General features: G+C 32.1%; 94 protein-coding genes and 2 tRNA genes (1 of these 96 running past the window's edge). 34 read left to right on the forward strand and 62 right to left on the reverse strand.

Annotated features, from left to right (window positions below):
* Positions 1-2,104: choice-of-anchor L domain-containing protein (locus tag HNV10_RS13415; protein WP_241695512.1), on the reverse strand; the 2,104-nt coding region annotated here is incomplete at its 3' end.
* A 419-nt stretch (positions 2,105-2,523) separates the two neighbouring features.
* Here HNV10_RS13415 and HNV10_RS13420 point away from each other — a divergent pair.
* From HNV10_RS13420 to HNV10_RS13430, 3 genes are all read left to right on the forward strand, one after another.
* The gene (locus HNV10_RS13420) at positions 2,524-3,426 is read left to right on the forward strand and encodes a NifU family protein (RefSeq protein ID WP_173301911.1); all 903 of its coding nucleotides are present in this window, start codon (positions 2,524-2,526) and stop codon (positions 3,424-3,426) included.
* Between the two features lie 73 nt (positions 3,427-3,499).
* Positions 3,500-3,700 carry a dodecin family protein gene (locus tag HNV10_RS13425; protein WP_173301912.1) on the forward strand — a complete coding sequence of 67 codons (201 nt, stop codon included), beginning with the start codon at positions 3,500-3,502 and terminating at the stop codon, positions 3,698-3,700.
* Between the two features lie 73 nt (positions 3,701-3,773).
* The gene (locus tag HNV10_RS13430; protein ID WP_173301913.1) at positions 3,774-4,586 is read left to right on the forward strand and encodes a mechanosensitive ion channel family protein; all 813 of its coding nucleotides are present in this window, start codon (positions 3,774-3,776) and stop codon (positions 4,584-4,586) included.
* Here HNV10_RS13430 and tsaB read toward each other — a convergent pair.
* The 23 genes from tsaB to HNV10_RS13545 form a co-directional block, all read right to left on the reverse strand.
* Positions 4,583-5,254 (reverse strand): tRNA (adenosine(37)-N6)-threonylcarbamoyltransferase complex dimerization subunit type 1 TsaB, encoded by a 672-nt coding sequence (tsaB, locus tag HNV10_RS13435; protein ID WP_173301914.1) that lies wholly within the window; start codon positions 5,252-5,254, stop codon positions 4,583-4,585. The two genes, HNV10_RS13430 and tsaB, sit on opposite strands and share 4 nt — an antisense overlap.
* 51 nt (positions 5,255-5,305) lie before the next feature.
* The gene (locus HNV10_RS13440) at positions 5,306-6,613 is read right to left on the reverse strand and encodes an efflux RND transporter periplasmic adaptor subunit (RefSeq protein WP_173301915.1); all 1,308 of its coding nucleotides are present in this window, start codon (positions 6,611-6,613) and stop codon (positions 5,306-5,308) included.
* Positions 6,614-6,618: 5 nt separating this feature from the next.
* On the reverse strand, positions 6,619-7,947 hold the full coding sequence (locus tag HNV10_RS13445) for a TolC family protein (RefSeq protein ID WP_173301916.1): 1,329 nt from the start codon (positions 7,945-7,947) through the stop codon (positions 6,619-6,621).
* Between the two features lie 50 nt (positions 7,948-7,997).
* Complete coding sequence (locus tag HNV10_RS13450) at positions 7,998-9,158, reverse strand: efflux RND transporter periplasmic adaptor subunit (RefSeq protein ID WP_173301917.1); 1,161 nt, start codon at positions 9,156-9,158, stop codon at positions 7,998-8,000.
* A gap of 38 nt (positions 9,159-9,196) precedes the next feature.
* Positions 9,197-10,456 carry an ABC transporter permease gene (locus tag HNV10_RS13455; RefSeq protein WP_173301918.1) on the reverse strand — a complete coding sequence of 420 codons (1,260 nt, stop codon included), beginning with the start codon at positions 10,454-10,456 and terminating at the stop codon, positions 9,197-9,199.
* A gap of 1 nt (position 10,457) precedes the next feature.
* Positions 10,458-11,702: an ABC transporter permease gene (locus HNV10_RS13460; RefSeq protein WP_173301919.1), complete on the reverse strand. Its 1,245-nt coding sequence runs from the start codon at positions 11,700-11,702 to the stop codon at positions 10,458-10,460.
* Positions 11,695-12,396, reverse strand: coding sequence for an ABC transporter ATP-binding protein (locus HNV10_RS13465; RefSeq protein ID WP_173301920.1), 702 nt, complete (start codon positions 12,394-12,396; stop codon positions 11,695-11,697). The genes HNV10_RS13460 and HNV10_RS13465 overlap by 8 nt, the downstream gene beginning before the upstream one ends.
* Before the next feature lie 168 nt (positions 12,397-12,564).
* Complete coding sequence (locus HNV10_RS13470; protein WP_173301921.1) at positions 12,565-12,798, reverse strand: hypothetical protein; 234 nt, start codon at positions 12,796-12,798, stop codon at positions 12,565-12,567.
* 2 nt (positions 12,799-12,800) lie between these two features.
* A complete protein-coding gene (locus tag HNV10_RS13475; protein WP_173301922.1) occupies positions 12,801-13,346 on the reverse strand; it encodes a DUF420 domain-containing protein in 546 nt (181 codons plus the stop codon).
* A gap of 45 nt (positions 13,347-13,391) precedes the next feature.
* Positions 13,392-14,159 (reverse strand): SCO family protein, encoded by a 768-nt coding sequence (locus HNV10_RS13480; RefSeq protein WP_173301923.1) that lies wholly within the window; start codon positions 14,157-14,159, stop codon positions 13,392-13,394.
* Entirely contained in the window at positions 14,152-14,871 is a 720-nt protein-coding gene (locus HNV10_RS13485) for a hypothetical protein (protein ID WP_173301924.1), read from the reverse strand. Before HNV10_RS13485 ends, HNV10_RS13480 begins: the two co-directional genes overlap by 8 nt.
* A gap of 145 nt (positions 14,872-15,016) precedes the next feature.
* Positions 15,017-15,463, reverse strand: coding sequence for a cytochrome C oxidase subunit IV family protein (locus HNV10_RS13490; RefSeq protein ID WP_173301925.1), 447 nt, complete (start codon positions 15,461-15,463; stop codon positions 15,017-15,019).
* A gap of 19 nt (positions 15,464-15,482) precedes the next feature.
* Positions 15,483-16,481 (reverse strand): cytochrome c oxidase subunit 3, encoded by a 999-nt coding sequence (locus HNV10_RS13495; RefSeq protein ID WP_173301926.1) that lies wholly within the window; start codon positions 16,479-16,481, stop codon positions 15,483-15,485.
* A gap of 37 nt (positions 16,482-16,518) precedes the next feature.
* On the reverse strand, positions 16,519-17,118 hold the full coding sequence (locus HNV10_RS13500) for a cytochrome c oxidase subunit 3 (protein WP_173301927.1): 600 nt from the start codon (positions 17,116-17,118) through the stop codon (positions 16,519-16,521).
* On the reverse strand, positions 17,119-18,012 hold the full coding sequence (cyoE, locus tag HNV10_RS13505; RefSeq protein ID WP_173301928.1) for a heme o synthase: 894 nt from the start codon (positions 18,010-18,012) through the stop codon (positions 17,119-17,121).
* Positions 18,013-18,230: 218 nt separating this feature from the next.
* Entirely contained in the window at positions 18,231-20,345 is a 2,115-nt protein-coding gene (locus HNV10_RS13510; RefSeq protein WP_173301929.1) for a gliding motility protein RemB, read from the reverse strand.
* A gap of 122 nt (positions 20,346-20,467) precedes the next feature.
* On the reverse strand, positions 20,468-21,262 hold the full coding sequence (locus tag HNV10_RS13515) for an energy transducer TonB (protein ID WP_173301930.1): 795 nt from the start codon (positions 21,260-21,262) through the stop codon (positions 20,468-20,470).
* A gap of 115 nt (positions 21,263-21,377) precedes the next feature.
* Positions 21,378-22,106 (reverse strand): energy transducer TonB, encoded by a 729-nt coding sequence (locus HNV10_RS13520; protein ID WP_173301931.1) that lies wholly within the window; start codon positions 22,104-22,106, stop codon positions 21,378-21,380.
* Between the two features lie 65 nt (positions 22,107-22,171).
* Positions 22,172-22,510 carry a VanZ family protein gene (locus HNV10_RS13525; protein ID WP_173301932.1) on the reverse strand — a complete coding sequence of 113 codons (339 nt, stop codon included), beginning with the start codon at positions 22,508-22,510 and terminating at the stop codon, positions 22,172-22,174.
* 16 nt (positions 22,511-22,526) lie between these two features.
* Positions 22,527-22,907, reverse strand: coding sequence for a glycine cleavage system protein GcvH (gcvH, locus tag HNV10_RS13530; protein ID WP_173301933.1), 381 nt, complete (start codon positions 22,905-22,907; stop codon positions 22,527-22,529).
* Between the two features lie 59 nt (positions 22,908-22,966).
* The gene (gene sov, locus HNV10_RS13535; protein WP_173301934.1) at positions 22,967-30,334 is read right to left on the reverse strand and encodes a T9SS outer membrane translocon Sov/SprA; all 7,368 of its coding nucleotides are present in this window, start codon (positions 30,332-30,334) and stop codon (positions 22,967-22,969) included.
* Positions 30,334-30,915, reverse strand: a complete 582-nt coding sequence (ruvA, locus tag HNV10_RS13540; protein WP_173301935.1) for a Holliday junction branch migration protein RuvA — start codon at positions 30,913-30,915, stop codon at positions 30,334-30,336. Before ruvA ends, sov begins: the two co-directional genes overlap by 1 nt.
* Before the next feature lie 78 nt (positions 30,916-30,993).
* Positions 30,994-33,276, reverse strand: a complete 2,283-nt coding sequence (locus HNV10_RS13545) for an NADP-dependent malic enzyme (protein ID WP_173301936.1) — start codon at positions 33,274-33,276, stop codon at positions 30,994-30,996.
* 105 nt (positions 33,277-33,381) lie between these two features.
* Here HNV10_RS13545 and HNV10_RS13550 point away from each other — a divergent pair, with 105 nt between their 5' ends.
* Positions 33,382-35,745, forward strand: a complete 2,364-nt coding sequence (locus HNV10_RS13550) for a DUF5686 family protein (RefSeq protein WP_173301937.1) — start codon at positions 33,382-33,384, stop codon at positions 35,743-35,745.
* Between the two features lie 2 nt (positions 35,746-35,747).
* Here HNV10_RS13550 and HNV10_RS13555 read toward each other — a convergent pair whose 3' ends face one another.
* The 4 genes from HNV10_RS13555 to HNV10_RS13570 form a co-directional block, all read right to left on the reverse strand.
* Positions 35,748-37,487, reverse strand: a complete 1,740-nt coding sequence (locus HNV10_RS13555; RefSeq protein ID WP_173301938.1) for an alpha-amylase family protein — start codon at positions 37,485-37,487, stop codon at positions 35,748-35,750.
* Positions 37,488-37,509: 22 nt separating this feature from the next.
* Entirely contained in the window at positions 37,510-38,448 is a 939-nt protein-coding gene (locus HNV10_RS13560; protein ID WP_194241047.1) for a carbohydrate kinase family protein, read from the reverse strand.
* Positions 38,449-38,480: 32 nt separating this feature from the next.
* A complete protein-coding gene (locus HNV10_RS13565) occupies positions 38,481-39,797 on the reverse strand; it encodes an MFS transporter (protein ID WP_173301939.1) in 1,317 nt (438 codons plus the stop codon).
* 144 nt (positions 39,798-39,941) lie between these two features.
* Positions 39,942-42,572 carry a TonB-dependent receptor gene (locus HNV10_RS13570; protein ID WP_173301940.1) on the reverse strand — a complete coding sequence of 877 codons (2,631 nt, stop codon included), beginning with the start codon at positions 42,570-42,572 and terminating at the stop codon, positions 39,942-39,944.
* Positions 42,573-42,737: 165 nt separating this feature from the next.
* Between HNV10_RS13570 and HNV10_RS13575 the strand changes: the two genes are divergently transcribed.
* Entirely contained in the window at positions 42,738-43,760 is a 1,023-nt protein-coding gene (locus HNV10_RS13575) for a LacI family DNA-binding transcriptional regulator (RefSeq protein WP_173301941.1), read from the forward strand.
* Here HNV10_RS13575 and queG read toward each other — a convergent pair.
* From queG to HNV10_RS13630, 11 genes are all read right to left on the reverse strand, one after another.
* Positions 43,757-44,683 (reverse strand): tRNA epoxyqueuosine(34) reductase QueG, encoded by a 927-nt coding sequence (gene queG, locus HNV10_RS13580; RefSeq protein ID WP_173301942.1) that lies wholly within the window; start codon positions 44,681-44,683, stop codon positions 43,757-43,759. The two genes, HNV10_RS13575 and queG, sit on opposite strands and share 4 nt — an antisense overlap.
* A complete protein-coding gene (locus HNV10_RS13585; RefSeq protein WP_173301943.1) occupies positions 44,683-46,017 on the reverse strand; it encodes a cytochrome P450 in 1,335 nt (444 codons plus the stop codon). The genes queG and HNV10_RS13585 overlap by 1 nt, the downstream gene beginning before the upstream one ends.
* Positions 46,018-46,043: 26 nt before the next feature.
* Positions 46,044-47,066, reverse strand: coding sequence for a Holliday junction branch migration DNA helicase RuvB (gene ruvB, locus HNV10_RS13590; RefSeq protein WP_173301944.1), 1,023 nt, complete (start codon positions 47,064-47,066; stop codon positions 46,044-46,046).
* A 160-nt stretch (positions 47,067-47,226) separates the two neighbouring features.
* Positions 47,227-49,023, reverse strand: a complete 1,797-nt coding sequence (locus tag HNV10_RS13595; RefSeq protein WP_173301945.1) for a cytochrome c oxidase subunit I — start codon at positions 49,021-49,023, stop codon at positions 47,227-47,229.
* A 32-nt stretch (positions 49,024-49,055) separates the two neighbouring features.
* Complete coding sequence (locus HNV10_RS13600; RefSeq protein ID WP_173301946.1) at positions 49,056-50,114, reverse strand: cytochrome c oxidase subunit II; 1,059 nt, start codon at positions 50,112-50,114, stop codon at positions 49,056-49,058.
* Between the two features lie 23 nt (positions 50,115-50,137).
* The gene (locus HNV10_RS13605; RefSeq protein ID WP_173301947.1) at positions 50,138-51,526 is read right to left on the reverse strand and encodes a quinol:cytochrome C oxidoreductase; all 1,389 of its coding nucleotides are present in this window, start codon (positions 51,524-51,526) and stop codon (positions 50,138-50,140) included.
* 21 nt (positions 51,527-51,547) lie between these two features.
* Entirely contained in the window at positions 51,548-52,108 is a 561-nt protein-coding gene (locus HNV10_RS13610; protein ID WP_173301948.1) for a c-type cytochrome, read from the reverse strand.
* A 1-nt stretch (position 52,109) separates the two neighbouring features.
* Positions 52,110-52,649, reverse strand: coding sequence for a DUF3341 domain-containing protein (locus HNV10_RS13615; RefSeq protein WP_173301949.1), 540 nt, complete (start codon positions 52,647-52,649; stop codon positions 52,110-52,112).
* 8 nt (positions 52,650-52,657) lie between these two features.
* Positions 52,658-54,400: an NrfD/PsrC family molybdoenzyme membrane anchor subunit gene (nrfD, locus tag HNV10_RS13620; protein ID WP_173301950.1), complete on the reverse strand. Its 1,743-nt coding sequence runs from the start codon at positions 54,398-54,400 to the stop codon at positions 52,658-52,660.
* A 28-nt stretch (positions 54,401-54,428) separates the two neighbouring features.
* Positions 54,429-57,695, reverse strand: coding sequence for a TAT-variant-translocated molybdopterin oxidoreductase (locus tag HNV10_RS13625; protein WP_173301951.1), 3,267 nt, complete (start codon positions 57,693-57,695; stop codon positions 54,429-54,431).
* Positions 57,696-57,792: 97 nt separating this feature from the next.
* Positions 57,793-59,076: a c-type cytochrome gene (locus HNV10_RS13630; protein WP_173302177.1), complete on the reverse strand. Its 1,284-nt coding sequence runs from the start codon at positions 59,074-59,076 to the stop codon at positions 57,793-57,795.
* A gap of 297 nt (positions 59,077-59,373) precedes the next feature.
* Between HNV10_RS13630 and HNV10_RS13635 the strand changes: the two genes are divergently transcribed.
* Positions 59,374-59,754 carry an SPOR domain-containing protein gene (locus HNV10_RS13635; RefSeq protein ID WP_173301952.1) on the forward strand — a complete coding sequence of 127 codons (381 nt, stop codon included), beginning with the start codon at positions 59,374-59,376 and terminating at the stop codon, positions 59,752-59,754.
* A gap of 120 nt (positions 59,755-59,874) precedes the next feature.
* Here HNV10_RS13635 and infB read toward each other — a convergent pair whose 3' ends face one another.
* The 3 genes from infB to rimP form a co-directional block, all read right to left on the reverse strand.
* Positions 59,875-62,637 (reverse strand): translation initiation factor IF-2, encoded by a 2,763-nt coding sequence (infB, locus tag HNV10_RS13640; protein ID WP_173301953.1) that lies wholly within the window; start codon positions 62,635-62,637, stop codon positions 59,875-59,877.
* 86 nt (positions 62,638-62,723) lie between these two features.
* Positions 62,724-63,956, reverse strand: coding sequence for a transcription termination factor NusA (gene nusA, locus HNV10_RS13645; RefSeq protein WP_173301954.1), 1,233 nt, complete (start codon positions 63,954-63,956; stop codon positions 62,724-62,726).
* Between the two features lie 12 nt (positions 63,957-63,968).
* Complete coding sequence (rimP, locus tag HNV10_RS13650) at positions 63,969-64,433, reverse strand: ribosome assembly cofactor RimP (RefSeq protein ID WP_173301955.1); 465 nt, start codon at positions 64,431-64,433, stop codon at positions 63,969-63,971.
* A gap of 154 nt (positions 64,434-64,587) precedes the next feature.
* On the opposite strand from rimP, the gene HNV10_RS13655 reads away from it, so the two are divergent.
* Positions 64,588-65,412 (forward strand): universal stress protein, encoded by an 825-nt coding sequence (locus HNV10_RS13655; protein ID WP_173301956.1) that lies wholly within the window; start codon positions 64,588-64,590, stop codon positions 65,410-65,412.
* Between the two features lie 214 nt (positions 65,413-65,626).
* Here HNV10_RS13655 and HNV10_RS13660 read toward each other — a convergent pair.
* Positions 65,627-65,700, reverse strand: a tRNA-Gln gene (locus tag HNV10_RS13660).
* Between the two features lie 150 nt (positions 65,701-65,850).
* On the opposite strand from HNV10_RS13660, the gene HNV10_RS13665 reads away from it, so the two are divergent.
* Positions 65,851-69,261 carry a glycosyltransferase family 117 protein gene (locus HNV10_RS13665; RefSeq protein ID WP_173301957.1) on the forward strand — a complete coding sequence of 1,137 codons (3,411 nt, stop codon included), beginning with the start codon at positions 65,851-65,853 and terminating at the stop codon, positions 69,259-69,261.
* 6 nt (positions 69,262-69,267) lie between these two features.
* Positions 69,268-69,921 (forward strand): polysaccharide deacetylase family protein, encoded by a 654-nt coding sequence (locus tag HNV10_RS13670; RefSeq protein ID WP_173301958.1) that lies wholly within the window; start codon positions 69,268-69,270, stop codon positions 69,919-69,921.
* Positions 69,922-69,940: 19 nt separating this feature from the next.
* On the opposite strand, the gene HNV10_RS13675 is transcribed toward HNV10_RS13670, so the two are convergent.
* From HNV10_RS13675 to HNV10_RS13690, 4 genes are all read right to left on the reverse strand, one after another.
* Positions 69,941-70,237 (reverse strand): thioredoxin family protein, encoded by a 297-nt coding sequence (locus HNV10_RS13675; RefSeq protein WP_173301959.1) that lies wholly within the window; start codon positions 70,235-70,237, stop codon positions 69,941-69,943.
* A gap of 174 nt (positions 70,238-70,411) precedes the next feature.
* Positions 70,412-71,641, reverse strand: coding sequence for a metallophosphoesterase (locus HNV10_RS13680; RefSeq protein ID WP_173301960.1), 1,230 nt, complete (start codon positions 71,639-71,641; stop codon positions 70,412-70,414).
* Positions 71,642-71,850: 209 nt separating this feature from the next.
* A complete protein-coding gene (locus HNV10_RS13685; protein ID WP_173301961.1) occupies positions 71,851-72,597 on the reverse strand; it encodes a LytR/AlgR family response regulator transcription factor in 747 nt (248 codons plus the stop codon).
* Positions 72,598-74,637 carry a tetratricopeptide repeat protein gene (locus tag HNV10_RS13690; RefSeq protein WP_173301962.1) on the reverse strand — a complete coding sequence of 680 codons (2,040 nt, stop codon included), beginning with the start codon at positions 74,635-74,637 and terminating at the stop codon, positions 72,598-72,600.
* A 247-nt stretch (positions 74,638-74,884) separates the two neighbouring features.
* Between HNV10_RS13690 and HNV10_RS13695 the strand changes: the two genes are divergently transcribed.
* From HNV10_RS13695 to HNV10_RS13705, 3 genes are all read left to right on the forward strand, one after another.
* Positions 74,885-75,859, forward strand: coding sequence for a CsgG/HfaB family protein (locus tag HNV10_RS13695; protein ID WP_173301963.1), 975 nt, complete (start codon positions 74,885-74,887; stop codon positions 75,857-75,859).
* A gap of 35 nt (positions 75,860-75,894) precedes the next feature.
* On the forward strand, positions 75,895-76,443 hold the full coding sequence (locus HNV10_RS13700) for a hypothetical protein (protein WP_173301964.1): 549 nt from the start codon (positions 75,895-75,897) through the stop codon (positions 76,441-76,443).
* A gap of 90 nt (positions 76,444-76,533) precedes the next feature.
* Entirely contained in the window at positions 76,534-77,391 is an 858-nt protein-coding gene (locus HNV10_RS13705; protein ID WP_173301965.1) for a hypothetical protein, read from the forward strand.
* Positions 77,392-77,409: 18 nt separating this feature from the next.
* Here the strand turns inward: HNV10_RS13705 and HNV10_RS13710 are convergent, their stop codons facing one another.
* Positions 77,410-78,822 (reverse strand): aldehyde dehydrogenase family protein, encoded by a 1,413-nt coding sequence (locus HNV10_RS13710; protein ID WP_173301966.1) that lies wholly within the window; start codon positions 78,820-78,822, stop codon positions 77,410-77,412.
* Between the two features lie 275 nt (positions 78,823-79,097).
* On the opposite strand from HNV10_RS13710, the gene HNV10_RS13715 reads away from it, so the two are divergent.
* From HNV10_RS13715 to HNV10_RS13725, 3 genes are all read left to right on the forward strand, one after another.
* Complete coding sequence (locus tag HNV10_RS13715) at positions 79,098-79,358, forward strand: hypothetical protein (RefSeq protein WP_173301967.1); 261 nt, start codon at positions 79,098-79,100, stop codon at positions 79,356-79,358.
* Between the two features lie 134 nt (positions 79,359-79,492).
* The gene (gene polA / locus HNV10_RS13720; protein WP_173301968.1) at positions 79,493-82,336 is read left to right on the forward strand and encodes a DNA polymerase I; all 2,844 of its coding nucleotides are present in this window, start codon (positions 79,493-79,495) and stop codon (positions 82,334-82,336) included.
* 34 nt (positions 82,337-82,370) lie between these two features.
* Positions 82,371-83,135 carry an Eco47II family restriction endonuclease gene (locus HNV10_RS13725; RefSeq protein ID WP_173301969.1) on the forward strand — a complete coding sequence of 255 codons (765 nt, stop codon included), beginning with the start codon at positions 82,371-82,373 and terminating at the stop codon, positions 83,133-83,135.
* Here the strand turns inward: HNV10_RS13725 and dcm are convergent.
* Both dcm and HNV10_RS13735 read right to left on the reverse strand, forming a co-directional pair.
* A complete protein-coding gene (gene dcm / locus HNV10_RS13730) occupies positions 83,108-84,352 on the reverse strand; it encodes a DNA (cytosine-5-)-methyltransferase (protein ID WP_173301970.1) in 1,245 nt (414 codons plus the stop codon). The genes HNV10_RS13725 and dcm overlap by 28 nt on opposite strands.
* 104 nt (positions 84,353-84,456) lie before the next feature.
* Complete coding sequence (locus HNV10_RS13735; RefSeq protein WP_173301971.1) at positions 84,457-86,088, reverse strand: ABC-F family ATP-binding cassette domain-containing protein; 1,632 nt, start codon at positions 86,086-86,088, stop codon at positions 84,457-84,459.
* A gap of 77 nt (positions 86,089-86,165) precedes the next feature.
* Here HNV10_RS13735 and HNV10_RS13740 point away from each other — a divergent pair, with 77 nt between their 5' ends.
* The 6 genes from HNV10_RS13740 (at position 86,166) to HNV10_RS13765 (ending at position 92,580) form a co-directional block, all read left to right on the forward strand.
* The gene (locus tag HNV10_RS13740) at positions 86,166-87,146 is read left to right on the forward strand and encodes an L-threonylcarbamoyladenylate synthase (RefSeq protein ID WP_173301972.1); all 981 of its coding nucleotides are present in this window, start codon (positions 86,166-86,168) and stop codon (positions 87,144-87,146) included.
* 159 nt (positions 87,147-87,305) lie between these two features.
* A complete protein-coding gene (locus HNV10_RS13745) occupies positions 87,306-88,211 on the forward strand; it encodes a nucleotidyltransferase domain-containing protein (RefSeq protein ID WP_173301973.1) in 906 nt (301 codons plus the stop codon).
* Positions 88,204-89,667 (forward strand): B12-binding domain-containing radical SAM protein, encoded by a 1,464-nt coding sequence (locus HNV10_RS13750; protein WP_173301974.1) that lies wholly within the window; start codon positions 88,204-88,206, stop codon positions 89,665-89,667. The genes HNV10_RS13745 and HNV10_RS13750 overlap by 8 nt, the downstream gene beginning before the upstream one ends.
* Positions 89,660-90,442 (forward strand): class I SAM-dependent methyltransferase, encoded by a 783-nt coding sequence (locus HNV10_RS13755; RefSeq protein WP_173301975.1) that lies wholly within the window; start codon positions 89,660-89,662, stop codon positions 90,440-90,442. The genes HNV10_RS13750 and HNV10_RS13755 overlap by 8 nt, the downstream gene beginning before the upstream one ends.
* Before the next feature lie 3 nt (positions 90,443-90,445).
* Complete coding sequence (locus HNV10_RS13760) at positions 90,446-91,834, forward strand: B12-binding domain-containing radical SAM protein (protein WP_173301976.1); 1,389 nt, start codon at positions 90,446-90,448, stop codon at positions 91,832-91,834.
* Entirely contained in the window at positions 91,834-92,580 is a 747-nt protein-coding gene (locus tag HNV10_RS13765; RefSeq protein ID WP_173301977.1) for a class I SAM-dependent methyltransferase, read from the forward strand. Before HNV10_RS13760 ends, HNV10_RS13765 begins: the two co-directional genes overlap by 1 nt.
* A 3-nt stretch (positions 92,581-92,583) precedes the next feature.
* Here HNV10_RS13765 and HNV10_RS13770 read toward each other — a convergent pair whose 3' ends face one another.
* Genes HNV10_RS13770 through HNV10_RS17240 form a run of 3 tightly spaced genes read right to left on the reverse strand, consistent with a single transcriptional unit; the run spans position 92,584 to position 95,548 of the window.
* Positions 92,584-93,756 carry a polysaccharide biosynthesis protein gene (locus tag HNV10_RS13770; protein WP_173301978.1) on the reverse strand — a complete coding sequence of 391 codons (1,173 nt, stop codon included), beginning with the start codon at positions 93,754-93,756 and terminating at the stop codon, positions 92,584-92,586.
* 3 nt (positions 93,757-93,759) lie between these two features.
* Positions 93,760-94,806, reverse strand: coding sequence for a glycosyltransferase family 2 protein (locus HNV10_RS13775; RefSeq protein WP_173301979.1), 1,047 nt, complete (start codon positions 94,804-94,806; stop codon positions 93,760-93,762).
* Entirely contained in the window at positions 94,799-95,548 is a 750-nt protein-coding gene (locus HNV10_RS17240; protein ID WP_173301980.1) for a phosphorylase family protein, read from the reverse strand. The genes HNV10_RS13775 and HNV10_RS17240 overlap by 8 nt, the downstream gene beginning before the upstream one ends.
* A 284-nt stretch (positions 95,549-95,832) precedes the next feature.
* Between HNV10_RS17240 and rplM the strand changes: the two genes are divergently transcribed.
* The 11 genes from rplM to HNV10_RS13835 all read left to right on the forward strand — a co-directional run bounded on the left by rplM (position 95,833) and on the right by HNV10_RS13835 (position 107,722).
* Positions 95,833-96,288, forward strand: coding sequence for a 50S ribosomal protein L13 (gene rplM / locus HNV10_RS13785; protein WP_173301981.1), 456 nt, complete (start codon positions 95,833-95,835; stop codon positions 96,286-96,288).
* Positions 96,288-96,674 carry a 30S ribosomal protein S9 gene (gene rpsI / locus HNV10_RS13790; RefSeq protein WP_173301982.1) on the forward strand — a complete coding sequence of 129 codons (387 nt, stop codon included), beginning with the start codon at positions 96,288-96,290 and terminating at the stop codon, positions 96,672-96,674. Before rplM ends, rpsI begins: the two co-directional genes overlap by 1 nt.
* A 170-nt stretch (positions 96,675-96,844) precedes the next feature.
* Positions 96,845-97,639, forward strand: a complete 795-nt coding sequence (rpsB, locus tag HNV10_RS13795) for a 30S ribosomal protein S2 (RefSeq protein ID WP_173301983.1) — start codon at positions 96,845-96,847, stop codon at positions 97,637-97,639.
* Positions 97,640-97,722: 83 nt separating this feature from the next.
* A complete protein-coding gene (gene tsf / locus HNV10_RS13800) occupies positions 97,723-98,697 on the forward strand; it encodes a translation elongation factor Ts (RefSeq protein WP_173301984.1) in 975 nt (324 codons plus the stop codon).
* A gap of 218 nt (positions 98,698-98,915) precedes the next feature.
* Entirely contained in the window at positions 98,916-99,620 is a 705-nt protein-coding gene (gene pyrH / locus HNV10_RS13805) for a UMP kinase (RefSeq protein WP_194241048.1), read from the forward strand.
* A 48-nt stretch (positions 99,621-99,668) separates the two neighbouring features.
* Positions 99,669-100,223, forward strand: a complete 555-nt coding sequence (frr, locus tag HNV10_RS13810; RefSeq protein ID WP_173301985.1) for a ribosome recycling factor — start codon at positions 99,669-99,671, stop codon at positions 100,221-100,223.
* A gap of 69 nt (positions 100,224-100,292) precedes the next feature.
* Positions 100,293-101,573, forward strand: coding sequence for a DUF5686 family protein (locus HNV10_RS13815; protein WP_173301986.1), 1,281 nt, complete (start codon positions 100,293-100,295; stop codon positions 101,571-101,573).
* A 64-nt stretch (positions 101,574-101,637) separates the two neighbouring features.
* On the forward strand, positions 101,638-104,046 hold the full coding sequence (locus HNV10_RS13820) for an efflux RND transporter permease subunit (RefSeq protein ID WP_173301987.1): 2,409 nt from the start codon (positions 101,638-101,640) through the stop codon (positions 104,044-104,046).
* Positions 104,047-104,111: 65 nt separating this feature from the next.
* Entirely contained in the window at positions 104,112-105,557 is a 1,446-nt protein-coding gene (gene asnS / locus HNV10_RS13825) for an asparagine--tRNA ligase (protein ID WP_173301988.1), read from the forward strand.
* A 76-nt stretch (positions 105,558-105,633) separates the two neighbouring features.
* On the forward strand, positions 105,634-107,103 hold the full coding sequence (rpoN, locus tag HNV10_RS13830; protein WP_173301989.1) for an RNA polymerase factor sigma-54: 1,470 nt from the start codon (positions 105,634-105,636) through the stop codon (positions 107,101-107,103).
* 10 nt (positions 107,104-107,113) lie between these two features.
* Positions 107,114-107,722, forward strand: coding sequence for a hypothetical protein (locus tag HNV10_RS13835; RefSeq protein WP_173301990.1), 609 nt, complete (start codon positions 107,114-107,116; stop codon positions 107,720-107,722).
* Here the strand turns inward: HNV10_RS13835 and HNV10_RS13840 are convergent.
* The 8 genes from HNV10_RS13840 to HNV10_RS13875 form a co-directional block, all read right to left on the reverse strand.
* A complete protein-coding gene (locus tag HNV10_RS13840) occupies positions 107,717-108,415 on the reverse strand; it encodes a porin family protein (RefSeq protein ID WP_173301991.1) in 699 nt (232 codons plus the stop codon). The genes HNV10_RS13835 and HNV10_RS13840 overlap by 6 nt on opposite strands.
* Positions 108,416-108,509: 94 nt before the next feature.
* Positions 108,510-108,974, reverse strand: coding sequence for an ExbD/TolR family protein (locus HNV10_RS13845; RefSeq protein WP_173301992.1), 465 nt, complete (start codon positions 108,972-108,974; stop codon positions 108,510-108,512).
* 11 nt (positions 108,975-108,985) lie between these two features.
* A complete protein-coding gene (locus HNV10_RS13850) occupies positions 108,986-109,621 on the reverse strand; it encodes an ExbD/TolR family protein (protein WP_173301993.1) in 636 nt (211 codons plus the stop codon).
* Between the two features lie 6 nt (positions 109,622-109,627).
* Complete coding sequence (locus HNV10_RS13855; protein WP_173301994.1) at positions 109,628-110,074, reverse strand: hypothetical protein; 447 nt, start codon at positions 110,072-110,074, stop codon at positions 109,628-109,630.
* An 11-nt stretch (positions 110,075-110,085) separates the two neighbouring features.
* On the reverse strand, positions 110,086-110,853 hold the full coding sequence (locus HNV10_RS13860) for a MotA/TolQ/ExbB proton channel family protein (protein ID WP_173301995.1): 768 nt from the start codon (positions 110,851-110,853) through the stop codon (positions 110,086-110,088).
* 75 nt (positions 110,854-110,928) lie between these two features.
* Positions 110,929-111,016: transfer RNA gene (locus tag HNV10_RS13865), tRNA-Ser, on the reverse strand.
* A 74-nt stretch (positions 111,017-111,090) separates the two neighbouring features.
* Positions 111,091-112,119: an asparaginase gene (locus HNV10_RS13870; RefSeq protein WP_173301996.1), complete on the reverse strand. Its 1,029-nt coding sequence runs from the start codon at positions 112,117-112,119 to the stop codon at positions 111,091-111,093.
* On the reverse strand, positions 112,120-112,887 hold the full coding sequence (locus HNV10_RS13875; RefSeq protein WP_173301997.1) for a TatD family hydrolase: 768 nt from the start codon (positions 112,885-112,887) through the stop codon (positions 112,120-112,122).
* A gap of 36 nt (positions 112,888-112,923) precedes the next feature.
* Between HNV10_RS13875 and HNV10_RS13880 the strand changes: the two genes are divergently transcribed.
* Together HNV10_RS13880 and HNV10_RS13885 are read left to right on the forward strand one after the other, a co-directional pair.
* A complete protein-coding gene (locus HNV10_RS13880; RefSeq protein ID WP_173301998.1) occupies positions 112,924-113,364 on the forward strand; it encodes a retropepsin-like aspartic protease in 441 nt (146 codons plus the stop codon).
* Between the two features lie 64 nt (positions 113,365-113,428).
* Positions 113,429-114,052 (forward strand): response regulator transcription factor, encoded by a 624-nt coding sequence (locus HNV10_RS13885; RefSeq protein WP_173301999.1) that lies wholly within the window; start codon positions 113,429-113,431, stop codon positions 114,050-114,052.
* Between the two features lie 531 nt (positions 114,053-114,583).
* Here the strand turns inward: HNV10_RS13885 and odhB are convergent.
* On the reverse strand, positions 114,584-115,343 hold the 3' portion of the coding sequence (gene odhB / locus HNV10_RS13890) for a 2-oxoglutarate dehydrogenase complex dihydrolipoyllysine-residue succinyltransferase (protein WP_173302000.1). The gene runs 455 nt beyond the window's last position; 760 of the gene's 1,215 nt are visible here — the last part of the coding sequence; its start codon lies beyond the right edge, outside the window; it ends in the stop codon at positions 114,584-114,586.

The following is a 115,343-nucleotide window of genomic DNA, read 5'->3' on the forward strand; positions in this document are numbered from 1 at the left end:
TGAAATCTGTAGCGGATTGAGTACCCAAAATAATCGGTGTTTGTTCGCTTAAATCAAACTCCTCAAAACCATCATTACTATCATCATCACATAACTCTAAATTAGAGGATGGGTTGATGGTGGGTTGTGAAGCTGCCGAAATAATAAATGAAGTTATATCTACACATGTTTGTGTAAAATCTGATAGACGTCCCCATATTGTTTGTGGATTTGAGATATTGGTATAAGGACTTGTTAATGCACCTACATTGTCTATTGCATCTTGCTCTGAGAGGTGATAACTTATAATAGGTCCTGTAATAACTTGATCACCCAAAATATCGTCGTCATTTTCTGTTAAATAAAACTCTTCAAATCCTGTTCCACTACAAGTAATTAAATCTGAGGCAGGATTAGCTACAGGATTATCTCTAAATTCAATTAATATTGGTTCTGCAGAACCAGTACAAACACCAGAAAAATCAAAATCAGCATAATACACTCCTGGTTCTGTAACAGTTATAACAGAGGTTACTTCTCCTGTAATTTCAACATCATCTTTATACCAAACATGAACTGCTGCATCAAGACCTGTATCTAAAACAATCTCTGCTCCATCACACTCTGCAGTACCTGCTTCAATAGTAATATCGTCGCCTAAATTTCCTCCTAGATTAAAACTTCCTGCTTTTATAAAAACTCCAGAATCATAAGTATTATCCCTATCATCTGCAACAACTAGTTTTATAGTATAATTATCACCAGGGATTACATCAGCTTGTGCCGTAAAAACAGCAGTTCTTCCATCGAAAGAAATTGGAGGCCCATTATCGGGCGTATACGCACCAAAATATTGATCATTTATTCCTCCACATGAAGCGCCATTATCTGGATGTATGTTTGTTACCAGGATTGGTGTATTGGTATTAGGTAGTACTGCCAAATTGGTAACAACACCTGCAGAATCTGTTAATAAAAATGCAAAAGCATCAGAAAATGTACACTCAAAGCTTCCCATGTCATACTCTTCAGAAGCCATTAAAAAATCAAAACTTATACTATCTGCTAAAGGCACAAAATCGAATTGAATATAAGATGCATTATGCGAATTAATTCCAACAGCAGTATCTAAATCAGCATCGCCTGGCCACGTATCAGTTCCATCTCCTAAAAAAATATTTGGACCTCCTGCTTCGCTCGCATCACCACTTGTAAGCAAAATTCCATCTTCAAAAGGAAAATCAACACCATTACTATAAAAATAACCTATACCATTTGGCTCAGAAGAACTATAGTCGATTCCTGTAGATGAAATTATATTTGATACGGTTGCACATGGACTATCTACTAATACATCTTCTATTAATTGCGTGGACGTAAAAGTGCTTTGATCAACAACGACATTAGGTCCTAAAACAAAAACTAAAATTGTGGCAATATCAGAACAACCTTGAGGATTATCGTCTGTAACAGTTAAACTAACCGTATAAGTTCCAGAAGTATTAAATGTATTAGACACATCTTGACCTATAGCTGTATTTGAATCTCCAAAATCCCAATTGTAAGTAGCATTTGTACCATCAATTGAAAATATGGCACTTCCGGAAAAATCAACAGTGTCTCCTGGCAAAATTCCTATTATTCCTGTATTATTAGGAGCTGGATTAGTACTATCAATAGAAGCAGTTATATCTTGACATTCTGTGGCACACAATATATTTGCTTCCCAACCAACAATAGTTGAAGCATCATTACTTGTAAAAACAAAAGTTAAACATCCAGAAATATTTGTATCCGAAGCAGACACTGTACCTGGAGAACCAACACCAGAATATGTCCCAATAACATCTGCTGTAATATCATCACCATCGTAAATAGTTAATACATCTTGATTTAGTTGTGTGTTAAATTCTATAAACTCTATTATAATAAAATCGTCACTATTCTGAGGACATATTGTAATAGTATAATTCTCATCATTTGAATAATTACCAAATTCTCCTCCCGAATCGTAAAATTTATCTGGAGCGCACCTGTTAAAGGTTCCATCTTGCATTGAGAGATCTTGAGAAAATCCAACTACAGTAAATAAAATTGCTATGAGAAATATTATCTTTTTTAACATGAACTAATTTTTAAGAAATCAATTATTTCTAATTCTAACGTATATAAACCCCTTATCTAGAATTAAACGTGGAATTTAACTAAAATAGATGAATCAGGACTAATTTTTTAAATTTCAAGAGTGTTAATACAGATTAAATACGTAAAAAACCGACATATTGAAACCAATTCTTAAAATTATCTAAAACCAGTAGACATTACAACTTGTAAAACTGTTAAAATTTAACATAAAAACAAACAAAAGGCCAATCACAGACTGAAATTACATTAAGAATATTAACTAATTTTCCCATTAAGTTGATCTTAGGAAAAAGATTTCAAAAATTATTTCTTGATAAATAGTTTAGAATTAATGGAATTAAAACTTCGTTAAATGTCTCCATGTTTCAGTATGATATTTCATATTTTTGCAAATAAAAGATGGCACAGACCAAAATTTCTATTATACCTACTTCAAATGAAACAATTTTAAAATTTGAAGCAGATCGATTTTTAACCAATCATAATAGCTTTGAATTTAATAATATTGATGATGCTAAACATTCTCCATTAGCGCAACAACTTTTCTATTTACCCTTTGTTAAAAAAGTATATATCGCGTCAAATTTTATTGCTATTGAGCGCTATAATATAGTTGAATGGAAAGATGTACAAGACGAAGTTGCGCAACAGATTGAAGATTATTTATCTAATGATGGTATTGTAGTAACAGAAGAAGCTATTAAGCCTAAAGCTGCAGTTACAGTCTATGCAGAAAGTACACCAAACCCAGGCGTTTTAAAATTTGTTTGTAATAAAGTATTAGTGCCTGGTATATTTGAGTTTACTTCTATAGAAGACGCCAAACCTTCTCCATTAGCCACTGCTCTTTTTCAGTTTCCGTTTGTAAAAAACATATACATGGAGAAGAATTTTATTTCTGTAACAAAGTTTGATATTGTTGAATGGGAAGACATCACTATTCAAGTTAGAGAGTTTTTAAAATCTTATATTGAAGATGGAAAAACAATATTAAACGATGATGCACCAAAAAAATTGAACAAAACAGAAGAGGCTATTGAACAGAAATTTGAAGCTTTAGACGATACTTCTAAAAACATTATTAATATTCTTGAAGAATACATAAAACCAGCTGTTGAGAGTGATGGCGGAAATATAGAATTTAAATCTTATGATGCTAAAACCAAAAAAGTAGAAGTTTTATTGCAAGGCGCATGTAGCGGTTGCCCTTCATCTACATTTACATTAAAAAATGGTATTGAGAGCATGTTAAAAGAAATGTTGAATGATAATTCTATTACCGTTAATGCCATAAATGGTTAGAAATTTATTAACTTCATAGTGACAAATTATAATCTTTTGTGTCTTATAGAATATAACCTTAAAATCAAATAAAATGGCAGTATTAAAAGTAATTGAAGTATTATCTAACTCTAATAAAAGTTGGGAAGACGCAACAAAAAAAGCGGTAAAAGAAGCAGCTAAAACAGTTAAAAACATTAAGTCTGTTTATGTACAAGACCAAAGCGCAATTGTAGATGGTGATGACGTCACAGAATTTAGAGTGGCATTAAAATTAACTTTCGAAGTTAAATAACAAGTATTATTAAAATTTAAAACTCGGATTATTAATTTAACCGAGTTTTTTTAATCTCATTAATTAAACAAAAATGGACACACAAAAATGGATTGATAAAGGTTTTGACTTTATCGTTGAGTTTGGACCTAAAGTTATTGGCGCTATTCTAATCTGGATTATTGGAAACTGGGTTATTAAATTATTACTGAAAGGTATAAAAAAGGTGATGAATAAAGGTGATTATGATGAAAGCCTAAAAAAATTCTTAATTAATCTTGTTAATTGGATTCTAAAAATTGTATTAATAATTGTAGTATTAGGAACAGTTGGTGTAGAGACTACATCTTTTGCCGCAATTATTGCAGCTGCTGGTTTAGCCATTGGTTTAGCTTTACAAGGATCACTAGGAAACTTTGCTGGAGGTGTTTTAATTATGATTTTTAAACCTTTTAAAATTGGTGATTTAATTGAAGCTCAAGGTGAATTAGGTGTAGTAAAAGAAATTGAAATTTTCACTACTAAATTAAATACACCTACAAATAAAGAAGTAATTATACCAAATGGTGCTTTATCTAATGGTAACATTGTTAATTATTCTACCGAAGGAAAATTGAGAGTCGATTTAACTTTTGGAGTTAGTTATGACGCAGACATTAAACAGACAAAAGACGTTTTAATGAAAGTATTAACATCTAATCCTAAAGTATTACAGGATCCAGCACCTTCAGTTAATGTATCTGAGCTGGCTGATAGTTCTGTAAACTTTGCAGTAAGACCTTGGTGTACCGTGGCAAACTATTGGGATGTATATTTTGAAACTCATGAAAACGTTAAGATTGCACTTGATGCTGCTGGAATAGAAATACCTTATCCACATGCAGTAGAAATACAAAAGGAAGGTTAATTCTTCTTTTTTAAAGCAACAAAGTCCTTTAAATAATAAGGCTCAAAATAAGCGACATCTTCGGTGTCGCTTTTTTTATATTTTAATTCGGATAACAATGACATCTCATTTGCAGAAGGCAATTTATCTTCAATAAAAATGGCATTAGGATGATTAATTAAAGTTTTTGTTTTACCAACACCATTACCAATAAAGTAAACTCTATTTTTTTTAAGTATATCAGAATAACTCTCTTCAGTTAAAATTTCAGCTTTAATTTCTCTATGTAATTCTAAATCTGAATTATAAATAGCAGAATAAACTTCCATTCGCCTTGCATCTAACATAGGAACTATAAACCCATCTTTAAACTTTACTTGGTGTGCTAAACTTTCTAAAGTTGAAATAGAAATCAGCGGCTTGTTTAATGCAAAGCACAATCCTTTTACAGAGGACACTCCAATACGCAAACCTGTATAAGACCCAGGACCTTTGCTAACTGCTACAGCGTCAATATCGGATGGTTTTAAATTAGAACTTTTAAAAACCTCATCTATAAAAAGGTGCAAAGTTTCGGCATGAGAATATCCTAAACTATTGTCTTCTTTTAAAACTAAAGTCTCTCCATCTTTAGACAGAGAGACTGAACAATTTGTTGTTGCTGTTTCTATATTAAGCACTAATGCCATAGGCAAGATGTTATTTTCTAATTTCTTGTAATTTTTATTGAATAGCAAAGACTATTTATCTTCGCTTTTTTCGTCAGAATTATTTTCTGATTTTTTATTAGTTATTTCTAATAAATCACCAGGTTTTAAGATTTTAGACACCATATTGTAAGGACCTGTAATGATTTTATCATCCTTGTCTAAGCCTGTAATGATTTCAATATTACTATCGTCTTGTATTCCGGTTTTTACAACTTTCAATTTTGCTTTACCTCCTTCATTTACAAAGACACATTCAAATTTTTCTTCTTCTTTATTATCTTCATCTACCTCAACAGTCTTATCGTAAGATTTCTTAGTAGAAGTTGTATCTGTTTTTATAACAATTGCACTAATAGGAACAGATATAGCGTCTAACTGTTTTTTTGTAATAATATCTACAGTAGCCGTCATTCCTGGTCTAAACGGCGAATACGTTTCTGGTTTTCCTTCTGTTAAATCTTTATAAGACTCTTCTAGTATTCTTACCTTAACCTTAAAATTAGTTACCTGATCGGCTGTTAAACTTCCTTCTGCTGAGTTTGCTATCTCAGTTACGATGCCTTTAAATTCTTTCTTTAAATAAGCATCAACTTCAACAATTGTAGAATCTCCAATATTTACTTTAACAATGTCATTTTCGTTTACATCAACCTCAACTTCCATATTATTTAAGTTGGCTACTCTTAAAATTTCAGTACCTGCCATTTGTTGGGTACCAACAACGCGTTCACCTAACTCTACATTTAACCGTGAAATAGTTCCACTCATTGGCGCATAAATCGTTGTTCGGTTTAGATTATCTTTAGCTTCGTTTACAGATGCTGCAGCACTTTGTACATTATAGTAAGCTGAATTTTTACCAGCAAAAGCAGTTTCATATGTTGCTATAGCTCGATCCCAATCTGCTTTAGAAATCACCCCTTTATCAAAAAGTGTTTTATTTCTATCATAATCAGCCTTAGCTTGTTTTAAGGTCGCCTCTGCCTGTTCTAAACCAGCTCTAACATTCTGATAAGCCGCTTGCGACCTACTTACTGCAGATTGAATTAAATCTGGATTTATACGTACTAATAAATCTCCTTTTTTTACTTCTTGTCCTTCTTTAAAAGGTAACTCAAGTATTTCACCAGATACTTCCGAAGAAATTTTTACTTCAACTTCTGGTTGAATTTTTCCTGTTGCGGATACTGTTTGCACTATATCTTGTATAGAGACTACTTTTTCCGTAACCGCTTTAAAGTTTCCTTTTTTTCCAAACCATTCTAATTTAGATCCTACTACTAATAAAATTAGTGCAAGAACTACAATTCCTATAATGATTTTTAATGTTTTGCTCATGGCTATTAGTTTAAGTCAGTTATTGGTAATCCAAAATAGAATTCTAAAACTTTAAGTTTAAATATATAATCGTACTTTGTTCTAATTACCTCACTTTGAGCCGCTTCAAAACTGTTTTTAGACTGATTAAAATCAAAAGAATTTAATAATCCTACAGTATAGCGCTCTTGCGAGTAATTAAAAGCTTCCTCTCTTGCAATTAATGTTTTCTGTGCTGCTTCATAAGCTTTTAATGCACCTTTAGTATCATTGAAAGCCTGATAAACATTAGTTTCCAAATCTAATTCAGTTTGTTCTAACTGAAATCTAGATTTTTCTAAATTAACCTTAGCGCGTTTAACATTATTACTTACTGAAAAACCGTTAAAAATAGGGATGTTTAGACTCAAAAAGAAATTATGGCTTTTATTATCTGATATTTGCGTTTCAAAATTTGGGGTATCAAATAATTGAGATGTAAAATAATTTGAACTAAAACTATATGAGCCTGTTAAAGAAGGTTGAAGTCTAGCTTTTGCAATTTTTACATCATACTCTGCAATCTCATTATTATTTTTAGCGATTTTTAAATCGTAACGAGCTTCTTTCGCTTTTTCAAAAATTGATTGTACTGTTTCATTTAGAATATTGGTTGGAGGCACATCGTAATCGAAATCTGATATATCAAAATTCTCATAATCCTTTAACAGTAGGAGTTGAGCTAAACTAATCTTAGATAGCAATATAGCATTTTCCGCATTAACAACTAATTGCTCTTGAGATGCTAGCGTGGCTTGAATTTCAAACAAATCACCTCTTGGCAATGAGCCTGCATCAACTAATTCTTTGGTACGACTAATATCTTGTTTAGTCACTTCTTGCTGAGCTAGTGTTACTTTTAATTGCTCTTTGTTAAATAAAATTTGAACAAATGCATTAGCAACATTTAGCGAAATATTATCTTTCATATTATCTAATTGATATTGACTTGACAATATTTGAAGATTAGAACGTCTTAGTTGATTTACATTACTTAAACCACCATAAATATCAACGGAAGAACTAATACCTCCATTTAAATTTCGAGTTGTAGAGTTAATTGCATCAAACGTTACTGGATCTTGATTTAAACCAATACTCCAAGATAATGTAGACGAAGCATTAAGCGTTGGTAAAAAGTTACCAAACGCGTCCTTTTTATTAAGTTTAGCTGTCTCTATATCTAACTCACTTTGCTTAACAGAAATATTATTCTCTAAGGCGTAGTTAACACACTCTAATAGCGTCCATTTTTTATTTTGAGCCTGTGCTAATACTCCACAAAGAAGTACAACTATGATGATTGATTTTTTCATGATGCTTATTTGTCTATATAAAACTTAAAGTGTTACAGAAATTATGTAATTTATTCTTGTGCATATTTTGGAACACCTTGTACTTGATTCCAAATTTTAATTTTATTGTCTTTAGAAATACCACTTTTAACTTCTACAAAAATACCATCACTAATTCCTAATTCCACGTCTTTTCTTTCAAATTTTTGATCTCCAACTTCAATTTCTACATAAGGTTTTTGTGTATCCTTATCATATTGAACAAGTGCTTCCTTTATAGCCAGTACATTTTCTGCTTTTTCTAAAATAATAGATGCGTTTGCACTTAAACCTGCTCTAATAAATGTTGAATCTATATTTTTAAGCGAGCCCTTTATTTCAAATTGAATAGCGCCATTTTCTGCCACACCTTTTGGAGCTATATAATCTAAAATAGCATCAAACTTCTTGTCTTCAATGGCACCAACAGTAATCTCTAAAGGTAAACCTTCCTTTATTTTACCAACTTCACTTTCATCTACTTTACCTTCAAAAATCATTTGTTTTACATCTGCTAAAGAAGCAATTGATGTCCCTTCATTAAAGTTATTTGCCTCAATAACTTGGTTTCCAGCCTTAACTGGCACATCTAAAACCATACCTGAAACAGTTGCTCTTACTTGGGTTTGAGCAATATTTCCTAAACCAGAAGTTGTACCTGTTTTAATAATATCATAATTCTGATTGGCTGAATTTACATTTATTTTGGCCTGCTCTACACTTTGCTTGGTTTGTAAATATGAATTTTTTACACTTTCAAAATCATTAGCAGAAATAACGCCTTTGTCAAACAAAGCTTTTTGTCTATCGTAATTTGCTTGCTGCGTTTGCAAGTTAATTTTAGCAGTTTGTAATGCTGTTTGATTAGTGGCAATACTATTTTTGGCACTAGTTAAAGAAGATACATTTGGTATCACTCTAATTTGAGCAATTAAATCACCAGACTTTACATATTCTCCCGCTTCAATAAAAACTTCTTCTATAACTCCAGAGATATTTGGTTTAATTAAAACTTCTTCCTTCGGAACAATACTTCCTGTTGCAACGGTTTTAACTACTATGGTTTGTTCTGTTGGACTCTCAGAAGTATATCTAATTGGGTCTTCTTGCCCTTTTGTCCAAAAGAAATATAATGAGCCTAAAAATCCTAAGACTATAACTGCTAAAATGATGATGGTTTTTACTCTTTTCATTACTTGATGAATAATTTGGTTGATGAATTATATTATTGTTATTCTATTCTTAGTGCATCTACTGGTTTCATTTTTGTAGCACTATTTGCAGGAATTAAACCTGCCAATAAACCTGAAACCACTAATATTATCAATGCTGTAAACACCACTTGTATGCTTACACTTGGATTTGCAAAATTTTGTACTGGCCCAACACTATCTAAAATAGTATTCATTATCCATATAACTAATGCGGCAAATGAAATCCCAACCATACCTGATAGAATAGTTAATACAAGACTTTCCTGTAAAATCTGAGATTTAATTGTCCACGGGCTTGCACCTAAAGCTCGCCTTACACCAATTTCTTTTGTACGTTCTTTTACTACAATAAGCATAATATTACTAATGCCAATAATACCAGACATTAATACTAGTGCGCCAACAAAATAACCTACAAAAGTTAATATTGAAAAAAGACCACTGACACGCTCAAATTGTTCTGACAAATCGAAATGGCCAATGGCTCGATCGTCTTCTGGATGCACTTTATGTCTAGATTTCATTAATTCGAAAATCTGTTGTTTTAAAGACGTAATTGATATATTATCTACAGCAGTAATTGCCATCCAACCTACATTTTCGCCTCTATTAAAAGCTTGACCAAATGTTGTAAATGGCATATATATTGTGTTGGCATCTTGCTCATCATCGCCTTGGCTATTGCTCATTTTAAAGGTTCCGACAACCAAAAAGTTTACACCATTAACTTTAATATAGGTACCTAAGATATCTTCATCTTTATCATAAAGCCCTTTTACTACACCTGTACCAATGACACAAACTTTTCTTTTGGCTTCTATATCAGAATAGCTAATGAAACGTCCTTGAAGAATATCCATAGGCTGTTGATTTATATATTCTGGGTAATCACCATAAATTTCAAAAGCACCTGTTTTTGTGCCTCTAACAACATTATTTGCACCATTATAACCACCTAATTGATTTCTTGGAGAGACGTATTTTAAATTCGGAAATTCCGATTTTAATGCTGCGACATCATCTATCTTATAATTAAAGTAACGTCCTTTTGGTAAACCTTTATAGGGTTTAGATGTACCTTGAGTCCACATAAACATTGAGTTAGTTGCAAAACCATCAAAATCTGCTGTTACACCGTTTTTAAGTCCGTTTGTTAAAGCTAATAATAATACCAAAATGGTAATTCCCCAAAACACACCAAATGCTGTTAACAAAGTTCTAAACTTGTTAGCATTTAAGGCTTCTAGTATTTCATCCCAACGGTCTCTGCTAAACATATTATTCGTCTCTTAATGCGTCAATTGGTTTAATCATTGCTGCTCTATAAGCAGGAATAAAGCCTGCTAAAGCACCTGCAAAAACTAACAAAAACACTGTAGTTAAAGCAATATTAAAATCTACTTGCGGATATTTTATAAAATCACTCTGAATATATGGACCAGCTAGTTCTAATAATCCCAACCCAAATACTAATCCAAATAAACCTGCGAACATGGTAACAAAAACAGCTTCCTGTAAAATCATACCAACAATAGACATTGGCAAAGCTCCTAAAGCTTTTCTAATTCCTATTTCTTTGGTACGCTCTTTAACTATGATGAGCATAATATTACCTACACCAACAATACCTGCTATGATTGTTCCTATACCAACAAACCAAAACACAGCTCTTATAGTGGCTATAAGCGAATAGATTTTCTCTGCTTCTTCAAGCGTATTAAATACTCTAACCGCACTTACATCATCTGGTGCTACAACATGTATTTCTTTTAGTTGCTCTTCTATACCCTTTGCAATGGCATTAGACTGTATTACAGCTTCATTAAAATTATCAGCCATTTTTACAGTAAAAGCCATATTTCTAATATTCTCACCTGCATTAAATACTTTTTGAGCGGTAGAAACAGGAATATAAACTTGACCTTCTTCACGATCTCCTCCTGGATCATAAAACACACCAACTACCTTAAAATTCATTCCATATACCTGAAGGTTTTTATTAATAGGGTCTTCACCTTTAAATAAATCTGTCTTTATTTTATTACCAATAACAGCGACTTTTTTACTGCCTTCAACATCAGATTGGTTGATAAAACGACCGGATCCGATATCTGCATTTTCTATAAATTGGTTGTCTGGCAATGTCCCTCTAACTCTGTAATTTCCGGTTTCATTATTATATGTAATATTTGCTCCCCAAATTGGATAATCTTTTGTTCTGTACTCAAAAAACTCGTCATATTTCTTTTCAACAGCTTCAAAACTTGAATTTTTTAGTTGAATATAGCGACCAGGATTTAAACCTTTATAACCTTTTGTGGTTACACCTGTCCTAACTGCAATTCTATTAGTAGCATCTCTTTCAAATTGAGATTTCACTCCATTCTCTATGCCTTTACTAAACCCAAGAAGGATAACTAAAATGAAGATGCCTGAGGCTACAGATAGACCTGTTAAAAACGTCCGTAATTTATTTTTACTTAACGTTTCAAATATCTCTTGCCAACGTTCTAAATCAAACATGTAATGACGCTCTTACTTGTTCTACTTTGCTATCATCTATAATAATTCCATCTTTAAGATTAACGATGCGCTTGGTCATATGTGCAATGTCATCTTCATGTGTAACTACTAAGATTGTTTTACCTTCGTCGTTAATACCTTGTATAAGTTCCATTACTTCATAAGAAGTTTTAGTATCTAAAGCACCTGTTGGTTCGTCTGCTAATAGTACTTTTGGGTCACTTGCTAATGCTCTTGCAATTGCCACACGTTGTTTTTGACCTCCAGAAAGTTCACTTGGTAAATGATGTGACCATTCTGCTAGACCAACTTTTTGAAGATAATGCATAGCTTTTTCTGTGCGTTCTTTTCTCTTAATCCCTTTATAATACAATGGCATAGATACATTATCTAAAGCACTTTTATAATTAATAAGGTTAAACGATTGAAAAATGAAACCTAAAAATTCGTTTCTGTATTTAGCGGCAATTTTTTCGTTTAGATTTTTGATAGGCACATTGTCTAGAATATATTCGCCAGTATCAGCTTCATCTAGCATTCCTAAAATATTTAATAGTGTAGATTTACCAGAGCCTGAAGAACCCATTATAGAAACCAACTCGCCTTCTTTTACATTAAAATTTATTCCTTTAAGTACATGTAAGGAATTGCTTCCCATGTGATAAGACTTGTGCAAATCCTTTATCTGAATCATAGCTTAGTTGATTGATTGATTGGTTGATTGGTTGATTGACTAAACCAAATTAATTTGGCTTACTGCAATTTTAAGAAAATCTTATAGGTTTCTATGCCAACAAATTGTTAATACCTCTAATAATTCTCTATAACTAAGACTCTTATTCTATATAAATGTTACAGCATTTTAGTCTAAACTTTCAATTTTCTCTGGTTTATTAAATTTTCTGTAAATAATATATCCAAGTACTGCAACCAAAATATAAGGAACTGCCATTAAAAACATTATACCATCGTTAATCCCTTCTGCCGCATTTTGGTCTTCTCCACTTTCTAAAACAGCTCTGCACATTGCACATTGCGCATTTGTATTTATAAAAAAGAAAAGAGAAAAAAGAAGAAAAATAAGTTTACGTTTCATAGTTACACATAATATGGAGATATCATTAAATAAACCACAACACCTGTTATTGCAACATAAAGCCATAATGGAAATGTAATTTTAGCTATTTTTTTATGTCGTTCTATATTGTTTGTAATTGCTCTTACATAAGTGATTAATACAAATGGAATAATAATAACTGACAATACAATATGAGTAATAAGAATGAAGTAATAGATATAAGCAATTACACCTTCGCCTCCAAATTTTGTAGAATCACTTGTCATGTGATAGGCTATATAGAGTAGTAGGAATAATACAGATAACATGATGGCGAATTTCATCAATCCTTCATGCCGTTTTCTATTTTTGCTTTTAATGGCAACAACTGCAAGAATTAATATGATTGCTGTTAATCCGTTTATGGCTGCATAAATTGGTGGTAAAAAAGTTAAAGGTTCTACATTAAAACCAAGTTTTTTGAGATTTACACCAAATAAAGCTGCAACAGCTAATGGAATTATAACTGATAACGCTACGATCCACTTGTTATATTTTTTCTCTTTATCTGTGTCTATTGCATTCATATTAGTATATATTTAGATTATTTTGCGCACTTAAAATATTAAATACTACTCATTTAAAAGTTTAGCAATGTCCTCTTTTAAAATTGATATTTCTTGTGTAATACCATCTTCGTCTACTCCAACTGCTTCAGGAATTAAGCCATTATAAAATATTAAAGGGTTTCCGAAGTTATCTTTTCTAGATCTTATATACCCTTCTTTATCTATTAACGCAAAATTACCAGAATGCTCAAAACCACCTTCAACACTGTCATCCTTTGCTGTGTAAAGGTTAAATCCTTGGTTGGCTAATTTGTAAATTTCAGATTCATCACCTGTCATTAAATTCCAGTTAGGATTAGATATACCATATTTTTCAGCATAAGCTCTTAAAACCTCAGGTGTATCTATTTCTGGAGTTATAGAAAATGAAGCAACGCCAAAGTTTTCAAAATCTTTAAACTCATTTTGAACTTCAACCAAGTTTCTGTTCATTATAGGACAAATGGTTGGACAAGTTGTAAAAAAGAATTCTACCACATATACTTTGCCTAAATAATCGTTATTAGAAATAGTTTCGCCATATTGATTAGTAAATTTAAAAGCAGGCACTTTTTTTGGTTCTCCATTTATTTCTAAATAACTTAAGCTACTTTTATTCTTATCCTTGTTTTTTTCTTCAATCGGTGAATTTGATACATCTACACTTCGACTTTCATCTCTGGTAATATCATCTTTACTAACTCTATCTATTATTTTTGGAACAAACATAATTCCAAAAACTAACAAGATAAATGCAATACCAATATAGGAATAATTCGTTTTTTTACTCATGGCTTTGTTTTAATTCTTTTTCTCTTCTTGTATTAGAGTCCACAAATTTACCTTCTCTTTTTTGGCGGTATTCTGTAAATAAAATCCTAACATCATCACTCATCATATTCTTAATCTCAGCAACTTCAATTGTATTATAAGAATAAACACTAAAGGCTGGCTTATTATTTTCAACTTCTCGCTCTGTCCTTCCGTCTAAACGACCTCGTTGATTTAAGTCTTTATCTATAATAAATACATTTGGTGTTGATAGGTCTTCTGCTAAACCTTTTTTTGATTTTAGTGTATTGTAAAGCATTTTGATTTCGCCCTCTGTACCAAAAGCATATCTCCAAAATTTTAAATCTTCGTAGGTATTTATTTCTTTTTTTAACTCTTTTACTGCCTCCTCAGTTCCTTCTGGAACAACAATTACAATTTGAAATTTTTTGAAGCCTTTAAACTTATCGTAAACCAATTCTTTAAGATTTAAAGCAGAGACCGATTTTTTTAAAGGTGATTTACCTAGAAATCCCAAGACTGTAATCTGACCTTTTAGTCTTAAACTATCTGTGTCTTGAGAATTAAAATTTTCGATATCAGAAACCTTTTCGTTTACTATATTTAAAGGTTCGTAATTATGTGTTGCAGGATACAACATAAACAAAAATGCAACAGGCAAAAAGAATAAAATACCTAGAACTAAATTACGTTTTACTTTGCTTGTTTCCATTATTTATAAACTAAAAATCTAAATTTTCAAGTTGGTTTTATTTACTTGTATTTTAGAGTTGCAAAAATAAAAAAGGTGGTTTAGAAAAACCACCTTTAAATTGTATTTAACACTTCAGAAAAGTGTTACATTAATAGCTTATTGATTAAAAATCTCTTTTAATTAAAGAATCTTCACCATTATAAACATCAAAGACATAACCACCTTCTTGTAATAAGATAAATGCCAAATAACAGATTAAGAATACACCTGTCCATACAATCATTTTTCTAAAACTACCTGTTTCATCTCTAAGGTGCATAAAATCCCATGCTATATAATAAGCTTTAATAATAGTTAAAACAATAAATATAAGGTTTAAGGGCTTCATGTAAACAAAAGGTGATAATATGATATTACCTAACGTTGCAAAGAATCCTCCTTCAAAAGGTGTAATCCAAGTATGCATAAACATATCTGGTTTATAGATACCCAATACAACCTCTATAATTGTAACAATGGTAAGGAAGATTAATACTCCCCAAATTTTACTTGTGTTAGATTTAAACTTAACTAAACCTCTAAATATTTCTAATTTATGCTCGTGTGCCATAATTAATCTTAGTTTCTTTTTATACTAAATAGAAGAATGTGAAAACAAATACCCAAACTAAATCGACAAAGTGCCAGTATAGACCAACTTTCTCAACCATCTCATAACTTCCTCTTCTTTCATAAGTTCCGAGAACAACATTAAAAAAGATAATAATGTTAAGTACAACTCCCGATAATACGTGGAAACCGTGAAAACCTGTAATAAAGAAAAAGAAATCAGCAAATAGCGAAGTTCCATATTCATTAACTTGAAGATTTGCACCTTTAACTACAAGCTTGCCATTCTCTTTTATTTGTTTTAAAGACTCCTCTCTAGATAATATAGTTTTATGACCATTCTCATCAAGAAGCTGAGTTCTAACTAAAACATTTTCATTAGCAACTAAACCTGCATATATTTCATTAACTGAGTAAGGAGGTAATGTAGCTTCTTCTCTAAACCATAAACCATTACTACGATCATGTTCTACACGAACATCTGCAATAGGAATAGCCAAATCTTCAATTGAAACACGTTTAAACTTCTCAACACCATCTTCAGTTACATTTTTTCCAAATTGCAAAATGTTTCCACCTTTTGTTTGAACAGCACCATAATCACCTTGTATAAAAGTTGCCCATTCCCAAGCTTGAGAACCAACGAATATTGCACCACCAATAATAGTAAGGAACATATATATAGTAACTTTCGCTTTATTCATACGGTGACCAGCATCAACGGCTAGCACCATTGTTACTGAAGACATAATAAGTACAAACGTCATAAATGCCACATAAATCATAGGCAGTTCCTGACCATGTAAAAACGGAACGTGAGTAAATACCTCATCTGCAATTGGCCATTCATTAACAAACTTAAATCTCGAAAAGCCATAAGCTGCCAAGAAAGCTGAAAACGTTAACGCATCAGATACAATGAAGAACCACATCATCATTTTTCCGTAACTTGCCTTTAGTGGCTTATTGCCTCCTCCCCAAGTTTTTTCTTCTGTACCAGTAGCTACTGTAGAATTCATAGAATTTATTTAAATTTTAAAGATTGGACAAAAATAATCAAATTATATATTTAAAAAAATATAAAAACAAAAAGAGCACAAGCCAAAGCACATCTACGAAATGCCAGAAATTTGCAGCAAGTTCTAAACCCAACATATTGTTGGCATCATACTTTTGTTTAAAATGATTATAAATTACGACTATTAGACATATTAAACCAGCAATCACGTGCGCTATGTGCAATACGGCTATAACGTAAATATAAGACATTGTAATATTACTTGTTGGACCAGCAAAATGATAACCCGAGGCTATAATCTCGCCAAAACCTACAAACTGGCTAACTACAAAACCAACTCCTAACGCCAAAGTAGCTAACAGCCATACAGTTACCATACTCCTGTTATTTTGTTTGAGCGCTTGTTTCCCAAGGATAAACGTAAAACTGCTTAGCAAAATAAGGATTAAACTGATTAAAAAAGCTGGTGGCAGTTGGTATTCTAAAAGCCAATCTTCGTTTAATCGCTGTTTACTACTTACAATAAACGCGCTTATTAAGCCTGCAAAAGACATAATTAAAGATCCTATGCCAAACCACAGCATCATCTTTTTAGACCTTGATGCTTTTTCTTGATGTGTTCCTTGTGTTAAATCCATTTATCTCAAAAATTTATCTGCAACATATATTATTTGCAATAATGTGATATAAAATACGCTTGAAAGCATGAGTTGTTTTGCAGCCTTTATTGTTCTTAGTTTAAACAACTTTAATGCATAAACTAGCATAACCATCCCTAATATAAATACGAGAATAGCACCTACAATAGACAATTTTAAATCGCCTGTAAAACCAAAAACCGGCAAAACTGAAGCAATAATAGTCCAAACACTATACATTATAATCTGTACTGCTGTTCCTTTATCTGGTTCACCTGTTGGTAACATGTGAAAACCACCTTTTTTATAATCATCGTGCAAAAACCAACCTATTGACCAAAAATGTGGAAATTGCCAAAAAAATTGAATAGCAAACAACATTCCTGGTTCTATACCAAAACTATCTCTTGCCGCAACCCATCCTAACATAAAAGGAATGGCTCCTGGCAAAGCCCCTACAAAAACAGATAATGACGTTTTTGTTTTTAACGGTGTATAAACGCTTGTATATAAAAATATTGAAATAGCAGCATACATAGCTGTTTTAGGATTAATAACATAAAGTGTAATAAGTCCTAAAATTGTAAAAGATGTTGCAATGATAAACGCTGTATTCACGGTCATTCGGCCTGCAGGAATTGGTCTATTTTTAGTCCTTTCCATAAGCGCATCAAGATCGCGCTCAATAATTTGGTTATAAGCATTAGAAGCGCCAACCATAAAATACCCACCAAAAGCTAATAAAATTAAAGTAGTAAAACTTATGGTCTCAACTCCAAGAAAATATCCGGCTAGTGAAGAAAATACCACACTTAAGGACAATCCCATTTTAGTGATTTCCTTAAAATCTGTTACAACAGAAGCTGCTGATACCGTAGATTTTGTACTACTCAAACTGTATTAATTTATTCTTTTTAAAGCGAATGCAAAGATAGATTGAAAATTAAATATGAGCAACGTTATGCTTTAGTTTTATTGATTTAAGTAAAAGCGTGAATTTTTACATATGTACAAAAAACAATAAACAAACAACAAAATCTATTTTTATTATTCTCCTTTAGAATTTACAAATTAAGCAGATATATCTATTCTTTGCGGTTATCAACAACTCACTAAAAATCATTATACCAGTTAAACAAGTCGGTTCTTATACCAAGACTAAACCATACTGAACCATTACGAATAGTAGTATCACTAACCGAATCAGGATTATAGTCTCTATAAATAATGTTGGTAAAAACTTTAAGGTTCGTTGTTGGGTTTAATAAATATCCAGCTTGTAATTCTGCCATAAAACTATTGGTTTTATTTCCTTGACCTATTTTTATACCTGTGTCTGCATTTCTCGCATTATAATCTCTATAGATATCTCCTCCATATGAAAAACTATCTTCGTCTGTATTGTAATCCAATCCACGTTGACCAATTATCATCTTAGCATCACCAAACCATCTTAGGTAATTATAGCGACCTATTAATACAAATTCTCTAAAGTTTGCTCCCCAAAGATGTGCCATTGGTTGATTAAAGTGTCCATAATTTAAAATCTCGGTATTATGAGAATAGGTATATGGTCTAACTTGATTGTATTCAGCTTGAAGTAATAAATTATCAACTTTAAATGCATTAAAGTATTTGGCGCCTAATTGAAAACCAAATTTATTCTTCCAACTTTTATCTCCTGCTTTAACATCACTTAAAGAAAATTCATCTAATACAAACTGACCGTATATATTAACTTTATTATTCCATTTATATTTAGAACTTAAACCAAGAATAGCATTACCTGCACCTTGGCCTGTTTGAAACTCAATTGCTCTAAAAAAGATAATTGGATTTAGATAATTAACATCAAATCCTCTTCCATTAGTATCAGCCCACATTACAGATTCAAATAAACCAATATTTAAACGTTTGTTAACATTCCAACTTAAATAATGATTTGCCATATATTTTGTTAAAAAAGCATCATCAACCACAACTTCTGGTCTAACATCTTTTAACCACATCCAAGTACTAGTATATTTTATTTTCCAAAACGTAGCATTTAACTTTAAAAATGGATAAGGGCTTGCAACATCACTTTGCAACAAGGAGCGATAACCATCACCAATAAAGTTCTTACCATGTCCGAACTGAACATTAAGAAAATCAGCTGGAGTATAAGACAAATAAGCTTCTGCAACAGGATAATCGTATGCATCTTCTTTAAATCGCTTAGCAATTCCACGACCAGGAATTATAGCTGGATCGGGACCAAAAGCTTGTAAGCTTTCTGCATACTGATTAAAGTAATTTGCAAAGCGACCTTGACTTTCGTATACCGAGGCCGTTAAATTAAATCGTTTTCCCAAACCTGCTTGGATGTTAATACCTCTTGTATTATTCCAAGTAGAATTAAAATTGGCATCTGTATCAGTATCCTTACCCATCTGAAGGTCTAATATAGGATCTACGGTAAACCAGTAATCTTTTCCTTGTACTTCTACCAAATGCTCATTAAATACTTTTTTCTCTAACCACGTATTTGTAGCCTTTGCTAAACTTTCCTTTTCAGCTTGTATATCATAGTATCTTGCTACATCACTATACACAAATGGTTTTGCTGCTGTATGACTGTTAGTGCCTATTGCGTTCATTTCATCATCAAAACGAGCATAATATGAATGTGTAAATGGAATATTTAATTGACTCGTATATTCTAATTTCTCATAAGGTTTTAATTCACTTTCAAGTTGATTAAATTCATTTGAAAGTGTCGCGTTTAAACTATCATTGTTCGTTAAAACTCTATCTTTTGATGATTTTATAACTTCTAATTTAGGTTCCTTTAATGGAATAGCAATATTAATACTATACTGAGTAAATGTTGGGTTTCCATTATATTTAGCAGGTTCTATTTTTGGGAGTAGATTAAATACACGTTGGCTTTCCGTTTTTAATTCTTCATAAATAGCATCTATGTATATTATTTTAAATTCACCTTTATTATTAACTTCAAATAGCAACTGAACGATACCATTGTATGCTTCATCTTCTACTATCTGAGGCGTTTTAAAATTTTGGTAGATAAAGGTATTCAATGTAAAGTTGAAGCAAGGTTTTAACTGATCTACTCCTACTGAATCACAAGCTTTAAACACAGGAGGTTTTTCATAAGAAGAAAATGTTTGAGCATAACCTATAGAAGACAATAGTAAAACAGCAAATAGCAAAATGCGCTTCATAAACACTAATTTTTAATGCTGGAAAGATACTTATTTTTTTTAGTAACCTGAGCCTGAAATTTTACATAAAAAAACCGTTATTAAAATAATAACGGTTCTAAATTTTAGGCTAACTATTTACATTAGTTTCTTATTTCGAACATAATTGGTAATGTATAAATAACACCAACTGGAACATTACGTTGTAAACCAGGTTCCATTTTTGGAAGTTTATTTATAACTCTATTTGCCTCTTTCTCTAAAGCTATATGAGAACCTTTAATTTTAATATCTGTAATATCACCGTTTTTATCAATAGTAAATTGAGTATGGATTCTTTGTCTACCAGAAAGACCATACTTGTAACCAATATTTGTATTAAATTTATTATTTATTAGTTTAGAAATTCTTTCAGACATACATTTCTTTCGTTTGTTATTGCTGTCGTACTTTTCACAACCAGGATAAACCGGCACTTTTTCTATGGCTATAAATGGTATATCATCCAATTCTGTTGGTTCTTCTATAACATTTATATCTCCAACTTTAACTGGTTGTTTAGATATAATTGGGTCGTTTTCTGTTTTAATAATGGTTTTAATAACTGGCACATCATTCTCAACAACTTTAACTTTATCTATTAATTTGACACTTGGTGCAGGTTCAGGAGTTTTAGGCTCAATAACTTCTTCTATAAAAGGTGGTACATAATCAATTAGAAGAGGATCTATTTGAGCTGTTTCATCTTTAATAAAATCGATTTTTTTTTCTTGAAATTGCATTTCAAAAAGAGCATAGGTACCCAATAAACAAAGTATCAACCCTATTTGGAAATAAAGGGTTGAGTTTTTTTGTAAATTTGCATCATGCTTTTGTGATTTCTTTGCTTCAGTTGTGCTCTGACCAGCAAAACCGAAGTCTTTCTTAGAATTTTTCATAATACTATTATTTAAATGTTAATATTATGTCAAAGTCACAATAAGCATACCAAAAACGAAAATCCCGTCCAATTAATTTTGAACGGGATTTTTATTATGGTAAAAAATATATTTATTAGTCTTGTACTTGGAATACAATTGGAATTGAGAATGGCATTACCACTGCTTTTCCTCTTTGTTTCCCAGGCTTCATTTTAGGTAATTGACTAATTACTCGTTTTGCTTCTTTTTCTAATCCTGGGTGAGGACCACGAGCTACAATACTAGAAATGTTTCCTGATTTATCTACTTTAAACTGTACAAAAATTCTCTTCTTTCCTGGAGGCAAGCCTAAGTCACCCGCTAATTCTGTATTAAACTTTTTACTGATGAATTTATTCACCTTTTCGTTCATACATTCTTTTTTAGCCGCATTACCTTTCTTTTTCTCACAACCTGGAAAAACAGCAACGTTTTCAATAACGTTAAAAGGTACTTCAATATCTTCTTCAACTTCTACTACCTCTACTTCTTCAATTTCAACAATTTCTGTTTCCATCTCTGTTTCAGTAGATTCAATTACGGTTTCTTCAACTTCAACCTCATCTTCTACAACTTCAATAACTTCTGGAGCTGATGGTGGTGGAGGTGGTGGAGGTGGAGGTGTTGCAATTTGTTCTGTAATTGGCACTTCTTCCTCTAATTCATCATCTAGATTAAGCGTGTCAGCTACGACATCACTTTTATCATAAGTTTTATAATTAATCGCCATATAAGTAATGCCTAACATTAGTGCTAGACCAACAGCAAAGTACAATGAGCTGTTACGACTCACGTCCGATTTCGGATTCTTTTTAGGTTCCATAGTATTGTTTTTATTATAACATCGCTAATTTAACTAATAAATTATAAAAAAAGCAAGGCTTTAGGTTATTTTAATTTATCTGTGTTTAATTGTACTGCAATTAACGTACCAAAAATAGCACCAATAGTATTTGCAATTAAATCATATGTGTCGTAAGATCTATTAGGATTAACGTAATACTGAAGCAGTTCTAATACAAATCCTAGAAATGCTGCCAAAAAAAATACGCCAAATGGTACATATTTTGTTTTGTAAGGCTTTAAATAAAATGCCCATAAAAATGCTAAACCCAAATAAGCTACTATATGATAAATTTTATCATCAAAAGAAGACCCTAAACTGGGCACTCCTTTTAAGGTAATTAAACTTGCAATTATTAATGCCAATGTGTAAGTAATTGACAAAGGCAAAAGTATTTTTTTAACCACTTATTAATGCTTTATACGCATCTGCAGACAATAAACCATCTATTTGCGAAGCATCTGATAGTTTTAACTTTATCATCCAACCGTCTCCATAAGGATCAGAGTTTACTTTTTCTGGTTCATCTTCTAAACCTTCATTAAACTCTATAATTTCACCAGATAATGGTAAAAATAAATCCGATACTGTTTTTACGGCTTCAACCGTACCAAACACTTCTTCAATATCTAAAGTTTCATCTAAAGTATCTACTTCTACATAAACAATATCACCTAATTCGCTCTGTGCAAAATCTGTAATACCAATTGTAGCTATATCGCCTTCAACTTTAACCCACTCGTGATCTTTTGTGTATTTTAATTCTGATGGTATATTCATTTTATTCTTTAATATAATTAGTATAACAAATGTAAATTTTTAATACTTTCAATTCAAATTTAATTTCCAAAATTATATCGTAATGTAATTCCTGATCTTAAAGATGTTTGTGGGAACGATGTTGAAATTGCAAAATCTGAGAACGTATAATCAAAATAGAAAATGGCAGTTAAGTTTTTACTAAAAGCGTAGTCTGCTGTATATTTTAATCCCCAAATTGTTTGACCTGCTGTAATTTGATTATTCTCTATATCTAAATATCTAATAATCGTTTTATTATCTCTTACAGAAATATCGGCACGCATATTTAAATCACTAACAATGATTTGTTTTGGTCCTGCTAATTGTGATCGAATTCTTAAATCTTTAAATCTATATCCTAATCCAAGTGTATATTCTTTGCCTTGAATTTCTGTCATTAAATTATTATCGAAACTTAGTGATAACACTCTATCTGTTTTAATTTCTGCTAAGACTTTAATAGAATTTTTCATTTCAAAATCTAAACGCATTAAAGGACTAAACTGTTCTTCTAAGTTAATGTTACTAAAAAGGGTTTCATTTTTATAATTACCAGAAGCGTCCTTAACATCATCCATCTGTTCACCATAGGCCAGACCAGGAACTAAATCTTCTGTCACTAAATCTAAATTAGTTCTAAATTGATTAATCGTATAACTAGATCTGTATCCATGCTGAATTGAAAAACGTCTAAAATTCTTTTTAAACCATGGGATTTTCATTAACCCAGTATATTTTAAAGTCCAATTTGGAATTGGTACATCTCTAAAGGCTCCAGTACTTACTTTATCTGGATTTGTACCTTGATACGCAGACAAAAAAGCGGGTAATAACACGCGTTGACTATTTTTACCAAAACCCTCTGGGTAACCTTCTGCATCTGTAGCGTATGGTGTATCTCCATAAAACTCTTTTGCTAAACGATTAGCAATAACTAATCTGTTAGCTCTAAAATCATCAAAAGTTTGTGATTGATTTTCATCACTTGATTTAAAAGCTGTTTTTATTAATGCGGTAGATATATTGAAATTACCAAATGAATTTGTTATTAAATCATCGTATCTATCACTTAGTCCATCTAAATCTTCATCTATGGCTTGAAAACTCTCAGACATGTTTTCTGCAAAAGTTCTATTACCTATAAGATCTATTTTTAAATCTCGCATTGGTTCTATATTGGCAGAATAAACCAATGATGTATTTTTTGTTTCGGTGTATTGTTGATTAAGATCAGGAAATACCGTTAACCATCCATTTCTAGCAGCCAAATCCCTAATATCTTGCTGACTACCAAAGGTATAACCTAATGTTGGTTTTAAAGTCCCAACAAAACCAGGTGTTTGTAAATATCCAGGCAGAAAAGTTCCGTTGTTTTCCGTGTAACCTAACTGAATACGTTTTACCATTGTTACTATGTCTACAACTGTATTATACGCTTTTTTTCCTGTACTTAGTTTATTTGGATTTTTTGTTTTTTCTTTATCAGCAATTGAGTTATTTGGTGTTGCAGAGCGATCTCTTGTGCTAATAGTTCTGGTACGTCCTCTACTTTTCTTTTTACCTTTTCTAACCAAACCTATGGTTTTATATAAGGTTTCCATATTAAGTGTAGAGTTAATATTATGTGTATTAGAATTTTGTATAGAATGGCCTAAATTATAAGTGTTATAAACACCTGGATTATCTGGATCTTCTACTTCTAAGCCTTCATTTAAATCAGATCCCTTTTGCCATTGAAAAGCGCCATTATAGGAGTATGTTGCTCTTAAAAAGCTTAAAGCAGGAATTTTATATAATGGCACCTCATAATTAACTTGTAGCTGTTGTGTTTGATAATTAGGATCTCCAAAATCAAAGAAACCATCCCAAACATCTAGTTCAGAATCTTGACTTCCGCTAAGATTATCATCTATAAAATAATTACGAACAATATTTGTATTTGCCGCAGAAAAATTTAAACTTAAAGCGTCTGTTATATTGTAATTTATAGCATACTGAAAATCGAAAGTATAATTTCTTCTAAATAATTCTTCTATACCAATATTATCGCCACCTAATTCTACTTCTCTAAATTTTTGTTTACTAAACTGTCTATTAATATCTGTATTAACTGAAAAGCTAGATGGTAATAAGTTAAGGTTAAAGTCTTTTAAAACCTTCCAATATTTCCCTGTAAAAAGAGAATCGTTCTTTTTAAATGGTTCTATTTTTATGGGCTCAAATGCATAATTATAATTGGCACCTGCTCTTACGGTTTGATCTAATGCACTTTCAATTTCAAAATCTCTGTGTTCTACTTTATTATAAGAATAGTTTAATGTTAGGTTTTCTACATCGTAAAAGTGCTTTTTAGATTCTGGGCCTTTTTGTTTTCTAACACCTATAAAGTTAATACTTTTTCGTTTGGTATAATCTTCTGATTGTTCTCTAATACGATCTTCGTCTGCGCTAGTTTCTGCTGCATCTATGCGAGAATCTAATGTAAGGTCATTATAATATTGGTCGAATTTTGGTGTTACCAATTCTTCACTTTGCGCATAATTAAACGGAATCTGTACACCCCATTTTTTTGGTAATAGCTGCCCTAATTGCATATTAGTAACAACATCGTATTGCTGTACATCTTCTAAGCTTCTTTCATTTGGCCCTTGCTCTATTCCTCCAAATCCTATGGTGCTTCTGCTTCCTGTTGCACTAAAGTCTGCGAAATCTGCAAGGTTAGTATCCATGCTTACTACAGCAGCCCAACCACCTTCGTTTTCTAAACCAGACATCCTTAATTCGTTAAACCAAACTTCTCCACAAACACTTTCTACATTATTGCTGTTTTTTACACCAACCATTAGAACTCTAATATCTCCAAAATTAGGGTTACCTTTTATAGCAACACGTTGCTGACCAATAGCTACTGTTCCAAATTCATCAACCGAGTTCTCACTGACTTCACCATCTATAACATTGTAAAATGTTGGATCTTCATTAGATAAGGTACCATCAAAAATACCTTTAGATTTTATTTGTTGAAAAGCTTCTAATGAAATATTAATTTCATTTTCGTCTGGCCAAAGTTGTTCTGCTCCAGAGCCTTCAGCCAAATCTGAAGGTAATAAAGGTACTTCAACCTGATAAAAGTTCTCTGTTAAGTCATTACCCATTCTTATAAATGCGGTCATTTCCCCTTCCTCTAATACATCTCCATCTTGGGCCTCGGCATGTAAAAACATTCTTAAGCGTTTGTACTGACGCATATCTATATTGATGTTTTTATATACACCTCTATAATCTTCAACTTCTAAATCACAGGCTTGCAGAACTAAAGATTGTTCATTTTGTCTAATAATACTGTTATTATTATTTAATTCTTCTCTTTCTACACCAGGAGGAGTTTCGTATGATCCATCGTTCTCTTGTATACCAACAATACCAACATTAAATTCGGTTAAATCATTTTCATGCTCAGTGATAGACTCATCATCTAATGGCAATGAATAACGTCTCCAATCGCTACGTACTAAATCTAAAGAAGCAAAACGTAAAACAGTATTCTCTGTAAAATCTGACAAATGCAAACGAGCAAAACGGATAGAACGAATATCTGAAATACCACCAATGGCTTCACGAATATCACTATCTGCAATAGGGATTCTAAACTGGTACCATTTAACATCTGTTCTTACATCTCCATTGGGCAGTGTAACACTTATTGGATCACTTGCTCCACCCTTAACATCAAAAATGTATGGATTATTTGGATCTGATAAACTGGCTGGTGTAATATCTATTTCATATTCAAAATAACTATCAATGGTATTCATTGTGTTATCTCTATTGATATCTTCAACATCTGGCTGTGTTGTAGAACCTCTATTGGTATCCGTAAAAGTGTCTGGCGTATTTCCTTGTAAACCATTGTATTTTTTATAACGCTCAAAAATACCTCCTTCCTCATTTAGGTAATAAGAGTAATTATCGTTTGCTGGATCTTCTCCAAAGTTATTTACACCATAAAGGGTTTGTAACATACTTGCTTCCTCCTCATCATCGAAACCATCATAACCAACATCTTGGTTTGTTCTTTGTTCTCCTGTAGTATCAAAAGTGTAGATTAATGATTGGTTTTCAGGAACAACATAAGGATTCTCAAGAGTCAGCGGTTGATTAAGCAATAGGGCAGAAATATCACCATCTTCAGGCAAACCATTTTCATATTGCTTTCTACCATCTTTTAAAACATCTTCAGAAATATTACCAAGGTTAATAAACAACTTACCTCCTGTATTTGTTGGATTATCTAAAAACGGATCCTGAATCCAAAATTCTATATATTCTACATTAGCTTGTTCAAAATCAGTAGAGGTAATTTGTCTTGTAATACCTGCCCAACTTTCCGCAGGATTAGACAACACATTATTGGTTGCATTAGGATCAAAATTGTATGGACCTCTTTCTGTAGGATAATAAGCTAAATCTAATGTATTTATAACTGATGTTTGCCCTTGTACAATATCTTGATCAGGAAATATTTCTTCAATAAACACACGACGTGTATAAATATCTGAAACATCATCATCTGTCATTCCACTAGGACGCTGTGCACTAAAGAAAATTGGATCTATGGTGTACCAATTTAAAAGCGCTCTACCAAAACCATTTTCAATTCCTTGTTTATTAATTGGGTCATTTTCAGTTACTCCATTTACCGTTAATGGTCTACTAGATAACGACCAAGACAAAGGGCTTAATAAGTCAATTGCGCCTTGTGTACCTTCAAAATCATCAATATACGCTGTAGCCTCACCATTAAAATCTGCTCCACTTGCTGCACCTGGCAATAAGTAAGCAAACTCACCTCTAACAGAAAGATTAGACGGTACATCTGTATCTATATTTGGTAATTTATTAACTAATCTTGTTAAGAATGGAACTTCTGTTGAGTAATTTCCATTAAACCCAAAAATAGTATTGTTTATAGGTTCTGAATTATAGTTTGCTTTTTGGGTAATTGGTCGTTCACTTAAATTTAATAAGGTTGCACCTAAAACAAAATTCTCATTAAACGTGTGCTCTATATTTAACCCTGTAAATCGCTTTGTTTGTTGCCCAAATACGGCATTATTTTCTACAGATACATTAATAGGCGTGTTTGATGCTTTTAGAGCTTCGTCTAAAATTTCTACACGACCTAATTGATAATTTACAGTATAATCTACGCCTTCTACAAGTTGACGTCCACCTGCTGTAACTCTAACAGAACCTCTCGGCACATTAAAAGCACCAATAGGAATACCAGAGTCTCCTCCACTACTTTTAAAACGTCCTTTTATTTGAAATTTATTCTTCTCTGCTTCATCTAAAGCGGCTGTCTTTGTAGATTTATAAAGAATATCGTAAACGTATTTCTTTTGGTTTTCGTTATATCCACTTTCTGTATTGGTTATATCTTCATAATCAACTTCATTGTTATTTGGGTTACCATCATCATCTAAAACATCAAATAAATAACGACCAAATGGTTCTGTTTTAGTAAATATTATTTTACCATTTTGAGATAATACTGTTGTGCCTTCTACATAATCAAAGAACCCATCACCTCTTTCTTGAGGATCATTATTATAATTTAAACGGTCTAAATGAAAAAGTCTAATTAATGGCGTCTCATTAATTTCTGTATCATCTCCAGTATAATTTGTATTATTATCAAAAGTTGGAAATGTTGTGCCTTCTACTGGGTTTATATAATTTACAGAAGAAGCTTCTGTATAAAAGATGTTTAATTTAAAGTCTTCTTGACTTAATTGAAAAGCTCCAGTGTCATAAATATTTTTCATCATTAGGTCCCAAATCGGCTGATCTACAGATGTTACTGCACTTTTCAACATTTTTAAAACTAAACTTTGATTATTTACAACTGAAGTTCCTGAAGTATCATTTACAGTTGTTGCATCAACGCCATCGTTAGCAAATTCACCAACTTGAAAAACTTCTCCTCCTATTGTATATTGAAAGGCTACGGCTAATACTTCATCATTAAGTAAACGCTGATTTAATGATACATAACCCAATTCTGAATTTAAAACATACTCTTGTCCTTCTGTTAGCTTTCTTGCAGATTCTAACTTCCCGTAATCATATCCTTCATTTACGGATACATTAATTCCGTTTTCTACAGCTGTAATATTTCTTACTAAATCTGTTAATTGTGATCCTCCAACACCAATACTTGTTGGGTCAAAATCATTGTTTTCATTATTTGGCTTTGCTCCTGGATTATTTATAAAACCAGCAGGTAATGGGTCTAAGCCTATATTATCAGCAGAAGATTCTCCTAAATCTTGAAAAGCTACAATATTCCTAACATTCTCAGTTTGGTTGTTTCTATTAGTCACCCAAAGTTCTACTCTTGTAATTTGAAGCCCTTGATTATCTATAAAAGGATATTGTAATAAAGCTTTATCATACGTTTCTTTAAAATATTGCGCTAAGAAAAAGTGTCTATTTTCATCATAATCTCTAGCGAAGAATTCAAATTCTTCTACAGTTCCACCACCTTCTGCAACCACTGACTTTGCTTGAGATTGCTGTTCTGAAAACACAGCCGTTACTCTTGTTTTACCGAATTGTAATTCTGTTTTAACACCAAAAAGACTTTGTGCGCCAGTTATTAATGAACTATTTAATGGCATGTTAACATTACCAACTTCAATTTTTCTAATAATATCATCTTCGGTTGGTGTGTACTCTAACTTTACAACCTGTTGAAAATCGAAAGTAGCTTCTGTATCATAATTTGCGGTTACTTGAAGTCTTGTACCAACTTTTCCTAATAAACTTAAACTTATTCTCTGATCAAAATCGAAAGTAAAGTTTGTTCTATTTCTTGGTGAGAACGAAGGGTTATCTTGTTTAGAAAACAAAACTCCTAAATCAACTTCAACCGAACCTTGTGGAATAACATTAATAGTATTGCCTCCAAAAATGCTTTCAAATAATCCAGAATTTACATAAAACTCTGGTAATAAGTTTTTCTGATCTTCTTCTGCACCTTCTTTTTGTCCGGCTTTGGCATCAGCCATTTTCTTATAGTATGCTTTAAGCTTTTCTTCTAATACTAATTTTTGAAATTCTTCTGCCGTTAAAATTAATGGATAATTAATATTGAAATTCCCTACTTTTTCAGTGTAGATATAGCGATCTAAAATAGGGTCATACTCATATTTTGACACTACACTATTTGGATTTGGCATGTTTAATTTACCAAATGAAAACGTTGTTACTGTGCTATCTTGTTCGGTTTCTGTTCCTGTTTCTTGTGCTATTAGAGAATTACCTATTAGCAAAACAAAGGCTAATACAATATAAAACCTATAGGATAAAGCGTAATTATGGTGAGTTTTAATCAATTGCATTATAAGTTTTTAAGAGCTTCTTTAATAATTTGCTCTACAAGGGCATCTGGTTGGGCTTGTAAAATTTTATCGACTACTTTTTCAGATTGTTTTCTATTAAATCCTAAAACATCTAAAGCAGATAACGCTTCATCTTTGTCTGTATTGTTTGTAGTAAGAGAAAGTTCATCTAATCCGTAAACTTTTAACACTTTATCTTTTAAATCTATGATAACACGTTGTGCGGTTTTTAGACCAATTCCCTTTACACTTTGTATTAAAGACACATCGCCACCTGCAATACCTTCCTTTACTTGGTCTGGTGTTAAAGACGACAACATTGTACGCGCTGTGTTGGCACCAATGCCACTTACAGAAATTAATAATTTAAAAATTTCGCGTTCCGTTTTGGACGAAAACCCATAAAGACTATGTGAATCTTCGCGAACTTGTAAATGTGTATAAAGCCTTAGATGTTCTTTATCCGGAATTTGAGAAAAGGTATGAAAAGATATATTAATAAAATACCCAACACCATTGCAATCAATAACAACGTCTGTTGGATTTTTCTCTACAAGTTTTCCCTCTATGTGTGTAATCATTTATAACAAATGTTAAAAACCCAAATGTAATAAAATTATTTTCATTAAAACACTCCTCAAAACACTAATAAAAAAGGACTATTTCTGTTGTTTTTTCTGATATTCTTGAGCGTCAATAACAGAAATTGCTGCCATATTTACAATTTCATCTACACTTGCGCCCAATTGTAAGATATGCACAGGTTTTCTCATACCCATCATAATTGGTCCAATAGATTCTGCGTTATTTAATTCTTTCATTAACTTATAGGTAATATTTGCCGCATCTAAATTTGGAAAAATTAAGGTATTAACTTTGCGACCAGCTAACTTAGAAAATGGGAAGATATCCTGTAATAGTTTTGAATTTAGTGCAAAATCTGTTTGTAATTCGCCATCAACAATCATTTCTGGATATGCTTTGTGCAAATATGAAACTGCTTCTCTTACTTTATCTGCCCTTGGGTTTTCTGAAGATCCAAAGTTAGAATAAGAAATCATTGCTGTAACTGGATCAATACCAAACATACTTGTAACTCTAGATGTCATTCTTGCAATCTTAGCTAAATCTTTAGCAGTAGGATCAATATTTATAGACGTATCGCTTAAAAACATTGGGCCACGTTGTGTCATCATTACGTTAGTAGTTGCTACTCTTGCGACACCATCTGCCATACCAATAAGCTCTAACATTGGTTTTACAACAGAAGGGTAGCTACGAGAATAACCCGTAATTACGGCATCTGCATCTCCTTCATTTACCATCATAGCTGCAAAATAATTACGCTCTCGCATTTTCTTTTGAGCAGAATATAAGGTAACACCTTGCCTTTTGCGTTTTTCCCAATAGGCTTTAGCATATCGGTTTTTACGTTTGGTTTCTTTGTCAGACTTAGGGTCAATTATTTGAACATCTGCATCAAATTCTATTTCCTCCATTAGTTTTATAATGGCATCCTTACGACCTAAGAGTATTGGAAAAGCTACGCCTTCATCGTGTGTAATTTGTGCAGCCTTTAATACATCTAATTGATCAGCTTCTGCAAATACAACTCTTTTAGGATTTGTTTTTGCTCTGCTTAAAATCATTCTAACCAACTTATTGTCAGAACCTAATCGTTCTAACAATGAGTTTTTGTATCGTTCCCAATCTTCAATTGGTTCTTGCGCTACACCACTTTCCATCGCAGCTTTAGCTACAGCTGGTGGCACCTCTGCGATTAATCTTGGATCAAATGGTTTAGGGATAATATAATCCTTTCCAAAAGTAAGACGCGTTTCTGCATAAGCAATATTTACTTGTTCTGGTACAGGTTCTTTTGCTAAATTAGATAACGCTTTTACAGCCGCCATCTTCATTTCCTCATTAATTTTTGTTGCTCTTACATCTAAAGCGCCTCTAAATATAAATGGGAAACCAAGAACATTATTAACTTGGTTAGGATGATCACTACGACCTGTTGCCATAATTATATCATCTCTTGTATCTACTGCTAACTGATAACTAATTTCTGGTACAGGATTAGCCATTGCAAATACAACAGGATTAGCTGACATAGACTTTAGCATCTCTGGTGTAACAATGTCTGGTTGAGATAACCCAATAAATACATCGGCATTTTCCATAGCATCGCTTAGTGTATCTATTTTACGATGTGTCGCAAATTCTGCTTTTTGAGTCGTTAAATTGTCTCTATTATTTCTAATAACACCTTTACTATCTAGCATTACAATATTCTCGCGACTTGCACCACATGCTTGGTATAATCTTGTACAAGAAATCGCAGCTGCACCTGCACCACTAACAACTATCTTTACATCTTCAATCTTTTTTTCTGCTATCTCTAAAGCATTAATTAAAGCTGCCGCTGAGATTATAGCTGTTCCGTGCTGATCGTCATGCATTACAGGAATATCTAATTCTTCCTTTAAACGACGTTCTATTTCAAATGCTTCTGGCGCTTTTATATCCTCAAGGTTAATACCTCCAAAAGTTGGAGCAATATTTTTTACCGTTTCTATGAAAGCATCTACATCTTCTGTGTCTACCTCAATATCAAACACATCAATATCTGCAAAGATTTTAAAGAGCAAACCTTTACCTTCCATTACTGGTTTAGAGGCTTCAGGCCCAATGTTTCCTAATCCTAAAACAGCAGTTCCGTTAGAAATCACAGCAACTAAATTTCCTTTAGCTGTGTATTTATAAACGTTGTTAACGTCCTTTTCAATTTCAAGACATGGTTCTGCAACACCTGGCGAATACGCTAAAGACAAATCGCGCTGCGATGCGTATTTTTTTGTTGGTACTACTTTTATCTTTCCTGGAGTTGGTTTAGCATGATATACTAAAGCTTCTATGCGTTTGCTTTGTTTGCTCATAATCTCAAATGGGTTAAAAGGCAAAGATAAGTATTTGAATGATTGATATTAAATTCATACGATTTAAAAAATTTACGTTATTTAGTAATTCCTAACACTGAACTCATGAGATATTTTTTTCTAATTGTTTTGTTTCTACTAAGTTCTAAGATTTATGGTCAAACAAATAAAAAATTTATTCTTATAGATGACACCACAGAGCACGTTATTCCTTTTGCTAATATTCTTTTTAGTGAAACAGACTATAAAGGAACTTCTACAGATATTGATGGCGTATTTTATGTACCAAACAAAATTGAGAGCATTACCATTAGTTATGTAGGTTATGAGACAAAGATTCTAAAAATAAGCCAAATCAATTCTCAATTAATTAGACTAAAATCTCAAGTTAGTGAATTAGATGAAGTCGTAATCGATGGAGAAAACCCAGCTCATAGAATCATTAGATTAGCCGTTGCTAATAAAGATCTTAATAATCCTGAAAGCTTAAATTCGTACACTTATAAATCGTATGATAAAATATTTGTAGAAATAGACGATGCTAAATCTGGAAATGACACCCTTCAAGTTGTCAATTCGTTTTTTAAAGATTCTTATTTCTTTATTACTGAGACCATCGCCAAGCATAAGTATTTAAAGCCAAGATTTACTGAAGATAGTATCATAGCACGAAGAACTTCCGGTTTTAAAAGTCCTAATTTTGCAGTTTTAGCCAATAGTTTTCAACCGTTTTCTTTTTATGAAGAACATATTTCACTTTTCGAAATAGATTATCTCAACCCAATCTCTAAAGGATCTACGAGAAAATATAAATTCCGATTAAAAGACGAATATGTTAAAGGTAAAGACACGGTTTTTGTAATTTCTTTCGAACCAAGACCTAATAGAAACTTTGAGGCATTAAAGGGTTTACTATACATTAACTCTAATAGATATGCTGTAGAAAGTGTTGATGCAACGACCTTTAATTCTGGTAAGATAGAATTCACAATTCAACAGAAATACAATTTTATAGAGAACAATTATTGGTTTCCGGAGCAATTAAATTTTGAAATCATATTGGGAGATAATATGGGAAGTTTTAAATATGTTGGAAAAAGCTACCTTTCTGAAATTTTACCAAATGCACCATTAAAGAAAAAAGACTTTCCGTTAGTTTCTCTTACATTACCAGATAAGGTAGAAGGCAGAGACTCAAAATATTGGGATCAATACAGAAAGGATGCTCTAGACAAAAAAGAATTAAGAACCTATGTTTTAATAGATAGTATCGGTGAAAATATAAAGCTCGATAAAATTTTAAAATGGGCTCCTAGCTTGGCGAAATGGAGAATTCCCTTAAAATATGTTGATATTGATTTAAAACAACTTATTCGCTATAATAAATATGAAGGCAGCAGAATAGGATTAGGATTATATACTAATGACGATATATTCAAACATATTTCTATTGGAGGATATGGAGCTTATGGCTTTAATGATCATACATGGAAGTATGGCGGAGAATTACTAGTTGATATACCTGGAAAAAAAGATATATCATTTAACCTGAAATACATAAATGATTTACGTGAAACAGGCACCTATTCTGGGAATAGTATTATGAATCCATTTGTTCAACGTAATTGGATTGCAAGCCAAATGGATGCCGTAGAATCTTATAGTATCGTTACAGAAATGAAACTTTTGAGAAATATAAATTGGTCTTTAGGGTTTAATACTGCCGATATAACTCCGTTATACGACTATCAATTTACAAATAACAATCTAGCCATTACCAATTATAAAAATTCGGAATTTACTATAGGAATTGGTTACTATTTTAACGAAAAACTGGTGAATACATTCGGGATTACCTCGCGATTAGATAGTGATGCGCCTATATTAAACCTTACTTACTCTCGTGGTCTCAAGGCTACTTTTGATAGTGATTTTAGCTATAATAAACTTCGGTTTACTTTAGACCACAGCTTTATCACAAAGGGAATAGGTAAAACAACTTATCGACTCGATTTGGGATATATAGATTCGTCATTACCATATGGCTTACTCTTTACAGGAGAGGGTACATATGATAAAAAAGTTCCGATTGTTGTCCATAATTATTTTCAAACTGTAACTCCTTATGAGTTTTTATCTGATCGATATGCTCATTTATTCACAACACATAATTTTGGAAGATTATTTAATAATAAAGGTCGTTTTCAACCCGATGTTCTTCTTTACAATAATCTAGGTATAGGCAGCCTCAATAATGCAACGCATCATCAAAACATTGATTTTAAAACTAATGAGGAAGTATTTTTAGAAACCGGTTTAGAACTGCAGAATATTATAAAATTGCCCTATTTCAATATAGGCTATCTTGGTATTGGTGCTGGTGCATTTTACCGATACGGTTATCATAATCTTAAAAACTCTAATGATAATTTAGCATTTAAACTTTCTTTTGGGTTTAGTTTTAAATAAAATCAGAAACTCAATACGTTATTAATGCCATCTTCAGAAGATGTAATTGTAAATTTATAGGTATTCAAATTCGCTTGTAATTGCACAGAATGTCCATTATTAGACCAGGTGATATCAATTTCATTAGCTAGTGTGTTATTAAATTTTATATTACCCGAAAATGCTTTTGAGGTATTTCTAAGTTTAATTAATTCCAATTGATTTTTCACAATATCAGTTTTTAAACCAAGTTCAACATCTTTCAATGTTAATGTTGTTCTATTAATTTCCTTGTGTCCACCACTACCAGCTTCATCCGCTGCCTTATAATTATTTTTACCTGCAAAAATATCTAAGTACCATATTTGTGGTATACCTGGCATAAACAACTGAATAGCTCGAGCTAATAATAATTTTTGTTCATTTTCTCCGAGTGCACTGAAGAATGTGGCATTGACTTGATAGTAAGAAATCTTTTTGCCAGAAGGGTCATATAAATTTTTTACCCGACCACCACGTTCCATAATCGTATTCATTATATCTTCTATCTCTTCATCTTCCAACAAGCCTTTGTTATAAACACCATCAACCTTTTTCCCTTTTAAATCTAATACTGGAATTCCGTCATGACAGCCCAACATATTCACGGTCTTATAATCTTTATCAATTATTTCTTTAGCCCATTTTAAAAGTGCCTTATTGTTCCCTTTTTCTAGGGTATGAATGACTAATCCTGGTAAGAAGAAATCATATATTTGGTAACCTTTCTCTGCAACTTCATCATGCAGGTGTAAACCATATTCCGCATGGATTTCTGGTAAAAGTGTAAGATTATTTTTCTCAGCAATTTGTTTAATACGCTCCAAATGCTGCCATGTACCTGGTTTGTTAAAAAAGTTAGATTGACCAACTTCTTTATGCAAGTAGGCAAAAGCATCTAACCTTAATACTTTACAACCAAAGCTTTTTACTTTAGCTAATGTTTCTTCATAAAAATCCCAAACTAATTCGGAATTGGCATTGACATCCATTTGACCTAAATAGGTACAGTTTCTGTCTACGACTTTTAAAATTTGTGATTTTAGATGAGTATTCTCTTCAAAGTTAATAGTGCTTGGTTCTAGATTATCATCTATTGCTTCATTAACTTTTTCTACTATTATTGTTTTGTCGACATAATTTAATTCTTCGATGTTCTTTAAGTCAGCTAAAGCAATTTTATTGTATGTTACTTGCTGATAGAACGTATTCCAATAAGGTTGTTTGGACCCATTTGGAAAAGGTACTTTTAAAATTGGTAAACCCGATTTTCTCATAAATAACTTATTGAGATATTCTTCCTTCGGGATGATTATACCATCTTTATTTAATTCACCATTTCCTTCCCAAAATGTGTTCCAGTTAATAAAAAAATCTTTGTATTTTGAATCATCACCATGTTCTAGTAAATCTTTAAATTGTGGTGATGCTACAGATAAATGATTTAGCACGATATCAAATTTCAGCATGATATTTAGAGCATCTAAAGCTTTTAAGTCATCTTCTGAAACTAAATCTTTATTAAGGTTGTAATCTATAACAGAAAAGCCGCGATCTAAATCACTATTAAAAAATGTAGGTAACACATAGAATAAAGAAAAGGCATCTTTAAACTCTGGCATTTTAAGCATTTTAATAGTATCGTTTAATTTTTGACCTATACTATCTGGATACGCATTAAGCATTACACCATTAGTAATCGTATTACTTTTTGTTATTTTCATAATATCTATTTATAAAAAATGATTATAAAAGTTTAGATAATATATCAATGTTATCGGGTAATCGTCCTACATTTTGTAATTTTAAAGCAGCCAATTGTAAAGCAACTTTTAAGCATTCTTCTACTGGTTTTTCCTTTATATAAGCAAATAAAAACCCAGACCAAAAAGCATCTCCTGCTCCAGTTGCATCCATTACATTTTCAACTTTGATTGCAGGTAATTGTATAAGCTCTTTATTCTTTTGAGATAGCTTAACCCCTTTACTCCCTAATGTAAGGCAGATAATGTCTACTCCTTCATTGTGGAAAAATTCAAAAATTTCATTATGAGGTAAAGTGCGCTCAAAAAACCTTAGCATATCATCTTCACTAATTTTTATTAGCGGATTAAATTTACAATACGCCTTAATAACTCTTAATGCCTCTTCTTTATTCTCCCAAAGCTCATCTGCATAATTAATATCAATACTTAATTGACACCCTAATTTATATGCTTCCTCTGCCTTTTTTAATATCGTTGTTTGTGCCGGATCTTTGCTAAGTGCAAAACAAGTGGTATGATAAACATTAGTTTTAGTAAGTAACTCTGTCGGTATTTGACGCTCATCTATGCGGTAATCTGCTTCACGATAAGGCATAAACTCTGGTGTTTCTTGTGATCTTGATACAAAAATTACACTTGTAGGCTTTTTTTTGATTTTTGAAATTGACTTTGTAATTACGCCTACCTCATTTAACCTTTTAAATATGTACTCGCCAAAACCATCATCTCCGACTGTGGCTACCATTTGAGATCTTAATCCTAATCTTGCAGAATTCATTGCAACATTAGTTGGAGAACCACCTAAATATCTATGATAATCTCTAGTGTTGTTTATTAAAACATCTTTTTGATGCCCAATAAAATCAATTAAGACCTCACCTACACATAGAATGTCTATATTTTTAATATTATTTTTCAAAATAAATTTAATTCTTAATTTTAAACAATATTTTAATTTACAGTTTCTTCTGGCTGCTTTAATCTTAGTGCTAACATACCCGAAATAATAAAAAATACTCCTCCAAATAATATGGCATTCACAGCACTATTATTAAGTAGATTCTTTACTATTGGTCCAAAGGTTACGGTTTGAATACCCATTGGGATAACTATCATCATATTTAAAATTCCCATATAAACACCTCGTCTTTCTTGAGGAACAATTTTAGACACCATTGTATAAGGAATACCCATCATAGCTGCCCAACCAATTCCGAATAAAACCATAGGTATTAGTACCATTGTAGGATCACTAATATGAGGTATAGATAACATTGCTATTCCTGTTAAAAACAGACTGAGTACATATACTTTTTTTCCTCCCCATTTTAAAGCTAAAGGAACTAATGCCAATGCAAATACTATGGTTGAAATATTATAGGTTGTATTCATTTTAGCGGCTTGGCTTAATGCTTCTGATTTATTGAAACCAATACTTTCTTCAAACATTGGTGAAATAAACTGCCAATAAATAAAGAGTGCATACCATTGAAATAAATATACGCCTGCGAGTTTCCACATAAATTTTGGCATATCTTTTATGGCTTCCCAAATTTCAATGAAAGGGGTTTTTACGCGTTCTGTAAAAGGCAATTTATTATGCTTTTTAATTTCTTCTAATTCTTTTTCCTCTGGTGGTATTTCTGGTGTTTTTAAAACAGACCACACAATCGTAATTACGGATAAAATAGCGCCTATAAAAAAGGAATAGTATAACCATTTAGGGATAGTCTTAACCGTTTCATCGATAACTTCTTGCCCACCAAACCAATCTTGAAAAATAAAAATTGACGCATTTGCTAAAACTATACCAGCACCAACAAATAAACTTTGCATTTGATATCCAAAACTTAATTGCTTAGCAGGTAATTTATCACCTACAAAAGCTCTATAAGGTTCCATGGCCATATTGTTACCAACATCTAAAATCCATAATAAACCAACTGCAAACCATAATGATGGACTATAAGGAAAGGCAAACAAACACAAACTACCAATAAGTGCACCAATTAAAAAGAAAGGTTTTCTTCTTCCCCAACGTGGAGACCACGTTTTATCTGAAATAGCTCCAATTATAGGTTGAATAATTAAACCTGTAACTGGACCTGCTAAATTTAGTAAAGGTAAATCCTCATGGCTTGCTCCTAAAAAAGAAAAGATAGGATTGACTGCCGTTTGCTGTAAACCAAAACTGAACTGAATTCCAAGGAATCCAACATTCATATTAAAAATTTGCCAGAAACTTAAACTTGGTTTTTTCTTTAACATGATTCTAGGTTCTTTAATTAATAGGACTTATTTAAAGTTGTAAATTAATCTTTTAAAAAAAGAGCCAATGATAAAATTATTAACACTGACTCTTTTACCAATCAATCAAACATATAAATTAACTACTCAAAAATTAATTCTTATTTAAAATTTATATTGAAGAGATAATGTTGAAGAACGACCACTAATAGATCTCGCTCTCACCAAACGATTATTTCCAAATGCTCCATCTCCATTTCCTTCTACCTCTGTTATTCCAACAGTATCAAATAAATTGTTTACACTTAATACTAATGACAAACCATCGGTTAAACCAGCTTTACCTATTAAATTAAAGTATGCATATCCTGGCATCACTAAATCATTGTCATCTTGAGCATACGACTTAGAGGTACCTAGTACACTTAATGCTACAGAATGTTTTTTGCTTTCGCCAAAATTATATGACGGAGAAAAATTATAAACAAAATCTGCTTGTCTTCTAGGTGTATTACCTTTATTCGCTCCACCATCAATTTCTGCCTTTGTCCAAGTTAATGAACCATTCATTGTAAAATTCTCGCCGTAAGATAATACTGTTTCGGCCTCAATACCTAGAGCTTTAAACGGGTTACCTACTGTTCTATTTAATTCATTACTTAAACCTTCGTCAGTGTTACTAACAAAACCAGTTAGGTTTACAACTCCATTTTTAAGTCTTTTCTTAAAACCTACTTCCATCTGAGAAAGTTCATCATATTGAACATCTGCTTTACCATCAACACCATAAGAGTTTCTATCCGAAGCTCTACCTGATGCACCAACACTATATCTTGCAAATACAGCTGAACCATCGTTTATCTTGTAATTTAAACCAGCAGAATAAGAAACAAAATTATAATCGTCATTAATAATTTGACCATCTGCACCAGAAACAATAGGAACCACTTGTTCTATACCTTGTATTATTCCGTCTCCATTGTAATCGTACGAATCTTGACTAGTTGGTCCTGCAGCGATGTTTCCATTTACTTTAACATTCTCAAAACGGACACTACCATCAAAATTCAACTTTTCCGTAATATCTGCATCAACACCAACATACGGAGAATTAACAGTATGTACAGTATTATATTTACGTTGACAACAGTTACCCCAAACTGGAGTTCCATAAGAAAATTGTCCGTTTCTAGAAAATCCATCAAAATCAGCTAACCTAGCATCTCCACCTCCTTTAACTTCAGAAAGAAAAGAGGTCCATTGCCATCCAATTTTAGTATTTTGTGTAGCTGTAAATAAACCAGCAGTAACGCCAACATTTTCACCAATTTTTTTAGAGACTTTAACGTCACTGAAGAAATTACTTAAATCTTCTACAGATACATCGAACATATGAATTATTTGAGCCAGTCCATTAGAAGGATTAAAAGCCTCTCTAGCACCATCTGCATAAACTAATGGTTCAGAACCTGCACCAGCAGCATCTCTCGCAGTTGCATCGATTTCTGCAACTGTACCAACAGCAGCTGTAAATGGAGCAACCCATTGCCCACTATTGTTAGAGTATCTTGCTTTACCTGATAATTTCCAATCGTTTGGTAAATTAAATGAGAATTCAGCACCTATGGATTTCGAAATTGGGTTGTTTCCATTTCTAACATCGTTTGTGTGGTTTTGACCTGTAAAAGGAGATGTGCTTGCGCTTTGCTGCAAGTTTGCAGACTGCAGTGCGTCAGAAGTAATATCAAATCCTGGTAAGTTAGAAAAAGTAGGGTCATCATTACTACCCTCTAACTGCATTGGCATTGGTAAATACATCACAGATTTATCATTTAGAAACTTAGCATAAACCCTAACATAACCACTCTCAAATCTTTTTGTTAGATTAGCTTTAAATTGACCACCCTTATTTCCTTGATAACCAATTTCTCTTGGTCCTTCTCCATTTCTCATAAATCCACCGATGTGGTAAGATAGTCCGTTTCCTAAAGGAGTGCCATATTCAAAATCTAGTCTACTAGTTTGATAGTCCAATCCAAATGTTGTCGCCATAGAACCACCCTCAATAGTACCTGTTTTACTTATCATGTTAATGATACCTGCAGGACCATTTGAAGTTTGTGTAGATGCCGAACCACCTCTTATCGCTTCAACTCTACCAATATTAGAATCAATTCTTAAGAAATTATCAGAATTTCCAAAAGAAGTATCTCCAAATAAATTTAACGGTAAACCATCTTCTTGAATTTGAAAATATCTAGAACCACCCGAAGACACAGGAACTCCACGTACATTGAAGTTAGCATTACCTTCACCACCTGAAGATTCCGCACGAATACCAGGGACATTTCTAAAAAGTTCACCAGCACTTCTTGGTGCAGCTCGCTCAATAAGTTTTGCATCTAAAGTAGAGACAGATACACTTGATTCTAATTTAGATTTAGGATTTACCACACCAGTAACTACAACTTGCTCCAAAGATTCAGAATCTTCAGTCATAGCAATATTTACTATAACATCAGCACCATCAATAGTAACTGATTCTTTAAATGTTGTATAGCCAAGATAAGAAGCCATTAAATTATATGTTCCGTTTTCAACATTTGTAATTACATAATTACCATCAAAATCAGAAACAGCACCTTTTGTAGTACCTTCTAAAATAACATTTACACCTAATAAAGGCATACCTGCAGCATCTTTTACATTACCTGAGATATTACTTTGAGCAGAAACCATGAGTGTTATCATGGTAAATAAACAAAGTAAACCCCATTTGTTTTTAATAGTTTTCATTTTTTTAGTTGTTTAATTAGTATATTATTGTCAATATTTTTATCGAATTTACATTTAATGACATAAAAAAATAAAAATTTAATATCGAAAACGTTTTCGTTTTACCGAAAACGTTTTCGATTTAGTATGTTTGCTATAATATATCAAACTCATTAATATAGCCTTATGGAACCAGTTACTTTAAAAGTCATTGCTGAAAAATTAGGATTATCTATTTCAACTGTATCTAAAGCTCTTAAAGATTACCCAGATGTTAGTAAAAAGACAAAACGTTTAGTTAAAGAAACCGTAGAACTCTTACATTACAAACCCAATGCATTCGCTGTTAATTTAAGAACTAAAGAATCAAAAACAATTGGACTTATAATTCCAGAAGTAGTTCATCATTTTTTTTCAAGTGTTATAAAAGGAATTATTGCTAAAGCTGAAAAGAAAGGATATTTAGTTATAATTCTTCAATCTAACGAATCTTACGAACTTGAAAAAAAACAATTGGATTTATTGGTAAGTAAAAGAGTCGATGGTATTTTAATTTCTCTTGCCAATGGAACTGGTGAGTTTAAGCATCTTAATGATTTAATCACTCAAGAATTACCTTTGGTTATGTTTGATAAGATAGCCAAAATAATTAATTGTTCTAAGGTTATAATTGATGACAGAAAGGCTGCATACACTGCTACTAAATACTTAATTGATTCTGGATGTAAACGCATAGCCCATTTTAGAGGTCCTTTATTACCACAAAACTCTATTGATCGTTTTTTAGGTTATAAAAAAGCATTAACAGATCATAATATTATTTATGACTCTTCATTGGTTTATATCTTGAAAGATATGAGTTATGATGAAGGTGTTCATTTTGCTGGTCAGCTGATTAAAGACCATAATGATGTAGATGGTATATTTATTAATACAGATTTAGTCGCAATTGGTGCTATTACAGAATTTAACAGAATCGGAGTAAAAGTTCCAGAAGATATTTCTATTGTTGGTTTTAGTAATTGGTTTATGTCTTCTGTAATATCTCCTTCCTTGACTACTATTAATCAACCCGGTTATGATATGGGACAAGAAGCATTTAAGATTTTATATAAGGAGATAAAGAAACGAAAACAAAATTTGCCAGTAAAATTTAAAACAATAGAGCTTGAAACTAAACTAATTAAGAGAGCGTCAACGAATAATTAATCCTTCAAAAACTTAATATTTCGTTCCAAACCAGAAAATTTAGTCCGTTTTACAGCCGATTTCTGAAACACTTTCTTAAAGGTATCTTCCGTGATTTCCTTCCAATCCTTTTTGGTCATATCCAACAATTCAGGATGCGGATTAAATAAGGGTTCGTTGTGGGATTTTGAAAACCGATTCCAAGGGCAAACATCTTGGCAAATATCGCAACCAAACATCCAGTCGTTAAACTGACCTTTAAATTCAGTTGGAATATTTTCTTTGAGTTCTATGGTGAAGTATGAAATACACTTACTGCCATCTACCACATAAGGTTCTGTAATTGCTTCTGTTGGGCAAGCATCAATACAAGCTGTACAAGTTCCGCAATGGTCAGTGACTGGTGTATCGTAATCTAATTGTAAATCAATTATTAATTCGGCAATAAAATAAAACGAACCGACTTGTTGTGTTAATAGATTGGAGTGCTTACCAATCCAACCTAAACCAGATTTTGCAGCCCAAGCTTTATCTAATACTGGAGCAGAATCTACAAAAGCGCGTCCACCAACTTCTCCTATTTCATCTTGAATAAAATATAAAAGTGACTTAAGCTTATGTTTTATGACGTGATGATAATCATTTCCGTATGCGTATTTAGATAGCTTATAAGAATCCTCTACCTGAAGTTCTGAAGGATAATAATTTAATAATAAAGACACTACAGATTTTGAACCTTCCACTAATAAAGTTGGATCTAAACGTTTATCGAAATGGTTTTCCATGTAACGCATTTCACCATTCATATTTTTATTTAACCATTTTTCGAGCCTTGGAGCTTCCTCTTCTAAAAATACTGCTTTACTTATACCACAAGACAAAAATCCGAGACGCTTGGCTTCGGATTTAATTAACTCTGTGTATTTGGCTGTATTATTATGCATTACGTGCGCGCTTCAAACTTTAAAAAAGCGTTTTTTGGTTTTAATGTTATTAAGGGTGTTATTTCTATGGCTTCAAAATCTGGAATTATTTTATAGTTAGAAACTAATTCTGAAATGGCAATAATCATCTCAAACATGGCAAAATTATTTCCTATACATTTCCTTGGTCCTGCACCAAAGGGAAAATATTGTGATGAAAACTTTCGGCTTCCTTCACTAAAACGTTCTGGTAAAAAGGCATCTGGCTGTTCCCACAGTTTTGGGTTACGATGCATTTCGTAAACTGAAAATAGTAAATTTGATCCAGCTTCAAATTCCATATTATTAAATGCATCTGGTTCTTTGTTTACGCGATCTATAAAGTAAGCTGGTGGATACAATCGCATAGCTTCTTCTATAACTTGCTGACAAACTTTTGACTTCGTCACTAAATCCATTAAGTCGTTAGTTTCATTCTCTATGGCATTACGCTCATTATAAATTTTGTCTTGCCACTCTGGATGCAGAGCCAATAATTGCGTTGTAAAAGTTAACGCATTAGATGTGGTTTCATGGCCTGCTGCAAACAAAATTAAAATTTCATCTACAAGTTGCTCTTCTTTCATAGAAGAACCATCGTCGTACTTAGCATCTAAAAGCATATCTAACAAATCGTGCTCTTTTGTTTTAGAAATACGTCTATCGTTTACAATGCGTTTTAAAATATGTCTGGCTTGGTCAGTTAAATCGGTATGCTTTTTAATTTCTCCACTTAAACTAAACCACCAACCTAAATAAGGTTGACGTAATTCCTTAACCAACATTTTTTGAGTTTGCTCAGTTATATTTTGAAGGTCATTAATATCTTGCTTATCAACAGCGATACTAAATAGAGACTTTACAACAGTTTGAAATGCTAAATCATTAAGAATCGGAAAAATGTCTATTACAGTATTAGGTGAAATTCTTTTATATTCCGTTTGAATAGCACCTTTTATATTATCTAGTAGATTTACTAATTGTTTCTTATGAAAGGCAGGTTGAATTAGCTTTCGTTGTTTTTTCCAATGATCACCCTCAGAGGTTAACAATCCTTTACCCACATACTTGGCTAAATCTTCAGTTTGAATTTTAGATTTTGTATAATTCTTTTGGTTTTTTTGAAGAACATATTCTGCCAAAGATGCATCACGAACAAAAATGACACTGTTTTTAAATCCTATTTTTAATCTAAAAACATCACCTTGTTCTACAAAGTTTTGATGATGAAACGGCAAAGGATTCTTCAAGATTTCTAAAGAATGCTTAAAAAATTTACTGAGTGGTACTGTTGGTATATTTTGTTTAGTATTCAAATATCAACATTGTTAAATTATTTTAATTAAAACAATCCGCCTTGCGTTGGTCCTTTAATCTTTCCTAAATGTTTATAAGCTTGCTCTGTTACCTCGCGTCCTCTAGGTGTTCGCATTATAAAACCTTGTTGTATTAAAAAGGGTTCGTAAACTTCTTCAATGGTTTCTGTGCTTTCACTAACAGCTGTCGCAATAGTGCTAATGCCAACTGGGCCACCTTTAAATTTTTCGATAATTGTGGTTAGAATTTTGTTATCCATTTCATCCAAACCGAAAGCATCTACATTAAGTGCTTTTAGTGCAAACTTAGCTATATCAATATCAATTTTTCCATTACCTTTTATCTGGGCAAAATCTCTTACACGTCTTAATAATGCATTGGCTATACGAGGTGTTCCTCTACTTCTTCCTGCAATTTCTATCGCTGCTTCCATTGAAATTGGCATATTTAAAATTGAAGCACTTCGTTGAACTATGGTTGTAAGCAATTCTGTTCTGTAATATTGTAAACGACTTTGAATACCAAAACGTGCACGCATTGGAGCCGTTAATAATCCTGATCTTGTAGTAGCACCAACTAATGTAAATGGATTTAGATTAATTTGTACTGTCCTGGCATTCGGACCAGACTCAATCATTATATCAATTTTGTAATCTTCCATTGCTGAGTATAAATACTCTTCTACAATAGGACTTAATCTATGAATTTCATCTATAAATAGTACATCTCGTTCGTCTAGGTTAGTTAGTAAACCTGCCAAATCTCCTGGCTTGTCTAAAACAGGACCTGAAGTTACCTTAATCCCAACATCTAATTCATTGGCTAAAATATGAGCTAATGTAGTTTTACCTAAACCTGGAGGTCCATGAAATAGTGTATGATCTAAGGCTTCATCTCTAAGATTTGCTGCTTGTACAAAAACCAATAGATTTTCTAATACTTGATCTTGACCTGTAAAGTCTTTAAACGTTAATGGTCTTAATTTCTTTTCAACATCTAATTCTTCTGGTGTGAAATTATCGTTATTTGGGTTAAGGTTTTCGTTCATAGTACTTCCTACGAAGGCAGGAATATTTTTAAGTTGTATTAAATATTCTGAAACACGTTCAAAATGACAAAGGTGTCAAAACAAATATAACGAAAAAGCCTTTCTGAAAACAGAAAGGCTTTAATATTGTTGTTTATTATGTAATCTGAATTATATCAATTTAATGCTGTAATTCTTCTTCTCCATCTTTTAATGGAATATTTTGAGGTACAAAATCTACATCATGACCTGGCTTACTATAATCATAAGACCAACGGTAAACATGAGGTATAGCACCTGGCCAGTTTCCATGAATATGTTTAACTGGTGTAGTCCATTCTAGTGTTGTAGATTTCCATGGGTTTTGTTCTGCTTTTTTACCATAGAACATACTTGCAAAAAAGTTATATAAATAAACTATCTGTGCAACACCACCTATAATAGCAAATAGAGTAATTACTACATTTGCATTTGTTAAATCATCAAATAATGGAAAGTTTGAATTTGTATAATAACGTCTAGGTAAACCTGCCATACCAATAAAGTGCATTGGGAAGAAAACACCATAAGCACAAACTGCTGTAATCCAAAAGTGCAGATAACCTAAGTTTTTATTTAACATACGACCAAACATTTTTGGATACCAATGATAGATTCCTGCAAACATACCGTAAAGTGCAGAGATACCCATTACTAAGTGGAAGTGAGCAATAACAAAATATGTATCGTGAACGTTAATATCTAAAGCAGAATCTCCTAAAATAATTCCTGTTAATCCTCCTGTAATAAAAGTAGATACGAAACCTATAGAAAATAACATGGCTGGATTCATTTGAAGGTTACCTTTCCAAATGGTGGTAATCCAGTTAAAGGCTTTTACAGCAGAAGGTATTGCAATTAATAATGTTGTAAATGTAAATACAGACCCTAAGAAAGGATTCATACCAGAAACAAACATATGGTGACCCCAAACTATCGTAGACAAGAATGCAATTGCTAATATTGAAGCAATCATTGCACGATAACCAAAAATCGGTTTACGTGAATTTGATGCCATAATTTCTGACACTAATCCCATTGCCGGTAAAATAACTATATATACTTCTGGGTGACCTAAGAACCAAAATAAGTGTTCAAATAATACAGGTGATCCACCTTGATAATGTAATACTTCTCCTTGTATAAATATATCAGATAAGAAAAACGATGTTCCGAAACTTCTATCCATTATTAACAATAAACATGCTGATAATAATACAGGGAAAGAAACAACACCAATAATAGCTGTTACAAAAAATGCCCAAATTGTTAGTGGCAATCTTGTCATTGACATTCCTTTGGTGCGCAAGTTAATTACAGTTACAATATAATTTAAAGAACCTAATAGAGAGGATGCAATAAATATTGCCATTGAAACCAACCATAAAGTCATACCCATACCAGACCCTCCTGAAGCCATAGGTAAAGCAGAAAGCGGAGGATATATTGTCCAACCAGATGCTGCAGGACCAGCTTCAACGAATAATGAACAAACCATTATTACACTAGATAAAAAGAACAACCAATAAGATACCATGTTAAGAAATCCCGAAGCCATATCTCTAGCACCAATTTGAAGCGGAATTAAAAGGTTACTAAATGTACCACTCAATCCGGCCGTAAGTACAAAGAATACCATTATAGTACCATGTATGGTAACTAAGGCCAAATAAATATCTGCATCCATTACACCATCTGGAGCCCACTTACCTAGTAATGCTTCAAACAAAAGATTAGGTTGTTCTGGCCATGCAATTTGCATACGGAACATTATAGACATTAAAACACCTATAACTCCCATTATAGTACCAGTAATTAAATACTGTTTTGCAATCATTTTATGATCAATACTAAATATATATTTAGTTATAAATGTTTCTTTATGGTGATGTACGTCGTGATCTTCTTCGTGACCGTGTGTATCTATAGTTGCTGACATAATCTAAATTATCTTTTCTTAAAAAAATTCTACTAATTTAATGAATTTGGAAAGGTTTTTTGCTCCTTCATCCATGCGTCAAACTCTTCTTGAGTTTCTACAATAATCTTCATTTGCATATTGTAGTGTGATTTTCCACAAATCTTATTACATAATAATAAGTAATCAAATTCATATACCAACTCTTGTCCTGCTTCTTCGATTTCAGCCTTACGCTCAATTCTAAGTTCGTTGATATTTTTCACTTTTTCAACCATATCCGGATTCTCTCTCATATCCGCAGTGGTAATGGTTGGTGTAAAGCTAAATTGAGTAACCATACCAGGTACACAGTTCATTTGTGCTCTAAAGTGTGGCATATATGCTGAATGCAATACGTCTTGAGAACGCATTTTAAATACAACTGGTACACCTACTGGTAAATGAAGTTCTGTAACTATTACGTCATCTTGTGCATTAGGGTCTTCTTCGTCAACACCTAAAATATTAGCTCGGTCAATATCAATTAATCTAACGTTAGCTTTACCTAAAACATTATCAGCACCACTGTAACGTGCTTTCCAGTTAAACTGTTGAGCATATAATTCAATTACCATTGGATCTTCATCTTCATCGATATTCATGATATCGTTCCAAGTAAATAATCCATAAATAATTAATCCTGCTAATACAATAACAGGTATTATAGTCCAGATAAATTCTAAAGTTGTATTGTCTGCATAAAACAATGCTTTCTTCCCTTTCTCACCTCGATACTTATAAGCAAAGAAATGTAATACAAATTGCGTTAGAGTTTGTACTATAAAAATCACTACCATTGAGATAATCATAAGATTATCCACTTCTACTCCATGTTCTGAAGCAGCATTTGACATTAAAGGTAAATCACCTAAATACCAAAAACTAAGAATTGTTATTAAATAGATAAAGATTAAAAATCCTATCATTAAATAACCATTGATTTTATTGTCGTGGTCATCAGCAACTTGAGAATTCGTGGTGCCAACTTGAGCCAAGTCAAAAATCTTTACCATTTGCCATAAGGCAACGGCAACAAAAAGTACAATTATAATCGTAAATAAAGCAGTCATTATCGTTTCTGTTCTTTTTTATATTAATAATGGAAATGTTTACTTTCCTCAATAAATGGGCTTCTTTTAGCCATTAATGGATATTTGCCAAGGGCTGTAAAAACTATCCATAAAAATATGCCTCCAAAGAGTAAAATTGACCCAATCTCAGGTATTCCAATAAACCATCTATCTCCTACAGTTGCAGGCATAATCATATTGAAAATATCTATATAATGACCACATAAGATTACAACTCCTGCCATTATAACAAACCAATTTACACGTTTGAAATCACTATTCATTAGTAATAATAGTGGGAATATGAAATTCATTGCAATCATACCAAAGAATGGTAAGTTATAATCCTCTATACGCGTTACAAAATAAGTTACTTCTTCTGGAATGTTTGAATACCAAATTAACATAAATTGCGAAAACCATAAGTACGTCCAAAACACACTGAAACCGAACATAAATTTAGCTAAATCATGAATATGACTATCATTTACATGTTCTAATAGACCTTTAGATTTAAGATAAATAGCAATCATTGCAATTACGGTTACACCACAAACTAACATACCAGCCAATAAATACCATCCAAACAATGTACTAAACCAGTGCGGGTCAACACTCATTATCCAATCCCAAGACATCATTGACTCAGTGTAAATAAAGAATACTAAGAACGCAGCAGAAATTCTGAAATTCTTTTTAAAATTACGGTTATCATTTAATTCTGCATTGTCTTGTGCAACTGAAAATTTTCTTGAGAAATAACGGTAAGTTGACCATCCTGCTAAGAAAATTAATCCTCTAATAAAAAACCAAGGTTTATTTAACCAGCCAGATTTACCTGCTACTAAAGCATCGTATTTATCACTATCTGGATCCGTTATGCCATCAGTTAACCAAACAAACAAATGACTATCTGCTAAAAATGCAATAACTAATACTATTGCACCACCAGGTAGGACATATGATGTAATTCCTTCCATTACTCTAAATAGTACTGGAGACCAACCTGCCTGAGCAGCATATTGTACAGCATAAAATGCCAATACACCTAATGCAATCATAAAGAAAAAGAATGCAGCTACGTATAGCGCAGACCATGGTCTATTATGTATTTGATGCAAGACGTGTTCTTCATGACTCATGCCATGATCCTCATCTACATGTTCAACACCATGAGCATCTTGACTATGACTATCTACAGCATGTGCATTAGAATCATCATGCGCTTCTACTCCATGTGCTTCGGTTACGTGTCCGCCACCATGACTCGCTTCATTATTTAGTAAAGTCTCAACGTCTTTTACATTTTCATATTTATGTGAATCCATAAAACCATATGCAACGCCAAGCACACCAAGTACTATCATAATGATAGCTCCTATTTTTAATCGATTTGAAATTTTATATTCCATTATATAATCTTTATCTAAATCTTATTTTTCTAAATCTGCTTTCAGTTTTTCAACATAAGCAACTACTTGCCATCGCTCATTTTCACTTAATTGGTTAGCATAAGAGCCCATAGTGTTTTTTCCATAATACAACGTATGGTATATACTACCTGCTGTAATTGCTCTACCAACATCAGCATAACTAGGAACACCTAATATTTTTTCGCGCTGTACTAATTTACCCTTTCCATCTCCTTTATTTCCGTGACAAATACCACAGTAGATATCGTATAAAGGACCTCCCTTTTTGTAATCAATTTGCGTTGAATCTAAAGGATTCTTTAAATTAGATTTTGCGTAAGCATAACCATCATTAGTATTTTCTATTTCAAACGGCATAAAATCACCTCTTGGAATTGACCCTTCTGCAGGTAATTGTGCTTCAACACCGTTACCAAATGCATCTGACTCTTGATACGTTTCATACCCAACAGACTCATACATATTAGGCATGTATTGATAGTTTCTACTAGAGGTATTTTGGCAAGAAACTAGACCTACCAACACTACTAAAACTATAGTATATTTAATTGTGGCTTTCATATTAATGTGCATCTTCTTCTTTTTCAATAATATTTATCTCAACAGCTCCTGTTTCTTTTAACAAAGTAGCTAATGAATCTTCATTATTATGAACAGCAATTTCCATTAAAAAATGATCATCTGTTGTTCTTGGATCAGGGTTTTCTGCTTTCTTAAATGGCCACATTCTACTTCTCATGTAAAAAGTTATAACCATTAAGTGAGCTGCAAAGAATACCGTAAGTTCAAACATAATAGGCACAAAAGCAGGCATATTTTCTAAATAACTAAAGCTAGGTTTTCCTCCAATATCTTGAGGCCAATCCTTAATCATTATAAAATTCATCATTACCACAGCAACTGTTAGACCAATACAACCGTAAATAAATGCAGTGATTGCTAAACGTGTAGGTGCTAATCCCATTGCCTTATCTAGTCCGTGAACAGGAAAAGGTGTGTATATTTCTTCAATGTGATGTCTTTCTGCCTTTACCTTTTTAACGGCTGACATTAATACATCATCATCTGTATAAATAGCATGAATTACTTTCGAAGCTTCCATAGACTATATTAGTTGTTTAATAAGTTTTTAGCTTGTCCTGACCAATCATCACGTTCTGCTCTTCCTGGAAAAGAACCTGTTATTGAATCTAACAAATCATATTCTTTTTTTGTCATTTTACTAACCTGAAGGAAAGTATAAATACCTATACTATTAAGAACTTCTTCCATCTTAGGACCAATTCCGTTAATAGTTTTTAAATCATCAGCAGATTGTGTAGCCGCATCAAATTTACCAATACCTTCAAATAAGCTATTTAATTTTTCATCTTTGTTACTTGATAATTCAGCTGGTTTTGTTGTAGACATTGATTTAAATTCTACCGGATTTGATGTTCTTATATCTGCTCCAGTACCAACTAAACTTTCACCTCTTTCTCTTATGTTTTTATAACGCTCTCCTGAAGATTTTAAAATAGTTTTAACTTCCGCTTGCGCTATTACTGGGAATGTACGTGAGTACAACAAAAACAACACAAAGAAGAAACCTATAGTTCCTATAAATATTCCGATATCAACAAATGTTGGAGAGAACATAGACCATGAGGATGGCAAGTAATCTCTATGTAATGATGTTACAATAATTACAAAACGTTCAAACCACATACCAATGTTTACTACAATTGAGATAAAGAAAGAAAACATAATACTGGTTCTAAGTTTCTTAAACCACATAAACTGTGGAGAGAAAACATTACAAGACATCATTGCCCAATAAGCCCACCAATAAGGACCAGTTGCTCTATTTAAGAATGCATATTGTTCATATTCAACTCCAGAATACCAAGCAATAAATAATTCTGTAATATATGCCACACCAACTATAGAACCAGTAATCATAATTACGATGTTCATTAATTCTATGTGTTGTACTGTAATATAATCTTCAAGGTTACATACTTTTCTCATTATAATAAGAAGTGTATTTACCATTGCGAACCCTGAAAATACCGCACCTGCAACGAAATAAGGTGGAAATATTGTTGTATGCCAACCTGGTATTACCGAAGTAGCAAAATCAAAAGATACAATTGTATGTACAGAAAGTACTAAAGGTGTTGCTAAACCAGCAAGTACTAAAGATACCTCTTCAAAACGTTGCCAATCTTTTGCTCTACCAGACCAACCAAAACTTACTAAAGCATATATTTTCTTTTGGAATGGTCTAACGGCTCTATCTCTTAACATCGCGAAATCTGGTAACAATCCTGTCCACCAAAAAACCAACGACACTGACAAGTATGTAGAAATCGCAAATACATCCCAAAGTAATGGTGAGTTAAAGTTTACCCATAACGAACCAAATTGATTCGGAATTGGTAACACCCAGTAGGCTAACCAAGGTCGACCCATATGAATAATTGGGAACAAACCTGCTTGGACAACCGAAAATATTGTCATGGCTTCAGCTGAACGGTTAATTGCCATTCTCCATTTTTGACGGAATAATAATAGTACTGCAGAAATTAATGTTCCTGCGTGACCAATACCAACCCACCAAACGAAGTTAGTAATATCCCAAGCCCAGTTTACAGTCTTGTTAAGACCCCAAACTCCAATACCAGTAGATACTGTATAAATAATACAACCTATTCCCCAAAGGAATGCTACCAAAGCAATACTGAAAACAATCCACCATGCTCTGTTGGCTTTGCCTTCAACTGGTCTAGCTACATCAACTGTAACATCGTGATACGATTTTTCTCCAGTTACTAAAGGTCTTCTAATAGGTGCTTCGTAATGAGACGCCATAATTATATACTTGTTACTTTAATTTATTTTACGCTTTTGTATTTCTCACTTTTGTCTGATAAATCACGTTAGGTTTTGTGCCTACATGTTCTAACAAGTGATACATACGATCATCTTCTCTTAATTCTGCAATCTTACTGCCTTTGTCATTGACATCTCCAAAAATCATTGCTCCATTTCCACATGCTGCAGAACAAGCTGTTTGAAATTCACCATCTTTAACTGGACGTCCATCACGTTTAGCATCAAGAATTGTTTTTTGTGTTTTTTGAATACACATAGAACATTTTTCCATAACACCACGAGATCGAACAGTAACGTCTGGGTTTAATACCATACGACCTAAATCGTCATTCATATAATAGTCAAACTCATCATTCTTATTATATAGGAACCAGTTAAAGCGACGTACCTTATAAGGACAGTTATTTGCACAATATCTTGTACCTACACAACGGTTATAAGCCATGTGGTTTTGACCTTGACGACCATGCGCTGTTGCTGCAACAGGACAAACTGTTTCACAAGGTGCATGATTACAATGCTGACACATTACAGGTTGAAATGCTACTTGCGGATTATCCGCAGGACTTTCCATTTCCCCAAATTCACTTAACGAACTACCTAATCCAGATATATTCTTTTTCTTTTCATTATCACCTTCAAAAGTATCTTCAGAAGAATAGTATCTATCTATACGCAACCAGTGCATATCTCTACTACGTCTCATTTCTGATTTACCTACTACAGGCACATTATTTTCTGCATGACATGCAATAACACACGCACCACATCCTGTACAAGCATTTAAATCAATAGATAAATTAAAGTGATGACCAACTGAACGGTCAAACTCATCCCACAAATCTACATCTGGCGATGTTACAGGAGTTTCTATATGATTAAGCGAAACAACAGGAACAGAATTCCAATGTTTTTTGTCTTTTGTATTAAATATTTCTAAAGATGTTTCTTTAATAATGTCACCACGACCCATTAAAGTATTATGCAACTGCACACAAGCAAACTCATGTTCTCCTACAGTCTTTTCAATAGAAACACTTTGAACTGAATTAAAATTCTGGTATAATGGGTAAGCATTAACACCAGTTTTCATTTCATCTTTTAAAGCCTTAGAAGTTCTTCCATAACCAAAAGACATACCTACAGAACCTTTTGCTTGTCCTGGTTGAATAATAACAGGTACTGTTATTGCCTCAGCACCATTAACTGAAACTTTAGCATAACTACCATTTAAACCACCATTGGCAACATTCCAATTCTTTAACTCTAACTTATCTGCATCGGATTGAGATATCGTTAAGTAATTATCCCAAGTTGTTCTTGTAATTGGATCAGGAAATTCTTGTAACCAAGGATTATTAGCCTGTTGGCCATCACCCATTCCTGTTTTTGTATAAAGAACCAATTCTAATCCTTCTGCGACTTTTGCTTTTGCTAAAGCACGTGCTGCCGCTCCTCCAGTTAATACCGAAGTTACATCTGCATTATCAACGGAAGTGTTTATTGTTTTTGATGTTGTACTTGTTACATACTCATCTTTATCTTCATCTTTAATACCTACACCTACTGCAACATCATGGATAACACCACCTAAAAATGTTCTATCTTTTTTATCTTTTAACTCAGAAGACGTTGTTGTTACAGTTTTAGATGAAGAATTCTTAGAACCCACTCCATTTGAAGCAGAGCGTGTCACAAAAACACCATCTTGTACTGCTTTATTAAATGAAGAACCATTTAATATATCTTTTATCCAAACTGATTTCAAATAATCCCTGTATGATCCAGTTGCACCAGTCCAAGCCATTAAAACTTCTTGAAACTGTTTAGTATCAAATAACGGACGAATTGTTGGTTGCATCATTGAATAATGACCAGTTTTTAATTCGAAATCTCCCCAAGATTCTAAATTATGAGGTGCCGCAGCAATATATTGACAATCTGTTGCTGTTTCATCTTGTTTCATTGAAAACGCAACGGACAATTCAGTTTTAGCTAATCCTTCTTTAAAATCTGAAGCGTTTGGTAATGTGTAAGCCGGATTAACGCCATTCATAATAATAGCACCAACTTTTCCTGCTTTCATGTCAGCAACTAGTTGCATAACGGCCTTATCGCTTCCTTGTCTTGTATTTATCGTTGTACTTGGATCAAATGCTGCACTATTGAGATGTGTATTGATTTCCAATACCGCAGTTTGCGCATTAACATCTTGTATACCTGTTATAACAACCGCATTTCTTCCTGCTAAACTTAATTCTTTTGCTGCAGATTTTACCGCTGCATCTAAAACTTCCGGAAGTTTTACACCACCAGCAGAATTACCAGTAACTTCACTATATAACTTAGCTAATACTAATTTTTGTTGACTAGGTGTTAAAGGTACACGTTTATCAGCGTTTGCACCAGATAATGACATATTAGACTCAAACTGAATATGTCTAGACATTTTACCATGATGAGGAATACGATTTTTAGCATAACCTGATTCAAAACCTCCACCTTGCCAATCTCCTAAGAAATCAGCACCTATAGAAACAATAGTCTTAGCTTTAGAGAAATCGTAATTAGCCATTCCTCTTCTTCCATACTTAGCTTGGTAAGCGTCTAAAGTTGCAGATTCCGAAACCGCATCATAAACAACATGTGCTACATTACCATACTTCGCTTTAAACTCTCCAATTAATTTATTAACAGAAGGACTTGGCATTGATTGCGTTAACAATACTATGGATTTATCTTTTAGTCCTTTTAATTTAGAAGTCGTTTCAGACATAAAAGTCTCCCAAGAGATTTTAGAATCACCTTTCATTGGTGCCTTAACTCTTAAGTTATCATATAATCCTAAAACCGAGGCATTCACTCTTGCGTTAGCTATTCCGTTGGTAGCTGCATCTGTGTTATTTTCAATTTTAATAGGCCTTCCTTCTCTTGTCTTCACTAAAACACTAGTAAAATCAAAACCGTTCGCAATCGTTGTCGCATAATAGTTTGCAACACCCGGAACAATTTCCGTTGGTTGAACTATATAAGGTATTGATTTAATCACTGGCCCTTCACAAGCTGCTAAAGAAGCTGCTGCTGTACTAAAACCAACGTATTTTAAGAAATCACGACGCGACGTAGACGAAGACTCTAAAGACTCTTTATCTCCTAAAAATTCATCTGTAGGAATTTCTTCCACAAACTCATTTTGTTGTAGCGCCTCAACAATAGAGCTATTTTCGTTTAGCTCTTCAACACTTTTCCAGTATTTCTTGTTTGATGACATAGTGTTTATTTATGATTTTTTTGACTTAAGATAACTTTATTAATTAGTTTACACTTTTTAATACAGCTTATCGTATTCTTTAAATTTATTCTATTTATTAATAATGACACTTACCGCATTCTAAACCTCCCATTTGTGCCGCAGTCAACTGCTCAACACCATACTTCTTAGACAGTTCTTCGTGGATTTTAGTGTAATATGCGTTATCTTTTACTTTTACATCAGTTTCTCTGTGACAATTAATACACCACCCCATTGTTAAAGGAGAATGTTGGTACATAATTTCCATTTCCTCTACAGGACCATGACACGTTTGACACTCTATACCTCCAACAGTTACGTGTTGAGAGTGATTAAAATATGCAAAGTCTGGTAAATTATGAATACGAATCCATTTTACCGGTTGAGACTCACCAGTATAACCAGTACCATCCCATCCTACAGCATCATATAATTTCTGAATTTCAGCATTGTAATCTACCCCATACTCATTGCCTTCCGCTAACGTTTCTGGTGCTACTTCTGAAATTGATTTATGACAATTCATACAAACATTTAAAGAAGGTATTCCTGAAGTTTTACTAACGCGTGCAGAAGAGTGACAGTATTTACAATCTATACCATTATCACCTGCGTGAATTCTATGAGAATAATGAATTGGCTGTACAGGTTCGTAACCTTGATCTACACCAACTTGCATAAAATATCCATAAACAAAATAACCACTAGCCAACAAAAAGAAAATTGCTGTTACTAATACTAAAAATTGATTTTGAGCAAAAGCCTTCCATAATGGCATCCTTTTATTTTCGGTTATAACCTCAATGCCTTTAGCTTCTGCAAAACGATCTAAAGTACGCTTTACTAATATTAATGCCATTGCCAATAAAGCAAACAATAGCGCTAAAGCACCAAGAATTAAATTGTTTGAAATACCTGGCTCCTGAACTACTTGCTCAGTCCCTGCAACAGGAACCGGTGGAGCAGCTGGAGGTTCAGCAGTATAAGCTAAAATATCAGAAATATCCTGATCACTCAACTGCGGAAATGCAGTCATAGCAATTTGGTTATATTCATTATACACTTTATTAGCGTACGCATCACCAGATTTTATGAGCGAAGAACTATTTCTAATCCAAGCAGATAACCACGCTCTATCTAAACCTTGCTCATCAGCTAACCTCGCCTCAACATTACGTAAAGCAGGACCAGTCATAGGCTTATCTAATTTATGACAAGCCGCACAATTGGAATTATAGAGTGATTTCCCATTAGCTGGATCACCATCTTGAGCTGTAAGTGAAGTTGAAAACGTAAGTAAAAGTACAATACAAAGACTATATATCTTTGAGGTTAAACCACAGTAAATCACCTGTTTCATATTATTAGTTGGATTATCTTCTAAACTTTGGTACGATTTTTTCATTAAAATTATGAAAAAACATCTTTATAAAAACTCTCGCAAAAGTAACATTTAAAGTGGATTTTGGAAATCTTAGATATGTGTTAATACCTAATTTATACCAATTCTAAATAAATATATATGAAAATTTTTGACCCATTTATAACGTTTAATTAATAGAGACATATTGAAGGGCAATTGATTACTCAAAGAATTTATTTAAATTTTCAGTTTTTATTAAATGAATACTATAAATTTGCAACTAAATAATATCATATGATTTTTAATAAAAAAAACGTATACAGCTTTTTTCTAGCCTTAATTGTAACACTATCAATAAATGCACAAGAAGGAATAATTACAGTAACACAAGACAACGACATAGATAGGTTGTTAGAATACAAAAAAGATATCAAAACGGCAAAGACGTATACAATTCAAGTCTATAACAGCACTGATCCAGATAAAGCAAAACGAGAAAAGTCTAACTTCTTGAATTCTTATAATGAATGGAATGTTGAAATCGTTTGGAATACGCCTAACTATAAAGTTTGGGTAGGTAATTTTGCTACACGACTTGAAGCTGATCGTGCTTGGTCTAAAATTAGAAAAAAATACATGAATGCTAATGTTATTCAACCTAGATTAGATGATTAATTAAATGGTATTTTAATTAGCATAGCTATTTAACTATTGGCACTTACTTTAAAGCATAAAAAAAAACCGACAATAATTTGTCGGTTTTTTTTTATGCTTTAAAGTATTTATAACTATATGCTATTTCAACTTTTTCTTTACTTCTACTTCTTGGAAGGCTTCAATTACATCACCAATTGCTATATCATTGTAACCTTTAATTTGCATACCACAGTCGTAACCTTTTGCTACTTCTCTAACATCATCTTTAAAACGTTTTAATGCTTCAAGCGTTCCTGTATGAACAACTACACCATCTCTAATAATTCTAATTCCAGAATTTCTAAAGATTTTACCGTTCATAACCATACAACCTGCAATATTACCAACTTTAGATACTTTAAATATTTCTCTAATTTCAGCAGTACCTGTAACTTCTTCTTTCACCTCTGGAGATAACATACCTTCCATTGCATCCTTAAGATCATTAATTGCTGCATATATGATAGAATATGTTCTGATGTCAATTTCTTCCTTGTCTGCAATCATTCTTGCATTACCAACAGGACGAACATTAAATCCAACTATAATAGCATCTGAAGCCGTTGCCAATAAGACATCACTTTCTGTAATGGCACCAACACCTTTATGTATAATATTAACTTGAATTTCTTCAGTAGATAATTTTTGGAATGAATCCGTTAATGCTTCTACCGAACCATCAACATCACCTTTAAGAATTATATTTAACTCTTGGAAATCTCCAAGTGCTATACGTCTTCCTATTTCATCTAATGTAATATGACGTTGTGTTCTAACAGATTGCTCACGTTGTAATTGTGTACGTTTGGTTGCAATTTGTTTAGCTTCTCGTTCATCTTCAAAAACATTAAACTTATCACCTGCCTGAGGCGCACCATCTAAACCTAATATAGAAACAGGAGTTGCAGGACCAGCTTCAGCAACATCGTGCCCACGCTCATCTTGCATAGCTTTCACTTTACCACTATTTTTTCCTGCTAAAACATAATCTCCAACTTTTAATGTACCTGCTTGTACTAAAATTGTTGACACATATCCTCTTCCTTTATCTAAATAAGCCTCTACTACAGTTCCGCTTGCCGCTTTATTAGGATTAGCTTTTAATTCTAATAATTCAGCTTCAAGTAATACTTTCTCTAATAATTCTTTTACACCAGTACCCATTTTTGCAGAAATATCGTGAGATTGAATTTTTCCACCCCAATCTTCTACCAAAAGGTTCATTGTCGCTAATTGCTCTTTTACCTTTTCTGGGTTAGCATCTGGTTTATCAATTTTATTTATTGCAAAAACAATAGGAACGCCTGCTGCTTGCGCATGAGAAATCGCCTCTTTTGTTTGTGGCATTATAGCATCATCCGCTGCTACAACAATAATTGCTATATCTGTTACTTGAGCACCACGTGCACGCATAGCTGTAAAGGCCTCGTGACCTGGTGTATCTAAAAATGCAATTTTTTGTCCGTTCTCTAACTCCACACCATAAGCTCCAATGTGCTGTGTTATACCTCCAGATTCTCCTGCAATTACGTTTTCTTTACGAATGTAATCTAACAACGATGTTTTACCATGATCAACGTGACCCATTACCGTAACAATCGGCGCTCTTGGTTCTAAATCTTCCGGTTTATCTTGAACTTCTTCGATTGACTCTTCTATACCTGCTGTAATAAACTCTACATCGTAACCAAATTCTTCTGCTACAATTGTTAAAGTTTCAGCATCTAGTCTTTGGTTCATAGTTACCATCATACCTAGAGACATACATGCGGATATCACTTGAGTAACTCCAACCTCCATCATTGTAGCAATTTCACTAACAGTAACGAACTCTGTTACCTTAATAGTTTTACTTTCTGCTGCTGCAATTTCTTGATCAATTTCAGTTTGTTCTCTATGTTGATCTCTTTTATCTCTTCTATACTTGGCACCTTTACCTTTATTAGATTTACCTTGTAATTTCTCAAGAGTTTCTCTAATTTGTTTTTTTACATCTTCTTCAGTAGGTTCTTCCTTAACTACTTTTGGCCTAGTATTACCACCTCTACCTTTTCCTCCTCTTCTATTATCGAAGTTAGGTTTTCCACCAGTATCATTTCCACCTTTACTAATTCTACGTCTTTTACGTTTATTAGCATCTCCTGTACTTGCTGGTTTTACTTCCTTCTTCTTTTTTGGCTTATTAAATTGAGATAAATCAATTTTTTTACCTGTAATATTAGGTCCAGAAAGTTTTTTGTATTGTGTCTTTAAAGTTTCTTCTACTGGCTCTTTTGGTTCTGCTGGTGCCTCTTCTTTCTTAGAAGTTTCTTTAGCTTTTGGCTTTTCAACTTTTTCAGTCTTCGCTACCTTTTCTTCTTTAACAACCTTTTCAGTTGTTTCAACCTTTTCTACTTTAGCTACGACTGGCTCTTCTTTTGGCTTTTCAACTTCTTTTTTAGGCGCTTCAGCTATAGGAGTTTCCTTTACCTCGGGAGCTTTAGGAGCTTCCTCTTTAGCGGGTTTAGCCTTTTTATCTAAGTCTATTTTACCAACTTGTTTTGGCCCACTTAATTCTGCTTTAGCCTTAACAATAGATTCTCGTTCGGCTTTTTGCTTTTGCTTTTCCTCAATTTCACGCTCTCTCTGTTCACGAAGCTCTTCTTTTTCTTTAAGTTTTGCTTCACTAACTTCTTGAGCTTTTTCACGTTTAGATGCATCAGTCTGAAATTCATCAGATAATGTATCATAAACTTCTTGCGAAATTTTAGTATTAGGGCTCTTCTCTATCTCGACACCTTTGGATTCTAAAAAATCCACAGCACGATCTATAGAGATGTTTAATTCCCTTAATACTTTATTTAATCTTGTCATTTGAGCCATAAACTGCCTGTAAAATACTTAAATATATGTTATACCAATTCAACTTCAAAATGAATTCTAAAATTCATTATAAATTTAACCGATATTTAATCTTCAAATTCTTCTTTTAGAATTCTAATAACGTCTAAAATCGTTTCTTCTTCCAAATCTGTACGCTTCACTAAATCGATAACGTCTTGTTCTAAAATACTCTTAGCTGTATCTAAACCAGCTTTACTAAATTCTGAAATTACCCAGTCTTCAATTTCGTCTGAGAATTCCTTTAATTCTACATCTTCTTCTGCTCCTTCTCTAAATACATCTATTTCGTAACCTGTTAATTGACCAGCCAAACGAATATTGTGACCACCTCTACCAATAGCTTTTGAAACCTCTTCTGGTTTTAGTAATACCTCTGCACGCATATTTTCTTCATCTAACTTTAAAGAGGTTACTCTAGCCGGACTTAATGCTCTTGTTACAAAAAGCTGAACATTGTTTGTGTAGTTAATAACATCAATATTTTCGTTTCCTAACTCACGTACAATACCATGAATTCTAGAACCTTTCATACCAACACATGCTCCAACTGGATCTATTCTATCATCATAAGAATCTACGGCTACTTTTGCTTTTTCACCAGGAATACGCACTACTTTTTTAACTGTAATTAAACCATCGAAAACTTCTGGTATCTCTTGCTCAAATAATTTCTCTAGAAACATAGGTGACGTTCTAGACATTATAATAGCTGGCTTACTTCCTTTTAATTCTACACTTTCTATAATCCCTCTTACGTTTTCTCCTTTTCTAAAGAAATCTGAAGGAATTTGTTTATCCTTTGGCAATATAATTTCATTACCATCATCATCTAATAAAATTATTGCTCTATGACGAATATGGTGTACTTCTGCTGTATATATTTCGCCTTCAAGTTCTTTAAAGTGCTTATAAATATTAGTACTATCGTGCTCATGAATCTTAGAAATTAAGTTTTGTCTTAATGCTAGGATTGAACGTCTTCCTAAATCAATTAATTTAACTTCTTCTGCAACGTCTTCACCTACTTCAAAATCTGGTTCTATTTTCTGAGCTTCTGATAATTCTATTTCTTGGTTTGGTTCTTCTACTTCACCATCAGCAACAACGATACGATTTCTCCAAATTTCTAAATCACCTTTATCTGGATTTATAATGATATCAAAATTATCGTCATCACCATATTTTTTCTTCAATGCATTACGTAACACATCTTCAAGAATTGCCATTAGCGTAACTCTATCTATTAATTTGTCGTCCTTAAATTCTGAAAATGACTCAATTAACGCTACATTTTCCATAATTGATATGAATTAAAATTTTATTTTAACTTTTGCTTCCTTAATATTTTCAAAAGTAACAATTGCTGTTTTTGTAACTGTTACCTTCCCTTTCCCTACGGGTTTTGGTTCTCTTGCTTTCCAGCTCAAAACTACATCGTTCTCATTTACCTCCTTAAGTTCTCCTTCAAAATTTTGACTGTCTAAAGTCTTAATTTCTAAATTTCTGCCAATATGCTTGTTATATTGTCTTGGCAAAACTAAAGGTGAAGCTGCACCCGATGACAAAACTTCTAAAGAAAAATCATGTTCTTCTCTATCAATGTTATGTTCTATAGCTCTACTTACAAACATACAATCTTCAACCAAAACGCCATTATCGCCATCAATAACTATCTTAACCGCATTGTCTGCTGCAACACTAAAATCTATTAAAAACAAATCTTGCCTTTCTTTTAATGCTGTTTGTAATAAGTCTTCTACTATTTTTTTAAACATTTCTTGATATAAAAAGAGAGGACTTTTCGTCCTCTCGCTTATTTATTTTAGTAAATAACGGTGCAAATATACGATATTTATATTAAAGTATACAAGCTTCGTAATACGGAATTATTTTCTTAAATTTATTGAGACTAACTTAAACCAATTATATATGAATAAAATATTAGTTCCAACAGATTTTTCTGAACAAGCCGGAAATGCATTAAAAGTAGCTGCCATGATTGCTAAAGCGCAAAATGCAGAAATATATTTATTGCACATGATGGAGATTCCGTTGCAACAAACTGACCAAGGTAGTGCTCAAAGCGATATTCCGGAAACCTTATTTTTTATGAAATTAGCCCAAAAAAGATTTGCAAACCTTTTGGCTGAAGATTATTTAGAGGGTATTACTGTTCATGAAACCTTAAAAGCTGATATTACATTTAATGAAATTAAAGATGCATGCAAAGAATTTGATATCGATTTAATTGTGATGGGTTCTCATGGAGCTTCTGGTCTTACGGAAATGTTTATTGGATCTAATGCCGAAAAAGTAGTAAGAACATCTGATGTACCTGTGTTAGTTATTAAAAACGAGCATACTAGTTTTGATGTTACTGATTTTGTGTTTGCTTCTGATTTTAAAAACGATAATAAAGAAACTTATAAAAAAGCCGTAAAATTTGCAAAAATGTTTGGCTCTAAAATTCATTTACTTTTAGTTATTACATCGAATAACTTTATGACAACTTATGAGGCTAAAACAAGAATTAAAGATTTTATTGACGGACAAGATTTTGATAATTACACCACAACTATACATAACGATCACACTGTTGAACATGGAATTTTAAATTTCGCTGAGGACATTAATGCAGATTTAATTGGAATCAGTACACATGGAAGACAAGGTATTTCTCATTTCCTTAACGGTAGTATAAGTGAAGATTTAGTTAACCATGCCAAACGACCAGTAATTACATTTAAGATTTAAATACAAATACTTTACATAAGAAAAATCCTAGGCATTTTAGTTTAGGATTTTTTCATTTAGGCTGGCTTACTATTTTTTCTTCTCACTTACACAGTACTTTAAATTGTAATATGTTTTCAATTTATTTGCATCAGTAAGAGCTTCTTAGACTAAGAATACAGTACTTAAAATAAAAAAATCCTAACTCATAAATGAATTAGGATTTAAATTTCAGTTGGCCTACTAGGTTTCGAACCTAGACTCTTCGGTACCAAAAACCGATGTGTTAGCCAGTTACACCATAGGCCAATCTTTCAATTGAGGCTGCAAATTTAATAGAAAGTTTTAGTTAGACAAAAAAAAAGTGCAAAATTATTTAAAATACTTAACGTTAACTTAAAAATGTAGGCGTTTATGTAATAATTAGTAAATTCGCCTGCATAAATAACTAAGGTTTTCATGATAGAATTTAACTTTAAAAAGTGGAACAACATTTTAGGATGGTTTGTATTTGCCGTTGCCGTTGTAGTTTACGGACTTACTATTGAACCAACAGTAAGTTTTTGGGATGCAGGAGAATATATTTTAACTTCATCAAAACTGCAAGTAGGTCATCCTCCAGGAGCACCATTATTTCAAATGTTTGGAGCATTTTTCTCCATTTTTGCATTAGAGCCATCACAAATTGGAATGATTTTAAACATGATGAGTGGTGTTGCAAGCGCATTTACCATTCTTTTTATGTTTTGGACTATTAGTTTACTGTTAGTTAAACTATCTAACTATAACAAAGACGATAATCCAGGCAAAGCCTATGCTATTTTAGGTAGTGCTTTAGTTGGTAGCTTAGCATTTACTTTTACAGATTCTTTTTGGTTTAATGCTGTTGAAACAGAAGTATATGCCATGGCCACTTTAATAATGGCTATTTTATTTTATTTAGGTTTACGTTGGGAGCAAGAAATGAATGAACCGAGAGGAAATCGTTGGTTAATTTTAATAGCATTTGTTATTGGTTTATCTTTTGGTGTTCACTTTATGGGCTTATTAACCATACCTGCTATTGGACTTTTATATTACTTTAAAAACTACAAAACCATTACGGTAAAGAATTTTATTATTGCCAACATAGCTTCTGCTGCTATATTGCTATTTATATTTAAATTACTATTACCTTCTACCCTTAAGCTTTTTGGTTATTTAGAAGTGTTTTTTGTGAATTCAATTGGCTTACCTTTTAATTCAGGAACTATTATTACTGGCTTAATGGTTATAGCCTTATTTTATTTTGGGTTAAACTTTACACGAAAAAAAGGGTATAAACATATTAATACATTAGTACTCTGCTTAATGTTTATTTTCATAGGATTCTCTTCTTGGATGATGCTTCCTATACGTGCCAACGCACAAGTTGTTATTAATGAAAATAATCCATCGGATGCTAGAGAGCTTTTAGCCTATTATAATTTAGAGCAATATCCTGAAACTCATCTTTTTTATGGTCCTCAATTTACGGAAGCTTATTCTGGTGCAGATAAAGATGAACCCTTTGTAGATGACAAAAAGAATTTTGAAAAAGATGAAGAACTAGGAGAATATGTAATTATAAACGATTGGGAAAAAAGTAAACAAAATTACAACCATGAACATGCTTCAATTTTACCAAGAATGTGGAGTGCTGAACATGCTGAAAACTACATGATGTTTGCTGGTTTAATTGAATTTAAAGCAGACCCAACGTTACAAAGACGCGCATACAATGAAGCCATGAATGCTGGTGTATCTGAAGAACAAGCTGCTCAATATGCCTTACAAGAAAAACAACAGATTGACCAATTGGTCAATAATTTTAAAATGCGTGTAGATAATGGCGAAATGGATTATGAAGATTATAATCAGTTTTTAAGCCAATATGGGCAACGATACTTAGAAGTAGAAAAACCGTCTTTCTTTGACAATATTATGTATATGTTTCAATACCAATTTGGATATATGTATTGGCGCTATTTTATGTGGAACTTTACTGGAAGACAAGATGATATACAAGGAAAATATACTTGGGAAAATGGCAACTGGATTTCAGGTATAAATTTCATTGACGAACTGCATACAGGTATGTCTCAAGATAATTTACCTACAGATGTATTAGAAAACAAAGCTCGAAACACATACTATTTCTTACCGCTTATATTAGGATTAATAGGATTTGGCTTCCTCATGTTTTCGGATCTAAAACGATTTTGGGTTTTATTAGTCTTCTTTTTATTAACTGGTTTAGCCATTCAGTTTTATACTAACGTACGTCCTTTTGAGCCTAGAGAAAGAGATTATTCTGTAGTTGGATCCTTCTACGTCTTCGCGATATGGATAGGTTTTGGTGTTTATGCGATCTATGATTTATTAAAATCGAGCTTTAAGACTAAATTATTAGCGCCAATTATTACACTTGCTTGTATTGTAATTGTTCCTGGTGTGTTAGCCGCAAATAACTGGGATGACCATGACCGTTCCGGTAAGTACACTACAAACTCTATGGCACGTAAATATTTAGAATCTTGTGCACCAAATGCAATTTTATTTACTATTGGCGACAACGATACTTTTCCGCTATGGTACCTGCAAGAAATAGAAGGTGTCCGCAGAGACGTACGTGTTGTTAATACCAGTTTATTTCAAACGGACTGGTATATTGATCAGATGAAACGTAAAGCTTATGATAGTGACCCTATTCCTTCTCAGCTTACACACAAACAATATCGTGGCGGCACAAGAGACGTTGTAGCTTACAAAGAGATTAGTGAAAAAATTGCAAGAGACACATTAGACATAAAACAATTTATGGAGTTTGTATCTAGCGAAAAACCGAATACAAAAGTAAAGTTTGCTGTAGAAGTACAACAAGATGACCCTGAACGATACCCAAAACATTTATTAAATTCTAATTACTATCCGTCGCGTAATATTTCTATTCCGGTTAATAAAGAAATGGTGCTAAAAAAAGGTATAGTAAAGCCAAAAGATGCCGATAAAATAGAAGATTATCTTTTTACCAGAATCAGTGGAGGATATCTCTATAAAAACCGTCTTTTAATGTTAGACATTCTTGCCAATAACAACTGGGAGCGACCAATATACTTTACAGGTGGCGCTTTTGGTGCAGAAGACTATGTATGGCTTAAAGATTATTTACAACTCGATGGAATGTGTTACAAACTTGTACCAATTAAGACAGCTGTAGACAAAGCTAACCCTTATGATATGGGAAGAGTAGATGCGGACTTAATGTATAATATGGTTAAGAATTGGAAATGGGGAGGAAGTGGAGAAGACATGTATTACGACATAGAAACAAGGCGAAACGGAATTACATATAGAGGCAATATAGCACGTTTAATTGAACAACTCATCAATGAAGATAAATTAGATAAAGCCGAAGAAATTGCTGATATAGCAATGGAGAAAATGCCAGTAGATAAGTTTGGATTTTACTCACTACTTGAACCTTATGTAAGTGCTTATTATGAAGTAGGGAATCTAGAAAAAGGACGAGCGCTTTATAAAGATGTGGCTAAAAAATATCAGGAAAACTTAGCGTATTACAGTAGTCTTCCGTTAAAAGATCAAGAACGCGTGGTTGGTGAAGAGATTTATTTAGACATACAACGTTATAGATCATTAATTGACATTTTAGTTATATATAACGACCAAGATTTTGCTTTACAAGAAACAAAGACCTTTAATAGCTATTTAAGCTTATTTGATGAGCTTATGGCGCTTTACGGAAATGACGTAACTCCTGAAGTACCAGAAGATGTGGACATACAAAATGCAATAAAAGACACTATTGATAAGATTGCTCCAGAGAAATAATAAGAGATGCAGATTATACCAGCTAAAACACCAGACTTTGTAAAAACATTGTTTCCTAATTTTATCTGGAATATCAACACCAACAAAAAAGAAATATATTTAACTTTTGATGATGGCCCAACACCTAAAATTACAGATTGGGTCTTATCTACATTAAAAGAATATAACGCAAAAGCAACTTTTTTTTGTATTGGAAATAATATTGATAAGCACCCACTAATTTTTCAAAATATTATTGAGCATGGTCATTCTATTGGTAATCACACTTACAACCATTTAAAAGGTTGGAAACATAATACCCAGGATTATCTAGAAGATGTTGAACAAACTAAAATCTTAATAGAATCAATAATTGAAAAACATAAGTATTCAAATAAAAATCTATTTCGTCCTCCATATGGTAAGGTTAGAACTAAGCAAAGTAAACAAATACAATCGTTAGGTTATAAAATTATAATGTGGGATGTTTTATCCTTTGATTGGGATAATTCTGTATCTGAAAAAACATGCTTAAACAATGTTATTTGTAAAGCAAAAGAAGGAAGTATTATTGTTTTTCATGATAGTATTAAAGCTTCACGAAATTTAAAATATGCCCTTCCAAAAGTTTTAGATTATTATAGCAAAATGGGATATAGCTTTCTAAGTATTAATCTATAATAACTACGTTTAATTTATTTTAAATGTATTCTTGAACAATTTCAATGAGAGTATTGGCATCTTGCATACCGCTATGACGCCATTTCATTTCGCCATTTTTATAAATTATTAAAGTTGGTAAACCTTTTACTCGTAAAGCTTCTGCGAGCTCTTTGTTTTTATTGACGTCAATTTTAATCACTTTAACTTTATCACCTAAACCCGCAGCAACATCTCTAAGAACAGAATGCATAGCACTAGACTCTTCGTTTAACTCGGTATAAAAATCCAAAAGTACCGGAATTTCTACATCTATTAACTCCCCAAATTTTGACATACGTTTGTTTTTTGGTCTACTAAATTTGTACTTCTAATATAGTCATCAACTTCTTAATCTGTTGCTAACATTTTAGTACCTAATATATAAAAATAAGCAATTCTTTGCAATTATGCCAATTTGAGTATGTAATGTTAATTTAAGCTATTCAATTACAATACGCTTATCTACCAATTAAACACTTTTTGTACCTTTTTTGAGCTCTATCACAGTAATTTCTGGCCAAATACCAACGCGACCAGGATAACCTAAATAGCCAAATCCTCTATTTACATTGATGTGCTGACCTAATTTTGTGTATATACCAGCCCATTGCTTATATCTCCATTTTGAAGGACTCCACTTTATCCACCCAGGAATTTCAATACCAAACTGCATACCATGCGTATGTCCGCTTAACGTTAAATGAAAATGATATGGGTCTTTAAGAACTTTAGCTTCCCAATGGCTAGGATCATGTGACAATAAAATTTTAAAATCTTCAGCACGTACTTGAGATTTGGCCTTTTCTAAATCACCAGCTTGCTTAAATCCAGCTGTTCCCCAATTTTCCACACCTATTAAAGCTAATCGTTCATTACCTTTTTTGATATATCGACTTTCATTTAATAATAAATCAAATCCTATTTCTTTTTGAATTTGTTTTAAATCTTCGAGGTTTTGATGCTTAGCTTCAGCTGTATCCCAATCTACATAATCACCATAATCATGATTACCTAAAACCGAAAACTTACCATCTTTAGCTTTTAACCTTCCAAAGGTATCTTTCCAAGGTATCATTTCAGAAGCTTTATTATTTACCATATCTCCAGTAAATAGAAGTATATCTGATTTCTGTTTGTTAATTAAATCTATAGCATATTCAACTTTTTCTTTATTATCAAAACTACCAGAATGAATATCGCTAATCTGTGTAAGTTTATAACCATCAAAAGCATCTGGTAAATCTTCAAAATGAAGGGTATAATTAAGCACTCTAAAATTATATTTACCTCTATACATACCGTATAGTAAGGATGAAAAAGGAATTGCAGCCAAACCCAGTGCAATTTGACTTACAAATTTTCTGCGAGAAGGCATATAATAACCCTCATTTTTACTGGTTACTTTTTCGTACAACCCTATTAATCCTCTAACAATATCTTCTCCAAATAGTATTGGTAGTATTACTAAATTGAAAGCCATAAAGGTGAGTAAAAAGCCAAAGGCATAACTCTTTTGAAGTGTTAAAACTCGACCATCATTAATCATAGTAAATTGTACTATAAAATTCCCTACCACTGCAACAGCAACCGCAAAAAATATAAAGTAAACCCAGGTTTGCTTCGTCACTGTTCTAATAGCTTGAAAACCATAAATGGTGAGTATTACAAAAAGAATGGCAAATATTATCCAGCGAATCATCTAATTAATTTAAGCTTACAAATTTAATAATATGAATTTCGAGTTATCTTATTAAATTGTTAAAGGTGGAATTTGTTGGAATTTAAAGCTACAGGTTTTGCTGTAAATCTACAGTAATGAGATATAGATTTGAATAATATTTTTATTGGAGAAATCTTACTATTTACTAAATTAGCTAAACACATATGATTGTTCTATTGGCTCAATTATCACGAAAAGAATAGCTTAGAGAATCTGCTACGTCGTCGTTCTGCAACAGTTATCAATTGGTTGTTTTTCATTTTTAATATACCGGTTTTTCTATTATAGGTTTTTAAATGTTCCGTATTAACCAGGTAAGATTTATGCACTTTATAAAAATGGCTATCTTGAAGTAAATTTGTATAGTGCTTCAAGGTTTTTGAAGTTGTAATTTTAGTCTTATCCAAAAGATAAATGTGAGAATAATTGCTATCTGATGCAATAAATAAAATGTCTTTTGAGTGGATTTTATATTTTTTTTCAATAGTAGCGATATGTATCCATTTATAACCGTTTGTTCTTATTAAATTATGTTCTAGACTCTCTAATCTAAGCAAACGTTCTTCTTCACTTACTCTATCATTCATTCTACTCAATGCTTCCCTAAATTTTTCTGAATCTATAGGCTTCAACAAAAAATGTAATGCAGAATATTCAAAAGCCTTAACCGCATATGTATTATGGGCAGTAACAAAAATGATATTAAATTTAATATTTGGCAGAAAAGCTTTTAAATAATCGAATGCGGTTTTTTTATCTAAAATAATATCTAGAAAAACAAGATCTGGTAATAACAACTGTGTTAAACTAATAGCTTCTTCCACCGATTTTGCAGTTCCACAAAGTGTATAATTTTTGTATCCCTTTAAATTATCAACTAATACATTTATTGCGTGTTGTTCATCATCTATAATAAGAACTTTAATCATACTCATTTAAACATCTTTAGAAATTGGCAGCTCTAGTATGGTACAAATGCCCTCTTCTTTTTCTATAACTTTAATTTTTGCATTAGTGCCTTTTCTCTTATTAAGTAAGTTTATCCTATTTTTAACACTACTTGTACCAAATGATTTATCACTAAAAAGGTTTTCTTTGTTCGGATTTAAGCCTACTCCATTATCTTCAATAGTACAAATAAGTCTATCTCTTTCTTCGGTAAATGTAATCTTAAGTATACCTTCTTTTTTTGGTGAAAGTCCGTGCCAAATACTATTTTCTATAATAGGTTGTAACAATGCAGATGGCACGTATAGCTCTTCTAAATCTATATTATTATTTACATTAATACTATAAGTAAATGTATTATTCAATCGTTGTTGCTCAAGCTTAATATAGCTTTCTAAAAAAGTAATTTCATCGCTGAGATTAACTTCATCTTCTTCAGAATTATCTAGTATTTGTCTCATCATTACAGAGAATCTTGCCAAATAATTACTTGCTTTACTTTTTTCGTTCTTTAAAACAAAATCATTAATGGAATTAAGCGTATTGAAAATAAAATGAGGATTCATTTGTACTCTTAATTTTTGAAGTTCTGCTGTAACTATTTCCTCATTTAGCTCAGCTTCTTTTTTACGTCTCAATATTATAAAACCAGTACTAAAAATACCAAGTAAAAAAATACCAGCACCTATGCTTAAATTTCTATTTATAATTTGTTGTTCTATTTCTGCTTCTTGTAAAATTTTATCATTTTCAAAATTCGCTTCAAGAATTGCTCTTTCCTTATCATATTCATACCTAGCCTTAATGGATGCCAAATCTTCCATTTTTTCATCAGAAAACAAACTATCTTTAATTTCTAAAGCGTCTTTTATTTCATTATAAGCTAACTTATGGTTTCCTAATTTATAGGATGCTTTAGCAAGTCCTAATTTTCCGAATAAAATTGCTCGTTTATCTTCTATTTTTGTTGCAAAATAAACGGCAGAATCAAAATGTTTTTTAGCCTCTAAGGTTTCTCCTTGTTTTAGTTTTATAGTCCCTAAATGCTCCTCTACTATAGAAAGACCATTGAAATCCTTTAATTCTTTGTGTAATATGTTAGCACTATCTAAATATGTTAAAGCCTTATCTAAATCCCCTAAATGAGAATAAGTATTTCCAATATTTGTAAAGCTACCTGCTATGTCAGCTTTATTATTGGTTTGCTTTTTCATTGCATAAGACACTTTATAGATGTCCATTGCTTTTTGAAACTGCCCAAGTTTAGTATAAATATTACCTATATCATTATATTGATTAGATAACCCTCTATTAAAACCATGCTTTTTATAAATCTCTACACATTTATTGTGGTATTCTATGGCTGTATCATATTTAGATAATTTTTGATAAAGCAACCCTAAATCTCCCATAATACTTCCATAATGCATTGTTTTCTCATTACCACTTAATTCTAGTAGTGTTGCTCCTTTTAAAAATGCATCAAGAGATGTTTTATAATTTCCTAGATATATGTTGCTTTGTCCTATTCTACCTAAGATATATCCCATTAACAACGTATCATTACTCAAAGTAAAGCTTTCCATAGCACTTTTATAATCTTCATTTGCCTTATGATAATTGGATCGTTGCGAATAATACATACCTCTATTGAGGACTAAAAATGGCAACGCTCCCTTACTATCAATGTTTCTATAGATGTATTCTGCCTTTTTAAAAAATGATAGCATTATAGAGTCATTTCCAAGATTTTTATGATTTAACCCTTTATATTCATAGGCCTTACCAAGCTGTAAGGAATCATTATTTGCTATTGCCAGTTTAACGGATTCATCTAATTTTTTAAGTCCTTGTTCTGGATTTGATCTAGCGTAATAGTAGCCTAACCAATTAAGGTTTTCCACTTTAGTTTTACCATTTGTTGGATTAATAAGTTGTTGTTCTAAGGAATCTATTACTTTTTGTTGTGCTTTAATAGTATTTGCAAAAATTAGAATGAAGATAATAAAAATGCATTTTATATTCATTGGAAATGAGTTGGTTAGGGTAGTGAACCACTAATTTATATCTTTTTTATTAAAAAACACTTCGAATTTGAAAAATACCTAATTAATTGTGCGTAAACTAATTAGATATATGCGTTAACTAAGTTAAATACAGATCTACACTTAATCTTTATATTTTTAAGATTAGCTATTAATCACAATTCTTATTGACAAAGCAAATAATATATATTGGCTTTAATTCTTTATAGGGATTTCTTATTTACTTAACATGAAAAACATTGCGTGCTCGACATTCCTTTTAATATCATTTTTATTATCCGTTAAATCATTTAGTCAGAATAACAGTATTGGCGGCATGTTTAACGACAGTTGGAGTAAAATATCTTACATGGTAGATAAACAACCTGTCTTTAATGTATTGGAAACCAAGAATATTATTATTTCAGAAATTGTTAATAAGGTAAACCGAAACGATAACCATACGGTAGATATTTATGATGAATTCGTAGTTCAAGTAACAAATATTGACGGATTAAAACTTATTGACAGAGACAAAACAAGAGCATTACTAAAAGAACTCAACTTTCAACAAAGTGGTAAAGTAGACGAAAACCAAATCCGAAAAATCGGAAAGTTCTATGGTTCTGGTTTAATTATTTTTGGTCGTATACAAACGGATGATTTTTCTCAAAGTGTAGAAAAAAACAAAACTCTAATTGGAGGTAATGGTTGCCCAAGTCAAAGACGCGTTGGAGTATATCGCTTAGATGTAAACCTTAAAATAATTGATTTACAAACAGCAGAAGTACTTTTCTCTAAAACCTTAACATCTAAAATAAAAAAGAAAGGACCAAAATACAATTGCGAATATCCACCAAGCCTTAACTCAGTAGAATTTTTACAATCAGCAAAAGAAGACATCGGGTTACAGTTTAAAGAATTATTTACAGTGCATCAAAAAGAATATGAAATCAATTTTCAGACCCATCGCAAATTTAATAATGACTTAAAAAAGGCAATAACCCTTTTAGAAATAGATGATTTTGAAGGCGGTTATTCAATAATAAAAGAAATTCCAACAAAATTAAAAGACGATAAAGCAAAATCGTTTGCCCTTTACAATTTGGCTAAAATGCAATTATTTAATGGAGAAGATGCCAATAGTCTAAAAAATGCCAAAGAAGCCTACTTGCTTAATCCCAAAAATGACGCATGTTTAGATATAATCAATGCATTAAAGTAAGTATTTAATTTCTTAAAAAATAAAAGCACTTTTATATGAAAAAAGCATTTCTCTTACTATTTACATTCACAATCATTTCTTGTGGTTCTGAGAACCTGAGTAACTCTAAAGCAGAAGACATAATTTCAGATTGTTTAGAAAAAACACCTCAACAACGACAAGAGTTACTAACTCTGGGTAAAGCAACTTTTAGCACAAAAGATTACGATGTAAAATTATTGAATAACTATTTACAACTAAAAGAAGAGGGTTACATAGAAATGGAACTCATAAAAGAAATTACCAAAGGATATAGAAAAGGCTCTAAAGAATACAACATTAAACTCACGGACGATGCTATTGACTACATTATTGAATCTAATGAAAGATCAGCATTTGTAAAAACCTTTATTTATAAAGTAGACGAAGTGTTAGAAGTACAAGAAACACCTGCCACTAATACAGCAAAAGCAAAGGTTAAATTTGAAGCAAAAGACATTACACCTTTTGCTATTTTATCTAAAAAAGACCCAACCGAGTTTTGGATTAAAGATTTTAAACTCACCAAAACTAGTAATGGTTGGAAGTATTGTGATAATTTTTAACAAAGTAATTACTTTATAATATCACTTTAAAAATTAAAATAATTAATTCATATCACGTTTTTATATAAATTCTTATTAAAAAAATAACAAATGAAAATATCACTTTTAAAAACCCTTTGTATCATTCTACTTTCAAGTCTATTTTTAGCAGCATCATGCTTTAGTGATAATGACAATGAAAATGATGATTTAGATTGCGAAAATGAAGAAAATCTAGCACTACCTGCTGATGACATGACCGAGCTATGGATTGCTAACATTACTAGAGCTACTATTAGCGATCGCCTTGCAATTACTGACGGAAGAAAGTCACCAATTCACGGTAATGAAATATACCGTAATAACCTTGGGTTAGAAAATAATATGTCAATTTTTTCAATTTCTGGCGGTAGTTATAATACCGATGGCACTTATCCTAAAACAACAGATAACGCTTACACTGCTTATAGTTTATATGATTTAGAACGAAATAATATTACTATATCATTCGTTTTTTGCGATGAATCTATAGCCAACGCAGAATTAATGGTAAATGAACCTATATTTTTTGACAATCAATCTTGGATTCTACCTTATGAAAACAATTCAATTCGTATTATAGAACAAGGTAGCTTAACAATAACAGCTAAAAGTGAAAGATTACAAGATGAAATTCCACCATTAGGAAAAGACATAAACAATAATGCTTTAGAAACATTTAGGTTTAACAGTGAAGACATGACATACAGCTATGACTGCGTAGAATATACTAACCATGAGCTAAACGCCCTTAAATATGGCCCTAATGCTGTTAGTGACAACGTTTTGTATCCCATAGATATCACTCATAGTGAATTAACTGAAATGCTAGGAACTGAAAACAACGTATTTCCAATTAAAATAATTGAAACAGCTCTTGTACAAGATGGAGTGAGAATAGAACCTGTTGCACAACCACCAAATTTTTAACAGATTACTGTAAAAATCTTAAAACCACCTAATAGTCAACCGAGCCAATTTCTCTTTAAAACTAGAATATGGCGGAAACAGCAATTCTGTTACACCAAACGTATGCTGTTTTAAAACGGAACGTTCATTACTAAAAGCTCTAAAACCATCAAAACCGTGGCTTTTACCTATTCCGCTATTATTTACACCACCAAAAGGTAAGTTGTGGTTAGCATAATGCAATACACTATTATTAATACAGGTACCTCCTGCTCTAGTATTATTTATAATTTTGTTAGTATTCCCTTTGCTTTTACTATAAATATAAAGCGCTAATGGTCTTGGTTTGGAGTTAACATAAGCAATAGCCATGTCTAAACTATTATAGGTTACTATGGGTAAAATAGGCCCAAAAATCTCTTCTTCTAATAATTTTGCTTCAGGTTTTAAATCTGAAATAATCGTCGGTTCAATATATTTTGAAGTTCTATTTGTTTCTCCACCAACTTCAAATTTAGCCTCTAAAGTTTTTGCGTTTTCTAGATAAGCATTTAAGCGTTCAAAATGTTTGTCAGTAACAATTCTTCCATAAGAATCTGATTTTTTTGGATTGTTATTATAATAAGTTTGAAGCCATTTTTTACAAGATTCAATAAATTCAACTTTTATACTTTCATCTATCAAAACATAATCTGGAGCAACACAAATTTGGCCACAGTTTAAGAATTTTGCCCACATTATCTTTTTTGCTGCTTTATCAATGTTAGCTGTTTTATCAACTATGGTTGGTGATTTTCCGCCAAGTTCTAAAGTTACAGATGCTAAATGCTTTGCAGCTGCAGTCATTACTATTTTACCAACTTGAGGTGATCCTGTAAAAAAGATATGATTAAATGGCAATTTTAATAATTCGGTAGATGTTTCAACCTCACCTTCAACCAATGCTACCTCATCCTCATCAAATACATCTTCTATTATTTTAGCCATTAAAGCTGAAGAATTCGGTGTCATCTCAGAAGGTTTTATAATTGCTGTGTTACCCGCTGCAATTGCAGACACTAATGGTCCAAAGGTAAGATTAAAGGGAAAATTCCAAGGTGATATAATTAAGCAAACTCCTTTAGGTTGAAATGTAATATGAGAACTAGACCCTAACATAGACATTGGCGTACCTACTTTATGGTTTTTCATCCATTGTTTTAAATGCTTTTTGGCATGTTTAATATCTCCTATTATTGCGTAGATTTCAGTAAGCTCTGCTTCTACTACTGGTTTGCCTAAATCTTTTAATAATGCATCTTGAATTTCTAATCTATATGTTTTTTCAATCGCTGTTTTTAAAGCATCTAACTTTCTAATTCTTTCTTTAGAGTTACTATTCCCAATATTGAATTGGTTTTGTTGTTGTTTAGAGAACAATTCAAAATAACAATTATTAATCAATTCATTCATATACTAGTAGTGTTTAAAGGATATAAAAGCCAATAACATGTATTTTATCGATATTATTCTAAAAGGTGCGTAATTCAACTGATAAAGAATAATTTTCGTCTTCAAATTTAATGCTTTTAAAGGGCTCACAATCCATATTGTGCATTTCGTCGATGTTTTTTGCGGGCAATTACCTGTTAACCATTTATCGACCGCTTTCATCCAAAAATTTTAAGGGCACTCGGATTGTTATGTTTCTTTGACTCGAAGTTAAACAAATATAACTTCCAAAAATTATGAAAAAAGGTTTAGTCATCATATTATTTTTAACAATGTCTTTAGTAGGTTTCGCTCAACAAGATGTAGTTTCTAATAATGAAACTGAACTTGTTGAAACTGTAAAAGCAAAAAAAGCAGAGTCTAAAACAATTAGTATTTCTGCAGAAGTAAAAGCTAAGGTTTTAAAAATGAATCGTAAAAAGAGTAACGAAATTATCAGTATTAAAGCATACAGAAAAAGTCTTCAATTGAAACTTAAAACTGTAAAACTTTGTTAATGTGCTATTAACCAAATATTTTTTAAAAAGCCGAAACGAAAGTTTCGGCTTTTTATTTGTTTATTAATTCATAAATCATTCTTTCATTTCAAGACTTAAGTTTTGTAGTTTTATAAACTTCAAAATTTATAAACATGTCAGACCAAAAACGTCTCTTTCTAGTTGATGCCTACGCACTTATTTTCCGTGGCTACTATGCTTTTATAAAAAATCCAAGAATAAACTCTAAAGGCGAAGATACCTCAGCTATTATGGGTTTTATGAACTCTCTTTTAGATGTTATAAAGCGTGAACGGCCAGACCATTTAGCTGTTTGTTTTGATAAAGGCGGAAGCTCAGACCGTGTAGAAATGTTCGAAGCCTACAAAGCCAACAGAGATGAAACACCTGAAGGTATAAAAACTGCGGTTCCATACATCTATGAGATTTTAAAAGCTATGCATATACCTATCATGGTCAAAGAAGGTTATGAAGCTGATGACGTTATAGGCACTTTGGCAAAAAAAGCCGAAAAAGAAGGTTACCAAACTTATATGGTAACACCAGATAAAGATTTTGCACAACTGGTGTCTGAAAACATTTTTATGTACAGACCTGTTTTTGGTGGTGGTTACGAAACATGGGGAATTCCAGAAGTACAGAAAAAATTTGAAGTTACAGACCCTTTGCAAGTCATTGATTTTTTAGGAATGATGGGTGATGCTTCGGATAATATTCCTGGTTTACCAGGTGTTGGCGAAAAAACAGCTAAGAAATTTTTAGCAGCTTACGGAAGCATGGAAAACCTATTTGCTAATTCGCACGAGTTAAAGGGAAAAATGAAAGAGAAAGTTGAAGCCAACCAAGAACTAGGCTTACTTTCTAAAAAACTAGCAACAATAATGCTCGATGTACCTGTGGAATTCGATGCTAAAGATTTTGAAATGTCTGAGCCAGATGTGCCTAAGGTTACTGAGATTTTTCAAGAGTTAGAATTTAGACGTTTAATCGATAATTTTAATAAAACATTTTCTGCTGAAGCTCAAGCACCAGCAACACAAACTACAGCCAAAACTGAAGCACCTAAAACCACACCTAAAGAAATAAAATCTGCAGGCGAAGGTCAGTTTTCATTGTTTGGAGGTGGTGAACCCTCTGCCACAGAAACGGCAACTGAATTCACTCGTAAAACCGCAGAAACCGCATCGCACTTTTACCAAAGTGTAGCGCCTGGTATGGCAACCAAATTGTTTGTAAAAAACTTAATGAATCAAGCATCTGTTTGTTTTGATACTGAAACTACAGGACTAAATCCGTTAACCGCAGAATTGGTAGGTATTGCATTTTCATGGGAAGTTGGCAAAGGGTTTTATATACCATTTCCCGAAGATAAAACCGAAGCACAAGCGCTTATTGAAATCTTAAGACCATTCTTTGAAGCTGAAAACATTCAGAAAATTGGTCAGAATTTAAAATATGATATTAAAGTCTTAGCAAAATACAATGTCAGCGTAAAAGGCAAGTTGTTCGATACCATGTTAGCGCATTATTTGATAAATCCAGATATGCGTCATAATATGGATATTCTTGCTGAAACGTATTTAAACTACACACCAATTTCTATCACAGAATTAATTGGTAAGAAAGGCAAGAACCAATTGTCTATGCGAGAAGTTCCACTAGAAAAACAAACGGAATATGCGGTTGAAGACGCAGACATCACATTACAACTTAAGGAACATTTTGAAAAAGAATTGGGCGAAGCCAACACCCAAAAATTATTTGATGATATTGAAATTCCGTTAGTTCGCGTGCTTGCAGCAATGGAATTAGAAGGTATAAATCTCGATGTTGAATTTTTAAACTCATTATCAGAAGACCTTAATAACGATATCACCAATCTTCAATCTAAAATATATGAGGTGGCTGGCGAAGAATTTAATATTGCATCGCCAAAACAATTAGGTATCATCTTATTTGAAAAACTAAAACTGGTAGATAAACCTAAAAAAACCAAAACAGGACAATATAAAACTGGTGAAGATATTTTATCGGCTTTAGCCAAAGAGCACGAGATTATTAGAGATATTTTAGAATATCGTGGTCTTGCCAAACTAAAAAGTACCTATGTAGATGCTTTGCCATTACAAGTAGAAGCATCAACTGGTAGAGTGCACACCGATTATATGCAAACCGTTGCTGCTACTGGTCGTTTAAGTAGTAATAATCCTAACTTACAGAATATTCCAATCCGTACAGAACGTGGTCGCCAAGTGAGAAAAGCTTTTGTACCAAGAAACGAAGAATACACCTTACTAGCTGCCGATTACTCGCAAATAGAATTACGAATCATCGCTGCATTAAGTGAAGAAGAAACCATGATTGAAGCCTTTAAGAATGGTGAAGATATTCACGCATCAACCGCTTCAAAAGTATTTAATGTGCCATTAACAGAAGTGACTAGAGAACAACGTAGCAATGCAAAAACCGTTAACTTTGGGATAATCTATGGTGTATCTGCCTATGGACTCAGTAACCAAACCGATTTATCACGTGGTGAAGCCAAAGAGTTAATTGACACGTATTATGAAACCTATCCAAAATTAAAAGCTTACATCAGTAAGCAAGTCGATTTTGCAAGAGATAATGGTTATGTTTCTACCATTTTGGGTCGTCGTCGTTATTTAAAAGACATCAACTCTCGTAATGCTGTGGTTAGAGGCGCTGCAGAACGAAATGCTGTAAACGCACCGATACAAGGTAGCGCAGCAGATATTATTAAAATAGCCATGATTAATATTTTCGATAAGCTTGAAGCTGGAAATTATAAATCTAAAATGCTCTTACAAGTGCATGATGAATTGGTTTTTGATATCTACAAACCAGAACTAGAAGAATTAACCACATTGATTAAAACAGAAATGGAAAACGCCTTTAAAATGGAAGTTCCTCTAGATGTCGAAGTCGATACTGGTTTGAATTGGTTGGAGGCGCATTAATTTATTGTAAATTGTAAAATATTATTTCGGAATTATGACAAATAAATATTTAAATTTTATCTCAGATGAGCATCTTTTATCATGTATAGAAAATTTGCATAATTCATATTTGAAAGCCAAAGCAAATGTTAGCAAAAAGAAATTTTATTCAAATAAAATTGATACTATAAAACTCACATTTGATGCAAGTTTTAATGAGCTTGATGAAGTAACTCTAATAAAAACGGAAATAAATAGGCAGATTGATAAATCAATTAATAATTCAATTGGAACTTTTCACGAACAAATTTTAGGTGGAATTAAAGGCTTTGAAATCGGTAATTTTAGCGGTTTTGATATTAAAGCTATGGATAACACTTTATTTGCTGATATCAAGAATAAACATAACACGATGAATAGCAGTTCTGCCGAAAGTTTATTTCAAAAACTAGCCAGTTATGCCGATAATTACAAAAAAGCTGAGTGTTATTGGGTACAAATTTTGGCTAAAAATAGTTTTAACGAAAAGTGGTTTGGGGAAATCAACGGAAAAGAATATAGCCATAGCAGGGTGAATAAAATTTCTGGAGATCAATTTTACAAGTTACTTTCCGGAAGAGATAATGCTCTTTTTGAATTATATAATGTTTTACCAACAGCTATTTCTGAATACTTAAATAGTATAAAAAAAGAAGAAACTGAAAACAATTCTGCACTCGCGGAAATACAAACAAGTTCTAAAGAATCGAATAGAAGTATTTTAGATGAGATTACTTTTGAGAATTACGGCTATTATTTAGGTTTTGACAAACTTGAATAATAATCATTCAAAAATTTTACGATAGAATATCCAATCTCTTTTCCTAAGTTACATGGAACAGCATTACCTATTTGTTTATATTGTTGAGATACTGAACCCATAAACTTCCATTCGTCAGGAAACGTTTGAATTCTAGCATATTCTCTTACTGTAAAAGGTCTTGTCTCGTCAGGGTGACAACGCTCTGTTTGTTTTTGAGCAGGACTACAAGTTAGCGTTAAACTTGGTTCATCCCAACCTATACGTCTTGCCATTCCAGTTTTTCCTCCACCTAGATAAAAACTTTTTCCCATATATTCTTTCTGTAAATCTAATGGCAAATCTCTCCAATAACCTTTTGGCGGAACTAAATCTAATACTTCTTTCTTATGTTGTGGATATTTAGCACCTTCGGATTTAGGTACATTAGAATCGTATAGTTTTCCTTTTTTTAATGCATCAGATAAATTATAAATCGTCTGATATGGCTTTGGATATTCGTATTTTATATCAATATCTTTTCTAATACCGACAAGAATTATTCGCTCACGTTTTTGAGGTACTTTATAATTAATTGCTTTTAATACTTGCACAGGAACTACGTTATATCCTATCTCATCGAGAATTGAAAGCATACCTTTCAAAGTCTCTCCTTTTTCATGTGAACGTAAACCTTTTACATTTTCTCCTATACAAATTGGTGGATTAACTTCTTTTACTGTGCGTGCAAATTCATAAAACAAAGTTCCTCTTGCATCTTCTAATCCCAATCTTTTTCCTGCATAACTAAATGCTTGACATGGAAAACCTCCAGTAACAATATCAACTTCTCCATTATATTTTTCAAAATTAAAAGTTTTGATATCTCCTTCTAAAACGTTCCAATTAGGACGGTTTTCTCGCAAAGTTTGGCAAGCCCATTTATCTATTTCATTTAAAGCCGCACATTTAATTCCTGCTTTTTCCAATCCAATAGCTAAACCTCCTGCTCCTGCGAATAATTCTAATACCTTATATTCTTTTAAAGGTTTTTCTGAATTATCTATATCATCCTCAATATTATCAAATAAAGGCTTAATTAGGTTATTAATATCTTCCTTTTTGTAGATACGATAGTCACTCATTGGTTCTCTCACAGCTGGAAGTTTCCCATCTTTATCCCATCGTCGCAATGTTTCTTTACTTTTCCCTAAAATTTCAGCAGCTTCAGAAAGCGAATAATAATCTTTTATAACCATATTACACAACGTTAAACATTGGTTACAAATTTAATAAAGAATTTTCATTTAAGAAATAAAGAATTAATTATTTTTAATAGCATCAAATGTTACTATCAAGCAACCTACAAATCCAACCCTTTCAAACTCTCTACTCTATTTCTAGCTAAGAAATCATCAATAGTTTCAAAGTGTTCTATAACGCGTTTTTCTTTAAACTCAAATACTTTTTTAGAAAGGCCTTGTAGAAAATCTCTATCGTGAGAGACTAATATTAAAGTGCCATCAAAATTTTGAAGCGCTTCTTTTAATACATCTTTAGACTTTAAATCTAAGTGATTGGTTGGCTCATCTAAGATTAATAAATTAACAGGTTCTAGTAAGAGTTTTACCATCGCTAATCTGGTTTTTTCTCCACCAGATAAGACGCTTACTTTTTTATCAATATCGTCTCCTCTAAACATAAAACCACCCAAAATATTCTTTATTTGGGTACGTACATCGCCTTTCGCTACCTCATCTACCGTTTGAAAAACCGTTAAGCTCTCATCTAACAAAGCGGCTTGGTTCTGCGCAAAATAACCAACCTTCACATTGTGGCCTAAAGTACAAGTACCTTCGACATCAATTTCGCCTAAAATGGCTTTAATCATTGTAGATTTTCCTTCGCCATTTCTACCCACAAAACACACCTTCTCGCCTCTTGCAATAGACATATTAGCATCTTTAAATACCACATGCTCATCATAAGATTTTGACACATCTTTAACGGTTACCGGATAATCGCCAGAACGTTGTGTTGCCGGAAAACGTAAACGCAATGCAGACGTATCTACCTCATCTATTTCTATGCGTTCTAATTTTTCGAGCATGCGCTCACGAGATGACACTTGATTGGTTTTAGAATAGGTCCCTTTAAAACGCTCTATAAAAGCCATATTATCAGCAATAAATTTCTGCTGCTCTTGGTACGCTTTTATTTGGTGTGTGCGTCTATCTTCTCGCAATTGCAAGTAATGCGAATAGTTAGCTTTGTAATCGTAAATACGACCCATGGTTACCTCAATCGTTCTATTGGTAATATTATCAATAAAGGCTCTATCGTGAGAAATAACGAGTACAGCGTTGGCTTTATTAACCAAAAAGTCTTCTAGCCAAATGACAGATTCAATATCAATATGGTTAGTTGGCTCATCTAGTAGAATTAAATCTGGCTTTTGAAGTAAAATTTTAGCCAATTCTATTCGCATGCGCCATCCACCAGAAAATTCACTTGTTGGTCTTGTAAAATCGGCTTGCTTAAATCCTAGACCTTTCAATGCTTTTTCAACTTCAGCATCATAGTTAACATCTTCTAAAGCATAGTATTTTTCGCCTAAATCCGATACACGTTCTATGATTTTCATGTATTCATCAGATTCGTAATCTGTTCTGGTTTCTAGTTGCTTGTTGAGCGCTTCCATTTCGTCACGCATTTCAAAAACATGTGCAAATGCTTTAGAGGCTTCTTCAAAAACAGTCGTATTATCTTCAGTTAATAAGTGCTGAGGCAAATAGGCAATAACCGTATCTTTTGGAGAGCGCACATTACCACGCGTGGCATTTTGTACGCCAGCAATAATTTTCATCATGGTAGATTTTCCTGCACCATTTTTACCCATTAAAGCAATTTTATCATTCTCATTAATGGTAAAAGACACATCACTAAAAAGGGTTTGTCCACTAAATTCTACGGCTAAATTATCTACTGAAATCATCTACTTATTTTTAAAGTTGCAAAACTACTAATAAATCTTTCGATTTTTTCAACTAATATTGCAGTCTGAACGTTATTATGAGTATCATTTCAAAAGACATATCAAAAGCCATTCAACTTTTAACGGCTGAAAACATTGTTGCTATTCCAACGGAAACAGTTTATGGATTAGCAGGAAATATTTATAGCGAAAAAGCCATAAAAGCTATTTTTGAAACTAAAAAACGTCCATTTTTTAATCCACTTATTGTTCATATTCCGTCTATTGATTCGCTTTCAACTATTGTAGAATACATTCCTGAAAAGGCAAAATTGTTGGCCGAAGCCTTTTGGCCTGGACCAATAACTTTGGTGTTGAAAAAGAAAGCTATAATCCCAGATTTAATTACAGGAGGAAAAGACACCGTTGCTGTACGTGTACCAAATCATTCTACTACGTTAGAATTGTTAAGTAAATTAGATTTTCCATTGGCAGCACCAAGTGCCAATCCGTTTAGTAGCATTAGTCCAACCACAGCACAACACGTAGAATCTTATTTTAAAAACACTATTAAAATGGTTTTAGATGGTGGTGCCTGCACTAGTGGAATAGAATCAACCATTATTGGTTTTGAAAACGACGAACCCATTATATATAGATTAGGTTCTACTGCTATTGAAGCGATTGAAGCCGTTGTTGGAAATATTAAAATTAAAAACTCTGTAACTGAATCTAAAACGTTAGAAACACAAAAAACGCCTGATGCTCCTGGTATGTTAGCACGCCATTATGCACCAAAAACCAAAACGATTTTAACGGATAATATTTTAGAGGCTATTTCTCACTATCCAAATAAACGGATTGGTGTTTTAGTTTTTAAACCTGAACTAAAAATTAATGGTGTTATTACCGAAATTATCTTGTCTAAAAAAGGAGATTTAAGTGAAGCCGCTTCTAAATTATACGATGCTTTACACCAATTAGACACTCTTGATTTAGATATTATTATTGCTGAAAAATTACCTGATTTTGGTCTTGGCAAATCTATAAATGATAGATTATTACGAGCAACAAAGTAAAAACGTCAGTGTATATTTTACTTCAAAATTTTATTTTATTTTTTGTTTAAAGCCTCTAAAAATAGACCTTACATTGGGTAAGTTATAATTCCAAAACATTAATTATTTCTATTATTCTAAAATTAAGCCTTATTTTTATAGAAAAAGTAACAGAAAAAGATGAATGCGTTAAAAGTAATACTTTACTTTTCAATCTTTAAATACCCTTTAACCAAAGAGGAGGTTTTTAGGTTTTCTTCAGCTAGAAATTATCGAGAAATTGAAAATGAACTTTCAGAATTAGTTCAAAAAAAAATCATCTTTCAATTTAACCAATTCTACACGGACACCAACAACCCTACACTTGTAAAAAGACGACTTAAAGGCAATAAAATGGCAGAAGAAATTATGCCTAAAGCATTAAAACGCGCTAAACTTATTATGTCCTTTCCTTATGTAGAATCGGTTTCAATTTCTGGAGCTTTAGCCAAAAATTATTATGATGATGATGGCGATATAGATTTCTTTATTATCACCAAACCAAAAAAATTATGGATAGCGAGGACGTTTTTAATTCTATTTAAAAAAGTATTTCTACTTAACTCTAAAAAATATTTTTGCGTTAACTATTTTATAAGTTCTAATTATCTTAGAATTGATGAGCAAAATAGATTCACAGCAACAGAATTGATAACACTAAAACCTATTTATGGCAAAAGAGTTTTTAATGATTTTCTTTCTGAGAACCAATGGGCATTAGATTTATACCCTAACAAATCCATAGATAAAACTTCACTTGCAACAAATTTTAGAAAACCACTTTGGAGTAGCGTTTTAGAAATTATTTTCAATAATAAAATGGGAGAAAAATTAGATTTTGTATTTAAAAGAATAACACTCAACAAATGGAAATCTAAATTTAAAAATCTAAAGAGAAAAGAGTTTGAAGTAGCTATGAAGTCTACTAACGATGTTTCTAAACATCATCCACAAAATTTTCAAACTCATGTTATTGTATCTTTAAATGAGCGCTATAAAGATAAAAATAAAGCCTTTAACCTTAACCTAACCATGGAGCATGCTTAATGTTGTTTTTTCGCATTCATATTACTATAAATTTGACCCAAAACAGTGGAATAACAAAACCCCTTTTCCACCTTTAGGCACTTTATATGCAGCTTCTTATTTAAGAGAAAACGGCTATAATGTTGGTGTTTTTGATGCCAACCTATTAGACGACCCAAAAACCATTGAACCTTATTTAAAAAAGCAATCGCCAAACTATTTTGTTTTGTATGATGATGGTTTTAACTATCTCACAAAAATGTGCTTAACTACAATGCGCGAAGCTTCTTTTGAGATGATTAAAATCGCAAAAAAGCAAAATTGTAAAGTCGTTGTATGTAGTTCTGATTCTACGGATCATTATGAGAAATATCTTAATGCAGGAGCAGATTTTGTTATACAAGGAGAAGGTGAAATCACCTTAAAAGAACTTTTAGATGCTTTAGAAAATGACAATGACACATCTTCTATTAAGGGGCTAATTTTTAGAACTGAAGATGACATAATTAAAAATCCTAAACGACCTGTTGTACGAGATTTAGATGAGTTACCATTACCTGCTTGGGACCTAATTGACATAGACTCGTATAAAACTATTTGGAAAAGTGGAGGAAATGAATTTACGCTAAATATTGCAACAACTCGAGGTTGTCCTTTTAAATGTAATTGGTGCGCAAAACCTATTTATGGTAATCGCTATAATTCACATTCGCCAGAATACATTACAAAACACATTAAATATTTATCTGAAACCTATGGTGTGAATCGTTTTTGGATGTGTGATGATATTTTTGGTCTTAAACCTAATTGGGTTCAAAATTTTAATACATCACTTAAAAAAGAACAGCTCTCCATCTCATATTATATTCAAAGTCGTGTTGATTTATTGTTGAAAGAAGACACTATCGATGCTTTAGCAGAAAGTGGATTAGAAGAAGTTTGGGTTGGTGCAGAAAGTGGCTCACAAACTGTTTTAGATGCCATGGATAAGGATACAACTGTAGAACAAATTTATAAAGCCACACGATTATTAAAAGAAAAAAATATTAGGGTTGCTTTCTTTATTCAATTTGGCTATTTGGGCGAAACAAAAGACGATATTGCTAAAACTATTAGCATGATTAAGGAATTGGTGCCAGATAATATTGGCGTTTCTGTCTCTTATCCTTTACCTGGAACCAAATTTTATGATAAAGTAAAAGACGACTTAAAACTAAAAGCCAATTGGACAGATTCAGATGATTTAGCCATGATGTTTAAAGGTACTTTTAACACTGAGTATTACAGAAAATTGCAACGCTATGTCCATAAAGAATTTAGAAAAAGTCAAGCGTTTCAGAATTTAAGAAAAGGAATTAAAAACCCATTTAAGTTATCTAAACATCAACTGCGGTCTATCGTATTATTGGGTTATTATTTGCCTTCTGCATTTTTAGATAAATTACAACTTAAAAATATGGAATTATCTAATGGTTAGTGACTTTGATATTGCTTCTGCCGAGTATGATGCGGTGTTTACTTTTTCAAATATTGGAAAAGCACAGCGTCGCATGGTATTTAAATATCTAAATCCTATTTTAAATCAAAAAGAGAAGCTCTCTATTTTAGAACTCAACTGTGGTACAGGAGAAGATGCTATTCAATTTGCTAAATTAGGTCATAACGTATTGGCTACAGACATTTCTGAGGGCATGATTAAAGTGGCAAACGCAAAATCGCAATCGAAAAATTTAAATTTTAAAATTCAAGACATTAAATCAATCCATACAGATTCGTTTAAAAGTAAGTTTGATTTAATATTTTCAAATTTTGGTGGCTTTAACTGCTTGTCTCAATCTGAAATAAAGTCATTCTTTGAAACAGCTACACACTTACTACATCCTAATGGAAAAATAGTATTGGTCATTATGCCTAAACATTGTTTATGGGAACAGGCATACTTTTCCCTAAAAGGAAATTTTAAAAATGCAAAAAGAAGAAAAACATCGGAAAGTACAATTGCAAATGTTGATGGTGTTAATGTTGAAACCTGGTATCACAACCCAGAAGAAATTATATCAATAACAAAGTTACTATTCAAAATAGAAAAAGTAAAACCAATAGGATTATCAATTCCTCCTTCTTATCTTGAAAATTCATTTTTATCAAAACAACCATTAATTTCTGTTTTTAAAGCTATAGACAATACTATAACTAATTCTTTTTGGGCTAAATATGCAGACCATTATTTAATTGAACTGACGAAAAAATAACCAATGAGCATTGTACTAACACATGCGTATTACCTATACGAAGATGCTAAAGAGCAAGCTATTATGAAACCATATGCTCCACTTGGTTTACTATATATATCTGCATTTTTAAATGAAAACAACGTAGAAAATCATCTTTATGATTCTACGTTTTATTCTAAAGAAGAACAACTTAACTTTATAGAAGAAAAACAACCTAAGGTAGTTGCTATCTACACTAACTTAATGACTAAAATCAATGTTATTAAGTTAGTTAAAACATTAAAATCTAATTCAAAATATGGTTTTCCCAAACTAATTTTAGGCGGACCAGATATTACTTATAATTGTGAAAATTATCTCAAAACTGGTGTAGATTTTTTAATCATAGGAGAAGGCGAACAAACCACTTTAGAATTATATAGTGCTATTGCCAATAATGAAGACTTTAGCGGAATTAAAGGTATTGCTTACTTAGAAAACGGAAACGTTATAAAAACGCCTCCAAGAACTAAAATGAAAGACCTTTCAGATTTGCCCTTACCTAACAGAGCGGCTATTCCTGTAGAAAAATATTTAAGTACTTGGAAAACTCATCATGGCAAAAGCTCCATGACCATAAGCACGCAACGTGGTTGCCCTTACACTTGTAAATGGTGCAGTACTGCTGTCTACGGACAAAGTTATAGAAGACGACCAGCAGAAATGGTTGCAGCAGAAATACGTATGTTAAAAGACACATATAATCCAGATAGTATTTGGTTTGTAGATGATGTGTTTTCTGTGAGTCATAAATGGATAAGAGAATTTCATAAAGAAGTCCTTAAACAAGATGCTATTATTCCTTTTGAATGCATCACAAGAGCGGAACGTCTCAATGATGAAATTCTGCAGTTATTAAAAGAAGCTGGTTGTTTCCGTATTTGGATTGGCGCAGAAAGTGGCTCTCAAAAAATAATTGATGCTATGGATAGACGCGTAGATGTTGATGTTGTAAAATCAGCCATTCAAAAAACCAACGCTCTAGGAATGGAAACTGGCACTTTTATTATGGTTGGTTATCCTGGTGAAAACGAACAAGACATTAAAGAAACCATTAACTATTTAAAGGCTGCAAACCCAACACATTTTACTATTACTGTTGCCTACCCAATAAAAGGAACTTCTTTATACAACGAAATTGAAGATAAAATAACTGTAAAACCTAATTGGGAAACCTCTACAGATAGAGATATAGAGTTTAAAAGAACCTATTCTCGAAAATATTATGATTTTGCTGTTAGACGAATTGTAAATGAAGTGAATTTCAATAAAGAAATTTTGAAAGGAAAGGATAAAAGCACACTCAACTTTCTCAAATTAAAAACGAAATCTAAAATAGCCCAGATTGGGATGAAACTGCATAAAGGATAATGGATTTCAACAATTCACATATAAAAAATAATGTCATTTATCTCACAGAAGAGGTAACTGCCTTTTCAGACATTTACATTGCAGTTAGGGAAAAAGAACAACGGGTTCTAACCGATAAAACTGTTGCATTATTGCCATATCTAAAACGCAATGAGTGGGAATATAGAGTGAAATCCACAGAGCGTTTTATGAGTTATTTGTCTTCAAAAAAAGAAACTCTAGCTATTCTCGATGTAGGTTGTGGCAATGGTTGGTTTACAAATGTAATCGCTAAAGTTTCAGAAAAAAATGAGGTTATTGGTTTAGACGTTAATAGAGATGAATTAGAACAAGCAACACGAATATTTAAGAGAAATAATCTTCAATTCGTTTATGGAGATATTTTTGAAATCGAAAACGCTTTTAAACGACAATTCGATATTATTACACTAAACAGTTGTATTCAATATTTTTCAGAATTTCAAGCTTTGTTTTCAACTTTAAAATTGTTTTTAAAACCAGAAGGCGAAATCCATATCATTGATAGTCCGTTTTACAAAAAAGACAAAATTGCTGAGGCTAAACAAAGAACAGTATCCTATTATACAGATTTAGGATTTCCTGAAATGGCTTCAAACTATTTTCATCATTCAATTAATAACCTTCAGGAATTCGAAATACTTTATTCGAATAAAAACAAATTACTAAACAAAATTCTGAACAGAAAAGATTCCCCTTTTCCTTGGTTACGATATATAGCTAAATAATTATTAATTCAACTTGCGATACAAGTAATAGCAAAGCGTTTCATGAATAATAATTGAACTTATAATTCCATATACTCCAAAGAGCTTTCCTAAAATAAACACACCAATTACCAAAGAAAAGAGATGTACTTTTGAAATATAAAAGATAGTTTTAAATCTCTTAAATTTAAAACACAATATTTGAAAAGGTGTGCTGAGAATAATAGGTATAAATGAAACAATTGCCAACAATAAATAATATGGCATCTCTGCACTGAATTTTTGAATTATTATTGATTTAAATAAAAAGATAAAAGCCACCGAAGCTAGAATAATTATAAATGTTATTTTTTGAAAAATCGGAATGGACTTAAGAACAATAGTCTTACCATTATTTTTATGCCATGTCTCAGGTAAGACACTAAAAAATAAGTTACCAGAAATACCTCTTATCAGCATAAGCATTTTTTCTACGATAGAAATAACACCTGCTGTATAAGCTCCAAAAAACAAATGCGATAACGGAATTATAACCATTATTATTAAAGCATTTACAGATTGTATGTAAAATGGCAATCGTTCTTTCTTTAAAAATTTAAAGAGTTTTGAGACTTTAATAAACTTAAAACCAATAGACCATTTTATATATTTTAATACAACTATAGAAACAAACAATTCAGAGCAACCAATAATAAAATTAGTCCACTGACACGTTACTTTAGTAACACATAAAAAAACAATAATAAATGATAATAAACGTGTGCAAAAATTATAAATAAGTAATAGCCTATTTTTAGACATTACTATAAAATATGAACTTGGATTAAATAGTTTACCCAATAAAATCATAAATGAAAGTATAGCAACTTCTGGTAAAAAACTAATACTGAATATAGTAAGTAAAGCGACTATACTTACTACAAAAAAACGAATCTGTAACAATCTATTCCAGTATACGGATAAAATCCGTTGACTCTTTAATTTTTCAGCAACAGGAATTAATATCGTAGGGAAATTATAGTTACTTATACTCGCTACGATTGAAAACACCATTTGCCAAGACATAATAACGCCAACAGTTGCAATACTTAATCTATCAATTAACAATAGGTATAAGGCAATAGGAAATACTGAGTTAACAACTTGTACGACACTTAGTAAACTAAAACGCTTTATTAATAAATGATTTATCTCCATATATTAATCAACGTCTTTTAACTTTTTTATATGTTGAATACTCTTTTTCTTGAATAGACGAAATAATAGATTAACATTAGACCAACCTATATATTTTGGCAGCGATAACAAATATATCTGAACCGTTTTTTTGAAATTAAACGTTATAGATTCTTTTTTTATGTCTTTTTTAAATTTGCCAAAAACTCGTTGAAAAGAACCTTGAACTTCTTTTAAATTACCTATTTTATCATAATCTATAATTTGAATTAAATAGGTAATTATGAAAAAATCTAAAGTGTTCTTAAATACACTTTTTTTATAAAAGGAATTTTGATTACATCTCTCAACAATATCTAATTCTACATTGAATAAATAATATACATCTTCTATTCTTTTTTTCTCTAAAATTCGTCTTGTAATTGATGCTCTATTTGCATAATTAACCACTAATTTTTTATGAATAAAATCTACAGTTTTCGATAAAAATAAAAACTCTATTAGAAAAGGTCTGTCATCAAACCAAAGACCTTTGTTGAAACTAATTTGTTTTGCAATTTCTGTTTTAAATAGTTTTGCCCAAATTGTTTCTTGAATTTTTTCGGTGTACATTAAATGCGCTAATTCTTCTGTATATTTTATTTTTAAGAATGCCGCATTCCATTTAGTTGTTAGTTCATTGGCACCAACATCATCTACCGATTTAAAATCGCTAATAATTAAATCCGTATTCTGCTCTTGTATTTTATTGTAAAACTCAAGCATCATATGCTCAACAAGCGTATCATCTGCATCTAAAAACGTAACATATGTTCCGGTAACATTATTTAATCCCACATTTCTAGCCTCTGCATGACCTGAGTTTTCTGTAGATATTAGTTTAACATGCTTAAATTTGGGCAAAAACTTTTCTGCAATTTTTAACGATTTATCTGTTGAGCCATCATCAATTAATATAAACTCAAAGTTTTTAAATGTTTGGTTAGCGACTGAATCTAAACACCTAGACAATAAATCCTCTTCATTATAAAAAGTAGTGATTAACGATATTGGAATTTTCGCATCAGACATTAGAAATAAGTTTATACAAAGTTTTGAATGTATTAATCATTGTTTTGTTCAATTTATCCATATTCTTTGGAGGTAACCAATTCATATTAAAAAGCGAATCCGAAGCAACCAAAACACACAAAGCATTTAAACCATAAAACTGAGAAAAAGCATAAATAGCCGCACATTCCATATCTACGAGGTCAGCACCTTTTTTCGTATAAGTAGTTATTAAACTCGGAGTTTCTCTAAAAGGAGCATCTGTACTCCAACATATTGCATTTTTCCAATTAAGTTTAGTATTTAAATTCGCAAACCAATTATTTTTATTTGGAATAAAAGAATCTTCAGCACTATAAAACATAGTACAACCAACTGTAGAGTATGCCTTATTCACAATACATATTTCTCCTTCTTTAATCGTATCCTGTATTCTACCCGCAAAACCCATAAATAAAAACGCTGTAACGCCTAAGGCTCTCAATTCTTCCATTAAACTAACAATTGCAGGCGCACCATTTCCAAAACCAGTGCATATTAAAACGGAACCTGATAGTATATAATTTTTACCAGTAATACCTTTCACTCGTTTTAATAAAACCCTGTCCTTTTTACTTAGTATATTGGTTTGTGATAAAATTGCTGTTTTTGGTAAAACCTTAAAATTATACAAGTTATTTTGTTTCTTCCAATGCACAAGTTTCAAAATATCTAAAGTAGATTTTTCTTCAAAAAAAGCGTCTTCCGGAGTTATAAAATGCACGTTTGTTTTTTTATTAATCCTTAAAAGGAATTGAATTGTAAATATATAAAAGGCAATTGAACTTAGTGCTTAAATAAACACAATTGCAAACTAAGAAAATAGAATCTGACATAATTAGTTAAAGGTCTATTTCCTAAGATTATTATTAAACTGATTTTCAGAACAAAAAAACCTTAACCAACGTTTGGTAATCTCAGAGTTTATCGTAAATTTGCAAACTCTTTTTTAAGAAGAGGAATGTTTAATCTATTGTGCTTTACGGCACAATTACAAATCAAATTAGTGTGGATACATTAAGCTACAAAACAGTTTCAGCTAACAAAGCTACCGTTAACAAGGAGTGGGTTTTAGTAGACGCTGAAGGACAAACTTTAGGTCGCTTAGCTTCAAGAGTAGCAATACTTTTAAGAGGTAAGCACAAACCTAATTTTACGCCACACGTTGATTGCGGTGATAACGTAATTGTTATTAATGCTGAAAAAATCAACTTAACTGGTAACAAATGGACGGAAAAAAGTTACATCCGTCACACAGGTTATCCAGGTGGACAAAGAAGTTTGACAGCTACTGAATTATTTGGGAAAGACCCAAGTAGATTAGTGGAGAAGTCAGTAAAAGGAATGTTACCTAAAAATAAATTAGGAGCAACTCTTTTTAGAAATTTAACAGTTGTTACTGGTACAGAGCACGCTCATGCAGCTCAGAAACCAAAGACAATGACATTAAACGAAATTAACTAATGGAAGTAATTCACAAAATTGGCCGTAGAAAGACGGCTGTTGCTCGTGTGTACGTTGCTCAAGGAAGTGGCAAAATCACAGTGAACAAAAAAGACATGGCGGATTATTTTAGTACTGCAACATTGCAGTACAAAGTAAACCAACCTTTATCCTTGACTAACAATGATGGCAACTTTGATATTACTGTTAACGTATATGGAGGTGGTATCACCGGCCAGGCAGAAGCAATACGTTTAGGATTAAGTCGTGCTATGTGCGAATTAGATCCAGAAAACAGACTAGTATTAAAGCCAGAAGGTCTATTAACGAGAGACCCAAGAATGGTAGAGCGTAAGAAATTCGGTCAGAAGAAAGCGCGTAAGAAATTCCAATTCTCGAAACGTTAATATCCAAACAACACTTAATTCAGAACTTGTTTTTACGAGTTCTGAATTATTTTATTTTATTAAAACGATTCTAAGTCAATTTAGAATCAAACAGTTTAGCATCTAAATGAAGCCAACGGCATAAGCCAAATGGAACATTGCTAATTTAACAGAACGTAAACTATTACAAAATGGAAAAAGTAGAAGTAAAAGAATTACTTGAAGCAGGTGTACACTTCGGTCACCTTACACGTAAGTGGAACCCAAACATGGCTCCTTACATTTATATGGAGCGTAACGGTATCCATATTATCAACCTTTACAAAACAGCAGCAAAAATTGAAGAAACTTCTGAAGCGTTAGCTAAAATAGCAGCATCAGGAAAAAAAATCTTATTCGTTGCCACTAAAAAACAAGCTAAAGACATCGTTGCTGAAAAAGCAGGTGCTGTAAACCAACCATACATTACTGAGCGTTGGCCAGGTGGAATGTTAACAAACTTTGTTACTATTAGAAAAGCCGTAAAGAAAATGGCTGCTATTGATAGAATGAAGAAAGATGGTACATTCAACTCTTTATCTAAAAAAGAACGTTTACAAGTAGACCGTTTACGTGCAAAATTAGAAAAGAATTTAGGTTCTATTTCTGACATGACACGTTTACCAGGTGCTATATTCGTTGTTGATATTATGCGTGAGCATATTGCTATTAAAGAAGCTCAAAAATTAAATATCCCAATTTTTGCGATGGTAGATACTAACTCTGATCCTCGTGAAGTAGATTATTTAATTCCTGCTAACGATGATGCTTCTAAATCAGTAGATAAAATTTTATCTATAGTAACATCTGCAATCGCTGATGGCTTAAACGAAAGAAAAGCTGAACGTGCAGAAAAAGATGCAAAATCTCAAAAAGGAGATGCTAAAGCAGCAAAACCAGCTAAAAAAGCTGAAAAAGCTCCAGAAGCAGCTCAAGAAGAAGAATAAATAACATTTATACAATATTAAAAGTCATTTGGTTCTTTTCAGTTTGAAAATTAATTAAATGACTTTTTAAATTTTAAAAAATTATGGAAAATACTGTAAAAGTTACAGCAGCAGAAGTAAATAAGCTAAGACAAGCAACTGGTGCTGGTATGATGGACTGTAAAAAAGCTTTAGTTGAAGCTGGTGGTGATTTTGATAAAGCCATTGAAGTTTTACGTAAAAAAGGTCAAAAAGTAGCAGAAAAAAGAGCTGATAGAGATTCTTCTGAAGGTGCTGCTATCGCAAAAATAAATGCAGATAACACATCTGGTGTTGCTATTGTATTAGGATGTGAAACTGACTTTGTTGGTAAAAACGAAAACTTTGTTGCTTTAGCTAACGATTTAGCAGATATTGCGTTAAACTATGACTCAAAAGAAGCTTTTTTAGCTGCTGATTTTGGAGGAATGACTGTTGCTGATAAATTAATTGAGCAAACAGGAGTTATTGGAGAAAAGTTAGAAATCACTGCTTTTGAAAAATTAGATGCACCATTCGTAGGACAATATGTTCATATTAATAAAATTGCTGCATTAGTTGGTTTATCTGCTAAGGTGAATAACGTTGAAACTTTAGTAAAAGATGTGGCGATGCAAGTTGCTTCAATGGGAGCAACAACTCTTTCTTACAAAGATTTTGATCCAGCATTTGTTGCTTCAGAAACTGAAGCTCGTATTGCTGTAATTGAAAAAGATAATATAGAATTAGGTCGTTTAGGTAAAACTTTAAAAAATGTACCTAGCTATATTTCTATGGCGCAATTAACTCCTGAAGTTATTGCTGCTGCAGAAGAAGCTGCAAAAGCAGAGTTAAAAGCTGAAGGAAAGCCAGAACAAATTTGGGACAGAATTTTACCTGGTAAAATGGAACGTTTTATTTCTGACAACACAACGTTAGATCAAGAAAAATGTTTATTAGACCAAAAGTTTATTAAAGACGAAAAGCAAACTGTTGCTGATTACGTTAAAACTTATGGTGATGTTGCTGTAACAGGATTTAAGCGTGCAACTGTAGGGTAATTAATAGTTCTTAACTAACTTATAATACTTAAAAAGGCTTCTCAAAATTGAGAAGCCTTTTTTATTGCGTTTTTTTCACTTTTACAGATGCTAATAATTGCTTAGATTTGCTCAACTTTTAATCAATCTATTAAAATCAGTGATAATATTATTTTATTTTAAAAGTATTAGTATTGTACCAACCCTATTAGATAAAACATTAAAATATAATCTACCCAATGAAATATAAAAGAATACTTTTAAAATTATCTGGTGAAGCCCTAATGGGAAATCGCCAATATGGTATTGACCCAGAACGATTATCAGAATATGCCAAAGACATTAAAGAAATCACAGAGTTAGGTGTGCAAGTTGCCATTGTTATTGGTGGTGGAAATATTTTTAGAGGTGTTGCAGGTGCTATGAATGGAATGGATCGAGTACAAGGAGATCATATGGGAATGTTAGCTACTGTAATAAACGGATTAGCATTACAAAATGCGTTAGAAGATGCAGGTATAAAAACACGTTTACAAACAGCAATAAAAATCAATGAAGTGGCTGAACCTTTTATAAGAAGAAAAGCGATGAGTCATTTAAACAAAGGACGTGTTGTTATTTTTGGAGGTGGTACAGGAAACCCTTATTTCACTACAGATTCAGCGGCTGTTTTACGCGCTATTGAAATTGAAGCTGACGTTATTTTAAAAGGTACTCGAGTAGATGGAATCTATACAGCTGACCCAGAAAAAGACACAAATGCAGTAAAATTTGACAATATTTCATTTAAGGATGTATTAAGTAAAGGGCTTAAAGTTATGGATACAACAGCTTTTACATTAAGTCAAGAAAACAATTTACCAATTATTGTTTTTGATATGAATAAAAAAGGGAACCTATTAAAAGTAGTTACTGGAGAAAACATTGGTACTAAAGTCAAATAATAAGTTTTGGCTTAAGTTTTGATAAGTGTAAATTAAAATTTCAACATTATGAACGAAGACATAAAATTTATAATAGACTCAGCAAAAGAAGCTATGGATAATGCTATTAAGCATTTAGAAAAGCAATTTACTAACATTAGAGCTGGTAAAGCTAGTCCTGCAATGTTAGGAAGCGTTATGGTAGATTATTATGGATCTCAAACACCATTGAGCCAAGTTGCAAATGTTAATACACCAGATGGAAGAACAATTACCGTTCAGCCTTGGGAAAAGTCAATGCTTCAAGAAATTGAACGTGGAATTATGGTTGCAAATTTAGGTTTCAATCCAATGAATAATGGCGACACTATTATCATCAATGTTCCACCATTAACTGAAGAAAGAAGAAGAGATTTAGCTAAACAAGCTAAATCAGAAGCTGAAGATGCTAAAATTGGAGTTAGAAATGCTCGTAAAGATGCAAATCACGACATTAAAGATTCTGATGTATCTGAAGATTTACAGAAAAATGCAGAAGTTGATATTCAAAATTTAACAGATACTTACGTTAAAAAAATTGATGAAACTTTAAGTGTTAAGGAGAAAGAAATTATGACGGTATAATTTTAAAACGTCAAAAGATTATATCCCAATTTCCATTGGGATATTTTTTTAACTCAATTTAATATTATAATGTTAAAGCATCTATTCGTTGTTTTACTTCTTTCTTTTGCAACGTATAATTATGCGCAAAAACCACCTGTCTTAGAAAAAGACTCTTCGCAACAAGCCAGAGATTCTATAAAAAAAATAAACTTTGTTAAAAATATTGGTAATGGTTTTTTACCCATTAGTTTTTTTAATCTAGACTTAAGATATCTCATAAAGTTCAATCAATATGAAGGGTTCAGAACGGGTTTAGGTGGAGAAACTAATGAACATTTCTCCGAACGATATCGCTTAAATGGATACCTCGTTTATGGATTTAGAGACAAAGCATTAAAGTATAAAATAGGTGGAGGTTTTAGAGTTAGTGAAGCTTCAAACACTTGGATAAATCTATCTTATGTCGACGATTTACAAGAAACTGGTAGTTCAAAATTTTTAACGGACAAACGTTTTTTTTCATTTTTTGAACCACGTTTATTAAACATAGATTTATTCCATAGACATATTACTAAATCTATAGGTATTCAGCATAAAGTTTCTAATCATTTACTTTCAGAAACTCAATTTTCTGTATCAAAAATAACACCTACTTATAACTACAACTATATGGCTGGTGGACAAACCTATAAAACCTTTGATATAAGTTCAGCTAAAATAAGTTTACAATGGAGTCCCTTTAGCCATTTTATTATAGTAGACGATAAGGTAAAAGAAACAAAAGATGGTTACCCAAAATTTACGTTTCAAGTTACCCAAAGCTATAAGTCTATTTTTGGGAGTAACTTTAATTTTTCAAAATTAGATTTTAGAACTATACAGCAATTTACACATAAAAATACTGATGTAACTAAAATAACTTTAGTCGCAGGAATTGCAGGAGGAGATACACCATTAACACATTTATATCATGCTTATCCTAACAATATTAATAAGCAAACTATTATGAATCGATTTTCAGTTGCTGGTTTAAATAGCTTTGAAACAATGTATTTCAATGAATTTTTTAGCGATAAATTCTCTACTTTACAATTAAAACATAGTTTTAAACCGTTTAATATAAGTGAACGTTTTCAGCCACAACTTGTACTCATATCTCGTCATGCCATTGGTGAAATGAAAAGCATCAACAATCACTCAGGAATTGATTTTAATACCTTAGAAAAACTTTACTCAGAGTCTGGCTTAGAAATTAATAAGTTATTCTTTGGTTTCGGGTTGAGTTTTGCCTATCGTTATGGTGGTTATCACTTGCCAAAACCAGAAGATAATATGGCTTTTAAGTTTACGTTTAATATTTCATTATAATATAATAAATTACCTAACAATTCCTTAGGTTTTTTCTACCTTTGTCGCTTATTTTAATTGGTGCATGTTTAAACTTTTAACCACAGGATTTTGGGAAGCTATTGCAAGGCTTATTTTACGTAATAAGATATTTATACTTATTGCTATAATACTTACTACCGTGTTTTTTAGTCTACAGTGGAAACACATGCGTTTTACCTTTACTGAAGCTAATTTATTACCTGATGACCATGAGGTAAATTTAATTTATAACGATTTTTTAAATGTCTTTGGAGAAGAAGGTAATCTAATCGTTATAGGAGTTAAAGATTCAAGTTTATTTTCTGTAAAAGAACTTAACGCTTGGAACAAACTAGCAGATTCCTTTAAAGATTATGATGAAGTTGAATCTGTGTTATCCATTAAGGATCTTCAAAAACTAGTAAAAAACACAGAAAAAAAACAATTTGATTTACTACCTTTTATTAAGGATTCCATTACGAGTAAAGAAGAGATAAACAAGCTTCAAAACCAATTATTTAAACAATACCCTTTTTACGATAATTTCTTATTTAATGCAGAATCTAAAACTATAAGAACTGCTATTTACCTTAAAAAAGATATTGTTAATACTTCTGCAAGAAAAGATTTTATTCTTGATGATTTCTTACCAAAGGTAGATAATTTTGAAACTGAAACTGGCTTGGATGTACGTATTTCAGGTATGCCATATATAAGAACTTTAAATGCTAAAAGTATTGTAGATGAGATTCCTATCTTTATTGGTGCAGCACTTTTTGTAACATCATTTATATTCTTTTTATTTTTTAGATCTTTTAGAGCCACATTTATTTCGCTCATTGTTGTATGTTTTGGGGTTATGTGGACCTTTGGAATCTTAGGATTACTAGGCTATGAAATTACAGTGCTAACAGCTTTAATTCCGCCATTAATTATAGTTATTGGTATACCTAATTGTATTTTCTTAATAAATAAATACCAGCACGAAGTAAAGTTACATGGTAATAAAATAAAATCTCTACAAAGAGTAATTACAAAAGTTGGTAACGCCACGTTAATGACTAACGTTACTACGGCTTCTGGCTTTGCAACATTTATTTTTACACAAAGTAAATTATTAAAAGAATTTGGTATTGTTGCCTCCTTGAGTATTGTTGCAATTTTTATTTTATGTCTACTAATTATTCCTATACTATATACATTTTTACCTTATCCTAAAGCGCGTCATTTAGAACATTTAAATAAGCGATGGATAAGTGCTTTTGTAAACTGGATGGTAAGCATGGTTAAAGACCGAAAAATTACCATTTATGCTACAGGATTAATTTTAATTATAGCGAGCATAATTGGTATTTACCAAATTAAAATATCAGGAAGTCTTATTGAAGACATGCCACAAGACACCGAATTTTTTAGAGACATTCGTTTTTTTGAATCTGAATTCGATGGTATTATGCCATTAGAAATAATGATTGATACCAAGCGTAAAAAAGGCGTAATGAAATTAGCGACTCTCAAACGAATGGAGAAGTTAGAGGAGTTAATAGATGAAATACCAGAATTATCGCGTCCTATTTCTGTAGTAAGTTTAGTTAAATACAGTAAACAAGCTTATTATAACGGTAATCCAAAATATTACCAATTACCAACAAGCCAAGAAAACAGTTTTATTCTATCATATGCTAAAAACTCAACTTCAGACGTTGATTTGCTAAGTAATTTTGTTGATAGCACTGGTCAATATGCTCGTATAACGACCTTTATGAAAGATATCGGAACAGCTAAAATGGAACGTATTCAAGAAGACCTACAAACCAAAATAGATAAAGTGTTTCCTAATGAACGTTACAAAGTTATAATGACTGGTAAAGCTTTAGTATTTCAAAAAGGCACAAAGTATTTAGTTAAAAATCTAGTAATATCATTAGTCTTAGCTATTATTCTTATTGCTTTGTTTATGGCTTATCTTTTCCGTTCGTTTAGAATGATAATTGTATCATTAATACCAAATTTACTACCACTTTTAGTTACTGCAGGATTAATGGGTTATGTTGGTGTCCCAATTAAACCTTCAACCATTTTAGTATTTAGTATTGCCTTCGGAATATCTGTAGATGACACCATACACTTTTTGGCAAAATACAGACAAGAACTGCAAGCTAATAATTGGAAAATTAGAAAATCTGTCTATGCTGCCCTAAAAGAAACAGGTGTGAGTATGATTTATACCTCTATAGTATTATTCTTTGGCTTTTCTGTATTTACAATTTCAAGCTTTGGAGGAACCGTTGCATTAGGTGCTTTAGTATCTATAACCTTACTTTTTGCTATGCTTTCTAACTTACTGTTATTACCTTCGCTTCTATTATCTTTAGAACGAAATATTGCAAATAAAGAAGTATTAAGAGAACCTTCAATAAATATTATTCCTTCGGAAGATGATACTGAAGACAGCGTAGAACAAAACAATTAACACTATTAAATAGATTTTAAAATTTATTTGGTATCATATATATTAGCATTCAAAATAATTAAAAAATGACTTCAAAAACTGTAGCAGAATTATTGTCACAAGATGGAACCTTACAAGACGTTTCTATAAAAGGTTGGGTAAGAACTTTTAGAGCAAACCGATTTATTGCTTTAAATGATGGTTCAACGATAAATAATATTCAATGTGTTGTTGATTTTGAAAATTTTGACGAAGCCTTATTAAAACGCGTTACCACAGGTGCTGCCATTCATGTCACAGGAGAATTAGTGGAAAGCCAAGGTAAAGGACAATCTGTTGAAATCGTTGTAAAAACATTAGACGTATTAGGAGACTCAGACCCAGAAACATATCCTATACAGCCTAAAAAACATACTTTTGAATTTTTACGAGCAAATGCTCATCTGCGTACAAGAACAAATACATTTAGTGCAGTAATGCGTTTACGTTCATCATTATCATTTGCAATACACAAGTATTTTAATGAAAATGGATTTAACTATATGCACACACCTATTGTAACTGGTAGTGATGCTGAAGGTGCTGGCGAAATGTTTAAAGTAACCACTTTAGACGCTAAAAACCCACCACTAAATGAAGATGGAACCGTAAATTATAAAGAAGATTTTTTCGGAAAAGAAACGAATTTAACCGTTTCTGGTCAACTTGAGGCTGAAACCTATGCGATGTCTTTAGGTAAAGTTTACACCTTTGGACCAACATTTAGAGCAGAAAATTCTAATACAACGCGCCATCTAGCAGAATTCTGGATGATTGAACCAGAAGTTGCCTTTATGGATTTAGCAGGTAACATGGATTTGGCTGAAGATTTTATGAAATCTGTTTTAAGTTATATTCTCGAAAACAATAAAGAAGATTTAGAATTTTTAGATAATCGTTTGCAGAAAGAAGAAGAAAAATTACCTCAAGCACAACGCAGTGACATGAGTTTAATTGAAAAGATTAAGTTTGTAGTAGATAACAATTTTAAGCGTGTTAGCTATACAGAAGCTATTGAAATTCTTAGAAATTGTAAACCTAATAAAAAGAAAAAGTTCAACTATTTAATAAATGAATGGGGAGCAGATTTACAATCTGAGCACGAGCGTTTCTTAGTAGAAAAACACTTTAAATGTCCTGTGATATTATTTGATTATCCAGCAAACATTAAAGCATTTTACATGCGTTTAAACGAGCCAGATTCAGAAGGAAGAGAAACCGTAAGAGCTATGGATATATTGTTTCCAGGAATTGGTGAAATGGTTGGAGGTTCTCAACGTGAAGAGCGTTTGGATGTTCTTAAAGAGAAAATGAAAGCCTTAGATATAGATGAAGAAGAATTATGGTGGTATTTAGATTTACGTAAATACGGAACAGCAGTACACTCAGGATTTGGTTTAGGTTTTGAGCGTTTAGTAATGTTCGCTACAGGAATGGGAAATATTAGAGACGTTATTCCTTATCCTAGAACACCTCAAAATGCAGAGTTTTAATTGATATTATATATACCTGATAGGTTTTAGACACCTATCAGGTTTTTTTATTACATTTATAATCAACAGAAAATTTATGTCTCTAAAGCAATTTTTACAATTTAAACTATCACAGAAGCTTTCTCCTCAGCAAATTCAGCTGATGAAATTGATTCAATTACCTACGCAAGCTTTTGAACAACGTTTAAAACAAGAACTAGAAGAAAACCCAGCCTTAGATACCGGAAAAGAATCAGATGAAATAGATGATAATTTTGATGAGTTTGACAATTCTACAGATGAAGAATTCAATGATAACGAATCCATTGAAGCAGAAGACATTAATATAGATGAATATCTAAGCGACGATGAAATACCAGAATATAGGACACAAGCCAATAACTACAGTGCCGATGACGAAGATAAATCCGTGCCTTACGCTGCAGGCACGTCATTTACACAACATTTAATAAATCAATTAAATACCTTCCGTTTATCTGATCAAGAAGAGGAAATTGCCTATTTTTTAGTTGGTAGTGTGGACGAAAGCGGTTATATACGTCGTTCCTTATCTGATATTACTGATGATTTAGCTTTTACTCAAAACGTTTACACTACTGAAGAAGAAGTCGAAAAAGTATTACATATTGTCCATCAATTAGATCCAGCAGGTGTTGGTGCACGGAATCTTCAAGAATGTTTGAGTATACAATTACATAGAAAAGAACAGCATCCTGATGTAGAATTAGCTACTGCAATTATAGATAAAGGCTTTGAACAATTTACAAAGAAGCATTACAAAAAATTAATGCAGAAGTTCAACATCAACGAAGAACAATTAAAAAATGCTATAGAACAAATAGAACATCTTAATCCAAAACCAGGTGGTTCTTATGCTGGTAATAATAAAATTGTACAGCATATTGTTCCTGATTTTGCTATTAAGATTGTTAATGGCGAATTAGAATTAACCCTTAATGGAAGAAACGCACCAGAATTGCATGTATCTAGAGAATACAACAATATGCTAAAAGGTTATAAAGCCACTAAAGAAAAGTCTAAATCCCAAAAGGATGCTGTAATGTTTATAAAACAAAAGTTAGATGCAGCTAAATGGTTTATTGAAGCTGTAAGACAACGTCAGCAGACTTTATTCATTACAATGAGTGCTATAATGCATTATCAAAAAGAATACTTTTTAACAGGTGATGAACGTAATTTACGACCTATGATATTAAAAGATATTGCAGACGAAATTGAAATGGATGTCTCAACCATATCTCGTGTTGCCAATAGTAAATATGTAGATACACCTTACGGTACAAAACTGATAAAAGAATTTTTCTCAGAATCTATGACTAACGATCAAGGCGAAGAAGTTTCTACAAGAGAAATCAAAAAAATCTTAGAAACCGTCATTGAAGAAGAAAGTAAAAAGAAACCTTTAACAGATGAAGCGCTTTCTAAAATTTTAAAAGAAAAAGGCTACCCAATTGCAAGACGTACTGTTGCGAAATATAGAGAACAATTAGACATTCCTGTTGCACGTTTAAGAAAAGAACTTTAAGACACCTTGGATGAAAAATTTTATTTTAAAGAGCATTTCATTTGTGTTCCATCCATTAATAATGCCTTTATTAGGTACACTTTTTTATTTTTCTAAAACACCACGTTATATTCCAGAACCAATAATGAAGGCTAAGATATTTTCTATCGTTATCCTTACTATTATTTTACCTATTCTTCTATTCTTTTTACTAAAAACAATAAATAAGGTGAATTCTATTTATTTGAAAAGTACTAGAGAACGATTAATTCCATTATTTATAAACTGCATCATTATCTTTTTAATTTTACTTAGAGTATTACCTCCTACTGAATTAATAGAGTTATATTATTTTTTCTTAGGTATACTTTGCTCTACTTTTATCTGCTTTATTTTAGCAGTATTTAAAATTAAAGCAAGTATACATATGATTGCTGCTGCCGGTTTTTTTATGTTTGCTATTAATATTGGAGTTTACTATCATATCAATATCAACGGAACAATTGCACTAATGATGGTAATTTTGGGCGCAATTGCTACATCTCGTTTGCATTTAAAAGCTCATACAAACCAAGAGTTAATCTTAGGGATTTTTACAGGCTTTACACCACAATTAATTTTACTAAATTACTGGTTATAAAATATAAAACATTAATCCTATTTTCAAGGATTTCATATTAATATCATTGTTCTCAATTTTTGAATCGACATCAAAAATAGGGTTAAGACCATAATACAAATGAAAATTCCAAGTGCTATAGCCAGCACTTAAAGTTAAACCATATTGCAATTTATTAAAACTATCAATGTTAGAAAGTTCTGAATTCAGTATTTCGCTTTTAAACTTGGTACTATTATATACCAAATAACCCACTTTAAAACCCGTATATATTCGCCAAAAATTATAATCTTCTGCAGTAGATGTGCGCCATCTAAATTCAAAAGGCACTTCTACTAAATAGGTTGTAAACTTATTCTTTGAAACATTATAATCATCCTCATCTATAATACTAAAAGAGACTTCATTATTTATATCTTCTATTAAAATATTTTTTTGATTATATGAGTTGGTTGAAACACCTAAACCCAAACCTAAAGCTATATTTCTACGGGTATTAATTGGCATATCCCTAATAAATCCAAAATGAAAACCCGAAGAAAAGCCACTTTGTTTTAGACCAGAAGGTTTCTCATTTATTAAATTATATGTTATCGAAGCATAAAATTGATCTTCTCTATAATTAGTATCAGCCTCAATTTGTTTTGATTTAACTCCTTGGGAAAATCCAAAAGCACCTAGCATTATAAGTAAAAGTAAAACGAAACTTTTCATGTTGATAAAGCTACAAAATCTTTCATATCTATTAAACAAAAAACGCCCTGATTACTCAGGACGTTATATCTATAAAACTAAGAATTATAATGTTTTAATTCTGAGTTTTTGTATTTGCAATGTACATTACTTTTAAAGCATTAGCTTTACGTAGTTCTTGCTTTATATCTGATACTAAACCAGCATTGGTATTCTTATCTACCTTTAAACCAATAACAACTTTACTTTGTAATTCTTCATTAAGTTCTGAAATAGCCTGAATAACAGAAGCTCTTACATCTTCTACACCAATAAAAGCATCATTAAACTGAATTCTAGGCTCAGTACCAAATTGCTTATATTGAGAATTTGGTTTACCACCATAAATAAAAACAGTTCTATCCTTTTTTAATTTTTCTACTTGATCTGCACTTGGCAAACTATTTTCAATCATTAAAGTACTGTCTCTCATTACCGTTGCTACCATAAAAAAGAAAAGTAACATAAAAACAATATCTGGTAGTGAAGCCGTTGAAATCGCCGGCAATTCACCTTTATCTTTTTTTCTAAATTTAGACATATCTGTTTCTTTTAATTTTTATCAGGTTCTGCTTCAGACAATTTCATAGGGAATAATGACTTAACGTTCTCTATACGTTCATTAAGTACCTCATCCTTACTGTATTGATTCTTTTCCTTCTCTTCTAACATTGCAGTAAACACTTTATCTGCATTTGGATAATACTTTTTATACAGTCTTGCCGCTTCACGTTCTCTTAAAAAGTTATAAGCCGCCACTAATTCATTTTGTACATCCATGTACTGCTCGTAAGAAGTTTCTCTGTCATGCTTCATAGAGATAATTGCCTTATCAGGATGGTCAGACGAATCCGCTAAACCTTTTCCTTTACAATAAGTACAAGACTCTCCTGCCGCATTTGTGCTTCCTCCATTATCTAAGAAATCAATTGCTGCTTGTCTTAAATTCTTAATATCCATTTGCTCGTCTTCAACTAACAATTGGTTATTACGATTTATTAAAACAGTAAAAAGATTCTTTTGTTTAATTATTGGAGGCGTTACTTGCGAGTCATCAATAGGTGGCAAACTTCTTAATAATCCCTTATCTTTTTCGATGGTTGTTGTAACTAAGAAAAAGATAAGTAATAAGAAAGCAATGTCAGCCATTGATCCTGCGTTCACTTCGGGTGCTGCTCTTTTTGCCATAATACTCTATTTACTAATTATTTTCTTTGCAGCTGCAATAATCATAGCTCCTGCAGCAACAGCCAACAATAAATAAAAAGCTGTTAAACCAGCGCCTACTAATTGTGAAGTGCTATCCGTTGCAAAACCACCTTCTTGAAGGGCATATTTCTTAAGGTCTCCACCAGAAACTAAATAAGATATAAGTAATACAGCAGCAAATGCTCCCACTCCTATTATTGTATTTTTAAGCCCACGAGTATCTGTAAACAAGTTTTTTATCACAAAAAACACTACAAATGCTAATACTAAGGCCAAAATGACATATGCTATATAAGCCATCGGATCTACTAGCCCATCTTCTCCTCCGGTCTTTATAGCTTCATCTCCTGCAGCTACAATACGCGCTAAGAAAATGATACCTAAAAGCCCGAGTATGGCTACTAGTATTTTTGATATAGTTTTAAAATTCATAATTTAAAATCTTATTTTTTGTGTTTTACCAATAAATCCATCAATGTAATTGATGCATCTTCCATATCATTTACTATACTATCTATTTTAGAAATGATATAATTATAAAAAACTTGAAGTATAATAGCCACAATAAGACCAAATACTGTTGTTAAAAGTGCTACTTTAATACCACCTGCTACTAAAGAAGGGTTCATATCACCAGCAGCTTCAATTTTATCAAAGGCAGAAATCATACCAATTACCGTACCCATGAAACCAAGCATTGGTGCCAAAGCAATAAATAATGAAATCCAAGACACATTTTTCTCTAATTGTCCCATTTGTACACCACCATAAGCAACAACTGCTTTTTCAGCTGCATCGATGTCTTCCTCTGCTCTATCTAAACCTTGATAGAATATAGAAGCAACAGGTCCTTTTGTATTTCTACAAACTTCCTTCGCAGCTTCGATACCACCAGAGTTAAGTGCATCTTCTACATTTTGAGTTAATTTTTTTGTGTTTGTTGTTGAAAGGTTTAAAAAGATAATTCTCTCAATAGCTATCGCTAATCCAAGAATTAAACATAGTAGTACAATACCCATAAAGCCTGGACCACCTTCTATAAAACGCTTTTTTAATTCTTGGTGAAACGTCAAGTCTTCAGCAGGAGCGTCGTCTTGAGTTACACTTGTTACAGTTGTTGTTGCACTTGCAAACGCTGTTGTTGCATTGGCATTAACAGTTCCGATGGCCATTAAACATGTTATGGCAAGGATAGAAAATAATCTTTTCATTGTTCTGATTCTTAATTTTATTAGTTAAAGTGTTAAAGATAAAAAAAATTATGTAATTATCGCATAAAATATGAGCAGAGAGAAAGGGATTCGAACCCTCGATACCCTTTTGGAGTATACACACTTTCCAGGCGTGCGCCTTCGACCACTCGGCCACCTCTCTGTAAATTTAATTAAAAATTACGAACAGCCAAATAACGAAAAATTCTTCAAACTCTAAAATTTATAACACTATTTTTAAGACATTTCTCCTCGTAAGGATGTTTCAAAATAATTTTGGAATAAACTAGCCTCTAAATTAACCCCTAAAAGATACATCATTTTAGCAATTGCAGCTTCTGTTGTCATATCTTTTCCAGATATTACTCCTATGGTTTTCAGCTGTGTACTGGTCTCATATTGCCCCATATTTACACTTCCTCTAATGCATTGTGTAACGCTTACTATATGCAGACCATTTTTAATCGCTTTTTTTAATAATTCTATAAACCATGACTCGGTGGTTGCATTACCTGATCCATAAGTCTCAATTATCAGTCCTTTTATTAATTTACTAGAAAAAATCGCCTCACAAATTGGTCTTGAAATACCAGGAAATAATTTTAAGACACCAATATCAGAATTCATTGCTGTACGTACAATTAATTTAGAACTAGGCTTTGGTTTTAATAGAAATTCTAAATTAACTTTTAAATGTACTCCAGATTCGGCTAAAACAGGATAGTTGAGTGACTCAAAAGCTTCAAAATGCTCAGCGCTTAATTTTGTGGTTCTATTGCCTCTGTATAGTTTGTATTCAAAATATAAACCAACTTCTCTAATTATTGGCAGCCCATCTTTTTGTAAAGATGCCATTTCAATTGAAGTAATTAAATTTTCCTTGGCATCGGTTCTTAAATCACCTATTGGCAATTGCGAACCCGTTAAAATTACAGGTTTTGCCAAGTTCTCTAACATAAAACTTAATGCTGAAGCAGTATAACTCATGGTGTCACTACCGTGTAACACTACAAATCCATCAAATTTTAAATAATTATCTCCTATAATAGTTGCAATATCTCCCCAATACTTAGGATTCATATTGGAGGAATCTATTGGTTCTTCAAAAGATATCGTTTCAATAGAACAGTCTAATAAGTGTAATTCGGGAATTTTATCTAATAAACTCGTAAAATCAAATGCTCGTAAAGCTCCTGTATGAGCATCTTTAATCATACCAATAGTACCACCAGTATATATTAATAGGATATGAGGTTGTCTTGTCATTTAAATACCAAATATTGTCTTTGAATTCTCTGTTGTAATACTAGCAATTTCGTCCTCACTAATTCCATAAAGTTCCGACAATTTTTCTAAAACCTTACATATATAAGAACTTTCATTTCTTTTTCCTCTGTAAGGTTTTGGTGCTAAATATGGCGAGTCTGTTTCTAAAACTAGGTGTTTTAAGTCTATTTGGTTAATAAATTGGTCTATTTTACCATTTTTAAATGTCACTACACCTCCTATTCCTAATTTCATATTATAAGAAATAGCTGTTTTTGCTTGTTCTATATTGCCTGTAAAACAATGAAAAACACCAAATAAGTCATCAGACTTTTCTTCTTCTAAAACGTTAAAGATTTCATCAAAGGCCTCTCTACAGTGAATAACAATGGGTAACTTATATTGTTTAGCCAAATTAATTTGATGCTTAAAAGCTTCTATTTGAATAGCTAAAGTAGAGGTGTCCCAATACAAGTCTATTCCTATTTCACCAATGGCACAGAACTTTCTTTTTTTTAATTGTTCTTCAACATGAGCCAACTCTTCTTTATAATTTTCTTTAACTGAAGTTGGATGCAAACCCGTCATTAAAAACATATGCTCCGGAAAATCTTTTTCGAGTTGTAACATAGATTCTGTATAGGTAGAATCTATCGCAGGAATAAAAAAACGTTTTACACCTTTTTCAATAGCTCTTCTAACCACTTCCGTTCTGTCTTCATCAAAAGCATCACTATATAAATGTGTATGTGTATCTGTTATAATCATGTTGTAAAAGTAAGTTATATTTACAAAAATTGAAAAATGGAAACACTTAAAGACTTTCTTATAAATAAAGGCTATTCTAAAATTAAACTAAAGTTTACAAAAACAAATCATTTTGAAATTAAAGCGTCAATTAATGGTATTAAAGGTCGCTTTATTTTAGACACAGGCGCCTCAAACAGCTGTGTTGGTTTTGAAGCTATTGAGCGTTTTAATCTTAAAGTAAAAGATTCTAAAATTAAAGCCGTTGGTGCTGGTGCATCTGATATGTTGACTCAAATTTCTAAATCTAACACTATCAAAGTTGGTAAATGGAAGAAAAACAAGCTCTCAATAATTTTGTTTAATCTTTCTCATGTTAACAATGGTTTAATTAACCATAACGCAGAACCTGTAGACGGAATTATTGGTGCAGATGTTTTAAAAAAAGGCAAGGCTATTATTGATTATGAAAAAAAATACCTGTATTTAAAGTTATAATTTTCTTTTAAATTAATGATTCTTATTATCTTTAAAACTAATAGCTAAAGAAATAATTGCAAAGATGAACCCTAACATTATTATTGCAGATGACCACCCTCTTGTACTTAAAGGTCTAAAAGATTTTTTAATAGAAAAGAACTATAATGTTCTTGCGAGTGCTAAAAATGGAAAAGAAGCACTCACCTTGATAAAAGCACACAAGCCAGATATAGCAATTTTAGATATTAAAATGCCTTTCCTAGATGGTTTACAAATTGCCGAAAAGTGTAAAGCAGCAAACATTAACACAAAAATTGTACTTATTACATTTGAAAAAGACGAAAAAACATATAACGAAGCAAGAGCACTAGATGTGTATGGATATGTCTTAAAAGAATTTGCATTAGATGAAATTGAAAACTGTATTTCTTCTGTAATTAACAATAAACCATATTTTAGTCCAGAATTGATTTCCTATATTAAAATAAATCAAGGACCAATTAAATTAAAAACATTAACTGAAGCCGAAATTAAGATTTTAAAGCTTGTTGGAGACAACAAAACGGCCTCTGAAATAGCAAAAAAGCTATTTATTTCTTCTAGAACTGTAGAAAAACATAAAAGTCATATTAGAAAAAAACTTGCATTAGACTCAAAATCAACAAGTTTGTATTTGTTCGCAAAAGAAAACTCTGAATACCTCTAAATATACGTAGATCTACGTATAGCATTATATCTATTTATTTATGACCTTTACCTTAGTGATTGAGTTATAATCGACTTATTCATTGTTATTAATTAAGGGTTAATAACGAGCTAATAATTAGTTCTTAGGGGATTATTAAAGCCTCGAACATCTGTTCGAGGCTTTTTCATTTAAAAAACCCAAAAAATACGTAGTTCTACGTATAGTTTTGCTTCATTTTTATTTGCAACTTTACATCAGCTATTAATCAACACCTTAAGTTAAATTCTTAATGCTCTGGATTATACATTATAATTAAGAGCTACTAAAACAATTAAAACTATGGAAACAATTAAAAATGAAACATCAAAACGAGACAAACTTTTTATCGCGTTATTAATCGTTAGTTCCATCATCGTAATATCTGCGAATATTGCAGTAAATTTCTTTAGTTAAACTCATTAGTTAGTTCGTTGTTCTATTGTTAGTTAGGAACAAAAAAGCGCAACTCTATTGGAGTTGCGCTTTTTAATTTTATTCTTTTCTTTTGACTTACATCTCTAATGCCTTCTTCACATTATTGTCCATCAATAATTCTTCAGGATTTTCTAATGCTTCTTTTACCGCTACTAAGAAACCAACTGATTCTTTTCCATCGATAATTCTATGATCGTAAGATAAAGCAACATACATCATTGGATGAATTTCAACTTTACCATCTACTGCAATAGGACGTTGTATTATATTGTGCATTCCTAAAATACCACTCTGAGGTGGATTAATAATAGGTGTGGATAACATACTACCAAAAACACCACCATTTGTAATAGTAAATGTTCCACCTGTCATTTCATCAACAGTGATTTGTCCATCTCTTGCTCGTAATGCTAATCGTTTTACTTCAGACTCAACACCTCTAAAGGTTAGGTTTTCTGCGTTTCTAATTACAGGTACCATTAATCCTTTTGGACCAGATACTGCTATACTTATATCAACAAAATCATAAGTCAACATTTCTTTTCCATCAATCATTGAGTTAACCGCTGGATACATTTTTAATGCTCTAACCACAGCTAAAGAAAAGAAACTCATAAACCCAAGACTCACGCCATGTTTTGCTTTAAAGTCTTCTTTGTATTGTTTACGCAATTCAAAGATTGGCGTCATATTAACCTCATTAAATGTGGTTAACATTGCAGTTGTATTTTTAGCCTCAACTAAACGTTCTGCTACTTTACGACGTAACATTGACATTTTACTGCGCGTAGTTCCTCTGTTTCCACCTGTTGGAGTTCCCATTGATGGTACTGCT

Origin of the sequence: Winogradskyella litoriviva, assembly GCF_013249065.1 — a bacterium.
Lineage (GTDB): Bacteria > Bacteroidota > Bacteroidia > Flavobacteriales > Flavobacteriaceae > Winogradskyella > Winogradskyella litoriviva.

Bases quoted from the DNA above. Each gene is read 5' to 3' on its own strand.
- HNV10_RS13420 (WP_173301911.1), top strand. From the start codon at position 2,524: ATGGCACAGACCAAAATTTCTATTATACCTACTTCAAATGAAACAATT.
- HNV10_RS13425 (WP_173301912.1), top strand. From the start codon at position 3,500: ATGGCAGTATTAAAAGTAATTGAAGTATTATCTAACTCTAATAAAAGT.
- HNV10_RS13430 (WP_173301913.1), top strand. From the start codon at position 3,774: ATGGACACACAAAAATGGATTGATAAAGGTTTTGACTTTATCGTTGAG.
- tsaB (WP_173301914.1), bottom strand. From the start codon at position 5,254: ATGGCATTAGTGCTTAATATAGAAACAGCAACAACAAATTGTTCAGTC.
- HNV10_RS13440 (WP_173301915.1), bottom strand. From the start codon at position 6,613: ATGAGCAAAACATTAAAAATCATTATAGGAATTGTAGTTCTTGCACTA.
- HNV10_RS13445 (WP_173301916.1), bottom strand. From the start codon at position 7,947: ATGAAAAAATCAATCATCATAGTTGTACTTCTTTGTGGAGTATTAGCA.
- HNV10_RS13450 (WP_173301917.1), bottom strand. From the start codon at position 9,158: ATGAAAAGAGTAAAAACCATCATCATTTTAGCAGTTATAGTCTTAGGA.
- HNV10_RS13455 (WP_173301918.1), bottom strand. From the start codon at position 10,456: ATGTTTAGCAGAGACCGTTGGGATGAAATACTAGAAGCCTTAAATGCT.
- HNV10_RS13460 (WP_173301919.1), bottom strand. From the start codon at position 11,702: ATGTTTGATTTAGAACGTTGGCAAGAGATATTTGAAACGTTAAGTAAA.
- HNV10_RS13465 (WP_173301920.1), bottom strand. From the start codon at position 12,396: ATGATTCAGATAAAGGATTTGCACAAGTCTTATCACATGGGAAGCAAT.
- HNV10_RS13470 (WP_173301921.1), bottom strand. From the start codon at position 12,798: ATGAAACGTAAACTTATTTTTCTTCTTTTTTCTCTTTTCTTTTTTATA.
- HNV10_RS13475 (WP_173301922.1), bottom strand. From the start codon at position 13,346: ATGAATGCAATAGACACAGATAAAGAGAAAAAATATAACAAGTGGATC.
- HNV10_RS13480 (WP_173301923.1), bottom strand. From the start codon at position 14,159: ATGAGTAAAAAAACGAATTATTCCTATATTGGTATTGCATTTATCTTG.
- HNV10_RS13485 (WP_173301924.1), bottom strand. From the start codon at position 14,871: ATGGAAACAAGCAAAGTAAAACGTAATTTAGTTCTAGGTATTTTATTC.
- HNV10_RS13490 (WP_173301925.1), bottom strand. From the start codon at position 15,463: ATGGCACACGAGCATAAATTAGAAATATTTAGAGGTTTAGTTAAGTTT.
- HNV10_RS13495 (WP_173301926.1), bottom strand. From the start codon at position 16,481: ATGAATTCTACAGTAGCTACTGGTACAGAAGAAAAAACTTGGGGAGGA.
- HNV10_RS13500 (WP_173301927.1), bottom strand. From the start codon at position 17,118: ATGGATTTAACACAAGGAACACATCAAGAAAAAGCATCAAGGTCTAAA.
- HNV10_RS13510 (WP_173301929.1), bottom strand. From the start codon at position 20,345: ATGAAGCGCATTTTGCTATTTGCTGTTTTACTATTGTCTTCTATAGGT.
- HNV10_RS13515 (WP_173301930.1), bottom strand. From the start codon at position 21,262: ATGAAAAATTCTAAGAAAGACTTCGGTTTTGCTGGTCAGAGCACAACT.
- HNV10_RS13520 (WP_173301931.1), bottom strand. From the start codon at position 22,106: ATGGAACCTAAAAAGAATCCGAAATCGGACGTGAGTCGTAACAGCTCA.
- gcvH (WP_173301933.1), bottom strand. From the start codon at position 22,907: ATGAATATACCATCAGAATTAAAATACACAAAAGATCACGAGTGGGTT.
- sov (WP_173301934.1), bottom strand. From the start codon at position 30,334: ATGCAATTGATTAAAACTCACCATAATTACGCTTTATCCTATAGGTTT.
- ruvA (WP_173301935.1), bottom strand. From the start codon at position 30,915: ATGATTACACACATAGAGGGAAAACTTGTAGAGAAAAATCCAACAGAC.
- HNV10_RS13545 (WP_173301936.1), bottom strand. From the start codon at position 33,276: ATGAGCAAACAAAGCAAACGCATAGAAGCTTTAGTATATCATGCTAAA.
- HNV10_RS13550 (WP_173301937.1), top strand. From the start codon at position 33,382: ATGAGATATTTTTTTCTAATTGTTTTGTTTCTACTAAGTTCTAAGATT.
- HNV10_RS13555 (WP_173301938.1), bottom strand. From the start codon at position 37,487: ATGAAAATAACAAAAAGTAATACGATTACTAATGGTGTAATGCTTAAT.
- HNV10_RS13565 (WP_173301939.1), bottom strand. From the start codon at position 39,797: ATGTTAAAGAAAAAACCAAGTTTAAGTTTCTGGCAAATTTTTAATATG.
- HNV10_RS13570 (WP_173301940.1), bottom strand. From the start codon at position 42,572: ATGAAAACTATTAAAAACAAATGGGGTTTACTTTGTTTATTTACCATG.
- HNV10_RS13575 (WP_173301941.1), top strand. From the start codon at position 42,738: ATGGAACCAGTTACTTTAAAAGTCATTGCTGAAAAATTAGGATTATCT.
- queG (WP_173301942.1), bottom strand. From the start codon at position 44,683: ATGCATAATAATACAGCCAAATACACAGAGTTAATTAAATCCGAAGCC.
- ruvB (WP_173301944.1), bottom strand. From the start codon at position 47,066: ATGAACGAAAACCTTAACCCAAATAACGATAATTTCACACCAGAAGAA.
- HNV10_RS13595 (WP_173301945.1), bottom strand. From the start codon at position 49,023: ATGTCAGCAACTATAGATACACACGGTCACGAAGAAGATCACGACGTA.
- HNV10_RS13600 (WP_173301946.1), bottom strand. From the start codon at position 50,114: ATGACTGCTTTATTTACGATTATAATTGTACTTTTTGTTGCCGTTGCC.
- HNV10_RS13605 (WP_173301947.1), bottom strand. From the start codon at position 51,526: ATGGAATATAAAATTTCAAATCGATTAAAAATAGGAGCTATCATTATG.
- HNV10_RS13610 (WP_173301948.1), bottom strand. From the start codon at position 52,108: ATGAAAGCCACAATTAAATATACTATAGTTTTAGTAGTGTTGGTAGGT.
- HNV10_RS13615 (WP_173301949.1), bottom strand. From the start codon at position 52,649: ATGGAAGCTTCGAAAGTAATTCATGCTATTTATACAGATGATGATGTA.
- nrfD (WP_173301950.1), bottom strand. From the start codon at position 54,400: ATGGCGTCTCATTACGAAGCACCTATTAGAAGACCTTTAGTAACTGGA.
- HNV10_RS13625 (WP_173301951.1), bottom strand. From the start codon at position 57,695: ATGTCATCAAACAAGAAATACTGGAAAAGTGTTGAAGAGCTAAACGAA.
- HNV10_RS13630 (WP_173302177.1), bottom strand. From the start codon at position 59,076: ATGAAACAGGTGATTTACTGTGGTTTAACCTCAAAGATATATAGTCTT.
- HNV10_RS13635 (WP_173301952.1), top strand. From the start codon at position 59,374: ATGATTTTTAATAAAAAAAACGTATACAGCTTTTTTCTAGCCTTAATT.
- infB (WP_173301953.1), bottom strand. From the start codon at position 62,637: ATGGCTCAAATGACAAGATTAAATAAAGTATTAAGGGAATTAAACATC.
- nusA (WP_173301954.1), bottom strand. From the start codon at position 63,956: ATGGAAAATGTAGCGTTAATTGAGTCATTTTCAGAATTTAAGGACGAC.
- rimP (WP_173301955.1), bottom strand. From the start codon at position 64,433: ATGTTTAAAAAAATAGTAGAAGACTTATTACAAACAGCATTAAAAGAA.
- HNV10_RS13655 (WP_173301956.1), top strand. From the start codon at position 64,588: ATGAATAAAATATTAGTTCCAACAGATTTTTCTGAACAAGCCGGAAAT.
- HNV10_RS13665 (WP_173301957.1), top strand. From the start codon at position 65,851: ATGATAGAATTTAACTTTAAAAAGTGGAACAACATTTTAGGATGGTTT.
- HNV10_RS13670 (WP_173301958.1), top strand. From the start codon at position 69,268: ATGCAGATTATACCAGCTAAAACACCAGACTTTGTAAAAACATTGTTT.
- HNV10_RS13675 (WP_173301959.1), bottom strand. From the start codon at position 70,237: ATGTCAAAATTTGGGGAGTTAATAGATGTAGAAATTCCGGTACTTTTG.
- HNV10_RS13680 (WP_173301960.1), bottom strand. From the start codon at position 71,641: ATGATTCGCTGGATAATATTTGCCATTCTTTTTGTAATACTCACCATT.
- HNV10_RS13685 (WP_173301961.1), bottom strand. From the start codon at position 72,597: ATGAGTATGATTAAAGTTCTTATTATAGATGATGAACAACACGCAATA.
- HNV10_RS13690 (WP_173301962.1), bottom strand. From the start codon at position 74,637: ATGAATATAAAATGCATTTTTATTATCTTCATTCTAATTTTTGCAAAT.
- HNV10_RS13695 (WP_173301963.1), top strand. From the start codon at position 74,885: ATGAAAAACATTGCGTGCTCGACATTCCTTTTAATATCATTTTTATTA.
- HNV10_RS13700 (WP_173301964.1), top strand. From the start codon at position 75,895: ATGAAAAAAGCATTTCTCTTACTATTTACATTCACAATCATTTCTTGT.
- HNV10_RS13705 (WP_173301965.1), top strand. From the start codon at position 76,534: ATGAAAATATCACTTTTAAAAACCCTTTGTATCATTCTACTTTCAAGT.
- HNV10_RS13710 (WP_173301966.1), bottom strand. From the start codon at position 78,822: ATGAATGAATTGATTAATAATTGTTATTTTGAATTGTTCTCTAAACAA.
- HNV10_RS13715 (WP_173301967.1), top strand. From the start codon at position 79,098: ATGAAAAAAGGTTTAGTCATCATATTATTTTTAACAATGTCTTTAGTA.
- polA (WP_173301968.1), top strand. From the start codon at position 79,493: ATGTCAGACCAAAAACGTCTCTTTCTAGTTGATGCCTACGCACTTATT.
- HNV10_RS13725 (WP_173301969.1), top strand. From the start codon at position 82,371: ATGACAAATAAATATTTAAATTTTATCTCAGATGAGCATCTTTTATCA.
- dcm (WP_173301970.1), bottom strand. From the start codon at position 84,352: ATGGTTATAAAAGATTATTATTCGCTTTCTGAAGCTGCTGAAATTTTA.
- HNV10_RS13735 (WP_173301971.1), bottom strand. From the start codon at position 86,088: ATGATTTCAGTAGATAATTTAGCCGTAGAATTTAGTGGACAAACCCTT.
- HNV10_RS13740 (WP_173301972.1), top strand. From the start codon at position 86,166: ATGAGTATCATTTCAAAAGACATATCAAAAGCCATTCAACTTTTAACG.
- HNV10_RS13745 (WP_173301973.1), top strand. From the start codon at position 87,306: ATGAATGCGTTAAAAGTAATACTTTACTTTTCAATCTTTAAATACCCT.
- HNV10_RS13750 (WP_173301974.1), top strand. From the start codon at position 88,204: ATGCTTAATGTTGTTTTTTCGCATTCATATTACTATAAATTTGACCCA.
- HNV10_RS13755 (WP_173301975.1), top strand. From the start codon at position 89,660: ATGGTTAGTGACTTTGATATTGCTTCTGCCGAGTATGATGCGGTGTTT.
- HNV10_RS13760 (WP_173301976.1), top strand. From the start codon at position 90,446: ATGAGCATTGTACTAACACATGCGTATTACCTATACGAAGATGCTAAA.
- HNV10_RS13765 (WP_173301977.1), top strand. From the start codon at position 91,834: ATGGATTTCAACAATTCACATATAAAAAATAATGTCATTTATCTCACA.
- HNV10_RS13770 (WP_173301978.1), bottom strand. From the start codon at position 93,756: ATGGAGATAAATCATTTATTAATAAAGCGTTTTAGTTTACTAAGTGTC.
- HNV10_RS13775 (WP_173301979.1), bottom strand. From the start codon at position 94,806: ATGTCTGATGCGAAAATTCCAATATCGTTAATCACTACTTTTTATAAT.
- rpsI (WP_173301982.1), top strand. From the start codon at position 96,288: ATGGAAGTAATTCACAAAATTGGCCGTAGAAAGACGGCTGTTGCTCGT.
- rpsB (WP_173301983.1), top strand. From the start codon at position 96,845: ATGGAAAAAGTAGAAGTAAAAGAATTACTTGAAGCAGGTGTACACTTC.
- tsf (WP_173301984.1), top strand. From the start codon at position 97,723: ATGGAAAATACTGTAAAAGTTACAGCAGCAGAAGTAAATAAGCTAAGA.
- pyrH (WP_194241048.1), top strand. From the start codon at position 98,916: ATGAAATATAAAAGAATACTTTTAAAATTATCTGGTGAAGCCCTAATG.
- frr (WP_173301985.1), top strand. From the start codon at position 99,669: ATGAACGAAGACATAAAATTTATAATAGACTCAGCAAAAGAAGCTATG.
- HNV10_RS13815 (WP_173301986.1), top strand. From the start codon at position 100,293: ATGTTAAAGCATCTATTCGTTGTTTTACTTCTTTCTTTTGCAACGTAT.
- HNV10_RS13820 (WP_173301987.1), top strand. From the start codon at position 101,638: ATGTTTAAACTTTTAACCACAGGATTTTGGGAAGCTATTGCAAGGCTT.
- asnS (WP_173301988.1), top strand. From the start codon at position 104,112: ATGACTTCAAAAACTGTAGCAGAATTATTGTCACAAGATGGAACCTTA.
- rpoN (WP_173301989.1), top strand. From the start codon at position 105,634: ATGTCTCTAAAGCAATTTTTACAATTTAAACTATCACAGAAGCTTTCT.
- HNV10_RS13835 (WP_173301990.1), top strand. From the start codon at position 107,114: ATGAAAAATTTTATTTTAAAGAGCATTTCATTTGTGTTCCATCCATTA.
- HNV10_RS13840 (WP_173301991.1), bottom strand. From the start codon at position 108,415: ATGAAAAGTTTCGTTTTACTTTTACTTATAATGCTAGGTGCTTTTGGA.
- HNV10_RS13845 (WP_173301992.1), bottom strand. From the start codon at position 108,974: ATGTCTAAATTTAGAAAAAAAGATAAAGGTGAATTGCCGGCGATTTCA.
- HNV10_RS13850 (WP_173301993.1), bottom strand. From the start codon at position 109,621: ATGGCAAAAAGAGCAGCACCCGAAGTGAACGCAGGATCAATGGCTGAC.
- HNV10_RS13855 (WP_173301994.1), bottom strand. From the start codon at position 110,074: ATGAATTTTAAAACTATATCAAAAATACTAGTAGCCATACTCGGGCTT.
- HNV10_RS13860 (WP_173301995.1), bottom strand. From the start codon at position 110,853: ATGAAAAGATTATTTTCTATCCTTGCCATAACATGTTTAATGGCCATC.
- HNV10_RS13870 (WP_173301996.1), bottom strand. From the start codon at position 112,119: ATGACAAGACAACCTCATATCCTATTAATATATACTGGTGGTACTATT.
- HNV10_RS13875 (WP_173301997.1), bottom strand. From the start codon at position 112,887: ATGATTATAACAGATACACATACACATTTATATAGTGATGCTTTTGAT.
- HNV10_RS13880 (WP_173301998.1), top strand. From the start codon at position 112,924: ATGGAAACACTTAAAGACTTTCTTATAAATAAAGGCTATTCTAAAATT.
- HNV10_RS13885 (WP_173301999.1), top strand. From the start codon at position 113,429: ATGAACCCTAACATTATTATTGCAGATGACCACCCTCTTGTACTTAAA.